Genomic DNA, 115,343 nt, shown 5'->3' on the forward strand with positions numbered 1-115,343 from the left:
GATAATTAATATATTAAACAAATCTGTGATAGCCTGAAAGTCGGTTCAAATGTAGTTTTAATTTGATATTCTGCAAAGAAAAAATCTGTTTTTTTTATTGATTTACTATGTTTTAGTACTATTTGAAGGAAAAACAATCAAAATATATTTACCTTTGCCCGCAAATTGATATATGTATGATGAATCAAAATGGCTCCGGGTTCTTGAATAGTATACCGCCCGTTACAAAAAACCTTATCATTATCAACCTGCTATTCTGGGTAGCCAGTCTGGTGTTGCCGAAAGTAGGGATTGATTTGGTGCAACTATTGGGATTGCACTTTCCGGGTGTGAAAGATTTCTACCCGTTTCAGTTTGTTACTTATATGTTCATGCACGATACGCACTCTTTTGCACATGTCTTTTTTAATATGTTCGGGGTGTATATGTTTGGACGTGTACTAGAAAATGTGTGGGGACCGAAACGTTTCCTTACCTTCTATCTCGTGACAGGTATCGGTGCCGGTATTGTACAGGAACTGGTATGGGCCTATTCGGTGCAATCTTTTGCCAGTGCGAATGGTCTGACGTTGTTTGAACTGGTTCGTATGGATCCCTCGTTGAATATGATGATCACGATAGGGGCTTCCGGTTCTGTGTTCGGTATCCTGTTGGCGTTTGCCATGCTGTTCCCGAATGTGCCGTTGTTCCTGATGTTTATTCCGATACCTATTAAAGCTAAATATTTTGTTGTGTTTTACGGTCTGGCTGAACTATTTATGGGTGTTTCCAGTTTTGGTGGAGACACGGTCGCACACTTCGCTCATTTAGGCGGTATGTTGTTCGGCTTCTTTATGGTTCGCTACTGGAAAAAGAAAGATGCAGACAATGGAAAGTATTTTTACTAATCTGAAGAATACGTTCCGGGCAGGAAATATACTGGCAAAGCTTATATATATTAATGTAGGGCTTTTCATCCTGATCCGGTTGATGGGGGTGATATTTCTCCTTTTTAATATCCCCGGAATATCCTTTTTGCAATATTTGCAGATGCCTTCTTCGCCGGAGTTGCTGATGTACCGGCCGTGGACGGTCATTACTTATATGTTCACCCATTTCGACTTCCTGCATATCCTTTTTAATATGCTTTGGTTGTACTGGTTTGGCGGGCTGTTTCTGACATTTTTCAGCGAACGGCAGTTGGGGGGATTGTATCTGCTGGGAGGTATTGCCGGTGCAATACTGTTTATGCTTGCTTATAATATCTTTCCGTATTTTCAGACGGTGGCTTCTTCAAGCTATCTGATGGGGGCTTCGGCTTCGGTGATGGCAATAGTTTTTGCCGTATCGTTCTACCGGAAAGATCTGGAGATAAATCTGTTCCTGATAGGACGGATCAAGTTGATCTATCTGGCACTCTTCACTTTTGTGATCGACCTGCTGGCTATTACTTCCGAGAATGCCGGTGGGCATATTGCCCATATTGGCGGTGCATTATTCGGTATCTGGTTTGCCATGCGGATTAAGGAAGGGAAAGACCTGACGGCACCGATGAATCGCCTGTTGGATTGGGTGGTGAATCTCGGAAAGAGAAAACCTAAAATGAAGGTGACGCACAAACGTGCAGAAACCGATTATGAATATAATGCCCGTAAACACCGGGAATCGGCAGACCTTGATGCTATTCTGGATAAATTGAAACGTTCCGGATATGAGAGTCTTTCAGCCGATGAAAAAAGGCAATTATTTGACGCAAGTAAAAAATGAGTGAAGGATTGAAAACACTGAAGCTTTTATTCAAATCATTGTTCGTTCTTGCCAATGTTTTGATTGTCGTGCTGTTTGTTATTTCAGCTTATTCAGATCGTGTTTCTCCTGATACTATCCTAAGTTTTTCTTATCTGGGATTGGTTTTCCCTATTTTATGTGTCCTGAACCTTTGTTTTATCCTCTATTGGCTGTTTTTGTGGGAATGGCGTTTCCTGCTGATCGGATTATGTTCTATCCTGATCTGCTGGGGACCGGTGAAAAAGTATTTCCCTTATCATAGCCGGACGAAAGATATTCCAAAAGAAAATGTATTGAAGGTGCTGACTTATAATGTAATGGCTTTTGCTTACCTGAACCATACGACGGAATCTCCTAATAAGATTCTCGAATATATTGCCGGTTCGGGGGCCGATATTGTCTGTTTGCAGGAGTACGCCGTGAGTAAATCCGACAAGTACCTGACATCTTCGAAGGTATATAAGGCACTTGATATGTATCCGTATCGTTCTGTTATTCCTATAAATAAGACTAGTTATGCAGATTATGGGATAGCAGTCTTTTCTAAATATCCGATCTCGAACAGCCGGAAGATAAAATATAAAAGCGATAGCAATGCTTCTTCTATTCATGAGTTGAATGTGAATGGAAAGAAACTGACTTTGATCAATAATCATTTGGAATCTTTTAAACTGACGATGGAGGACCGGAGCCGCTATACTGCTTTTATAAAAAATATCGGCACGGATACTTTCGATGGGATTAAAGGTGCGCTTGAACAAAAACTGGGCCCGGCTTTTAAGATACGTGCCCGGCAGGCAGATGCCGTCGCAGAAGAAATCTCAAAGGCAAAAGGTGATTACATCCTGGTTTGCGGTGACTTTAATGATACGCCGATTTCATATGCACATCGTACGGTACAGGGACCTTTAGTCGATTCGTTTGCCGAATCCGGACAGGGGATGGGAATAACCTATAATCAGAATATGTTCTGGTTCCGCATCGATAATATATTGCATTCAAAGAATATGAAATCCATGAACTGCACTATTGATAAGGTACGGTATTCTGACCACTATCCGTTATGGTGCTATCTGAGCCTGGAAGAATAAAATAAGGGAACCCCTTGCCGGAATCCCCTTACATTAATATATATAGTCTGTTTATTTTTTACTCGTCATTATCTGCTGCACTAAACACATCGGCAAATAAATTTTCTGCAAAAAAGAAGGTCGCATTACAGAAAAGTAATGGGTCTTTGATCAATGCGATCGTATTGCTTTTCCCATTGTTGGCAATAACGTTTTCGGCCGGATAGGTCTTATATTTCTTTTCGTTGTTCGGATCGTATTGATATGAAATATCCGTCAGCTCTACATTATATTTCTCGTCGTGGCAATAGATTCTCATCTTGTACTTGACGATTGTTTTATCCGTATCGTTCAGAAGTAGTTCGACCTTGGAGTTGATAAATATCGTTCCTTTCGATTTGTTGGAATTGACACTCGACAGGAAAACATCTTTCCCATAATTCTTCTTGGCCCATTTGTCGATCGCTTTAAACAATTCGCCTTTCTTTACGCCTTCAACGTCTACTTCGTCGCTGTAGCAAACCTTCCCCTCTTTCATCGGGGCACACGACTCTACACTGCCTTTATGTCCCTGTGCCATAGCAAGCACGGGACATATCAGCAATAGCAGTAATATTGTTTTCTTTATCATCTTTGTATTTATCTGATCCATACGTTAAGTATCTCTCCAATAACGATTTTCTGTTGTCCTTCGCTTGACTCGCCCTGCTTAACGCACTGAATCATGAACCAGGTTTCCGTATCATCTTTTTTGGTGAAAGTGATCGTGTAGATGTCGTTATCTTTGACTGCTTTGTAGACTTCACTTTCCGGGCTGATAGAAATAGAAGCGATATTCTTTCCGAACATCTTGCCCATTTCTTTCCAGGTGGCATATCTCTCGATCAGATTCTCTTTATCTGCCGGTGTTACCTGCATTCTGCTATCCGGCAGCATATTCAATAGGGTAGACGGGATTTTATCCGGTTCGAAAGCGGATAAACCCTGGCATACCTCTGTATTGTTGCCGACGGGAGCCTGTGCGATTTGCTGGGCAGGAGCTGCCGGTCTGACTGTTTGTTGCTGCTGTTGTACCGGAGTTGTAGGGGTAAGGGCATAAGCAGGTGTTACCGTACCGGCCGGCTGGATACCGAATGCGGCATCGGCACTCTGGAACATATTTTCCGCAAAATCAACTGTTTTACGACGGAACTTGCCGTTACCGCGATTCAGTTTATCTTTCTTTTTGTTCAGTGCATATTTGTCTGTGATCCATTCTTCTGCTGTGTACTTTTCAGGTTCACGCTGATAGGATACATTGTATTCGTAGCGGATGCCGGCCAGTTTAATTTTAGCTGCATTGTCTTCGCATTCGATGGTTACGCGGTAATCCATCAGTGTGCGGTCCAATGATAAAGCTGTGCTTTGGAATACCAGGTATTCTTCACCTACTGCTGCAATATCGCCTTTGTCCTTGTCAGAATAGACCAGTCGGCGTCCTTCTTCGCTGAAGAACTTTTCGGCCCATTGGTACATGATATCGTAAATCTGCCCTTTCGAAAGCGACGGCATATTTATCTCTTTGGTAAATACGACTTTGCCTCCTTCTTCAGGGATAGCACCGGCTAAATACTTTTGATCTTCCTGTGCCATAAGCAGGGAAGGAATAAATAAAAGGAATAATAATAGCTGTTTCATGGTCAATCTGTGTTTTTTTACTGGCAAAGATATATATTTGTACTTGAAATTAACTAAGAGAGTGACAAATAATTAATCTAATTACTATTTGACAAAGAAAAAAAGCCTATATTTGCACCCTGTGAAAAAACGAAAATAAATAATGTAATAACATAAACTCAAGATTCAAATGCAAAACAAAGGATTTGTAAGGGTCTTCGCGGTGTTACTTACGCTTGTATGTTTGTTCTATCTATCGTTCTCATTTGTAACAAGATATTACAACAATAAAGCCGCTGAGTATGCGGGAGGGGATCCGTCGAAAGAGAGTCTTTATTTGGACTCATTATCTACTCAGAAGGTGTGGCTGGGCTATACGCTTAAGCAATGCCGTGAAATGGAAATTAGTTTAGGACTTGACCTGAAAGGCGGTATGAACGTCGTTCTGGAATTGAATGTGGCAGATGTAATCCGTTCGCTTTCAAATAATAACCAGGATGAGAACTTCAACAAGGCTTTGGATTTAGCTTATGCTCGCCAGGCAACCAGTCAGAAAGACTTTATTGACTTGTTTGCAGAAGAGTACAAGAACCTGGATAATGGCGCACGTTTGTCTGCTATTTTCAGTACATTTGAGTTGAAAGATAAAATTACTCCGCAGAGCACAGATGCTCAGGTCGTTTCAGTATTAAAAGACGAACTGAAGAGTGCTATCGATAATTCATTCAACGTATTGCGTACCCGTATCGACCGTTTCGGTGTGGTATCTCCTAACATCCAGCGTTTGGAAACAGCAGGACGTATCCTGGTGGAACTTCCGGGTGTAAAAGAACCTGAACGTGTTCGTAAATTGTTACAGGGCAGTGCAAACCTGGAATTTTGGGAAACTTATCAGTTGCCGGAAGTTTACCAGCAGTTGGTTGCTGCCGACAATGTACTGGCTACTGTTTTGAAAGAACATAACGACGAAGTAGCCGTAACTGAAACAGAAACTGTTTCTGCCGAAGGTACTGAAACAACTGCTACGGAAACTGTTACAGATAATGCTGCCGCTACTAGCGAAGCTGATTCTCTGTTACAGCAGATCGCTCAGGATAAACCGGAAGCTCAGGCTAACCAGTCGATGGAAGAATTTGCAAAACAGCATCCGTTGTTTGCCTTGTTACAGATCAATCAGTATAACGGCCAGTTAGGTCGTGGTGCTGCCGTTGGTGTGGCTAACGTAAGAGACATTCCTAAGATCAACGAATACCTGGCAATGAAACAGGTGAAAGACGTGTTACCTCGTAACCTGTCTTTGAAATGGGGTGTTAAGGCTATCGACGAAAAAGAACAATTTTTCGAATTATATGCTATCAAGGTTACTAACCGTGACGGAACGCCTGCTTTAGGTGGTGACGTAGTAACTGATGCTAATGCAGACTTCGTACAGCAGGCTGGCCGTTCAGAACAGCAGGTTAGTATGGCCATGAACGCAGAAGGTGCTAAGGCATGGGCTCGTTTGACAAAAGAGAATATCGGTAAAGCTATCGCTATCGTTCTGGATGATATGGTTTATTCCGCTCCAAACGTAAATGACGAAATTACCGGAGGACGTTCTCAGATTACAGGTCACTTCACTCCGGAAGAAGCGAAGGACTTAGCTAACGTCTTGAAATCAGGTAAGATGGCTGCTTCAGTACATATCGTACAGGAAGATGTTGTCGGTCCGTCACTGGGTCAGGAAGCTATCAGCTCAGGTGTTATCTCCTTTGCTTTGGCATTGATCCTGTTGATGATCTATATGTGTGCATTCTACGGAATTATCCCGGGTCTGATCGCAGACGGTGCATTGGTATTGAACATCTTCTTCACGATGGGTATCCTTGCTTCTTTCCAGGCTGTACTTACTTTGCCGGGTATCGCCGGTATGGTGTTGACACTGGGTATGGCAGTCGATGCTAACGTGTTGATCTATGAACGTACAAAAGAAGAGCTTCGAGCCGGTAAGTCGTTGAGCAAAGCTATTGCCGATGGTTACAGTAACGCGTTCTCTGCTATCTTCGACTCCAACTTGACATCTATCATTACAGGTGTTGTATTGTTCTACTTCGGTACAGGTCCTATCCGTGGTTTCGCTACTACAATGATTATCGGTCTGTTTGCTTCTTTCCTTACTGCGGTCTTCCTGACTCGTATGGTTTATGAAGCATTATTGGCTAAGGATAAACTGAAGAATGTAACATTTGTAACATCTATCACGAAAGACCTGTTGACTAATCCGAAGATCAACTTCCTGGGTGCCCGTAAGACTGGTTATCTGATTCCTGCCGGTATCGTTCTTTTGGGAGCGATCTCCATGATGACGATCGGTTTGAATAACGGTATCGACTTCACCGGTGGACGTAACTATATCGTTCGTTTTGCGCAGGATGTAAAAACGGATGAAGTTCGTAATATGCTGGACGAAAAACTGGATGGTGCTGTAAGTGTTATCACGATCGGTACACCGGATCAGGTTCGTGTTTCTACCAACTATAAGATCGACGATGCCGATCCTGCTGTAGACCAGGAAATCGAATCATTATTGTTCGAAGGCGTTAAACCGCTGCTTCCGGAAGGAACAACATTGGATCAGTTTACAACAACTTACATCCAGAGTTCTCAGAAAGTGGGACCGAGTATGGCCGACGACATCAAGAACAGCGCTATCATGGCAGTTATCTTCGCGATGTTCTGTATGGCAGCTTATATCCTGCTTCGTTTCCGTGACTGGTCGTTCTCAGTAGGTGCATTTGCCTCAGTAGCAGTGACAACATTGTGTATCATCTCTTTCTATACTTTATTATGGAAAGTGTTACCGTTCTCTATGGAAGTCGACCAGACATTTATCGCGGCTATCCTGACGATTATCGGTTACTCTATCAATGATACCGTGGTTGTATTCGACCGTATCCGTGAAACAATCGGTCTGTATCCGAAACGCGATCGTTACCAGGTGATCAATGACGCTTTGAACTCAACGTTGTCTCGTACATTCAATACATCATTGACAACATTGGTTGTAGTACTTTGTATCTTTATCCTGGGTGGTAGCACAATCCGTAGCTTTACGTTCGCTATCCTGCTGGGTATCATCGTAGGTACATATTCTACACTGTTCGTTGCAACTCCGATTGCATACGAAATACAGAAAAGAAAGATCAACAAAAAAGCTGCCGAAGCTGCTAAGTAACAGACAGTTTTTATGAAATAATGAAAAGGCCATCTCATTGCGGGATGGCCTTTTTTCTTGTTTACAATATGCTTCTAAACATATAGCCGAAATTGTCCGGTTGCACGGAAATATCTACCTTGTAGGCCACTTGCAATTGTTTTATTCTGACAAATTGTAAGTTTATTTTAAAACGTCATCAGTTATGGATATACATCTAGGTAGCCAATTGCCGGCATATCCTTCTTTTGTTGCCGGTATCCGCCGCGCCCCCGATCGCGGTTATTCCCTTACGTCTGCACAAACTGAAACAGCATTGAAAAATGCCTTAAGGTACATTCCGAAAGAACTTCATGAGACATTAGCACCTGAATTTATGGAAGAGCTTCGTACCCGTGGAAGAATATACGGGTATCGTTATCGTCCGGAGGGTGATCTGAAAGCACGTCCCATTGATGATTATCGAGGAAACTGCCTGGAAGGAAAAGCTTTCCAGGTAATGATTGACAATAACCTCTGTTTCGACATTGCCCTTTATCCTTATGAGTTGGCGACGTATGGAGAGACAGGTCAGGTCTGTCAGAACTGGATGCAATACCGGTTGATCAAACAATATCTGGAGATCATGACACAGGAGCAGACCCTGGTGATTGAATCGGGCCATCCGCTCGGTCTGTTTCGTTCCAGGCCGGATGCTCCCCGGGTAATTATCACCAATTCGATGATGGTCGGTATGTTCGATAATCAGAAGGACTGGCATGTGGCAGCCCAGATGGGGGTTGCCAACTATGGTCAGATGACAGCCGGAGGGTGGATGTATATCGGACCGCAGGGTATTGTGCATGGAACCTTCAATACGCTCCTGAATGCCGGTCGCCTTAAACTCGGCATACCGCAGGACAAGGACTTGCGAGGACATCTTTTCGTCTCGTCCGGATTAGGAGGAATGAGCGGGGCACAACCGAAAGCGGCTGTTATTGCCGGTGCTGCCTGCATTGTGGCGGAAGTGGATCGATCGCGAATAGAAACACGCCATTCGCAGGGATGGGTCCAGTTGGTTACAGATAACGAGGCCGAGGCTTTTCGCCTGGCTACGGATGCTTGCCGTGCCAAAGAGCCTCTTTCGGTTGCTTATCATGGGAATATTGTAGACCTGTTGGAATATGCCGCATCGGAATCTATTCCTATCGACTTGCTGAGCGACCAGACTTCGTGTCATGCTGTTTATGAGGGTGGATACTGTCCCGCAGGAATCTCTTTCGAAGAACGTACGCGTTTGCTTTCGGAAGACCAGGAAACGTTTTGTGCCCTGGTGGACCGTTCTTTGCGCAGGCATTATGAAGTGATAAAACGGTTGGTCGAGGGCGGAGCCTATTTCTTCGATTACGGCAATTCATTTCTGAAAGCGATTTATGATGCCGGTGTAAAAGATATATCCAGGAATGGTATCGATGAGAAAGATGGTTTTATCTGGCCGTCTTATGTGGAAGATATAATGGGACCGGAATTATTTGATTACGGCTACGGTCCTTTCCGCTGGGTTTGTCTGAGCGGGAAAAAAGAAGACCTGGTCAAAACCGACCATGCCGCCATGGATTGTATCGATCCGGACCGGCGGGGACAGGACCGTGATAACTACAACTGGATACGCGATGCCGAAAAGAACAATCTGGTAGTAGGTACACAGGCCCGTATCCTTTATCAGGATGCCGAAGGCAGACTGAAGATTGCACTTCGTTTCAATCAGATGGTCCGTGACGGAGAGATCGGGCCGGTGATGCTGGGACGCGACCACCATGATGTCAGCGGGACAGACTCGCCTTTCCGGGAGACGTCCAATATCTACGACGGTAGTAACGTCATGGCCGATATGGCTGTACAGTGTTTTGCCGGAAATGCAGCCCGCGGAATGAGTCTGGTAGCCCTTCATAACGGTGGTGGTGTCGGTATCGGTAAAGCGGTAAACGGAGGATTCGCTATGGTTCTCGACGGAAGTAACCGTGTCGATGAAATATTACGTTCTGCCATGTTATGGGATGTAATGGGCGGTGTGGCGCGCCGTGCCTGGGCACGTAACCGGCATGCTCTGGAAACAAGTGAAACATTTAATAAGAATAATGAGAATCAGTATCATATCACTCTTCCTTATATTCCGGAGGAAGAATTGATACGAAAAACAATAAAGACCTCTTTAAATACCTGAATTTATGAGTAGTTGGAATAGAATTATGGAGTGTGTCCCCAATTTTAGTGAAGGTAGGGACTTAGGGAAGATAGAAAAGATTATTGAGCCGTTCAGAGCCAGGCAAGGAGTAAAACTGTTGGATTATAGCAATGATGAAGATCATAATCGCCTGGTCGTTACTGTAGTCGGTGAACCGGAGGCGTTGAAAGCCGCCCTGTTGGAGGCTGTAGGACAGGCGGTCGCTTTGATAGACCTGAACCGGCATAGCGGACAACATCCGCGGATGGGAGCTGTCGATGTGATCCCGTTCATCCCGATCAAAGGATGTACAATGGATGAAGCGATTGCTTTATCCAAAGAAGTTGGTGAACAGATTGCAACCTTATACCAGGTCCCTGTGTTTTTATATGAGAAGTCGGCAACCGCCCCTCACCGGGAGAATCTGGCAGCAGTCAGGAAAGGTGAGTTCGAAGGGATGGCTGAGAAGATTAAACTAGCAGAATGGCAGCCGGATTTCGGACCGGCGGAGCGCCACCCGACAGCCGGTACGGTTGCCGTTGGTGCCCGCATGCCGCTTGTTGCTTATAATGTCAATCTGGGTACGGCCGATCTGAATATTGCCAGCGACATTGCCCGTAAGATCCGTTTTATCGGCGGCGGTCTTCGTTATTGTAAAGCAATGGGAGTCGAACTGAAAGAACGGGGTATCGTGCAGGTCTCGATTAATATGACCGACTATACTCGTACGGCCTTGTACCGCGCTTTTGAACTGGTGAAGATAGAGGCTCGCCGTTATGGTGTTGCGGTTGTAGGTAGTGAGATTATCGGATTGGTTCCGATGGAAGCATTGATTGATACAGCTTCTTTCTATTTAGGGTTGGAAAACTTTTCCATGAACCAGGTGTTAGAAGCTAGAATAATGGAATAAAACATGAAAGGAGATAAATTACTGATAAGGAACGCATCGCAAGTTGTAACCTGTTCCGGTTTTGAAGCAAAAAGAGGGACGGCAATGTCTGATCTCCATATTATAGAAGATGGAGCAGTGGTTGTTTCCGAAGGTGTTATAACGCATGTCGGTCCGACAAAAGAAATAGTACGTCAGGTAGATCCGGACGAATACCTGGAAATCGATGCCAGTGGAAGGGCATTGCTTCCCGGGTTTGTGGATAGTCATACCCATTTTATTTTCGGTGGTTATCGTGAAGAAGAGTTTTCCTGGCGGTTGAAAGGCGACAGCTATATGTCGATCATGGAGCGTGGCGGCGGTATAGTCAATACGGTCAATGCCACCCGTGAACGTGATTTCGAGCAACTGTGGAGTATCGGTTATGAACGGCTCGACGAAATGTTGGACATGGGCGTAACGACGGTGGAAGGGAAGAGTGGATATGGTCTTGATTTCGAAACCGAACTGATGCAGTTGCGTGTAATGGCAGACCTCAACGAGGAACATCCGGTCGATGTCGTGTCTACTTATTTGGGAGCTCATGCCGTTCCCCCTGAATATACTCATCAGACGGATGATTACATTACTTATATGATCGAACAGGTCCTGCCGGAACTTCGTCTGGAGAGAACGGTTACTTTCTGTGATGTTTTTTGTGAACAGGGAGTATTCTCGGTAAAACAGAGTGAACGTTTGTTACGTGCCGCCAGAAGTCAGCGGTTTAAGTTGAAGATGCATGCCGATGAGATCGTATCTATTGGAGGTACGGAACTGGCGGCCCGTCTGAAGGTTGTCAGTGCCGATCATTTGCTGCACGCTTCGGATGAAGGCATCCAACGGTTGGCACGCAGCGGGGTGATTGCCACCTTGCTTCCGCTCACGGCCTTTTCGTTGAACGAACCTTATGCCCGTGGTCGTGAGATGATTGACGCCGGTTGTGCAGTTGCGCTGGCTACCGATTATAATCCCGGCAGTTGTTTTTCCTGTTCTATCCCGATGCTTTTCGCTTTGGCGTGTATCCAGATGAAACTGACTCCGGAAGAAGCGGTTACCGCTTTGACGATTAACGGAGCTGCGGCTTTGGGGCGTGCTAATAAGATCGGCAGCATAGATGTAGGAAAGAAGGCCGACCTGATCCTGCTGAAATATCCGTCCTATAAATTCCTTCCTTATAATGTGGGAATGAATATCGTGGATACGGTGATTAAGGACGGAATCATTTATATGATTTGAGAAACAGTTTATTCATTGTTTAATACCTTAAATATAAATACCATGCTTGTAGACTTGACAATTAAAGAATTTCTGGCGGAAACAGCCAGTAACGCACCGGCTCCGGGCGGCGGAAGTATTTCAGCCTTAAACGGTGCTATCGCTACTGCATTGACAGAGATGGTCGCCAACCTGACCATCGGGAAAAAGAAGTATGCCGATGTGGAAGGGCAGATGAAAACGATCGCTACGGAAGCGGCCCTGATCCGTGAGCGCCTGATCCGCGACATCGACCGTGACAGTGAAGCCTACGATCGTGTGTTTGCCGCCTTTAAACTTCCTAAAGAAACGGAAGAGCAGATCGCCGAACGTGCCCGGGCCATTGAAGATGCCACGAAAGAGGCGGCTATTGTTCCTATGCAGGTTGCCGAAGAGATCGCGTCTGTGATGGAAACCGTCATTTATGTGGCACATAAAGGAAACCGGAATGCCGTTACCGATGCTTGTGTTGCCATGATGACTGCCCGTACCTGTGTCTTGGGAGCTCTGCTGAACGTACGTATCAACCTGGCTTCCATCAAAGACGAAGCTTTTGTGAAGCAGATGAAAGTGAAAGCCGACCATCTGGAATCGGAAGCGATCCGTATTGAAACGAAGTTACTGGATTGGGTTAAAACAATAGTATAACATGAGCAATGTCTATTATGTAGGTTCTGAACCGCTGACATTCGACAGCATTGAGTTGATCCTGACTCAGAACATGAAGCTCGAGTTAAGCCAGGAAGTGCGCGAACGCATCCAGCGTTGCCGCGACTACCTGGACCGGAAAATCGAACAACAGGATGGTCCGCTTTATGGCATTACAACCGGCTTCGGCTCGTTATGCAATAAAAATATCTCGCCCGACGAACTGAGTACCTTACAGGAAAACCTGGTGAAAAGTCATGCCTGTAGTGTCGGTGACGAGGTGAGTCCCGTCATTGTCCGGTTGATGATGCTGCTGAAAGCACACGCTTTGTCTTTGGGCCATAGCGGTGTACAGGTTATTACCGTACAACGTATCCTCGATTTCTTCAATAATGATGTCCTGCCGATCGTTTATGACCGGGGGTCCCTGGGAGCTTCCGGCGATCTGGCTCCGTTGGCGAATCTCTTCCTGCCGCTGATCGGAGTGGGAGATGTCTATTATAAAGGAAAGAAGCGCGAAGCGATCAGCGTATTGGATGAGTTTGCCTGGAAGCCCGTACGCCTGAAAAGTAAAGAGGGACTGGCTTTACTGAACGGAACACAGTTTATGAGTGCAAATGGCGTTTTTGCCCTGATGCGTGCTTTTCGTCTTTCCCAAAAGGCGGATACGATAGCGGCCTTGTCTTTGGAAGCCTTCGACGGTCGTATCGATCCTTTTATGGATTGTATCCAGCAGATGCGTCCTCATCCGGGACAGATTGAAACGGGAGCAGCTTTCCGCCGGTTGTTGGAGGGAAGCGAACTGATCAACAGGAAAAAGGAACATGTGCAGGACCCTTATTCTTTCCGTTGCATCCCGCAGGTTCACGGAGCGACAAAAGATGCGATCAATTACGTTTCCGGCGTATTGCTCACGGAAATTAATTCGGTGACGGATAATCCGACCATCTTCCCGGAAGAAGACAAGATTATTTCGGGTGGTAATTTCCATGGTCAGCCATTGGCCATTTCTTTCGACTTTCTGGCCATCGCTTTGGCTGAATTAGGAAATATATCCGAACGCCGTGTCGCCCAATTGATCATGGGACTTCGCGGTTTACCGGAATTTCTTGTAGCCAATCCCGGACTAAACTCTGGTTTTATGATCCCGCAATATGCTGCTGCAAGCATGGTCAGCCAGAATAAGATGTATTGTTATGCCGCCAGCAGCGATTCGATCGTATCCAGCAATGGTCAGGAAGATCATGTCAGCATGGGAGCCAATGCTGCAACCAAACTATTCAAGGTAATGGATAATCTCGATCATATCCTGGCGATTGAATTAATGAATGCGGCACAAGGAATGGAGTTCCGCCGTCCGGCCAGGACTTCACCTGTCCTTGAAAAATTCCTGAGAGACTTCCGGAAGGAGGTCCCTTTCATAGAGGATGATATTGTAATGTACACGGAGATCCATCGTACGGTGGCTTTCCTGCGGAGGTATCCGTTGTAGTTACGCTGATCGTAGATAGTTCAGCTATATGTTTTGAGAGACCTTTGTTTCTGAATTATCCGTGTGGATATGGCCTGATTGTAGAGCCGAAGCTTTTGAATATAAAGCTTCGGCTCTAATTTTTTATGAGAATTTAACTGACTAAAAAAAACGATCGTTTTTTTTAGTCACCGCGAAGGTACTCACATTTTTTTATTTATAGATGTTTATAAAAAGAAAAAACGACTGATTCATTGCATTTTATACTTAGAAATACACTCATAAATCAGGTGTCTTCTTTTACTCAAAAACAGCTAAAATCGTGACTAGAAAAAACGATCGTTTTTTCTAGTCATTCAATATTTTCATATAAAGAAAATCCACTGTTACAGAGGTTTGTATTTATATTTTTGGCTTTGATTGTGTAATAGAATTCTAAGTAGACGCTTTCTGATGGATATAAGCATACGGCAATTAAGAAATAGTAATGAGCAAATGTTTAAAAGTATTGTAGAATCTTATTGGCCCCGTTTACATAAGTTCGCCCAGATTTATGTATTGGATAGAGAGGTGGCCAAAGAGATTGTGCAGGATACTTTCCTTGTTTTGTGGAAACAACGGGAAAAATTGGACAAAGAGACCTGTCTGATAACTTATTTAATGGTGATATGCCGGAATAAATGTTTTAATTATTTGAAAGGTTTACAATTGGAGCAGGTCGAGATTAATGATTTAAATGAGTTTGCTATTTATCAAAGAAGTAATGTTTACGTTTTGGAAAATGATTCGTTGGAAATACTGATGACAAAAGAGTTGGCATCGGCTATAGAAGCTTCATTATCGAAATTATCTGCACGTACAAGAGATATTTTTATGATGAGCCGTTATGACGGTTTCAAAAACAAAGAGATAGCCGAAAGTCAGTGTATAACGGTTAAAGCTGTCGAGTTTCATATCAACAAGGCCCTAAGTCATTTGAGAGATGATCTGTCCAAAGAATATCTCATTCCTATTATTTTTTTGATTTTGTATATAGGATTGAAAAAATAATTGTATTGTTTGTGTAGCTGATTATCAAAGTTTTATGGTGTTGCTATGAAAAAACTTACCAAAAAGTGAAAAAAATCTCCATTTTCTACTAGGGTAAAATTAAAAAAAGTTGTTCCTCCTCTGTCTGGTATCAAAAGATAGATTATGAACAACGATTTAGTTATACGATTTATAGAAAGACAGTGCACAATAGAAGAAGCGCGTGAAGTTCTGCGCTGGATTGAGGCAACTGAAGAGAACAAGGCTGTTTTCTGTCAAATGCAGGCTGTACATGCTTCTATTGGAATTGATCATTCAGACCGTACAGAAAAAGTAAGCCCGGAAGATGTCCGGAAGATAATGAAAGAAATAAGCCGCAAACGGTATCGGCTATTACCTTATGCCGCTGCGGTTGTTTGTGCTGTTGTGGCTGTCCTGTTATTTATTATCTCCCCTTTGAATGAAAGAAATCTTAGTGAATATGAAAAAGTCCTGGCCGGAATTGAAGATAAAAAAGAGATTACTCTGACTGTCAACAATGATAAGGAGATAGAATTGTCTGATACTTCGATTGTTGTTACGTATGATAAAAAAGGACAAATCCTGATTAATGATACAGTGGCTGTTCCCGGGGAGAAGGAGAATCTTGATCATTTGAATACGATCCGTGTTCCTTACGGGAAGCGTTCCACTTTGATTCTGGCTGATGGTTCCAAAGTGTATCTCAATTCTGGTTCGTCATTAGTCTATCCGGCTGTGTTTGCCAAAGATAAACGTGAAGTTTACCTGGATGGTGAGGCCTATTTTGAAGTATCGAAAGAAGCACGGCGGAAATTTGTTGTGCAAACGGCTTATAAAGCAGTGGAAGTATTGGGGACGAAGTTTAATGTATCGGTCGATAAAAGGCAAAGCCTGTTTGAAGCGGTATTGGTGACTGGTAAAATCGGTTTGGAAAGTAATACCGGCAAAATAGAACTTATCCCGAACCAATATTATGGTTATGATCCGGATTCCGGACAGGATGAACTGAAAACAGTAGATGCCAGGGATTACATCTCCTGGATTGAGGGGAGGCTCAGATTTAATCGTGAGCCTTTGGATAAAGTAATCCATCGGTTAGAGAAATCTTATAATATAAAAATAGAAATTCTTGATTCTAAATACCTCAAATATCAAATATCGGGTAATCTGGATTTGAAAAGTACGCCGGAAGAGACAATGAATGTTCTGATGAGGATTCTTATTCCGGGTTATAATTCTCAAAAACAAAAGTTATACCAAATAAAAGAGAAATGATTATGAAAGCCTATGTAATTAAAAAATTATTGTTTAACAAAAAGAATCTATCATTATGAGAAAGAAGACAAGCACTAGTAAAGCTGGTCTATGCGGACGAGCATCCTGGAGAAGGTTCCTGGTTGTAGGTTTGTGTAGTTGTGTTTCATTGACAATGTATGCCAATGTATTAAAGTCACAGGTGAGTTTATCCTTCAATAATACTACATTGAAGGATGCTCTGGAACAACTTCAGGAACAAGCGGGAGTGAGTATTATTTATTCGAACAATGTGTTGAATGATGAGGCGGTTGTAAATCTTAATTCCAAAAAAATTTCATTGGAAGATGCTTTACATATTTTGCTTCTTAATCAGAATTGCTCGTATAAAGTGGAAAATGGGCAGGTTATATTGTACCCTGTGGAGAAAGTACAACCGGCAGTCACTGTAGTCGCTCAAGAAGGTTTTAAGGTAAAAGGTAGTGTTTCTGATGTTACAGGTCCTTTGGCTGGTGTAAATATTATGGTAAAAGGAACTATGACAGGTGTTATATCTGACATGGATGGTAATTTTGAAATTACTGCCCCTTATTCAGGAGCTAGTTTGATTTTTTCTTATATCGGTTATCAACCTCAGGAGGTACAGATAAATGGACGAAATACTCTAAAAATTACACTGGTGGAAGATACTAAAGCTTTGGAAGAAGTTGTTGTCATAGGTTATACTACTCAGAAAAAAGCAACAATTACTGGGTCTATATCGACCATAACTACCAAAGATTTAAAGCAAAGCCCGACCGCAAACCTGAATAATGCCCTGGCGGGTAGAATGCCTGGTTTGATGGCTAATCAGTTTGGTGGTGGTGAACCAGGTGTGGATGGAGCAGAGATACGTATCCGTGGTATGGGTACATATGGAGACAAATCTCCGATTGTCATTGTAGATGGTGTTGAACGCGACATGAGTTATCTGGCTCCTGAAGAAATCGAGACTTTTACAATTTTGAAGGATGCTTCTGCAACTGCTCCTTATGGTGTTCGTGGTGCTAACGGTGTTATCATTGTTACGACTAAACGTGGTAAAGCTTCTGAAAAGCCTAGTGTGAATTTTAAGGCATCGGTAGGGACAAATGCTCCGGTTAAATTTCCTACTTATTTAGGATCTGCGGATTATGCAACCTTATATAATGAAGCTATGATAAATAGTAATCCCGGAACAGATCCTTCAAAACTTGAGTTGTTTACGCAGGATGCTATTAACAATTACAGAATGGCTAAAGGAGATAATTCCGACGGTTTAGGCTATAACTGGGACTATTTTGATTATGCGTTTAAACCGGGAATTCAACAGGATTATAGTTTGTCTATCCGAGGAGGTTCTGAGCGTGCGCGTTATTATGTGATGGCTAATTATTATTCTCAGGATGGAAACTATGAGCATACAGATTTGACGGAACACGATACTCAGGCTAGGTTTAAGCGTTATAACTTCCGTGCAAATGTCGATGTCGATATTACAAAAGATTTTTATGTGCGGGTAGATTTAGGCGCTCGTATTACGGATCGTCATGCTCCGGGAACAACAGCATCTACAGTTGTTAGTTTATGTAATACGTTGCCTCCTTATTTGCCGATAACAGTACCTGAAAATGATAATCCTGATAATGAAGATTATGTATTGAATAATCCATACGGCATGTTGTATGGGGATTATAGGCATCGTAAAAATATTTTAGGAGAGTTATCAAGAACCGGATATCTGATTGAGAAGAAAACTTATCTGAACGGATCATTTGCAATCGGACATAAACTTGATTTTATAACAAAAGGATTGAAAATTGAAGGAGTTTTCTCTTATGATGCCTCTGAAGGTAACTGGGTCAATCGGAAACTAGGTGTCAATAAAGATGGTTATATGGAGTTTACTAAATATGCTACATTCCAGCCAGCAGAAGGTAGTTATGGTTCATTTTATATGAATAATCCGAATTATACGGGTAAATATATATTAGGAAATCCCTGGTATGACAAAGATGAGACAATAGAGAATACATTTAGCCATAATGCTGCTGAAAGTAAGACTTATTATCAGTTAAAGCTAGATTACGCACGTACATTTAATGATCATGATGTTACGGCTATGGTTTTGTTAAATCGTTCAAACCGGAGTTATGATAATCGTGTTGCTTATCGTTATCAGGGGCTGACAGCAAGAGCGACATACGCTTTTCAGAATAAATATTTGGCAGAGTTCAATATTGGATATAACGGTTCTGAAAACTTTGCACCGGGTAAACGATACGGAACATTTCCTGCCGGATCTATCGGATGGGTTATTTCCCGGGAAAAATTTATGAAGGGAACCGATAAATGGTTGAGCAATCTTAAATTGAGAGCTTCTTATGGTTTAGTTGGTAGTGATAAAATTTCTGATAATAATGATGACCGTTTTGCTTATTTGCAATTTTTTCAGGGAGGAGACGGTTATTCGTATGGTGTGAATGAATTCGGAAATGGATACAACGGGTTGAAAGAGGGGAATTTTGCGAATCCGAATTTAACTTGGGAAAAAGCACGTAAGTTGAATATCGGTATTGACGCTTCTTTCTTTAATGAACGTCTGACTTTCTCAGCTGATTATTTTTATGAACATCGTTTTGATATTATAACTAACTTAAGTAATTCCGGAAAATTGGGATATCCAGGAATAGTCGGAAAGGATGCACCATTTGTTAACTCAGGTATTGTGGATAATAGAGGTATAGACTTTGAGATCGGCTGGAATGGTAGTATAGGAGATGATTTCCGTTATTATATCAAGCCAAATTTCACATTTGCACGAAATAAGATCAAATTCATGAATGAAGTATCGTATGATAATGACTGGCGTGCAAATACCGGAAAACGTATTGATGAATATTTTGTTTATGAAGTAGACCATTTCGTGTATGACCAGGCGGAAGCTGATCGTTTGAACTCTATGAATAACGGGGAAGGTTTCCAACCTTGGGGAACGTTATATCCAGGTGATGTAGTTTATAAAGATTTGAATGGAGACGGAAAAATAGATGACGAACATGACCGTCGTGCGATGGGAAATCCTCGTACACCGGAAATTCAATTTGGTATTCCTCTTGGTCTCCAGTATAAAGGTTTTGACTTGAGTCTGTTATTTCAGGGAGCTGCCAACTCAAGCATTTTGTTGAACGGTGCAGGTGTATGGGATTTCCCACAGTATGATAATGACCAGATTGGTAAGGTAAAACCGATGCACATGAACCGGTGGACTGAAGAAAGCAAAGATTTTGCAACTTATCCTCGTTTGACAATTGGAAAGAATGACAATAATAAGAATGAGAACAGTAGCTTATTCTTATATAATGCTTCTTATTTGCGTTTGAAGAATGTTGAGATTGGATATACTTTACCCAAAAGTGCTATTCGCTTTGCCGGGTTGCAGAATGTTCGTTTTTATGTACAAGGCATGAACCTGCTTACTTTTGACGGGTTGGATCATGTGGATGTTGATCCTGAAACAAATAATGGAAACGGTGCTTGGTATCCTATCCAGCGCATATTCAATTTTGGTGTTGATATTACTTATTAATTTAATAACAAACGACAATGAAGAAATTATATATATTAGCCGGCTTGGTTGCAGGATTATTATGTGTGACATCCTGTGATGATTATTTGGACCGTACTCCGGATGACAAAACGACAGAACAGCAAGTTTTCACACGTTATGATAAAGTCGAGTCATTGGTTACCGACTTATATGCACATGCAAAATATGCACAGCATCCATTGATTTACTTTAATCATTTCGGTTTGTCGAGTATTTCGGATGAATGTAGTGCAAGTAGCCATGAAGGGGCAATTCCACATCAATTTCATACAGGTAATTATGGTCCTTCTCAAGGAATGCCCTCTGGCAGTAGCGCAGGACAATACTGGGATGATTTGTATTCTACTATTCGCTCTTCTAATATAATATTGGAAGGTATTGCAAAATACAATACACCGGATAATCCGCAGGATGGACGAACGGGAGATTTAAAAAGGCGTATTGGTGAAGTTTATTTTTTGAGAGGTTATTTGCATTTACTTTTGATCCGTTCTTATGGTGAAGCTGTTTATGTCAATCGTGTAATAAATCCGGGGGATGATATGACTTTTGAGAAAGAATCGTTCCATTCGATGGTTGAAAAAATCTGTGCAGATGCTGATTCGGCTTATAATCGTGTTGATAGCTGGAATGGAGGACAATACTTCGGTCGTGTCGATAAAGGAGCATGTTTGGGCTTGAAAGCTATGGCTCGTTGGCTTGCAGCTACACCTCTTTGGAATGGTGGTAATTTACCGAATGATAATCGTATCTTCAAGTCCGAATACGGTTATGACCAGAAACGTTGGGAATTGGCAAGAGATGCAGCTAAGGCTGTATTGGAGTGCACAAAAGAGGACGGCTCTTTACGTTATAAATTATACGAAACCTATACAAAGGATGACTTCAGAGATGTTGATGGTAAAACTGATACGAATAATAAAAAAGTCCAGCAACGTTTGTGGCAGATGATGTATGATATGAATGCTATCCAGGATGAATGGGTTTGGTTCGTAACAAGAGATAAAGATACGGGCTGGTCCGGCGACGTATTGCCTCCGTCACAAGGAGGTCATGCCCGTCAACGACCTTTGCAGGAACAGGTTGATGAATATGAATATATTGCTCCGGATGGATATGGTTATCCTATCTATTGCAATCATGCAGAAAAAGATGGATACGATGATGGCAATCCTTATGAGGGCATTCAACGTGATCCTCGTTTGTATCGTGATATTCGTTATCATGGTTCCTGGTATGGAGGTAACCAGTTGAATACAGCTGAAGGTAATGATGCGGTCGGGGGGAGTTATTTGGATCAGGCTTCTCATACGGGGTATTATTTGAGAAAGTTCTATAAAGATGGTTGGGATCGTGGTCATGGTGGCCATACTATTAACGGACCGGCTATTTGGCGCTTACCGGAATTCATTTATATCTATTGTGAGGCCGTTAATAATCTGACAGGTCCTAATGATGAAATTTATAATTTGATTAACAAGGTTCGTGACCGTTCTTTTATGGCGCCAATGCCACCGGCTGCAAAATCGGATAAAGAATTGATGGAAGAATATATTCAACGTGAACGTCGCGTAGAGTTATTTTATGAAAATAATCGTTATTGGGTTGCCCGTCTTTATCTCCAACCTGGAGATTATAACACGACCTCCAATGTAAAAGCTTCGGAATGGCCATATCCGAAAGATCAGCGTCAGTCTCATGGGATGAAACCGGTAGAAGATCCTAATGGAAAAATAGAGGTTAATGGAAAAAAATATCGTATGGAGCGTTTCGTTGTAGAAGATAACCGTGTGTTTAGTGCTCCCAAATCGTATTTATGGCCGATTTTACAGGAAGAACTGAAGCGTTGTCCTTCCCTGGTACAGAACCCCGGCTGGTAAGATAAGCCGGAACTCCTTTGTGTTTTTAATTTGATGAAAAGCCTGCTGTTTCAATTGAGCGGCAGGCTTTTTTTATCAATAGATCCGTTGAAGTTAAATAATTCATTATACATTTGTAAACTTAATTTTTTAGACAAATGAAATTATCAGTAGCAATCCTTTCGCTCGCAATCCTATCGGGCGGGAATGCCTCGTTTGCCCAAACCGACAAACAAGACAAAAAGGCGAAGGCCTATATGGTAGCCGACGCTCATCTGGATACCCAATGGAACTGGGATATCCAGACAACGATCAAAGAGTATGTTTGGAATACGCTCAGTCAGAATCTGTTTCTGCTGAAACGCTATCCCGACTATGTGTTCAACTTCGAAGGTGGTGTGAAATATGCCTGGATGAAGGAATATTATCCGGCGCAGTATGAAGAAATGAAAGAGTATATCAGGAACGGCCGCTGGCATATCTCCGGCAGTAGCTGGGATGCAACGGATGTGCTGGTGCCTTCTACCGAGTCGTTTATCCGCAACATTCTGCTCGGACAAGAGTATTACCGGAAAGAGTTCGGAGTGGAGAGCACGGATATCTTCCTGCCAGATTGTTTTGGTTTTGGCTGGACATTGCCGACGATCGCTGCCCATTGCGGTCTGATCGGTTTCTCCTCCCAGAAACTAGACTGGCGTAACCATCCCTTTTACGGAAAAAGCAAACATCCTTTCATGATCGGTTTGTGGAAGGGAGTGGACGGTGCTTCCATCATGCTGGCTCATGGTTATGATTATGGCAGAAGATGGAAAGATGAAGATCTGTCCGAAAGTAACTATTTGCTGGAACTCAGCAAACGTAATCCCTTCAATATCGTCTATCGTTATTATGGAACAGGAGATACGGGCGGTTCACCAAATCTCGCCTCTGTCCGTTCTGTTGAAAAAGGTATTAAAGGCGATGGCCCGGTGGAAGTGATCAGCGCCACCAGCGACCAAATGTTCAAGGACTTTATGCCTTATGACAAACATCCTGAACTGCCGGTTTTTGACGGCGAATTGTTGATGGACGTGCACGGTACGGGTTGCTATACCTCGGAAGCTGCCATGAAATTGTATAACCGTCAGAACGAAGTACTGGCAAATGCCGCCGAGAATGCTGCCGTTGCCGCAGATTGGTTGGGAACTGCCGCTTATCCGTTGAATACATTGACTGATGCCTGGAAACGCTTTATCGTTCACCAGTTTCATGACGACCTGACGGGTACAAGTATTCCCCGGGCCTATGAATTTTCATGGAACGACGAACTAATCTCTCTAAAACAGTTTGCCGGTGTACTGACTTCTTCTGTGAGTGCGGTTGCCGGTCAGTTGGATACCCGTGTAAAAGGTATTCCGGTTATACTTTACAATGCCCATTCTTTTCCGGTAACCGACCTGGCGGAAGTTGTGCTGGATATGCCGAAGTCACCGAAAGGATTTACCGTTTATGACGATAAAGGAAAGAAAGTTGCGGCCCAGATGCTTTCTTATGAAAAAGGGAAAGCCCGCTTGTTGATCGCAGCTTCCGTTCCGGCAAGTGGTTATGCCGTTTACGATGTTCGTGAAGGTGGTTCGGTAACCCGTATGGTTTCAGTTGAAGCGAACGCATTGGAAAACTCCATGTATAAGATCCGTCTGGACGGAAAAGGAGATATCGTCTCTCTTCTCGATAAAAAGAACAATAAAGAACTGGTGAAGGAAGGTAAAGCGATCCGTCTGGCTCTTTTTACAGAAAACAAATCGTATAACTGGCCTGCCTGGGAGATTATGAAAGAGACGATAGACAAAGAACCAGTCTCTATTACCGAAGATGTAAAGATCTCTCAGATCGAGAACGGAGAGTTGAGGAAATCCCTTTGTATAGAGAAACGTCATGGACAGTCCGTATTCAAACAATATATCCGTTTGTATGAAGGTAGCCGTGCCGACCGTATTGATTTCTACAATGAAATAGACTGGCAGTCGACCAATGCTCTGCTGAAAGCTGAGTTCCCGTTGAGTGTCTCAAATCCCGAAGCAACCTATGACTTGGGTATCGGAAGTGTTAAAAGAGGAAATAATACGCAAACAGCCTATGAAGTATATGCACAGTATTGGGCAGACTTGACGGATGCAAACGGTTCCTATGGTGTATCTGTCCTGAATGACAGTAAGTACGGTTGGGATAAACCGAATGATCATACAATCCGGTTGACTTTGCTTCATACGCCGGAAACCAAAGGCGGTTATGCTTATCAGGATCGTCAGGACTTCGGTTATCATACATTTACTTATAGTCTGTTGCCTCATTCGGGAGGATTCGGGAAAGCACAAACAGGTGTCTGTGCCGATAAGTTGAACCAACCGATCATGGCATTTGCCGCCAACAAACATGCCGGTCGTCTGGGTAAATCTTTCTCTTTTGTCAATTCGGATAACACAAGTGTCGTTATCAAGACATTAAAGAAAGCCCAGGTATCCGACGAATTGGTGGTTCGTGTCTATGAAACCGGTGGAGTAAAGGAACAGACTGCCGAAATTTCTTTTGCCGATGCCATTGTCAGTGCAAGCGAAGCGGACGGAACGGAGAAGACGATTGGTAAAGCTAGTTTCACTGGTAATAAGTTACAGGTATCTGTTAAACCCAATTCGGTGAAGACGTTCAAAGTTAAGCTCAAACCATCGGATGTTCCGGTCGACAAACTGCAATATGCGAGTCTGCCTTTGAATTATAACAAGAAATGTGTCAGTTGGAATGAATTCCGTCGTGAAGCCGATTTTGCTTCCGGTTACTCTTATGCCGCAGAATTACTTCCTGATTCGATCGTTGTCAGCTCCATCCCTTTCAGTTTGGGTGAAAAAGAAGCTGCAAACGGTTTGACTTGTAAAGGAGACACGATAGAGCTACCGGCAGGTGACAGCTATAACCGTATTTACTTCCTGGCTGCATCGAGGGAAGGTGATAGCGAAGGAACTTTCAGACTGGGAAAAACGGAACATGCGATAACAGTTCCCGAATATACCGGCTTTATCGGTCAATGGGGACATCTGGGGCATACGGAAGGTTTCCTGAAAGAGGCAGAAATTGCTTATGTCGGAACTCACCGCCATGCTCCGGAAGGAGACGAAGCATACGAATATACCTATATGTTTAAATTTGGTATGGATATTCCCAAAGGGGCGACCCAACTGGTTTTACCGGATAATAAAGATATCGTGCTATTTGCGGCAACAGTGGTGAAAGAAGAGAATCCGCAGGTGACTCCTGCCTCCGGGTTATTCCGTACGGCATTGAAACCTCAGCAGGGCGATAAGGCAAATGCTCCGAAAATCAATCTGATGAAAGGGGCGAAAGTGATTGCCTGTTCCGGTTTCGTCAATGAGGAAGAATCTCCCGAATGCATGATCGACGGTGATACGCAGACGAAATGGTGTGATATTACCGGGGTGCCTAATTATGCAGACTTCGATCTGGGTGAAACAAAGAATGTCAGCGGTTGGAAGCTGGTGAATGCCGGACAGGAAAGCCATTCTTATGTGACCCGTACTTGTTTCCTCCAGGGAAAGAACAGTTTGTCGGAAGAATGGAAAACATTAGGACGCCTGGATGACAACCGTAAGAATGAGGTAACCGGTTTGCTTACAAAGCCGGAATCAGTCCGTTATATCCGTTTGTTGATCGCCCAGCCGTCGCAGGATACAGGTAGTCGTGACGCCCGTATTTATGAGTTGGAGGTTTATTGACGGATTGTCTGACAAAACATAATTAATTTATTAAACTAAAGCGTCTGAATCGGATTTTATTCTGATTCAGACGCTTTTTTTGCTCTCCGAAAAAGTTTGTACACTTCTCCTTTCAGGTTTTATTCGCATGGCAGCCTTGAAAAATAAAGAACTGAAATGAAGGGTTGTATGTTTAGGCTTTTAAAATGCCGATGGCTGGTTATTCGTTCGTCTACCAATAGTTATCCATTTATCTACGGATAGTAGTCCGCTGGTAAAGCATAGGTGTTTCGAAATGTTAAGTCAGGACTTTTGATAACGAAACATATATGTTTTGAAGACAAAAGTCCTATGTTTTGCCAGTCGTTATTTTACCTTGAATTTTCGTATACATTTTTTCACAGTTTCATCCCTTCAGCCGGATATTTTGAAAAACACTCCATTCGTAGCTGACTGAAAGCTGAAAGCAATAGCATGCAATAACATAGAGAGGTGGAGCCAACTAACAAACGGATTCATGCTATATTCAATTTAACTCAGAAAACAGTTGTTTTTGATTTCAAATACTTAAGTATTTAGTTACAAATACAATTGTATTTGAATCCGGAAATAATAGTGTTTTTTCTACTATCCTTTGCTCTGATATGGGCGTGCTTATATTTTATTCATGTAATACTCATTTTTTCGTTTTTTCAGCTAGGGTAAATTGAGAAAAAGTTGTTCTTCTTCAGATTCATATAATTAAAAAATCTGTTATGAAAAGAAGAATAGCCTTTTGTCTTTTACTGTTAGTCTGTGTACTTGTTTATTTTAAAGTTCTTCAAGCTGATTTCCTTTATTATTGGGATGATCAGGTTATCGTAATGAATCAGTATACTGTCGGAGGTTGGAGTTGGAATAATCTGTGGCATATTTGTACTGATTTCCATGCAGGACAGTATGCTCCTGTCATGGAGATGAATTTTCTCACGTTATATACTTTCTTCGGTTATAATCCTTTTTGGTTTCATTTGGCGAATCTGTGTTGGCATTTAGGGTGTGTTTGTCTGACCGGACTGTTTATTGTAGAGTTATTAAAAACACATGGCCATTTTTCAAATAAAGAGATTCATCTGATTGCCTTTTTGACTGCGTTTATTTTTTCTATTCATCCGTTTAATGTAGAGTCTGTAGCATGGGTCAGTGCTGTGAAGATTTTGATATATAGTTTTTTCTATTTATTGGCTGTCATTTGCTATCTACGGTATATTAAAACGATGAAGGAAAAGGATTATCTGCTGACTCTTTTTTTATTTGCCGTTTCGTTTCTGGCGAAGGAGCAGGCTGTTACACTTCCTTTGTTATTGATACTCATAGACTGGTTTTGCCATCGGAATTTGAAAGAAAAGGCATTATGGGTTGAGAAACTCCCATTTTTCATATTGTCTTTGTTTTTTGGAATAATTACGATCCTCTCTCAGGCTGGGGGAGGAGATGCTCCTGTTTTTCCATTCGGACAACGTATTGTTTTGGCCTGTTATACACTCTTTGAATATTTAACAAAGTCGTTATTCCCCATCGGGTTAAATTATTTATATCCGTTTCCGATTCTTCCCGAAGAGAGTTTACCTGTAAGGTTTTGGATTTATCCATTGTTGGTGATCTGTATAATTTCCTGGTTATGGGTTAATAGGAAAAATAAGTTATTACTTTTTGGTGCATGTTTCTTTGTCATTCACCTATTGGTTGCTTTAAATATTATTTCCACATCCAGACAAGCCATAGTGGCAGACCGGTATTCTTACATGAGTAATATTGGAATAATCTTTTTAGTTGTGGTCATGCTCGTCCGGTTAAAAAGTAAATGGGGGAATACGTATAAATGGAAGGGGGCACTTGTCGCTTTCTTGATGTATAGTTTCTATTTGGGAGGATATACATATATCTACTCAACACGCTGGGAAAATACAGAGACTGTTAAGCTGCATATCAATGAGTTGTTGAAAGAGAGAGAAACAGAAGAGAAAAATCAGGCTCAGTCAGAATCGGTTGAGTCGAATTATTAATATAAATATTTTACATTATGAAAAAGAAAAACATTATTTCTTTAGTCGGTGTGGTCGCTCTGTTAATGGGGCTTGGTTTGAATCTTGAATACGCACTGGATGATTATGGATTAAAGAGTAACTCATTGAATTTATTTGTGTTGGCACAAGCTAGTAATTCGGGAGGAGATCAATCTTATGGGCATCAGCAATCAACGACTGCCCACTGTGGGAAAACAACAACAACGGTTACAACTACGACTTCCGGAAATTCTTCTTCTGTAGGTGGAGGTGTTTCCGCAGGGATGGGAGGTGCTTCTGCTGGAGTTTCAGGAACTACAGGTAGTTCTAGTGGAAATACGACAACAACTACTGTAACAACAACAGAAGAGTATGATGCCGAAAAGCTATATTGTGAAGATGCTACTAACATGGTAGAAGTCTGTGTAAACTTTAATCCTTGTAGATAATAGAGATTATCTTGGACAAGTGTTTTTTGAGTTGATAATTAGCTTAAAAAATACTTGTCCGATGTAATTTGAATATGAATTATTATATTTATAATATGAATTGAACATGAAAATAAATATCTTATTATTTTTATTTACTTTAATTGTAATTTTTTCATCTTGTAGGAAAAATTCCCCCAATTTTTCTGATAAAAAGGAGGAGATTTCTCTTTTAAGAAATATAGAAAAGCCAATAGAAGTTCATATTGATTTGAACAATGATTGCTTGCCTTTTGATAGCTTGATGAATAAAGTAAACTATGTAAAGTTGGAAACTACAGGTGATAATCTTATAGGAGAAATTTCTCAACTTTTGTTTGTAGATGACAAAATCATAATAGTAGATGCTGGACAATCTAAAACAATTACAGTTTATAATGAAAAAGGCCATTATCTATATAAAATAGGAGCCTTTGGACAAGGACCAATGGAGTATGGAGCGTTGAATCATGTAGCTTTTACTCCGGGGAAAGAAATGCTTGTCATAACAGATTTGAAGAGTGGACGTCTAAAATATTATAGTATAGATGGGCATTATGTGAAATCGGTGAAATTACCTTATTGGTTTAGTCGTTGTGAGTTTATAACTGATAATTTGATTGCTGGTTTTTGGTCAGGAGGGACTGTTATACCAGGGGAAAATAAGAATTATAAGCCACTTTTGGTAGTTACAGACTTATTGGGAAATATTTCTTCTTCGGCGTTTCAGAGTTATTATAGGAAGGAATATACGAGTACAATTTTCGAACCGATTCGAAAATTCGAGGATCGTGTACTGTACAATAATCCAAATACAGATTCTATTTATCTATTGACCTCCAATAGTATTGAGTTAGCTTATCATCTGAATATAAAAGGAGCTAAACCAATGATAATAAATGAAGATATAACAAATGATCTATTGAGAGAGCATCGTCGGAATAACCCATTTTTCAATGGTGATTTTATCGAATTAAAGGATGGTGCTATATTTCATATTTTTGAATCAGGATTTCCTGGTTATCGTTTTGGTATTTATTCTAATGCTAAACAGCGTACTTTTTGTTGTAATGACATTCGTTATAGTCCTTTTTTCTGTTTTTTTGATGCTCCTAAAGCTCGCTATGGTGATAATACGGTAGTTGTAGATACTCGTTCGGATATTGTTCTTGCTTATAAAGATGAACTATACAAGCTTGGAAAGAAAGAGGAAATAGATGAGTTTTATAAAGATTTGACAGAGGATAATAATCCTGTCTTATTTTTTTATGAATTAAAATTTTAGTTTTATGTATAAAGTGAAAGTAATAATTGCCATTTTGCTTTTGGTTGACATATTGTTGAGTGTGATATGTTTGAACCTGTTCAAAGATAAAGCTTCGTTGACTGCCGAAAAACAATCTGTAAAGGATGATAGATTAATAGAAGTACTGGAAAATAATTTTAAAATAGGTATTTATAATGATAATTCTATTTTAGATACAACTAGAGTGATTCATGATTTGAATAAGAATAAAGTTGGTCTGTCTGAAATTTTAACAGATAAGCCTTGTTTGATTATTCGATTCGCGGAAACAAATTGTGAAGAATGTGTTCGCTTTCTGCTGATTAAAGTAATGAGATTGTATAATAGTGATCTTTTCAACAAAAGAATTCTGTTATTCGCTTCTTATCCAAATCGGCAAGCACTTAAAATATTGGTAGATCGTTTGAATATTAAATATCCAGTTTATCTAGTCGATAAACTGCCGATATTCTGTGAGCGGATAAATTTTCCTTATTGCTTTATGTTGGATAGTACAATGCGGACAAGTCATGTTTTTGTCCCAGACAAATATGAACCTCAGATTGCAAATACTTATTTCGAACTAATAGAAAATAGATATTTTAAATAGAAGTTGTATCAAAAAACTATATAACAGATGAATAAAATTATATTAGGAATTGCTTTGGCCTCTATTTCTTTTGGGTCATGTCATAAATCTTCTCAGAAACTTCAGGAAAAGATTGATAACTCTGTTCCAGTAGCTTCTATGATAAGTCACCAGAAGTCTGTAGAGGTGAATATTGACTTAAATAAAGATTGCTTACCATTCGATAGTTTAATGACTAAAGTCAACTATGTGAAGTTGGAAACTACAGGTGATAATCTAGTTGGAGGTATTTCTCAAATTTTGTTTGTTGATGACAAAATTATTATAGTAGATGCTGAGAAATCTAAAACAATAACAGTCTATGATGGGAAGGGCCATTTTTTATACAAAATAGGTACAAATACGGTAGTTGTCGATGCTCGTTCGGATATTGCTCTTGCCTGTAAAGATGAACTATACAAGCTTGGAAAGAAAGAGGAAATAGATGAATTTTACAAAGGCTTGACAGAAGACAGTAATCCGATCTTGTTCTTTTATGAATTAAAATTTTAGTTCTATATTCTCTGAAAATGAAAGAATGAAAAGAATATCTGTTATAGGTCTACTATTTATAATCTTATGTGTATTCTTCAGAGTTTTTGGAGGAGAGATCTGTCTTGTGCCGTCTTCGAGTATGGAGCCTGCAATTCTTATCGGAGATTGGTTGTGGATAGATAAATTGACTTATGGTGCTCGTTTGCCTGTTCGTTGGAGTGATATTCCATTAATAAATGTGTTTACATGGAACAGGACTTTATGGGAAAAAGATAGAGGAACAAATTGGGGGTATCGCAGAATAAAAGGTTTTAGAAGTCCATGCATCTCTGATATCATTGTTTTTAATAGTCCTGAAAGACCTGATATTTTGTTGGTGAAAAGGGTTGCAGGAGTTATTTCTGCCGGAGATACTATTACTTTTAATAGGGAGAATTATTCGAGTTTGAAGAAAATACTTGATAATGAGTATGTCTCTTCCTTTATGAGGAAAAATAACATCTATATAAATAGTAGGGGTGATTCCTGTTACCGGGTAAAGCAGAATTATTATTTTGTGTTAGGGGATAATTCCTCCGAATCTTACGACAGTAGATCGTTTGGTTATATTCCGGAGAGTTCTGTGGTTGGAAAGGTTGACCGTGTGTTGTTTTCGATCGATTGTGATCAGAAGGAATTTTGTAGATTTCGCTTTTTCAGATTGTTTCATCGTTTGCATTGAGATGTTTGCCCGTACTTGACATTACAACAGTCAAGTACGGGAGAGAAGGGCCTTTTGTTCATTACTTATTGTTATCGGTCGATTGATTGACAATCTTTTCCAGTAATTCCTGCATCTTCCCGATAACCGGTTCTTTTTCCAACCCATATTCCGATGCCAAGTGTTCCATTTGAGGGAAAGAAGTCCATACTTTGCCGTTCTTGTCTTCCCAAACAGAAATTTTAAGGGGTAACTCGATGGAGATGGCCGGGTTTTCCTGCATCAACTTTGTTCCTACCTTCGGAGATCCGAAGACAATAACCTGGTTCGGGCGTAAATCTAACCCTACTTCTTCTGCGTTTTTCTGATGATCGAATTTGGCGAATACCGGGATATCCATTTTCTGAAGGATTTGCTCGATCCGTCCCATCGTTTCGTCTACACTGAATTTGCTTGCCTGATTATTCATATTATTTGCTCCTTTTTGTGCCAGCACCACTCCTGCAAACAGGAGCCCTGCCAGAATAGATAAATACTTTCTCATGTTACACCTTTTATTATAGATCATTATTTTACAAAAATAGCGGAATGAGATGCTTTGTAAGATAACAGTTTTGCCTGTTGATTTGTCAATTTTCCGTATTATTTTACTACTTTGGCAGAAAATTTTTGAAATTGCATGCAGTATTCCCGCAGTCATTACATTTATATAATAAACACGCGCGGCGTTGATGGGTGAAGCAGAACTGATAAAGCAGTGTATGCGGGGTGTGAATGCAGCCCGTAAAGAACTCTACGATACTTATGCGGAACAAATGTTAAGCATTTGCTTCCGGTACACAGGAGGTATGGACGTAGCTTACGATCTGTTGCATGACGGATTCTTGAAAGTATTCTCCTCTTGCTCAAGTTTTTCGTATCGCGGAGAAGGGAGTTTGAAAGCGTGGATGAGCCGTATATTTGTAAATACGGCGTTGGAGTACCTTCGGAAAAAGGATGTCCTCAAACAAGTAGTCCCCCTTGATATTATTGCTGAAACAGAAGAAGAGCCTCCGGAGGAGATCGAACAGATCCCGACGTCGGTCCTGATGCAATTCGTCCAGGAGTTACCAACGGGATATCGCACCGTGTTTAACTTATATACATTTGAAGAACGAAGTCATAAAGAGATTGCCGAGCTTCTGCATATAAACGAACGATCATCATCGTCACAACTATGCCGGGCAAAAGCAATGCTGGTAAAGAAAGTAAACGATTACATTCAGAAACAAGCCGGAAGATGAAAATGGAAGATAAATTAATAGAGGAATACCGGAATCGGTCGGTTGAATACCGTCTGCCGTTGCCGGAGGATGGCTGGGAGAGGCTGGAAGCTGCGTTCGCTCCGGCTCCTGCTGAAGTTCGTCGCTTCCCTTATCGTTGGTTGGCGGCAGCAGTGTCTTTTTTGGCAGTTTTAGGTTCTGCTCTTTACTTTATGGGGATAGATAAAGAGATAGAGCCGGTCTTGTCGGATATCGTTCTTCCTGCGGAAAAAGTGGAGACTCCGTCTGCTCCGGTTGTACCGTTAGAGCCGATCAAACCGCAACCGGTAGTGAAAAAACTGGCGGCTACAGTGAAAACGGCTGAACCGCAGTTGCCAGACTTGTCGCAGGTAGTATCGGAGGTTTACATGTCTATTTCCGCTTATTTTCATGCGGAGATAGGAGAAGAGCATGCGACGGAAAGTAATTCGTACAATAACCGTTCCGTAGTGGAAAGCGGGCAGTACGAATATGTTCCGGAGAAGAGTTACGAGCCGTTACCGGTGGAACCGGCTCCTTCTGCTAAAGGATGGAGTTTTAGTTTGTATGCCGGGAATATGTTTGACCGCTATTCCTCTGCCACAGGAGGATTGCAGATGTTTAATGCGGCAACCCGTTCGGATGTAAGTGTGAATAATAACCCGGGTTCAGGGACATTTGACGACTACATGAAAGATGTGGCGTCGAATGCTCCTAACTTCGGGGATCCGGCAGACTTTACAATGTTTGAGAAGATTGCCGCTGCGAATTATCAGAAATCGACCGGAACGAAGATGAAGCACAGATATCCTTTGTCTGCCGGCCTTTCGGTTAAGAAGCGGATAAGCGACCGGTTGTCTTTGGAGAGCGGGTTGATTTATACCTTCCTTTCTTCGGAGTTGACCGCCGGTGAAGGTGATTTCTATAAACAGGAACAACGCCTGCATTATCTGGGAATACCTTTGAAGGTGAATTATACGATCTGGAAGAAAGACCGTTTGTCATTCTATGCTTCTGCCGGTGCTATGGCGGAGATGTGTGTGGATGGCAGTCTGAATACGGATTATTATCTGAATAACGTCCGTCAGCGTAAAAGTAAGACAGACCTTGATGTTGATAAAGTACAGTTTTCTGCTTTAGCAGCTCTTGGCGTACAATATGATATAGCAAAACCCGTTAGTATCTATGCCGAACCCGGTATCGCCTATTATTTTGATGATAAGAGTGTGGTTGAGACGATCCGGAAAGAGCAGCCACTCTGTGCATCGGTACAGTTCGGCGTGAGATTTGCTTTTTGATGACTAGGTGATGTTGATTTCCTGTACAGGAAAAAAGATGAGCAGAGTTTCCGACGGGAGGCTCTGCTCTTTCTTTTATATGTGTATATCTAATATTAAGTTACGTTTATTTTTTCATCCAAATAAATTGGAGAATGCAGATGGCAACAGTAAAATAGTCCTGCATAAGATCACATTTCAGTTGTTTTAAAGCGTTGTTGATATGGTATTCAACATTTTTTGTTGAAATTTCCAGTTGATCTGCAATTTCTTTATTTCTAAGACCGCTGTATCGGCTTAGCATAAAAATCTCTCTGGTCCGCATTGGCAATTTTTCTAATGAGATTGCTATTGCCTGGTTCAGTTCCTTTGTAATAAGTATTTCCAGTGAATCATCTTCAAGGACATATATATTGCTCCTTTGATAAACGGTATATTCATTCAGATCATCTATCGGTATTGTATTTAGTTGCAGGCTTTTCAGATAGTTTAGGCATTTATTACGGCTGACAACCATCAGATAAGTGATCAGGCAGGTATTATCATCCAGAATCTTTCTTTGATCCCAAAGGACCAGAAAGGTATCCTGTACAATTTCTTTTGCTGCCTCTTTGTTTATCACATAAATATTGGTAAATGCATATAAACGAGGCCAGTAAGATTTAACTATCTGTTCAAAGGCTTTTTCATTGCCATTCTTTAGTTGCTGTATCAGAAAAGATCGGCCCATAGTCCAATGGAGTTTTATCCATCAGTTCCCGAAGTGGATGGTTTGTATAAAGGAAGCGTGAGAACTGTTGATATATCTGGATCTGAGGCTCTCGACTGCCCACAACTCTGATATAAACAACAGACTCACGCTCTTTATCCTGAATACACAAGTATATAACATACCTGTCAGTGTATAACAAGGAAAAGAACATGAGCGTTTTGTTGTCTATTATCCAGAGTTGTTGAAATTGTCGAGATTTCAGATACAGGATAATATCTTTAAACGCTTATGTTTTGCTAATAAGTTGCATCCGGCAACGCTTTGCCTGTCTGCATATCATTTGCAAATATAAACAGAAGATATGAAATTCTTTAGTTTCTGCTCAATTTATTGCATTTTCGTTTTCATGTGATAAAATAATAAGATCGGATTATCATCTTCCGTAAGACCATCTAATAATAATTCAGCTAACTTTGAATCGCATTTTTGGAGTATATCATTTCTAGCTCCCACAATCTTGCTGGCACTAACCGGAACAACGATTGTATTATCTCCATAATAAAACCAAGGAATATGAAAAAAGCTAAATAGTGGATTTTTGCATTTCCCATTGTTTTCATAGGTTCTATCCTCTGATTTTACATATACTCCCCATGTTAAATAATCGACATTACTCATGTAATGAAAAACAGCGACATCTTTTAAATCAATAAAATGACTATTGAAATAATCGATGTTTCTCATTTGTTCTCTAAAATCGTCATCAGTTGTTGTCTCATCGATATGTAAATGGTTACCCCCTGCTATATTAAATGCATATTTTGCTTTAAAACTATTTTTGTTAACTTCAAATATAGTATCATTGAAAGGAGGATTAAAATAAATATTTGAGCCAAATCGATGAAGGGGATACCCTGTGGAATAGTGGAATTTATTACTATAATAACTTTTGTATTGTGAATAATATACTTTTCCATTCAAATCCGTTATTATAAATGTCGGTTTATCCGGTGTGCCTGGAATTTCATTTCCTGCATCATAATATCCAATCACAAGCTGATCCGTTATAAATTCCATATTAGAGAATGTATAGGGACGATGTTCTGTTTTTGCTAAAGAAGAGCCTGTTAATTGCCCTCCATTGTCATTAAGATAAAAATATTTCAGAGTCATATTCCCTGTATCCATGATTACCACTTGAGAACTATCAGGAGTTAAGGTCACATAGCTTAAAAATGCATATTCGTCCGGGGCTTGTCCCAAGCGTGAAATTTTGTTCAAAAACCGTCCTTGTTTATCATAAACAGTGACTGTCTTTGAGTTTCCTCTGTCCACCGCAATAATATTATCTTTTGTAAATAATAAATAGTTTATATGACCAATCAGGTTCTCATCCGTAGTCTCCAGTTTTACGAAAGAAACACTATCTATCAATTCATCATAGAAATAACCTTTTCCATGAGGATTCAATTTTATTTCTTTTACATTTTCCAGTGATGGAGCAAATATAGATACTTCAGGCTGATCTTTCTCCATAATCACAGATTTATCCTTTTCTCTTTTACAAGAAAACAAAAATAATATCACTATACAAAATAGAACACAATATTTATTCATAACTTTATATATGAGTAATTCAACATTTGCAAAGTTCCGCCGATGGGGTATTTCCATCGGCGGAACTGTTAATTTTTTAATAAAATCCATCACATGGATTATAATTCACACATCTCTCAATCAAATTGCTTCCATCACACCAGTAATGTTCTCCTGTGGTAGTCTTAATTGTAGTAGTACTCCCATAAACCGTTTCAATACTACACTTTATCCCTTCTTTACGTTGATGTCCATAATCGCTTGAACTGGAACTACCTCCTCCTCCAGATTGAGCCAATACCATAATTGGCAAAGAGTTAGTTTCAATACCATAATCAGCTAGTGCATACTGAACATTCATTACTAAACCTAACATTAGAACTATTGCTCCTAATGTTACAAATACTTTTTTCTTTTTCATAACAATTATTTATTAGTTATTATTGAATGGTTCTCCATGCTTTTTTAAAGGAGAACTGTTTTCTCTATTTTTAATTTGTTTTCTAACATGACTTTTTAATGTATCTGTGTCTTTCCAGTCTTTTGTGTAGGAGAAACAGTAAGTACCTAAATAAATTAGATATAAAGCAAAACAAGCCGAAATAAGTAACCTTTTCCATTTCTCTGATAAGGCTTGAATAAAATGAAAAAAAATCCAAACTGTTAAAAAAGAAGTTCCTATGCATCCTAAATAAAGATAGCGGTCAGCTACTATGGTAAAACGGGATATTGAAATTAGATGTAAGGCTACTGCAACATGTAGAACCAGAAATAAAATGGAAAACATTACAATTTTATTTTTCCTGTAAACAAATAACATTCCAGATCCTGTCAACACTATAATAGGATAAAACCATAAACGTAAAGGAATAGACTCTTCCGGTAATACAGGGAATGGATATATGTATGATAAATTTACAGGTAAAAATGATTTAACCATATATTCGAATGTTGTATAGCAGGCAAATAGAATTCGGTAATCCAACGAATAAATAAGTTCCTCTCCTTCGCTTCCTTGTGAAAGGATTGTTAGAATCCCTCCTAATAAAGACAAAGAGAAAAAAGAGATTTTTTCTACCCATAGTTCTCTATTATGAAAATCTCTGCCGACAAAATAATCTATGAGAAGTAAACAAACCGGTAATGTGACAGCCTGTTCTTTTCCTAAGAACGAACAGATAAAGAAAAACAGAGTTAACAGAAAATATGTGTTTCGTCGATTTTGCACATATTTTAGATAACAAAGTAAAGACAGCAAATAAAAAAACGTATATATTAAAACTTTGGAGGCACTAAGCCATGCTACAGATTCTACATTGACCGGGTGAATTCCCCATAGTAATGCGGTGAAAAAGGCTATAATTCTAATATTATACTCAATGTAGACATTACTCTTACTCAATAGCATAATAAAGAATCGATAAACTAAACAAACATTAGCTAAATGCCAGCATAGACTGGTAAGATGAAAAAATGAAGAATCATAACCAAATAAAGTATGTAACAACAAGTAATTCAATTCATTAAAAGGAGCATATTGGCCATGGTAAAAATCAGTTAGTATATACCATAAATTATTAATATTTATTCCTCCTGTGGTGTAATGATTCATCACAACCCATTGATCATCCCATTGATACAGAAAATTATGGTTTATTACTGGGCAATATACCAATATAACTATTGATATGAGCATCAGATAAGGCCAAACAGTGTCGAATGTAGTGTTTTTTTTCATACAATATTTAAAGTTTACAAGGATTGCTTTTACAAGAGGAACAACTTTTTTGGATTTTACCCTAGCTAAAAAATGAAATATTTTTACTTTTTCATCAAAATAAATTGGAGGATGCAAATGGTTACAATGAAATAGCCTTTCAGAAGATCATTTTAATTAGTTGTAATTCGTAAAGGTCATCTATCGGTGTGAGGGGATTTTAGATAAGGTTGAGGTGTTGATTTTCTATACAGGCAAAAAGAAGAGCAGGACCTCCTGTCGGAAATCCTGCTCTTTTTTACTTTTTACTAACATGTACCCGTTGAGTGGGTGCCATATTGTCGTTGCGGTAGTTGATCTGTTCGACTACGTTTTCTGCCAGTTCGCGGAAAGCTGCTCCGGTGATCGTGTCGGGATTCAAAGCGACAGGTGTTCCGTTGTCGCCTCCTTCGCAGATACTCTGTACGATGGGGATTTGTCCTAACAGGGGAATATTCAGTTCTTCTGCCAGACGTTTGGCTCCTTCTTTTCCGAACAAGTAATATTTGTTCTCTGGAAGTTCGGCAGGAGTAAACCAGGCCATGTTTTCAACTAATCCTAAAACGGGGACATTGATCTTTTCTCCGGTGAACATGCTGATACCTTTGCGGGCATCGGCTAAGGCTACTTCCTGAGGGGTGCTGACAACGATAGCGCCTGTGATAGCCAATGTCTGTACCAGAGTCAGGTGGATGTCGCTTGTTCCCGGCGGCAGGTCAATCAGGAAGTAATCGAGATCACCCCAGTTGGCGTCGCCGATCAGTTGCTTCAAAGCATTACTAGCCATAGCTCCGCGCCATAAAACTGCATCTTCCTTGTTTACAAAGAAACCGATTGAGAGTAGCTTTACTCCGTAGTTTTCTGCCGGTTGTATCAATTCGCGGCCGTCTACCTCTTCCATATAGGGACGGGCGTCTTCTACATTAAACATCTTAGGCTGGGAAGGACCAAAGATATCGGCATCCAGCAAACCTACCTTATAGCCGAGTCCTGCCAGGGCTACAGCCAGGTTAGCGGCAACCGTACTTTTACCTACGCCTCCTTTACCGGAAGATACGGCGATGATATTTTTAACCTGCGGAAGCAGTTTGTCCGGTTCGGGGCGTGCGGCCTGGCGTGCCAGAACTTCGATGTTTCCTTTGATGTCGACATCTTCGCCGACATAAGTCAGGATAGCTGTCTCGGCTGCCTTTACGACTGATTTGATAAACGGGTCGTTGGGTTTCTCGAAAAGGAGGGAGAAGCTCACTTTATTGCCTTCGATCCGTATGTTGTCTTCTACCATGCCCATTTCGACAAGGTCTTTTCCTGTACCCGGATAGCGCACTTTTGCAAGTGCGTCCATGATAAGTTTAGGATATATAGCCATAATATGATTGTATAATTGGTTGTCTTATTTGCCTGAAGCCAGTGCGCTGCGCTTGCTTCGGTTGAAACTGCGGTAAGGATCGAGCTCGATCTCTACGTCCGGTTCTACCAGTTCGTCTCTTTCTTCACAAACAAACTTGATGTATTTGATGTTCAGTCCGCGGTCGAGCCATTGTTGTTCGTAATAGGTTTTGATAGACAGAATATCGTCTATCAACCCCGAATGATACAGGTCGTTGTTGCTGAACAGGACTGGATAGTTGTTGGCTTTTACCATTTCACAGGTGTAAGTGTACATAAAGTTACTGTCGGTTTTGAGGTGGATGATGCCATCACCTGACAGTATTTCGCGGTACATCTTCATGAAACGGGTGGAAGTCAGTCGTTTGTTTACCTTTTTCATTTGCGGGTCAGGGAAGGTAAGCCATATCTCGGCTACTTCGCCGGCTGCAAAGAAATGTGAGATCAGTTCGATACTGGTACGCAGGAAAGCTACGTTGGTCATTCCCGAGTCATAGGAATCTTTGGCTCCGGTCCACATACGGGCTCCTTTGATATCTACGCCGATAAAGTTCTTGTCGGGGAACAGGTGTGCCAGTCCCACCGTATATTCACCTTTACCGCAACCCAATTCGAGCACAATCGGGTTGTCATTCTTGAAAAACTCCTTATGCCAGTGTCCTTTCAATTCAAATCCTTTCTCTTGCAGAACGGCAAACGGATACTGGAAAACATGCGGATATCCCGCCATATCGTCAAACTTTGCTAACTTATTTTTTCCCATGCTGCAAAGATAATACTTTATTCAAACAATGCCGATACTGATTTTTCCCTTTCCCGTACGATCCTGTCGAATTCGTCTTCCCGTTCTTTCGGTAACCGGGCTTTTTGTATCCATTCATCACTTCCGTAGACACCGGCTTTTTCGTAATCGAACGGTTTGAATCTGATTTTCCGGATCGCTTTTTGATTATTGAAATGGAAATCCAAGCGGTAAGGATCTTTGAATGCAGGGTCTTGTATGATAGAATGTTTGTCTTTGATGCCTTTCCAGGTATTCCAGTCGTTATCCAGAAACTTGGGAGGCATATTGTTACGCAGGTCCCAATAGCAATTGTAGTCCATATCTATGTTTGCTTTGTCCCAGGGACCTGACAGATATACTCCGTGATCCATTAGTATGATATTGGAAGTAAAGCTGAACGACTGATGTTCTTCGACCCGCGTAAATTGCAGTTGCTGATGATGATTGAAGGCGAAAATATTGTTTCGTATGCTATTCTTTTCTCCGTAATGCTGATGGAAACCTCCGCTTTTACAACCGTATACCAGATTGTTTTCCATAACGACACCGGTACTTCCCTCATCAGTATAAAGTCCCCAGCCGCCATAATCATAAGAATAAATATGATGGATTACATTATTGTGGATACGGGTTCCGGGAGAGATACCCAATGTGTAAACGGCTCCCATATCGGACAATTCTCCCCAACCGATATGATGAATATTATTGTAAGCGATCTCATTATTAACGGCGTAGCTTTTCCCATATCCCCAGACCCAGCCGACGGAAACTCCTGAATACAACAAATCGGATATTTCGTTATGAGTAACTTTGTTGTCGGAAGAATTGAAAATGGCGACACCGACCCCGCATGGAAAAACAAATCCGGTTTTCTGTATGATATTGTTATCGACTGTAATCTTTTTGGTGAGAAGGTTCGGATCGGGAGTTTCATATTCTCCGATCTTTACAGCCCCGGCTCCCAGGTCAGTCAGATAAGAATGTTCCAGATTACAGTTCGTACAGGCTTTTCTGAACCATATAGCGTAGTTTCCTGTATGTTTGATTTCACAGTTTTCAAAACGGATATTATCCGCAAAGTCGAGATGGATTGCGGCATCGACAGGGGAAGCGGCCTGAGCCGGATCATTACCGGTCTTCGGCATGACATACCCTGAATGTTCAAAAGAGAGGTTACGGAATGTGATGTTTTTGACCGGATAGCCTTTTTCTCCCTTTATTGTGAGTAGCCTGTTTAAAACCGGGGCATGGGCGATGCTTGTTTCCATGATTTCTCCTTTACGGGGAATATAATATAAGTCGCCGGAAGGCTCCATAAACCATTCCCCTTCGGCCGTCATGGCTTGTTTGTAGTTTTCGAGGATGAAACGGCTTCCTTTTTGTATGGGGTTCCAGGGTTTCATCCCTTGTCCGTTCAGGAAAAAATAACCGGAGTCAGGTATTGCCATGGAGAGATATTTACGGGTATTATCCCATTTATGATAGCACATAACCATTACTTCGTTCAACTCTTCTTCGGAGAGACCTTGCAGGGATACCATATCTTCCGGCTTTGCCTGAATACGTTGTGTGGCATATTCCGGGGAACGCCCCGTCCCTTTATAATGAATGGTCTCATCTGCTTTTTCCACAAAGAACCATCCGGTATCGGGAGTCCGGGCCCGGGTGGCTCTGTTTCCATTGACGTACAGTTGCTCGATCTTTAATCCATAACGGGCAACTTCATCGACGTGCGTTTTCCACCATCCTTCGGGAGTTTTCTCCCAGGAAGTGAGAGTTATTGCCCCGCTGATTACCGGCTTGTCTTTCCCTTCTCCTTCAATAACAACCGGTACGGAAGGAGATTTATCTATCCGTAATGTTTGGTTCAATGGATAAAAACCGGATTGGATGCGGATATGAACCGTATCGTTGCCGGTAGTATTAAGTCCTTGTTTCAGGGCTTCTTCAATTGTCCCATAAGGAGATTCAGAAGTCCCTTTTTGAATGCCGGTCGTTCCGGGAGATACATAAATCGTATTCTGTGCAATGATTGCAGATGAACAGACGGATAAAAGATATAAGAATAAATGCCTTTTCATGATTAATAGAGCTTGTCGTTAAACCTAACAAAAATAGCATTTTATTTTAACTTTATCCGTCAGCGGGTTACATTCTTCCCATCTTGGCAACAAATTCGTCGAAGAAGATATCCCGGTAGTTGTTTCCGATGGCTATTTCGTATTTGTCGATATAGATATCATTATTATCGAATGAGGTAATCTGCCGGGTATTGACAATATAGGAGCGATTTACCCGCAGGAATATTTTAGGGAGCAGTTCATGGATTGCTTTCATACTGGTCTTGGTGATGATACGCTGGTCGGGAAGCTGGATAATGACATAATCTTTAAGCCCTTCGATAAAAAGTATATCTTTGAAATTCACTTTGAAGAAGCGGCGTTCGGACTTGACGAACATAAATTCGCTTTCTACATTTTCAATGTTTTCCTTTTCTCCGGTCAGCAGAAGGGCATGGTAAGCCATTGCCTTTTCAACTGCTTTTTGAAATCTTTCGGGAATGATCGGTTTGACCAGATAGTCGACGGCATCCACTTCGTAACTGTCGATGGCATATTCGGCATAGGCTGTTGTAAATATGACCAAAGTGCTTTTCGGGATGGTACGGGCAAATTCCAGTCCGGTAACCTTTGGCATGCGGATATCCAGAAAGATCAGGTCGACAGGGTGCTCATGGATAAATTTGGCTGCTGAGGCGGCATTGTTGAAAGAGCCGGCCAGCGTCAGTTGTCCGGTCTCATTTATCAGCATTTCCACTGCTTCACGGGCCAGCGGTTCGTCGTCTACGATTATGCAATTCATAGTTCCAATTGTAAATTAACGGTGTAACTTTGTTTCATTTCAATGATTTCCAGCGAGTGACGGCCGGGATATAATAATTCCAGGCGCCTTCTGATATTCTTCAGTCCCAGGCCACCGATACGTGGCTCTTTTACTTCCTCTTCCGGGAGCGGTATGGAGTTTTCGCATCGGAATAGCAACCGATTATCCTGTACGATGAAAGAAAGATGTACGAACGAAGCATTTTCGCTGTCCGTATTATGCTTTACTGCATTTTCAACGAAAGGAATAAACAGGAGCGGAGGAAGCCATACCTTATTTATATCACCTTCTTTCGATATGATATAGTTGAAATTATCCCGGCGTATCTTTTCCAGATTCAGGAAATCATTCATAAAATGAATATCCGAATTGAGCTGTATCTTTTCCTGCGAACTGTCGTTAAGCTGGTAACGCAGCAGGTCTTCCAACTTGAATAAAACTTCTGCCGCTTCGTCGCGTCCTTTTTTTATCAATACGTAGACATTGTTCAGCATATTGAAAAGGAAATGCGGATTGATCTGGCTTTTCAGGAATTTCAGTTCCGATTGCAGGGTGGCGGCTTCCAGTTCGTCTATGCGCTGGTTGTTGCTGATCCAGTGTTTAAAAAGGACGAGGGCGGATGAGGCGGCAACCAGTAATCCGCAGGAGACTGTCGAAGAAATGATATTCAGCCACATCACCGATGGGCTGGGCGGAATGCTTTCGAACCGGGTATCTTCGAAAAGGGTTTGAAGTGTACCGAGTATGATGATGCATAACAGAATCAGGGTCGTTGAACTGAGCAGGTAACGGAGAAACCGGCCTTTGAGCAGGAACCGTGGTACCAGTACATAGGCATTGACATAGATCAGCATGTCGATCATCAGGAAATAACCGATCCAGGAGCGGATTCTGGGCGGGGTGATAATCAGTTCATCCGGTGTATCCCAGAACACATTGATCGTAATAAAGAAGACGATCAGTTGCAGCAGGAGATGCCTGTAAACCCTTTTCTGAGGACTTAGCAGAAAATCGGGTACTATATGGTCTGTCTTAGTTGCCATGTGTATTCATTTTTAATGTAACAGTACTTGTACCTGTCGTCTTTTCCTGCGTGACGGATAAAGAATAATTCTCCGGATAAAGAAGTTCGAGGCGGGTATTTAAGCTGTCCAGTTCTTTCATGTCCGGTTCTGTCGAATCGTCGAATCGGCAGGTGATATGTATCTCTTTTCCTTCCCGGTCGGCTTGCAACAGGATGGAAGGACGTTTTTCCTGTTTCACCGTCCTTTTCAAGGCATACTGGATGATCGGGACAAGCAGCAGGGGAGGAATCAGGACGCCTGTCAATGCTTTGTCGGAAACGATCTGATAGTCGAAGGTGTCCGAATAAAACTTTTCCAGAGCCAGGTAATGAGTCAGGAAGTTGATCTCGGAATTAAGCAGAACCTTATCACGTGCCCCGTCATACAGTTGATAGCGGAGTAGCTGGCTTAGCCGGAGCACCATATCGGCAGCCTTTTGGGGTTCGCTTTTAGATAGTACCCCTGTGCGGTTCAGCGTGTTGAACAACAGGGAGGGATTCACCTGCTCTTTCAGGTTATCCACTTCCGATTGTATCTGTTTTCTTTCCAATTGGTTTACACGCTGGTTTTCTGTCATCCAATGTTTTAACAGGACAGTCATGGATATACCGGTAATACAGATCATGTTCAGCATATAATCCGATAAACTATCCAGGATGCTTACCATATTAAGGTAAGAACCTCTGACGGGAGGAATACCGGATGAGGTGAATATCCAGTATTCCTGTACATATCGTAGTAAAATGAGCAATAAGACGGACACGGAAGAGCAAAGGATATAGGCCAGATACTTTTTCTTCAGCAGCAATTTGGGAACTAACAGATAAAGATGCAGATAGCCTACAATGAAATAGGAGATCAGGGTACATAGCCCGGCCAGGTAGACCTGATTTCCCAGTTGTTCTATTCTGGCCCCAAAGGTATAGATGTTCTGGTTGAGCGATACGGCTGTTACAGCCGCGAGCAATAAAATATGACGGGCTATCCTGTATCTGGGTTCAATCAGGAACTGGTATAAGAAAGTTTGTTTATTCATTTTGTTGTCGACCATACAGCGGCTTACTCTTTAGACTGTCCGAAATTACTATTTTATTTGGCATCTGTTTGCATACCGGTTAGAATTCTAGTTTGTAACTGATATTGCTGATAGGAATGCTGTTCCTGTTCCGTTCCATCACACCGCTTTTCAGATTGTAGTGATAACCGTAATATTCTTCCGTTCCGGTTACATTCAATGCCTTGATGGCGAACTCGTGTGCTACTTTCTTTCTGTTTATTTTGTAGCTGACCGTAAAGTTTGCGATAAACATGACCGGATACTGTTCGGAATAAGCCCTTGTTTCGTCATATAGTGCTTCCTTGTCGGGATGTGCCAGGCTTGCTGCATGGTCGAGGGGAGAATAACGCTCTCCTCCTTGCAGGGTGAATTTGGCGTTGGCACTTAATATGTTCTGTCTTTTGGAACCTACCATCCACTCTTTGCCGATCAACGTATTAAGGATAAATCGGCGGTTAAACCGTGTGTTGTGCCAGACGCCGTCTCCTCCTTTGTATTTCGAATCGAAAACAGAGGCTGTGACCAGGTAATAGAATCCGCGGTTCAGATATTGTTCCAGTGTGATGTCTACCCCGATATTACGTCCCTTTCCTTTGTTTACGAGAGCCTCTTCCACATAAAACTCTCTTCGGTTCAATACGGAATAGGAGCTGTCTGCAATAACCGGAACGTCGTACAGGAATTGTGCATAAGGTTCGACTTTAAGAAGCAGATTGTCGGATAATTTATAGCCGAATGTCAGCATCAGATGGTGAGCCTTGGTAAAGTCGAGGTCTTTATTTACGGATTCCTTTCCGGTGCTTTTGGAATTGACAAAGTAGACATCCATCTTTTCCATCCGGCTGTGCAAGCCATATGCCAGGGCAAACGAAGACTTAGTGGTCGGAGCCCATTTTATTCCCAACCGGGGTTCGAGAGTCCAACTATTATTAAGCGTCAGAACCTGGCTGTTCAAGCCGGCATTTACCGAAAGCCGGTCTGTGATACCGAAAGAGGAACTGGTGTAGGCTGAGATCAGGTCGGTCTGTCCTTTTCCTTTTGAGAGAGTATTTAGCGGGGCCGTTTCAAAAGGAGCCAGGTTTAGACGCATATTATAGAATAAACGGGTATAGGTGAAACCTGTCTGGTTGGTATGGCGTGCACTGAATTTCCGGTTGTAGGAAGATGTCAGGGTCAGGTTCGTCGTGTTGTTCTTCTGATAGGTGAATGGAGTGACGGTGTGATCGGCTGCATGGGCATCTTCTGTCGCATTCATACCGGAATAGGTAGCTGCTAAAGTTGTTTTCAACATCGCATTGTTTGGAAAGAAGTACCGGTGGCTTATCCCTCCGGCAGCCATATATTGTTTGGCTGTCGACTGGAAATTATCCCGGGTATGTTCCCATTCCAGCGGATCGTCCTCGAAATCATTTTCGTATTTGTCGATCAGGCTGGTTCCCCACACGGCAAAAGTACCGGCTTTACGTGTCGGAATGTTGAATTTGAAATTCAGATCCTGGTAATTAAGCGTACCGCCCATGTCGAGGCCGGGATAAATGCTGTTGAGAAGTCCGGTGGTAGAATAGCGGTAGTTGAAGATGTAGGAAGCCTGGTGGTTCTTGCTTAGAGGGCCCTCCGAAGCGACATCTATCCCCAATATACCAACCTGAAAGGTGTTCTCCATTTTCCGGTTGTTCCCGTTACGCAGCTTCATGTCGAATACACCGGAAACGGCATTCCCGTATTCGGCGGGAAAGGCACCTGTGAAGAAGTCGGAATTACCCAGAACCTGGCTGCTGAGTGATGATAAGATACCGCCGCCCAGTATGGATATATCGGCAAAGTGGTTAGGGTTCGGTATTTCCACATCTTCCATTCTCCATTGCAGCAGGTGAGGGGCATTCCCGTGGATGGATATTCCGTTGCTGGACAGATTGGCTGCTACTCCGGCAAACGAACTCACCAGGCGGGCAGGGTCATCCAGTCCTCCGGCATAGCGGCTGGCTTCTTCCACACTGAGCATCCGGGCACCGGTAGCCGCCATTTTGTTGAGAGGCTGTTCCTTGTTGATCTGTGGGCGGACAACGACTTCGCTTAATTCGTTGACGTTTTCTTTCAGTGAGATGTCCAGATATACTTCCTTCGCGGATGTTACCAGTATTTCGCTGAAGATACCAGGTTCGTATCCAAGAAAAGAAGCCTGTACGTTATGCCGTCCTACCGGGATCTCCGGCAAAACGAATTGTCCGCGCTCGTCCGTTGTAGTGCCTGTGCCCGGCATATCTGAAAGCATGATCGTTACATCAGGCATCGGATGACCGGATGCTTTGTCGATAACTGTTCCGCGGATAGTCTGCGACGGCTGGTTGCCGGTTGTTTTCTGGCTATACGCTTTGCCCTGCGATAACAGGCTGATAAAAAGGAGTAAAAAGAGTATTGTACGATACATATATTAGTTGTCTGATAGGTTTGTTACTTACTATGAAAGGTTGCTTTGTTTATTGTTTTTCTTTTCTTTGATAAGACTCAGCAGGCCGTATATCTGTTCAAAGACGGCATTTTTCCATTTGCTCCCGGTTATCTCTTCCGTGAAAACATCTTCAAACGAGTCTAATACTCTGGCGCAATCCTCCGGGTTGACTCCCGACCTCTCTGCTACTGTTGCAATAACTTCTCTTTTGTTCATCTCTTTTTGTTTTTATGATTATGCCACGAAGGTAGCCTGCAATGGAAAGTGCTTTTTAATTTGTAGACGGAAGTGCTTTTCCAGTATATGGAATCCTTCTTATTGTCGACCAGACAGATTCCCGCCATTCATTGGGTGAGATGGATACCTTAGTAAAGATCTTTTAAGTCTATATATCAAACAGAAAAAAAAATGACAATCATTGATAAATGAAAATGGGAAAAGAATCGGTTCTTGTAGAAATCAAGGTTGGTAGAACGTGGTAGTTGTTAGAACTGTTTGGAAAGTTTTGTGAGAGAAAAGAGGGAATATGGCATTGCAGAAAAGTCTTTTTATTTCTGGCATAAGAAGACTTATTCTGTAACGCCATCTTAATATTAGTATATTTTTATATTGTCAAAATCAATTTGATGAAAACTACTCCCTAGACCAATCATACCCCGAACATAAGTCGTATCGGAAATAGATGCAATTTCTTTCTGATTGATGTAGGCTTTAATCGAATCACCTTTCATTTCCAATTTTAGATTATGCCAGTCTCCCAAGAGGTTGATTATACCTTTGGATAAAACTTTTTCAGCTGCATTTAAACTCCATAAACCGGAAGATTCTAGTTTTAAAATATATGCTTCAGGGAGTTTATGTGAACGATGTGTTTCTGTCAGTCTTCCGCTCAATGACGCATAGCTATACGGTTCGACAAAACAGACATCAGTACTGACTGTATAATCTTGCCAATATTGATTCCCTACAACAGTTTGATTAATGACTGCTCCTTCCCACTCTATGCCGGGACGAGTAATAATTTGTCGTAAAGCATGTCCTTTGTTATCTGTGCGATTTACAACTTCGAATGCACCTCCCTGATCACATATATAAGGCGCACTTTTTCCGGTAGGAATTGTTTCAAAGTCTTCAGAATAAGGAAAAGGAAACGAATTAATAATGGGAATGTCAGATGTGCCTTTTTGTTGTCCACTGGTTGTTGTCAATGAATAAACGGCTCCTTTTTCAACATGGAGAGTGACCGTGTTATTTTTGATTACCAGATTTTTCTGTCTTATAAAAGATTCTTTCTTCATGACAGATCTCCATACAGATAAGGAATTAGCATTGAGACCTTTGGGTAATTTAAAAGTAATACTGGTTGTTGTTTTTAAATCGATAGCTTCAACAATAATACTGAAATCATTAACGGATAATGGGGATACTAATGTGACATAACTAATAGTGCTATCCTGCAAAAGGCCACATCCTGTGCCATTTACATAATGCCATCCGGGTTGTGCAAATTGTGTCGTATGAGCAACAGCCCAAAGAGCAGGTTCCACTTCGTAATAACCGGACCAAGGACTATCTGCTTTCATTAAACCTGAATTAGGTAATGCTAGATTTTCATAATAGCTGGTAATCAAACTCCAAGTGATAGTTTTTGTTATTCCTCCTATGATATAATCACGGTTGTATAATTTGCTTAAAGCGGCAAAACCTTCCCAGTTCCCTTTCCATGGACCGCCTTCGTTATTCCATAGCGGTTTGCCTGTTTTTCGGGCTGCCGGTGTACTTTTGTAATCAAAGTTTGTTTCTATATAATGGTCGCCGATGACATCAACAGCATTCATTAACTCCTGATCGACTAGCATTTCATCTGCGATAGTCCATTGAGCTCCGCAACATTGATCTGAGCCGATTAGTTTGACATTTTCTAGGTTATTTTGGATGAGTGCCTGTTTTAGCTTTTTTACAAAGTCGATATTATGCATTCTTTCATTCCAGATTCCTGTATAATCGATAGTTAATCCATGATATTTTTTAGCACCTTTGATAAAAGATAAGATATAATCGATGTTGTCGTCAGAATAATATTTCCCATCTCCGATCCATCCGGGAGCTCCCCAACATAAACAATCTAAATAAATGGACTGGTTCCTGCCTTTAGCTTCTTTCATTAACCACCATTCATATCCGCGATTATAATATGCTGTTTGAGGATTTAATAATTCTTGTCGGGTCCTTGCATGACTTGGTTCCGTCCCGCTTGTGGAGTTTATGTCACCACCTATTTCAACTTTCAGATGTTGAAGTGATGCCCCAAAATAAGGTTTAAACAGATAGTCGAGGATAATTTTCTTTTGCTCTTCCGGATAATCTTTTAGCAGTCGTGTAGAAGCTCCGGCACTTAATGCACCTATTCCTTCGAATATTTTCCCTTTGTTATGCAGATCCAATTCAACGTTGTAATGTATTGGATCAGCTTTTTTTTGAGCATGAACGAGAAAATGTCCGAATAATAGATAGCCGATTATTACAATATACTTGATCATATTTATATTATTTATTTACGTAAAAGATATACTTCTATTTGGGCACCATTCAGTCCCGCAGGAATGTGAATCTTCGTTTGTACCAATAATTCAGACGGAATACCGGTGAGATTGAATACAATCCTGTTAGAGAATCCTTGATTTGAATGTAAATACTGGTTTGATTCGACACCGGAAAAATACAAGTCTACTTTTTCTATAATGAGCCTGTCTTTTTCTTTAATGTTATCCTCCCATTTGCCGGTATTAGCCCAATCGTATGAAAAAATGGCATCTTGAATGTTTCCCCCTTTGATTACATAGGCTAGTTCATATTGTTCCGCTGCTGTGCAATAGGAGGTTAAGTCTATCTTTTCGTCAAAAAGGTAGGCATTGTTATTTGTTATATCCCAGGAACCAACATGGCGTAAATTCCAGTTGTCTTTTACTTTAGGAATTTCCACAGGCGGTGTTCCAGTGTTATAAACAGCCATTTTTCTTATAAGAGGTTCTCCGACAGACTCGTTTATTACTATTCGAATCGTTTCGTAAAATTGACGAGGATAAGCTTGTACGATTAGTTTATGTCCTATTGCGGAACCTTGGAAAATAGTCTTCCAGTCGGAACCTTGTTTACCTTCCAATGTGAATTTTCTTATACGTTCTCCTTGGGAGATATCTTCCATTAATAGGATGTGATCTATCTGTTTGGAAGAATGAAGGTTTAAAACAAGTTCTTTTCCTTTGCCTTGAGTTTCTTTTATCGGAGTGCCGAAGCGTTTTCTGATTTCCTCTCCGAATTCAGCGAAACGTTTTGTTTCGGCAGGAGCAATAAGACCTGTTGTATCAGGACATGCGTTTATCAGAAAAACACATCCTCGCCCTACTGAACTGTAGTAAATTCTCATCAGTTCTTCTACTGTCAGTAAATTCTTTTCATTCCAGGTTTTCCAAAACCAGGTAGGACGGCGTATACTTACATCGACTTCGATCGGAAGCCAGACATTTCCATTAGGGTTACTGTGGGATGCTGTTGAATTTCCTGATCTGGCATCTGCCTCTTTGATTCCGTTCCATGCCGGATAGGGGGCAAAGCCTGTTTCATTTCCAACCCAACGGATGGTTGCTGCCGTACTTTGCAGTATTACGGCTTTAGTCGCATATTTGTTTATCAGGTCTTCTATATTGAAGACCAGTGAGCCGTCGACCCATAATTCATATATATCGCCATAGTTTGTTAACAATTCTGTTAGCTGTTTACGATAGATTTGTTCATAGTTTTTTTGCTTAACCGGATCAGCTATTTTTCCTCCCATGCCAGCTCCTAAATAACGGTCTTCCGGACTCAGATAAATACCTAGCTTTAGGCCTCGTTTTTTACACGAGGCCGCTAATTCTGCCAGAACATCTCCTTTTCCCTGTTTCCAAGGAATTTCTTTTACACCATAATCTGTTGTTTTTGTTTGCCACCAAACGAATCCGCCTGTATGTTTTGCACAAAATATGATCATTTTTGCACCATAGGAAACTGCAACGTCTGCCCATTGATCAGTGTTTAATTGTGTCGGATTAATTTGGGATAACGGAGTTGAAAGGTCGTCATACTCCTGATCTTGCCAGGTTGCTGGTCCAAAATGTATGAACATTGTCAGTTCCATATCATGCCATGCTAATTGTACAGGGCTTGGTTTAGGTAACTGCTCCGGACTTATTTGTGCATAAGCATGAGAGATAAATATGAATAGGAACAAAATAGTATATTTGATTTTCATCTTATCATTTTTATTTTAGTTATTCTTTATCTGTATTTTACCATCCGGGATTATTGGGTGCCAGGTTGGGGGTTAGGTGTAATTGTATCAGCGGTACTGAATATAAGTAGTGTTTGTTTGTGATAAACTGCCGGTCGCCAGCCGGTTCCACGATTAGAAAACCGTTTTCATCCACTAATCCGGGATTCCCGGAGTTCAATACACCTAATGATTCGTACTCTGTCCCTTTGTATTTAATTCCTTTGATGGCCTGCTTTAACTCTGTTTCAGCCGTTTTCCATCTCCTGAGGTCATCTCTTCTGAATCCTTCGAATGCTAGTTCTACAGTTCTTTCGCGGCGTATTTCAGTAAGCATGTCTAACTGATGGTCGGAAACAAACTTATTGGTCAATGGCGGCATTTTAACTCCGGACCGATTTCGAATAACATTGATTGTTTTATCCAGAATTTCGTCGGAAACAGCTCCGTCTTTCTCAAATGTAGCTTCTGCCAGTATCAATAATACTTCTGCATAACGAATTACGTGGTAATCATACTCTGCTTGTGTATCCTGTCCTTTTTCTTCTCCGATAAATTTCCATAATTTGTACCCGGTTCTTGTTTCCGGCCTGTCTGAAAATTTTGGAGGGCAGGCGGTAGATGATTTCCCCTGTTCAAAATCAGAATAGATCGTTCCCGGTATCAAAAAAGTTTGTATCATGCGTGGATCACGGTTCTCAAATTCGCTGCCGATAGTTTCATATCCTTTGAACTCAGTCGACATGTTTACCGGAAGACCGTCTTTACATAAATACATATCAGCCATTTTTCGGGTAGGAGTTCCGCACCACCCCCAGGCAAATTGACTGGAGGCATTATGAGTACGAATATTCTTGTAGTATCTGTTGGAGAGTATGTCTTCTGCAGAATCGTCGCCTGCTTCTATAAACAGATAGCGATAGCTATCGTTCCCTTTTCCTTCAAACAAAGAATATTGTTGGCTGTCGATCACATTATTAGCTGTCGATATGGCTTGTTCAAGCAATTGAGATACGTCGTTTCTATGGTTGTGATATTTGGCCCAGGTACCGGTGAACAATGCGACTCTGGCTTTTAGGGCCAGGGCTGCTCCACTGGTAATCCGCCCTTTGTCCGTATCTGTCAGTTCATTTTGTTTAGGGAGGAATGAGGATATGTCCTGAAGTTCTTTCAATATGAAATCTTCCACCTCTTTCCGGTCGTTTCTGTGCCCCATGAGTTCTTTTGAGTCAACATCTAATACGGTAGTAATCAATGGTACATCTCCGAAACGTTTTACAAGTTTCCAGTATTGATAGGCACGGAAAAAACGAGCTTCCGCCTCATATACCTGGATCTCATTTTTATCACCTTGATAAGACGCATATTTTTCAATTATGATATTAGAATTGCGTATATGTTTATAGGCATCATCCCATTCTGGATCGTTGTCGGGGGCAATCCATGATCCGTTACTTTCTCCGTTAGAACTCAAAGCATAGGCTATATCACTATTGTAGTCGAGTGTGTAACTTGTACTGTATCCTTCCAAAGCAACACTATATAAATAGTTTGAAGCTGTTTTAAAATCGTTCTGACTTTTCCAGTATAAAGGATCAGATAGATTCTCTTTGGGTAACTGATTTATATCTTGGCAACTGAGTAAAAAGTTGCAGAGTAAAAAATATATAATAAGCTTTTTCATCGTTTTTTCCATTTTAAAATATAATATTCGTACCAAAAGAAAACATACGGGTAAAAGGATAACTGCCATAATATCCCGTGTTTTCAGGATCGTATCCTCCGGGGACATTATGGATCTCAAATAAATCCTCTCCACTGATATAGAACCTAACTTTTTCAAGATGAACTTTCTTGAGCAAATTTTGAGGCAAAGAATATCCTAGTTGCATATTCTTCATACGCATGTAAGCCGCATTGAATCTGGTATTATCGGACGTAGCATAATTATATCCGGCACGGGTTTGGTCCACTGTGATTGCAGGGTATTGGGCGCTTGTACGTTCTTCCGTCCATGTTTTTCCATACCAGTATTCCAACGGATCGAACCACCATTGATAGAATGGACGGCTCGCTTCTGCTTCCAGAAAGAGGGTTCTCTTTCCGACTCCTTGCAGGAAAAATGAAAAGTCAAAGCCTTTGTAATTACAGCTGACGTTTAATCCGAAATTGTAACGAGGGTTCATATCGCCCAGATATTTTGCATCGCCATCATTACCATCGTCACCGAATAAAGACAATTTACCATCCTTGTTTAAATCTTTGTATTTTGCATCGCCTACTCGTAAATTCCCCGGAACGCCGCCTTTAGCGAATTGGGCTTTATATGCTTCCAGTTCTTGCTCATTTTGAATGATTCCATCAAATTCGTATCCGAAATAAGAATTTAGCGGATATCCTTTACGGGTTTTATTTAATCCGAGTGTGTAAGCGTCGGAACCACCTTTCTCAACTACTAAATTTCGGGCGTCGCTAATGCTGGCCTTAATGGAGTAACCAAAGTCACCCAGCTTGTCTTGCCAACCTAACGTGAGTTCCCATCCTTTGATTTCAAGCCGTCCGTTGTTTGTCATAGGAGCATCAGCTCCCAGTATGCTGGGATAGGTGACTGGTATCAACATATTATTGTTGATCTTCTTGAAAAAGTCGGCAGATGCAGTCAGTCTGTTATTCAGGAATCCGAGATCAGCTCCGATATCGTAAGTGGCGACAGTTTCCCAAGAGCGGGTCAGAGAAACCATGCTGTTCACATACGACAAAGAAGCACGGTTTCCTTTGCCGAACGGATAATAGGAATTACTTATACTGATGAGCGGAATATAGTCGTAAAGTCCGATACCGGATTGATTTCCCATTTCTCCATATGAACCACGGATTTTTAGATTGTCGAATATGTTCAAATCTTTTATGAATTTTTCTTCGTTGAGGCGCCAGGCAACAGACACTCCGGGGAAATATCCCCACCTGTAATCCGGATGAAAACGCGAGCTGGCATCCGCTCTGAAATTAGCTTCTACGATGTATTTATCCATGAGCACATAGTTCAAGCGGGCAAAATAAGAGTTGATAGTCCAGGCTTCTCCTCCGCTGGTAGCATATTGGTTCTCAGGACTTCCCAGATTTAAGGAAGGTACTTCCTGTTGTGAAAAATCTTGACGGGCCGCTTCAAACCAATCATAATTAGACGATTCGTTGGCTCCTCCAATCATGATTCCTAAATCGTGTATCTCGTTGAATCTCCGTTTGAAGTCAGCTAAAACAGTGAAGTTTTTGTATAAAGTCTTTTCATATCGGCGGCTGGCGTAATTGGGATTACCATATATCCAGGCAATATTATTATCCCAGTCATAGGTGTCGACGACTTTATAGAACGCATTTTCATCTTTGTCGTTTTTCCGGATAATAGCCTGTCCAGTAATATTTAATCCTTCTAAGACTTTCCAGGTTAATTTTGAGTTGAATGTGAAATTGGTTCTTGTATTGTTTTTATCGCCTAATTCTTCCAAGGACTGTGCCGGATTGTGATAATATTGGAATGTGTAATAATTTCCTTCTGGATTATATAAAGGTGCCCATACACGTCCCCAAAAAGATAATCCTTCCCATATATTACGAATAATCCCGTCACGGCCGTCAATAGCGGCAGAATAAGAACGGTCGGATGTTTCGTAAGCGAGATTCAGATCCAGATTCAGATTTTTCAGCAGATCGATATCTGTTTTTGCTCTTACATAATAGCGATTGTCCTTGTCTTTCCCGAGTTTAGGTAAACCCTGTTCCTGTTGGTATCCTAAAGAAAGTAAGTAGCTGTATTTCTCTCCGCCACCGGCCATGTTAATATTATAGTATTGTTGTCCTCCGTTGCCTATAATCTCTTTTTTCTTATCTACATATTGATAGAATTTGGGATACATGCCCCAGATGCCGTTAGGTACAATTTCCGGACTGTTTGCTGCAATTTTGGGTAAATCTTCGGCTGTATATTCAGAAGTCCACGAGCCATCGGTTATTTCCAATCCCATTTCTGCGTATTGGTATAAATTGACAGTTTCTTTCATCAAAGCCGGTTTTTTCAGTGCATAATAGGCATCCACAGAAACTATTAATGGTTGGTTTCTTTTTCCGCTTTTAGTTGTTACTAATATGACGCCGTCAGCAGCTCTTGCTCCGTAAATTGCAGCATTTCCGTCTTTTAGTACAGAAATGTTTTCTATATCGGAAGGATTTATATCCGAAAGTGTACCTTCGGCACCATCGATCAAAATAAGAGGTTCTCCTCCGTTGATAGATGAGATATCGCGGATGCGGATATTGGTATCTCCTCCGGGAGTACCGCTGTTGCGGGTGATTGTAACGCCGGGAATTTCTCCTTGTAAAGCGGTTGCTGCATTTTGTATTGGTCGTGATTCGAATATTTTAGAATCGACGGATGATATAGCTCCTGATACGTTGACTCGTTTTATTGAACCGTATCCAACGACAATGACTTCTTCCAGCTGTTCACTGTCTTCTTTCAATCGGATATTTAGTGTGGATGCATTGTTTATCGGTATATCTTGAGAAATATAGCCAATGTATGAAACTGTGAGGACGTTTCGACCTTGAACTGTCATTGAAAAAGTACCGTTTATGTCAGTTACTGTCCCATTGGTAGTCCCTTTTTCAACAACATTTGCTCCGATGATCGGATCTCCTTTTTCGTCAGTAACTATTCCTGTCAATTCCCTGTTTTTATGACCGGGTTGTTTCTTTTTTATGGCAATAGTGTTTCCTGTGCGAATGAATTCAAGATTTCTGGGAGGGAGAAGCCAGTTGAGTAATGTTTCCACATTCGGAAATTCTTTGACGAATGTAATATCTTTCGGAGATTTAATATCTTCGTCTATGTATGAGAACCTGACCGTTGTTTTAGCCTCTATGTCCGTTAGAACTTCTTTCAGTGAAGCATTTTTTGCGGATAGGGATACTTTGCTTCCCTGAGCAAAAATAGTCGTCGGGAATAATAAAAAAACAGCTGTGATAAGTAGATACGTATATCGTAAAATAGTATCTTTATGCACTGTTTTCGATTCGTTTTTTTGTAATATCATAGAATTAATTATAACTAAAGGTTGATACTTAGTGCCTTACGGCTTATAAATGACTCGTTTGGGGTGTTAACCTTTCGGCCGGGGAATCTGTTACATTCTCCGGCTTCTTTTTCTTTCACGATGTATCCATAGTTTTTTCTTTTTAAAGGTTACTACTTAAATTTTATGTATATATCATCTCCTTTCTTTTGATAGGTGAATGCGTAATGTTGCTGTAGATTCCTTAATACCAGATTTACATCTTCTTCATGGTAGTTACCTGTAAATAATTTTTCAGGATAATTCCCTTCTATATGGAAATGAATACCATAAAATGTAGCGATCTGTTCAAAGATTTCTTTGATATGCCCGGAACGGAAGATCAAGTCCCCTTTGTGCCAGGCCGTTTCCAGCCGTAAATCTGTATTTGATGTATTGAAATTTCCGGTTTGACTGTTGTATCTGAGTTTCTGATTCGGTGATAGAATGACGGGTTTATCCGGCGATTTATGCATTGTTACCTGTACTTGTCCGGATATCAGTGTCGTTTCAAACCATCTTTTGTTCGAATAAGCATACACATTAAAGGTGGTGCCAAGAACTTTTACACTTGCAGTGGAGGTTTGGACGATAAAAGGAACCGACTCGTTATGTTTTACTTCGAAATAAGCTTCCCCTTCCAGATAAACTGCTCTTTGCTTATTATCAAACAACGCGGGATATGATAAAATGGTTCCGGCATTCAAAAAAACTTTTGTCCCATCCGGTAAAATTACAGAAGCACGTTCTCCATTTTCCGTACTGATTTTATGTTCTTGAGTATTTAGTGTTAATATACTATTGTTTTCATTGTAAAAATAATAAGTGGATACGATTAGAATCAGCAGGCAAGCCGCTACGGCACTTCGTTGAATATAATTAATCAGACTGATTTTCTTGACTGGGTTAATGGTCGTTTTCAGATTTTTTGAAATCTCATCAAATGCTTCCCGATTATGATGACCAGAAGGTTGAAAACTTTCCCATAGCGGATATAAATTGTTGGTAAAGGTGCTTTCATCCATTTCCCCAATCAATATTTTCAGGCGTATGATTTCTTCAGACGAGAGTTGGTCGTCTAGATATTTACGAAATAGTTGTTTTATCTCTTTTTGATCCATCTGTTACAATATTGTTTTATAAGAGATACAACCCAGAGATAAAAATCTAATCAGTGAATAGATATGTTTTATAGCATAAATGCAAAAAGAAATCAAGAAAAGAAAATCAGTAATAATGTATAGAAAGGCATCATTTCTGTTCGTAGTAATGCTAATGCCTGTGAAAGGTAATTGTAGACCACTTGTTCGGATATATTTAGTTTCTGAGCAACTTCATTTGCAGATAATCCTTGTTCTTTGCATAATTCGAAGACTTCTAATTGGCGGGGAGAAAGTTTTTTCTTGGCGAAGGATAGGCTATGGTTGAATGCCTCAAAGTCGAATGATTCATCTGGCTGTCTTGTTGTAAACCGTTCGTCTTCATTGTAGTTGAGATAGTTTTCAAAAAGAGGAGTACTGAATTGTTTTTTCACTAAATTGAAAAAATGATTTTGGGCTAGTTTGTAGAGCCAAGCTTTGAAAGAAAGCGAATGGTCTATTTTGTCGCGATATATCCAGACTTTTATAAAAGTCTCTTGGACTAGTTCGCGTGCGGAATCATGTGAATGAGTTAACTGAAAAGTGAATCCATACAACAAGTCGAAATACTTCTCATAGATACAATTAAATGCTTTATATGAGCCTTTCTGTAGTTGTTTGATAAGTTCAATATCTTGCTCCATCGGTACCTATTGAATATCTTTGGTTTTTTAGTTTTTCATGTATGATTTTGTACAAAGATACGCTATAATTTGACAATTACAAGTTTGTGTTTTTAAGTTCAGATGAATATTCTAACATTTCAGCAGCGAAAAAATACGTTTCGGCAAAATAAAGTAAGTTTGTATTACGTCTATATAATATGTTTGTACTGAAATGAATGATTGGAGGATTAAAATAGTAGAGAGAAATGGCAAACACATTACTGTTGGGGTTGTTAGCTTCGTTTACGTGTGCCGACTATAGGTCGGTACAGGCAGAGAGTAAACCAGTCGTGGAAGACGAAAAAGTGATTCCGGAGATTTTGGATAAGTCTCTATTTGAAGAGGCAGGACTGGTTATTAATAGATGATCGGATGGATTTTAAAAACATTCGTTGTGTGTATTGAATTAATTCTGTTACTTAAAATTTAAAGACGTATGAAGAAGTTGTTTTTATTTGCTTTGGCTGTTACGGCTTTATTCTCTTCTTGCGAAAAAGATCCCGATCTGAATAAGCTCGACAGCGATTATGCTGTTTATACGAATTATGATAACAGCATTCAGTTTAACAAATTCAGTTCTTATTATCTTCCTGACAGTATTCTGGTCGCCGGTGGCGGTATGAAAGCCCAATACTGGAAAGACGAGAATGCTCAAAAGATCATCAGCGAGGTGGTTGCCGAGATGGACGACCGGGGATATATCCGTGTGGATGATAAAGAAAAAGCCGATATCGGCTTGCAACTGTCCTATGCACAGCAGACTACGCAGATCATAACTCCGGGTTACGGTTACGGCTATGGTTGGTGGGGTGCCGGTTTCTGGGGCCCGTTCTGGAATGACTGGTATTATCCTTATCCGGTTTCCTATAGTTATGACACCGGGACGTTTGTTGCGGAAATGGTTGACCTGACAGCTAAATCTGCCGATCAGAATAAGAAAGTCGATCTGCCGGTTATCTGGCATGCTTATGCTTCGGGGTTGGTCTATAACAATTCGCGTATCGACATGCAGCTGACGCTTCGTGCTGTGGAACAGGCCTTCGAACAATCTCCTTACCTTAATATACTGTATACTGATAAATAATAAATCCGGAAGATTATGAAAACGATAAGATACATTTTTAAGAAACAATTCATATTGTTGATGATACTGTCCGTTTTCTGTTTGAAAGGACAGGCACAGGTGGAAGATAACCTTCATTTTAATGTGGACTGGCAGATGAACGCACCTATCAGTACTGATTTTGCAGATAAGATCAGTGGCTGGGGTATGAATTTCGAAGCCGGTTATTATGTGACTCCGCGCTGGTCGTTGGGAGCATTTCTGAGTTTCCATACCAATCATAAATATGTGGACCGCCAGACATTGCAATTGTCGCCGACCCAATCGCTGACTACCGACCAGCAATTGTCGGCTTTCCAGCTTCCTTTCGGTCTTTCCACTTCCTACCGTCTCGGACATAATGATTATCTGAAGCCGTATGTCGGAGTGAAATTGGGAGCGATGTATGCGGAGAACTCCAGTTACATGACGACTGTCCGTTATTATTCAAATCCCTGGGGCTTCTATGTCTCTCCGGAGGTCGGAGTGAATATTTATCCCGTACCGGATAAGCGTTTTGGCTTCCATGTGGCTCTGTATTACAGCTATGCCACCAACCAGACAGATTTGCTGACCTACTCGATGAACGGGCAGAACGATCTGGGTTTTCGTGTCGGTTTATGCTTCTAATCAATCCAACAAATAATGCAAAACAAATACAACCATTTTTTCAACTTTTTCCTGTTCTCGGGATTAGCCTGTTTCTCACATTTGTTTCTGGTGCTTTATTCGGACCTTTCACCGCAGCATCAGAACGTGTTGATTTCTTTCTGGGCTTTCCTGTTGGTTGTATTTGTTTTTAATGTGATCGGGTTCAGTATTATCCTTATCAGTGAATGGCAGCGGAAAAGCTATCAGGTCCTGATGAAAAGGAATAATCAGTTACTGATCAATTGCCTGTTGATGGCGGGACTTTTGTTTTTGATAAACTATCTGCTGTCTTCTGTCGTAAAAGTATTATTGGAGATACCTTCGCCGTTTGTGTTGAAGGGAGCCGGCTTCCGGATGATGTTTGTGGTATGGCTGGTTGAGATGGTGATTGTTTGTCTTACGATGGTGGCTAACTTCTACAGGCAGTTGATCGTTCTCCATGAAAAAGCGAATAAGCTGGAAGAGAGTGCGATAAAGTCACAGTATATCGCTTTGCAGAATCAGTTGAATCCCCATTTTCTTTTTAATAACCTGAATACGCTGATTTCGGAAATAGAATATAATCCAAAGAATGCAGTTGTGTTCACCCAGCGTCTGTCGGACGTTTACCGTTATATTCTGCAAAGCCAGCAGGAGGGGCAGGTCACTTTGCGTTCGGAACTGACTTTCCTGAAATCTTTTATCTTCCTTCATCAAGTGAGGCTGGGGGATTGTATCCATGTGGATAACCGGATCGATCCTTCCTTGCTGGAAAAGAAAATACCGTCTTTCACATTGCAGCTACTGACTGAAAATGTGATTAAACACAATATAATCAATTCGGATAACCCGATGACGATTTATCTGAGTACATCGGATGATAAAAAGAAATTAGTGGTAAGCAATGAAATAAGGCTCAAGCAGAATGTTGTCAAGTCGGGTACCGGACTGAAGAATTTATCTACCCGTTGTAAACTGGTTAGCGATCAGGATATATCGATAGAGAATGATTCTAAATGTTTTACCGTTAAAATCCCATTATTAAATGAATAAGATAAAAGCAGCCATCATAGAAGATGAAATCCCGGCGGCACGTTTGCTGAACAAAATGTTGACGGAGTTGCGCCCTGAATGGGAGATCCTGGTTTTGCCGGGCAATGTGGAAGGTGCCGTAAAGTGGTATCAGGATAATCCCCATCCCGATATCCTCTTTCTGGATATCCAACTGACCGATGGCGTTTCCTTTTCTTTTATCGAACAGGCGAATCCGGAGAGCATGATCGTATTTACTACGGCTTACGACGAATATGCGATCCGTGCTTTTAAAGCGAACAGTATCGATTACCTGTTGAAACCGATCGATAAGGAACGGCTGGGCGAAGCTTTGGAGAAATATGAAAAGCTTACTTCCAAATTCTATAAAGAGTTTAATAAGCAAGGAGATATCCTGGAGATACTTCAGAATATAACCAATCCGGCAAAGAAATACAGAACCCGTTTCCTTATTTCGGGGGAGGACAAACTATTTACGTTGCAGGTGGATGATATTGCTTATTTCTATTCTGAAAATAAAATAACCTTTGCCGTAACTAATCAGAATAAAGAACATATAATAGACTTGTCTCTGGATAAGTTGTGCGAGCAGCTGGACCCGGATCGCTTCTTCCGGACAAACCGGCAAACGATAGTTAGTGTACAGGCTATCCAAAAAATAGAATCTTATTTCCTGGGAAAAGTTGTCGTGAAAGTTATTCCTCCTTTTAAAGATAAGATTATTGTCAGCCGTGAAAAGATCAGTGCTTTCAAGCTGTGGCTGAACTATTGAATTAAAAAAGCGCATAAATGAATATAGATTTGTCAAAAAGCAAACCTGTAAGTGTCGTTTTATTCATTTATTTGTGTCGTTATATGCTTTTAATTCAATATAAAAAAGGATACCATGGATTTTAGAGTTGTTATATCAGTACTTGTAAGTGTGTGGATGTTTTCTGTAAATAGCATTACGGCGAAAGAGGCAACAAGTAATAAAAAGGAAAAATCTCCGCGAATAATCAATATAGTCAATTTTATCCGCCAGACAGACTATCGTCTGGAAAACTCGGATGCGCTGATGTTTGAAACGGTGGAGAAACAAATCGACCTGGTTAATCAGTATAACTTTCCGGCAACTTTTCTGTTTCAGTATGATGCCCTGATCAATCCGGAGTATCAGAAATTGATGAAAACCAAGCTTAATCCTACATGTGAACTTGGTGCATGGTGGGAAATTACCCAGCCTCATGTGGAAGCGGCCGGATTGAAATGGCGCGGAGAACATTCATGGGTATCGACAGCCAATATCGCTTTTACTCCGGGATATACTTTGGAAGAAAGGGAAAAACTGGTGGATGTCTATATGGCGAAATTTAAGGAGATTTATGGTAAATATCCTAAGTCTGTAGGATCCTGGTATGTTGATTCACATACGTTGGAGTATATGTATAAAAAATATGGTATTGTCGCTTCCTGTAACTGCAAGGATCAGGTTGGTACTGATGGCTATACATTGTGGGGAGGGTATTGGAACCAAGCCTATTATCCCAGTAAGCTGAATGCATATATGCCGGCCCAGACAGACGAATACCAGATCCCGGTGCCTGTATTCCGTATGTTAGGCAGCGATCCGATGTACCAATATGATGCTGGGATAGGCTCTAACCATCAGGGTGTTATAACACTTGAACCCGTATATACCGAAGGGGGAAAAAGTAAAAAGTGGGTGGACTATTTCCTTAAAACGATTGTTGATGAACCCTGTCTGGCATTCAATTATGCACAGGCCGGTCAGGAAAACTCATTTACCTGGTCGGGAATGGTAGAAGGTCTGATCATGCAATTCCCTCTATTCGACTCATTGAGTAAAGCCGGAAAGATTCGGGTAGAGACACTGGAAGAATCCGGTCGCTGGTTTAAGGAACAATTCCCAAAAACTCCGGCTACTGCGATAACTACTTTAGCTGATGTCCGTAATGAAGGAAACAAGTCTGTTTGGTATAACAGCCGTTTCTACCGTTCTAATTTGTATTGGGAAAAAGATGGTTTCTGTTTCCGGGATATTCATTTGTTTGATGAAAAAATGAAGTCCGAATATCTGGATACTCCGGGTACGGGCGGACAATTTTTCTATTATACATTACCGGTTATCGACAGATTCTACTGGAGTACGCCGGACGATAAGATTGGACTTCGGGTTGTGAAGCTGGATAAGAATGGAAAAGGGACGGAACTTGTTTTGGCCGATCCCGTAGTCAGCGAACCATCAAAGAGTGTTTTAAATGTCGAGTCTAAAGATAAGAACGGGAATAATTTTATTTTCACGTTTAACGAGGACAAGATCGATATTTCATGTAATGCAGCAGAAAGTGGTTTGGATTGGGCACTTGAGTTGAGGGTTCCGCAGGACAGACTTGACCGCCTGCCATTTAAAGACTTTGAAAAATCGTCTGTAAAGTCTGAGTTCAGAGGATTCAATTATAATGTAGCATGTGAAAAAGGTAGTATAGTCAAAGGCAATAATACGGATTATGTGTTGAGATTTGTACCGTCTGGTAACAAGTTGGTCATTGATTGCACAACCGGTCAATGAAAATAAAACTTTTTTAATCGGACGGTTGCAGGGCCCGGTTTCACGCTCTGTTGAGAAAAGAAGCCGGGCTCTTGTTTTTTGAGGGAAAGAGACATTATAAGTATAATTAAATCTAAGTTTATCATGAGAACAATAACATCTTTATTTATTCTTTGGGCATTTCTTGTCATCTGCAACCCTGTTGCTGCTCAGGTTACCGAAAAAGAGTTTAATCTTGACTTATGGGAGAACGGACTTCCGAATACCAATGGTATAGACCGTACTCCTTTCGATGATAATATTCAGAACTATAAACCTTCGTTGCGCATTTTTCTGCCTCCAAAAGAAATAGCTACCGGACGCGCTATAATAGCTTGCCCGGGAGGTGCTTATGGCGGACTGGCTTATAATCACGAAGGTTATGACTGGGCTCCTTTTTTTAACAAGTTAGGGATTGCCTATGTTGTTTTGAAATATCGGATGCCGAGAGGAAATAGAGAGGTTCCCTTCTCTGATGCGGAAGAGGCGATACGGCTGGTAAAAGAGAAGGCGAAAGAATGGAATATTAATCCGGCTGATATAGGGATCATGGGGTCTTCGGCCGGTGGACATCTGGCTTCCACTATGGCAACACATGTAAAATCAAGTGTGCGACCGGCTTTTCAGGTGCTGTTTTATCCTGTGATCACAATGGACAAATCATTTACACATCTCGGCTCTCATGATAATCTATTGGGAAAGGATGCTTCCCAAGAACTGGAAGATCTGTATTCCAATGAAAAGCAGGTAACTAAAGAAACCCCGAGAGCTTACATCGCTTTTTCGGACGACGATGATGCAGTTCCTACTAAAAACGGTGCACTTTACTATCTGGCATTAAAGGAAAATAAGGTACCGGCTTCTTTCTTTATCTATCCTTCCGGAGGACATGGATGGGGCAGCAGAAAAGATTTCAAATACAATAAGGAGATGTTACAAGATTTGGAAGCCTGGCTTTTGAGTTTTTAAAAAACAGGTATCATTTAGATACTATCAAATATATTACATCAAAAATCATTTTTATAACCAATATTTTTCTTAGAATATAGAGCTTTGGAACGGCTAATGTTTTGACTAAGATAATTTATATAAATGATTTTACTATAAAATAACAAGCGGATGAAAAAGCTTATATTGTTTATTACTGTTACTACTTTCTTTAGTTATTCCGGGGTTAGCGGGCAGTCTGTTCGTTTGACCGGCTTACAGAGTGATCACCTTGAAACCCCGATAGGTGTCGATAATCCGACTCCTCGTCTTTCATGGAGGATGGATGATAGTAGGCAAGGAGCGAAACAGACTTCATATCGTGTGCTGGTGGATAAAGACTCGATGAAAGTTGTTAACGGAAAAGCTGATATATGGGATACCGGAAAAATAAACACCGGAGATATGTTGATCACTTATGCGGGTAAACAACTCGAACCTTTTACTAAGTATTACTGGAAGGTGATAGGCGGCGATCTGGAATATAAAGAAGTATTTTCGCCTGTCAGTTCCTTTGAAACTGGAATGATGGACATCAAGAACTGGCAGGGATCCTGGATTGGTGACGGGCAGGATGTCAATTATGAACCGGCTCCTTATTTCCGGAAAAAATTCACGACAGGCAAAAAAATAAAATCGGCACGTGCCTATATCGCTGTCGGCGGATTGTATGAATTATATATTAATGGTGAAAAGATCGGTAACCACCGTCTGGATCCGTTGTATACCCGTTTCGATAGACGTAACCTGTATGTCACTTATGATGTTACCGGGCAACTTCGGAATGGCGACAATGCCATAGGAGTCTTGCTTGGAAACGGATGGTACAACCATCAATCGAAAGCAGTGTGGGATTTTGACCGTGCTCCCTGGCGGAACAGGCCGGCTTTCTGCCTGGATCTTCGTATTACTTACAGTGACGGCAGTGTAGAGACCATCCCGACGGACCTTAGCTGGAAAACATCTTCAGGAGCATTGGTATTCAATAGTATTTATACCGGTGAACATTATGATGCCCGGCTCGAACAGAAAGGCTGGAATACTCCGGACTTCGATGATTCCAAGTGGAGAGGCGTTGGACTCAGAGGCGTTCCTTCTCAAAATATCGTGGCACAGCAGGTCCGTCCGATCCGTAATGTGCTGACTATTCCGGCTAAGTCGGTCAATAAGATAAATGACAAGACATATGTTTTTGATTTCGGTCAGAATATGGCAGGTGTAACCAATATCAAAGTATCGGGCGAAGAAGGTACCGAAGTCAGAATTATGCATGGAGAACGGCTTTTTGATAACGGACGCATTGACATGTCCAATATTGATGTGTATTACAGGGGCGATAAGGAAAAAGATCCTTTCCAGACCGATATTTTAATTCTTAGCGGTGGCGAGGATGAGTTTATGGCAAAGTTTAATTATAAAGGTTTCCGTTATGTGGAAGTAACCAGTGACAAACCGATTGAACTAAACCAGAACAGCCTGACCGCTTTCTTTATGCACAGCGATGTGCCTGCTTCCGGAGAGATCAAGACATCGAGTGAGCTGGTAAATAAATTGTGGTGGGCTACCAACAATGCTTATCTGTCGAATCTGATGGGATACCCGACCGATTGTCCGCAACGCGAAAAGAACGGATGGACGGGTGACGGTCATTTTGCGATAGAAACAGCTTTGTATAACTTCGATGGAATTACCGTATATGAAAAATGGCTGGCCGACCACCGGGATGAGCAACAACCCAACGGGGTACTTCCCGATATTATACCAACCGGAGGCTGGGGGTATGGTACGGATAACGGACTGGACTGGACGAGTACAATAGCTATTATCCCCTGGAACCTGTATATGTTTTATGGAGATAGCAAGCCTTTGGCTGATTGTTATGAGAATATCAAGCGTTATGTCAATTATGTGGATCGTACGAGTCCGAATCATCTGACATCCTGGGGACGTGGAGACTGGGTTCCGGTTAAGTCCCGTTCCAATAAAGAGTTTACGTCATCCGTCTATTTTTATGTAGACACTAAAATATTGGCGACTGCCGCCAAGCTGTTTAACAAGCAGGATGATTATACATATTATACGGCATTAGCCGAAAAGATCAAAGAGGCTGTCAATAATAAATATCTGAATAAGGAGACCGGAATATATGCCGGTGGTTCCCAGACGGAATTAAGTGTTCCTCTGCAATGGAAGATCGTACCGGAAGATATGATCGCTAAAGTTGCGAAGAATCTGGCAAAGAAAGTGGAAGAAGCCGGATTCCATCTGGATGTCGGTGTATTAGGTGCAAAAGCAATCCTGAATGCATTGAGCGAAAACGGATATCCGGAGACAGCTTATAAGGTAGCTGCACAGGATACCTATCCGTCATGGGGCTGGTGGATCGTCAATGGGGCTACGACTTTATTGGAAAACTGGGATTTGAAGGCTGAACGTGATATTTCGGATAATCACATGATGTTCGGAGAGATAGGCGGATGGTTCTATAAAGGTCTGGGAGGTATTTTCCCCGATCCTGAACAGCCTGGTTTCAAACATATTATATTGCGTCCGAATTTTGTAAAGGAATTGAAGCATTTTGAAGCAAAACATGATTCTCCTTACGGACAGATCATCTCTAAATGGGAGTGGAACAGAAAGAAGATCAATTATGAAGTGGTTGTTCCGGCAAACAGTACGGCAACGCTTTATTTACCTGACTATGTCAAAGGAGATAAAGTTATCAAACTGGAGGCTGGCAAACACAATCTTAATTTCTTTATTTTATAGGGGGCAGCAAAAAGTTTGTCATAGCTGATTATTAATGCGTTATAGCAAATATGGCTTACAACCGGGGTAAAAAAGTACCTACTTTTGACCTTGAGTTTGTCACGATTAACATTTGAAAACATTCTCAAAAAGCTATTAGCGAACGCAGATGATACCGACTTTCATACAATCTATTCGGCTGAATGATATAGTGGTGTATCACCAGGATGATATCGGAATGCCATCCCGGTCATGATAGAACGTCACCGGGATGGTATTTTGCAAAAGCAATAGCTTTCGGGTTTAGAAGCTATTGTTTTTATCTTTAGAATAAGTTGTTTTCGGACTTAGTTATAAACGATTCCGGTAGGAAATACTATATAAAAAAAGAGATACCTCACTGAAGTATCTCTTTTTCGCTCTTCCTCTTGGACTTGAACCAAGGACCCTCTGATTAACAGTCAGATGCTCTAACCAACTGAGCTAAGGAAGAAAATATGTCTTTCAGTCTTTCCCGATGTCTTTTCGCTCTTCCTCTTGGACTTGAACCAAGGACCCTCTGATTAACAGTCAGATGCTCTAACCAACTGAGCTAAGGAAGAAAATATGTCTTTCAGTCTTTCCCGATGTCTTTTCGCTCTTCCTCTTGGACTTGAACCAAGGACCCTCTGATTAACAGTCAGATGCTCTAACCAACTGAGCTAAGGAAGAATTTTCAATCTTTCAGCGGCTTGTTGTATGCCTTTCTGAAATTGCACTGCAAAAGTAGAGGTTCTTTTTGAAATATGCAATATCTTTGCAGAAAAAATTTGAAAAAATGAATACGATAGGCTTAGGAAACGCTTTGGTAGATGTTTTACTTCGGTTAGATAGTGATGATGTGCTTGCAGAAGTAGGTATAAAGAAGGGGGCAATGGATATGATCGGTCAGGAACAGATGATCGCTATCCGTAAAACACAGGAACGGTTGGAGAAAAGCCAGGCTCCGGGTGGCTCTGTTTGTAATACGATGCGTGCAATGGCTTGCCTGGGTGCAAATACCGGTTTTATAGGAAAGATCGGTACGGATGCGGTTGGTGAATATTATGAAAAGGCGTTGCAGGATGCGAACGTGTCTCCTTATTTTATAAAGACAGAGGGTATTTCGGGCAGTTGTACCGTATTGATCTCAAAAGACGGTGAACGTACGATGGGTACATTCCTTGGTCCGGCTCCGACGATTACGCCGGATGAAATAAAGGAGGAGATCCTTAGCCGGTATAACTGTATATATATAGAAGGATATTTGCTGGTAAACGAAGAGTTGGTTCGTACTACCATGCAAAAAGCAAAGAAACTGGGATTGAAAGTGGCTCTCGATCTTTCTAATTTTAATATTGTAAATGCATTCAAGGGATTGCTGGATGATATTATTCCTGAATATGTCGATATTCTTTTCTCCAACGAAAGTGAAGCGGAGGCTTTTACCGGTCTGAAAGCAGAGGAAGCGGTAAAGGTTCTTTCCGGAATGGTAGAGGTCTCTTTGGTTACTCTGGGTAAGGAAGGTGCGTTAGTGGGAAGTAAAGGACAGGTCATTGCCGTTCCGGCAGAAGGAGGCAAGCCGGTCGATACAACCGGAGCAGGCGATCATTTTGCTGCCGGGTTCCTGTATGGGCAATCTGTGGGAGCTACATTGGAACAGTCGGCCCGGATCGGTTCGCTTCTGGCCGGATATATTATAGATGTGATCGGGGCTCAGATCCCGGATGACAAATGGGAACAAATAAAGTTAAAAGTAGATGCGATATTATCCTGAAAAGGGTTTTATGTATACATTTACATCGTTAATTAACTAAATATTCTATGTTTAAGAAGGTACGACGAGAAAGATTGATAGGTTTGTTTTGCTTATTGCTCCTGGCTGGGAGTATTTTGCCGGGACAGGCTCAGAAAGATAACCGCTTTGAAGTAAGTAAGAACCTGGACATTTTCAATGCTTTGGTGAAAGAGGTCGAAATGTTCTATGTGGATTCGGTGGATGTTGAAAAAACAGTCCGGAGAGGGATCAATGCCATGTTGAGTGGTCTGGACCCTTATACTGTCTATTATCCGGAACAGGATATGGATGAACTGAAAATAATGACTACCGGCGAATATGGCGGTATCGGTTCTTATATCCGTGAGCGGAAAGAAGGGGGAGTGTATATCATTGAACCTTTTGAAGGTATGCCTGCTGCTTTGGCGGGTTTGAAAGCCGGAGACCGCATCCTGGCTATCGATACAGTCGATACGAGCAATAAAACATCCAGTGAAGTCAGTGAACTGCTGAAAGGAGTGCCCAATACAAAAATGGTATTGAAGATACAGCGTCCGAACGAAAAGAAACCCCGCGAAGTGGAACTGGTCCGTAAGCAGATTCTGGTAGACCAGGTTACTTATTATGGTGTTCGTGGCGATGGTGTCGGTTACATCTATCTGAAAGGGTTTACCGATAAGAGCGCACAGGAAGTGAAAAATGCTCTGGAAGATTTAAAGAAGAATCATCAGATAAAATCATTGATCCTGGATTTACGGAATAACGGAGGTGGTTTGCTGGAAAGTGCCACTCAGATCGTTGGTATGTTTGTCCCGAAAGGGAAAGAGGTAGTATCGACCAAAGGCAAGGTTAGCCAGTGGGACCGTACTTACCGTACATCCAATGAACCGATCGATACGATTATGCCGATGGCAGTCCTGATCAATGGCAATTCGGCCTCTGCTGCCGAAATCGTTTCCGGCGCATTACAGGATATGGACCGTGCCGTATTGGTGGGCCAGCGTTCGTATGGAAAAGGCTTGGTACAGTCTACCCGTGAACTTCCTTATGAAGGGCGTCTGAAAGTAACAATGAGTAAATATTACATTCCCAGCGGCCGTTGCATCCAGCAGATGGATTATTCCCACAGGAAAGCGGACGGCAGTGTGGCTGCTATTCCGGATAGCCTGACATCTGTATTCTATACATCGAAAGGGCGTCCTGTCCGTGACGGTGGCGGTGTACGTCCGGAGTTTGAAATAGAGGAAGAAGAGATGCCGACTATCATGTATTATCTGGTGACCGATTTTGTCCTGGTGGACTTTGTTACGGATTGGGCACAGAAACATAAGACAATTCCTTCTGTGGAAGAGTTTACTGTTTCCGATGAGGATTTTGAAGCATTCAAAAACTATGCGAAAGAAAAGAATTTCACTTATGACCGTCAGAGCGAAAAGATCTTGAAAAACCTGAAAGAAGTAGCCCAGTTAGAAGGCTATACAGACAGGGATTCAACTATTTTCACTGAATTGGAAGCCCGCTTAACTCCAAATCTGGACCGGGATTTCGACCTTTATAAGGATCAGATTAAAAAGTTACTGGCTTCGGAGATCGTAAAACGTTATTATTTCCAGAAAGGCGAACTGCTTGAAAGCCTGAAAGATGACGAAGTACTGGATAAAGCGATCGAAGTTCTGAGCAACCCGGAATTATATAGCAAGACATTAAGCACCCCGGAAGAAGGAGAAACCAAACCGGCTGACGAAAAAGCTGATTCGTCGACCAAAGGAGGTGATATAGCTTATGTATTTGATCAGACTGTAGGATAGAATCTATAAGACCGATATATTGAGGGAGTAAACAAAATTGTTTATTCCCTTTTTTTATTTTGTGAAAAGGATTTCTGGCTTTCTATTTGAATTTAATATGCAGAACAACCAATTCGGATACAGTCCCTACCCGGTAAGGAGGGCCGGCTATGCCTATGCCGGAAGATACATAAAACTGGGTCGGACCTTTTTTATGATAACCGTAGGGGCATTCATAGATCAGTTTCATTAACAGGGGATAGGGCCATAACTGCCCGTTATGGGTATGTCCGTGAAGTCCCAGATCCACACCGTTCATGGTCATTTCTGCAAATGACCAGGGTTGATGGTCCAGAACAATAATCGGTTTGGTAGTATCGATGTCTGCCATTAACGTATGTAAAGCCTGCCGTTTTTTATTGATATAATCGTCTCTGCCGATCAGGTAGAAGGTTGAATCCGGTTGTACGACCGAGTCGATCAGATGTACGGCTCCGGTTTTTGCCAGCCAGCGATATTTGGCAAAACGGTTGGCGCGGTATTCGTGGTTGCCGTTTACAACGTATACACCCAGCGGTGCTTTTAGTTGCTGTAAATCATCTTCTATATGTTCCATCTCGGCAAAACGGGATTCGTAATCCATAATGTCGCCCACCAATACGACCATATCCGGGTGTTGGGCGTTACTTAGTGCGACATAGCTTTGGACCAGCTTTTTACCGATCACTTCGCCGATATGCAAATCGCTCATCATAACCACAGTCAGGCTGTCGCGGTCGCTGCTCCCTTTGGGCAGAGTGACATATACGTCTTTGACTATCGGGTAGGCGACGGTCAGGTAGGCTTTCACCATCAGGCAAGATACTCCGGCTATAATTACAAAAAACAGGGTTAACTTAGTCTGTTTCCAATGTTGTGTCAGCCATTGGGGAAACCAATGGAAGAAACGGTCAGATAGTCTGAGCACTTCCAGCGTCAGCAATGAAAGCGTGATATAGACGGAAGCAATATACCAGGTGTTGCAGATATATTGGATCGTGGTCATTATATGATCCGGCAATTCCTTGCGGAAGAAAAATCCGAAGAAATAAATCGCCAGTTCCAGTATAAAAAATAATGTATAAGGAATACGCCAGCTTTTTTTAGCCGGTATTGCCTGATAGCCCCTCCAAAAGATATAGGGATTCAGTAACAATTGTGCTACTATCGATTGAATAAAGACTTTCATACCTGTTTGCCTTGCGGGGCTTTATTTGAATGCAATATTGAATACCACCATCTCGCTGTTCGTCCCGATCCGGAAAGGAGGTCCCCAGAGTGATAAGCCGGAAGATACATAGATATGGCTGTTACCCCATTGTCTGTATCCATAACTTTGCTCGAACAAGCGGTCTGTCAGCAGGTTCATCGGCCAGATTTGTCCCCGATGTGTGTGTCCGCTGAATTGAAGATCTATGCCGGCTTTCTCCGTTTCCTGCAGGTCATACGGCTGATGATCCAAAAGAATAACAGGTTTATCCGGGTCAATGTTTTGCGATAAAGCCTGAAGGGATAAGCGTGACGGATTATGACGGTCGTCACGTCCGGCTATCTGAAGCCCGTTGGGGAGTGTAACCACTGTGTCGCGTAACAGTTTGATCGGGGTCGATTGGATAAAATCAACGCTTTTCTTTATTCCGCTCATATATTCGTGGTTTCCCGGAACCATATAAATGCCTTGCGGTGCTTTCAGTTGCGAAAGCTCTTCTTGCATATTCTCTGCATAAAGAGGCGTTACGCTGTTGTCTATCAAGTCTCCTCCGATCAGGATCAGGTCCGGTTGTTCGGCATTGATCATGCTTACATATTTCTTTAGTTGTGCTTTGTTTGTGCCGTAACCCAGGTGGATGTCGCTTATGGCAACAACTTTCATCGGTTGTTGATTACTGTTGACAACCTTGTTGATAACTATGTTGAAAACTTGTGTCTTCGGATGTTGATAATGATAATAGCCGTAACTTAATAGGCTGAGTGTCAGTAGGAGAGATATGTAAAACCCATATTTAAAACTCCCGTTGAAAAGTTTGAATATATCGAACGCAATCAGGAATAATACCATATACAAAGTAAAAACCAGCCAGCCGGTTCCCACTTCGTGTATGGTATGTGCCATCACATCCGGATATTTTACATTCCTTGCCAGCATACTGACTACGAATGCAAGTGCACAACTCCAGAATAGAACTGTCAGAAGCACCTTTACGCCGAAAGGCTGGGCCACAAGCGTCTGTGCCCCTCTGATAAATATATAAATATTCCCTGCAAAGTAAGCGCAAAAAAGAGCGATGAAAATTGTAGGCATTTTGTCAAATTTTCGGCAAATGTACATAATAATCTTCAATTCATTTGTGAAAAAAGGTTTTGGCGTATAAGTAGAAAAATGTTTCACATCTGACAATGTCTGATTTATTTCGGATAACCAACCGGGTTATTCATCATCAATACCTGGCTGTCCGTCAGCTTGAGGATTTTTTTCAGTGCGGCCTGATCCATGCTTGCTCTGGGTACTGTAGACAATCCTATACCAGCACAACATAAGTTTATATTTTGTGAAACGATACCGGCATCCATTGCCGCCATCAGTTTTGTGTGATCCCCGACATTACCGAAACGGGAAAGATCGGATACCAGAACGAGACAAACGGGAGCATCTTTAACGAAATCCTGGCCTCCTCCAACGGCAGCACGATGATCTCCCTTTGCTATCGGATTCAGTGCATGGGCTTTTGCATCATATAGATAAGCGCCATCTTTCATAATAACATACACATCGATATCCTGTTTGTTCAAAGCCGACGGAGCCGTGCGTTTTCCGTCTGTACGGTTAATGCCGTTGGCAGCCCATAACAAATCTGAAAGATCCTGTGCGCTTAGTTCTTTCGCTGCATATTCGCGGTCGGAATGACGGTCGGAAAATGCTTTCATAACAGCTGTTCCGCGAGCCTTGTCCGGAGCATTGAGTTTAATGACTTTAAGATCCTGTGCATTCATAGCGGAAATGAATAATAAAGCGGTTAAAATGATTGAAATCTTTCTCATATCTATATTTATTAATAGTAATTCCTACAAATTTAAAACAAATTCATCTAATCGAACAGCAAAATACATCTTTTACAAATCTTTAATCCCGCTAAATACGAAGGTTTCGTAGAAACTTATACATTTGCATCGGGTTTACACTATTTTTTAGTAATAAATATAATAAATCAATCGATAACCTCTAAATTTTTTTAATTTGATGAAAGAAAAACTGCTCTACTTAGTGTTGGTGTTGATGATGACTGTGCCTTTGTGTGCGCAGAACCAGAATGCCGCTGATTACACGATCAAGGGACAGGTAGTTGATTCCCTGTCTAATGAAACAGTTCCTTATGCCACGTTGAGTATCGCTTTGGCAAATGCGCCCCAGAAAGCGATCAAACTGTTGGCCTGTGATGATGATGGAAAGTTTACCACCACATTAAAACAACCCGGTACATACATTATGTCTATGCAATCTTTAGGAAAGCTTCCTGCCGTAAAACGCTTTACATTGTCTGAAGGTAAGAAAAGCTTGAATCTGGGTAAGTTGTTTATGAACGATGACACCCAGCAGATCAATGAAGTAACGGTTGTTGCCCAGAAACCGTTGGTAACGGTGGAAGTGGATAAAATTACCTATAGTCTGGATGATGATCCGGAAGCAAAGACTAACAATGCGTTGGAAATGTTCCGTAAAGTCCCGATGATAACCGTGGATGGTGAAGATAAAATCCAGTTGAAGGGTTCTTCAAACTACAAAATTTATATGAATGGTAAACCTTCTAACCTGTTGAGCGGTGAAAACGCATCAGACGTATTGAAGAGTATGCCGGCAAGTTCAATCAAAAATATTGAGGTAATTACAGATCCGGGGTCCAAATATGATGCAGAAGGCGTAGGAGGTATTATCAATATTATCACATCAAAAAATGCAATGCAGGGATATACTGGTACGGTTCGTGCGAATGCAAGTACATTAGGTAGCTTTGGCGGCGGTGGATATGTTTCATTGAAGGTCGGAAATTTAGGGCTTACGGCAAACTATGGTTATAACAACCGTAACTCACCTTGGAATGATTCACATAGTGAACGTGAAACAGATGAAGATCGTTTGGCAGAAGGTAGACCAACTAAATTAATAGAAGACGGGCGTAGCAAGTATAAAGGACCGTTCCAATATGGTTATCTGGAAGCTAGTTATGAAATTGATACATTGAATTTAATAAGTGTTGGTGCTAATTTGTTCCGCGGAAAATCTAAAAACTTATCGGAGTTGGATGCTGTATTAAACCCACTGGGAGACGAATTCAATTCATCTCCGATTTATAAATTTCATCGTAACAGTGTTTCTGAAGGAACTTTCGGTTCTACAGATTTGAATGTGGATTATCAGCATTCTACTTCTAAAAAAGATGAGTTGTTGACCGTTTCTTATCGTTTCAGTCAATCTCCGAACGACAGTGAAAGTAATACCGAACTTTCTGATGTTGTTAATTACTATCTGTCTAATGAATATCCCAAATGGAATATTAATGATGCCTCTACGATAGAACATACCGGACAGATTGATTATACAACTCCACTTTTTAATAAGCAGACATTGGAAGCGGGTGTAAAATATATCAATCGTCAGAATAAAAGTAATACGTTGGAACAGATTTATAATGATTCGACGAAAATGTGGGAGGATCATTCTCGGGATAACAGCCAGTTTCGCCATACACAACATATTTACTCGGCTTATCTGGGCTACCTGATACGTTTAAACAAGTTTGGAATTAAAGCTGGTGTACGTGCTGAAGGAACAAGTTTAAAGGCTGAGTTTGCTCGCAAACCGGATATGGATTTCAGTACCAATTATTTTGATGTGGTACCGAATGCTACTTTAACTTATCAGATAGACATGTCTACTCAAATCCGTTTGGGATATAATATGCGTATTCAACGACCGGGTATCTGGTATCTGAATCCGTATATTAACGATGTGGACCCTCAAAATATCTCTCAGGGTAATCCGAATCTGGATTCGGAAAAGAGTAATAATGTGAACCTGAACTTCAGTAAGTTTACTCAAAAGTTCAGTATCAATGCTAGTCTGAGTTATACATTTGTAAATAATCCGATTGAACGTTATTCTTTTACAGCAGATTTTCCGGTAGACGATCCTCGTTCGCAATATAACGGTGCTATGTGGAATACCTATGATAATATAGGTAAGAAACAGCAAGTTGGTATGTTTCTGTATGGAAACTGGTCGCCTACAACTTGGTTCCGTATTTATATGAATGGTGGACTTGATTATACAGACCTGAAAGCTCCTACTTTGGATTTGAAGAAAGATGGTGTTAGTGGACGTGTATTTGCAGGTACGCAATTTACACTACCTAAAGATTTTCGTATTAACTTGAATGGCGGTTATTTCAGTCCGTGGATCATGTTACAAGGTAAGCAGTCGCCTTTCTATTTTGCAGGTCTGAATGTTAGTAAGGATTTCCTGAAAAAGAAATTGTCTGTTTCTGTCGGTGCAAACAATCCGTTCTGGAAAACGATGAAGATGGAGATGACTACTAATGGGGAAGGGTTCCGTAATGTGTCAACCAACTGGCGTAGTGCCCGTGAGTTCCGTTTCAGTGTCTCTTACCGCTTCGGAACAATGAAAGGACAAATCAAGAAAGTACGCCGTGGTATCAGCAATGATGACTCAAAAGGCGGTGGTGAAAATAATCAGGGCGGCGGAGAGCAGTCGATGTAATTTTTAATTATAATATCTGAAAGGCCCGGATTTTTGTCCGGGCTTTTTTGGGTTTCTATACGATCTGTATTCATTTACCAGCCTTACTAATTCTAATTACTACGGCAACTAATCAATGGTTGATAACCATCAACCGAACGGTTCATAATTATCGGCCGATTGGCTCATAATTATCGACCAAACGGCTGACAATTATCAGCCGCTAAATAGATAGGGTGAAAAATCTTCTAACATACTATAGATGAGTAATGAAGAACGGTATGAAGATTCGATGTAAAGCTAATGAATTTTTTACTGTCCGCTATTCATAAAAAGGCATATTTGGACAAAAAAGTACCTTTTCTTAGACAAAAAGTGTCTTTCCTATCGAAAGGTTCGTTTTATCTTTGTTACCGGAATCAGAAATAAATAACATGAAACACATTATTATTGGTTTGTTGCTGGTACTTTGCAGCACATTTACTTATGCATCCCGTAAGGAGATACTTTTGAATAACGACTGGATGTTCCGTTTCTCGCATCAGGTGCAGAAGAAGAGTGAACAAAGAGTCAATCTGCCTCATACATGGAATAGCGGCGATGCCTTATCCGGTAAACAGGATTATTACCGTGGAATGGGTAACTATGAAAAAACTCTTTTCGTAAAACCCGAGTGGAAAGGAAAACGTTTGTTCCTGCGTTTTGAAGGCGTCAATACAATCGCAACGGTTTTTGTTAATTCAGTTTGCCTGGGTGAACATCGAGGTGGCTACGGTGCGTTTGTTTTTGAAATAACAGATAAAGTACAGTATGGTGCCGAGAATAAGATATTGGTAAAGGTGAATAATGCCTTGCAACTGGATATCATGCCGTTGGTCGGTGATTTCAATTTCTATGGCGGCATTTATCGTGATGTAAACCTGATCATTACCGATCCGGTAAATATTTCACTGACCGATTATGCTTCTCCCGGAGTTTATCTGATACAAAATAATGTAACGAAAGAACAGGCGGATGTGAAAGCTAAAGTCTTGGTTTCAAACGGTTCGTCCACGTCAAAACCGGTACAGGTGAATGTGAAAATCTGGGATGGAAACAAGATTGTGCAGCAGCAGGATATAAATCTGACTGTGGATGCAAATCAGATACATACTGCAGGACTGGAATTTTCTATTAAAAATCCTCATTTGTGGAATGGGCGGAAAGATCCGTTTATGTATCGTACGGAAGTGACATTGCTGGCTGACGGACAGGAAATAGATAAGGTAACTCAGCCGCTGGGCTTGCGCTTTTATCATGTGGATGCAGAAAAAGGTTTCTTCCTGAACGGGGAACATCTGAAACTGCACGGTGTGTGCCGCCATCAGGACCGTGCCGAACGCGGAAATGCGTTGTATAAAGAACACCATGAAGAAGATGCTGCCATTATTGCCGAGATGGGAACGAATGCGATTCGTTTGGCTCATTATCCGCAGGCTACTTATTTTTATGATCTGATGGATAAATATGGTATCGTTGCCTGGGCGGAAATTCCTTTCATTGGTCCGGGCGGTTATCAGGACAGGGGATTCAACGATCTGCCTTCTTTCCGCGAAAATGGTAAAGAACAGTTGAAAGAATTGATTCGCCAGCACTACAATCACCCGTCCATTTGTTTCTGGGGATTGTTCAACGAACTGAAAACACATGGTGATAATCCGATTGAATATATCAAAGAGTTGAATGAATTAGCTCATCAGGAAGATCCGACGCGTCCGACAACGGCTGCCAGCTTCCTGTCGTACGATAGCGATATCAGTAAAATAACCGATGTGATTGCCTGGAACCAGTATTTCGGCTGGTATGGCGGTTCTCCTTCAGATATGGGAAAATGGCTGGACGCTAATCATAAGGCGCATCCGGATTATAAGATCGGTATCAGTGAATATGGTGCCGGGGCAAGTATCTATCATCAGCAGGACTCTATTAAACCAGGTGTTGCTTCGGGCTGGTGGCATCCGGAGAATTTCCAGACATTCTATCATATGGGCAACTGGGAGGCTATTGCAGAACGCCCGTTTGTGTGGGGATCGTTTATCTGGAACCTGTTTGACTTTGGTGCCGCTCACCGTACGGAAGGCGATCGTCCGGGAATCAATGACAAAGGTCTGGTTACTTTCGACCGTAAAGTGAAGAAGGATGCTTTCTATTATTATAAGGCGAACTGGAATAAGGATGACAAATTTGTTTATATCGCTAACCGCCGTCATCGTGACCGTGATACGAAAGTGACCGATATAATGGTATTTTCTAATCTTCCCCAGGTTGAATTGTTCGTAAACGGAAAAAGTATAGGTGTACAGGGACCGGATAATTATGCCACTTTTGTTTGGAATGGTGTAAACCTGAAAGACGGGGAAAATACAATTGAAGTGCGTGGCATACAGAAGAAAAACAACATAACTGATACAGTAAACTGGACTTGTAAGTAAACATAATAGATGGTTTTTTTCTACTGAATTGTAGTTCTTGCAAAAAGAATGGTAATTTAATAAAGGTTATTGGGAATTATTTAGTAGGAAAGTCTTTATGGGATAAGGTGTTAGTGATTAATACCTTATCCCTTTTTATTTTTGTGAATATAGTTCTGTGTGGACTATGTCTTTTATTTTAACTAAACAGAACGGGACAAAAGTAGCAGATTGTATAAAATATAAACATACATTTTTGTCTAATAGATATGTATAAATTGTCCATAGCTGAAAAATTAACAGATGTATAATAGCTTGTATATAAGCCAAGTATATTTTGACCGATTGTTTCAGTTAGTAAGATATCTCTAAATTCAGCCGAATGAAGAGGGGTAGAAATACAAGATAAAAAAAGATTGTTATTATTCTATTGGCGATTATCAACGTTAATATTATGCTGAAAATTTCTCCTGTCATTCTCCTATGATAATCACTGCTCTCCAATTGAAAAATAGAATTTGTCAAAACTACTATCTACGTTGTGAAAACTAATATTTGACTCTAAAAAAGCAATGATTCTTGAATAATAATAGTCCATAGTCCACACAGGACTATTTCATTTGGTAGAAACGAACAAAACTAAAATTCCTGCACATTTAAGTCGACAAGATTTAGTGTGCGCAAACAAAATCAATTTATTAACTAAATCTGGTGTTATTATGACGAAGGATTTTAATCGTTATTATTTTTCAAGACAGATGTTTATAGGAGCTACGATGTTCCTTGCATCTGTGGGAGTTGCATCGGCCAGTCCGACAGCTCTGGGAATGAATGTTCCAGAATCAGATGTTTTCATGGCTTCTCCACAGCAAGCACAGAAAACGGTGAGTGGAGTAGTAGAAGATCAGTTTGGTCCGGTTGCCGGAGCAAATGTAGTTGAGAAGGGAACCACGAACGGAACCATTACTGACATGGATGGTAAATTTACGTTGAATGTTTCTCCTAATGCAGTTCTGGTTGTTTCTTTTATTGGTTATACGGAACAGCAAATTACAGTAGGTAACCAAACTTCCTTCAAAATCCAGATGAAGGAAGACTCCCAGGCATTGGATGAGGTAGTAGTTGTTGGTTACGGTACGCAGAAGAAAGTGAATTTAACAGGTTCTGTTTCTTCCGTAGATTTTACAGAACAAGCTGCCAGCCGTCCTATTACAAACGTATCATCAGCCTTGGGAGGTCTGTCTGCCGGTTTGCAGGTTATGCAAAGCAAAGGTAATCCGACCGACGACGGTGCTACGATCCGTGTTCGTGGTACAGGTACATTGAACAATGCCAGTCCGTTGGTTTTGGTCGATGGAATGGAAGCCTCGATGGACGCTGTCAATCCGCAGGATATTGAGACGATTTCCGTATTGAAAGATGCTGCATCGGCTGCTATTTACGGTTCACGTGCTGCCAATGGTGTAATTTTGATCACAACGAAAAAAGGTAACCGTGAAAAGATCCGTGTAACTTATTCAGGTACTTTCTCTATGGCTCAGCCATCTAACCTGCTCGATTTTGTAACGGATTATCCTACGCATATGCGTTTGATCAATGAAGCCAAATTCAATGAGGGTTACAATGATGTATTTTCAGCAGCAACAATCGAAGCCTGGGAAGCTGCCAATGCAGATCCGAATGGCCTGAATGCAAACGGTGTTCCTAACTGGCTGGCTTATCCGAATACGGACTGGAACAAAGAAATGTATAAAAATAATCTGGTTCAGGACCATGTCGTGTCCGTGAACGGAGGAAGTGAAAAGGTTACATTTTTATTGTCTGCCGGTTATATGGATAACCCTGGTTTGGTGGAAAACACCGGTTTGAAACGTTACACATTGCGTGCCAACGTAGAAGCGAATGTAAACAAATGGTTGACCTTGGGAACCCGTACATATGCTATTATGAACGATAAGGATCAGGGTAATTACGCTGATACCGGTATGTTGAACTTTATCCGCCAGACTACCCCGGGTTTGATTGGCATGTATGATGGAAAAATGGGATATAAGGAAGCAGCCGAAGAAAGTTCTACCGCTAATAATATTTGGGCATATCTGAAACAGACCGACGGACAGAACCGTTCTTCCCGTTTTAATACAACGATGTATAGTAAGATCAAGTTTATGGAAGGTCTGAGCTGGGATTTCAACTTTAATTACGGACGTCGTTTTGACGAATATAACTCACATACAGTTCCGTTGGCCCGCTATACCTTCAGTAATGGTGAGATTGCTTCTACAGCAACGACTCCGGACCAGATGACGACAACCTGGAAGTCGTATGCGGAAGAAACATATACGCTTGAAAATATCCTGCGTTATGACAAGAGCTTCAAAGGTGGTCACGATTTGAATGTAATGGTTGGTTACAACGAATATTTCTATAAACAATACGAGCATAAGCAACAGAAAAAAGGTTTGATAGACCCGAGTATCAGTGTACCCGATGCAGCCACAGAAATGCAGACCAGTACCGGTACGGCGAAAGACGAAGCGCTTCGTTCTGTATTCGGCCGTTTGAATTATGCTTATCTGTCTAAATATCTGTTTGAGGCTAACTTTCGTTATGACGGTTCTTCCCGTTTCAATTCAGATTCGCGTTGGGGTATCTTCCCGTCATTCTCTGCTGCCTGGCGTCTGTCTGAAGAGGAATTTATGAAGAATATCGGCTGGTTATCTAACCTGAAAATCCGTGCTTCCTGGGGACAAATAGGTAACAACCGCATTACAGATAAGGATGGTTACCAGGACTATTACGGTTATCAGGCTACTTATAAGACTTATAATTATTCTTTTGGAGGGGCTCAGGCTGCTGCTTTGGCACAGAACAGGATCGGTAACTCGCGTCTGGAATGGGAAAGCACGACTGTTACGAACTTTGGTGTGGATGCCGGTTTTCTCAATAATCGTTTGACAGCTGAGTTGGACGTATATAATAAGGTAACGGATGGTATCCTGACAACTCCGAACCTTCACTTGACAATGGGTATTAAGACTCCTCCGACCATGAATACGGCCGAGGTTACGAATCGCGGTTTTGAATTGACTGTAGGCTGGAAAGACCATGTAGGTGATTTCAATTATGCTGTTTCTACCAATTTCTCTTACAATCATAATGAGGTAACAAAATACCTGGGTAAGTATGAAGCCGGTTGGGTAGAGAAAGACGGTAAGAAAGTATGGCAATCGAATATCGGTGATGTATCTGTGGATAAAGATAAGGGACGTATCGTAGAAGGACATCCGATCAAAGAATATTATACATTGAATACTTATTCCGGTAATGGAACCCATTTTAACAGCGATGGTTCCGTAAATATAAATGGTGGTCCGAAAGATGGTATGATCCGTACGGAAGGTGATATGAAATGGTTGAATGCCATGATAGATGCCGGTTACAAATTTATGCCAAACCAGAGTGTCGGTCGAAATAATATCTATTACGGTGATTTGATTTATGCGGATTTGAATGGCGACGGTATTTACGGTAGTTCTTATGATTATGACTTCCAAGGATCTTCAGCTATGCCTAAGTTCGGTTATGGTATCAATATCAGCGCCAGTTGGAAAAACTTCGATTTAAGTATGTTGTGGGCTGGCAACGGTGGTTTCAAACTGTATTGGGAAGAAGATCCGTATAATAGTGTAGCAATCAGAAATGGTTTTGCAACATCTGAGCGGGTTGCGAATGATCATTACTTCTACGATCCTGAAAATCCAACTGATTCGAGAACTAATCTGAATGGTTATATTCCCCGTTTGGTAGAAAACTCGAAACAGAGCCGTCAAACCAGCAATTATTATTTGTACAACGGTACTTATATGAAATTGAAGAATCTGACAATCGGCTATACATTGCCTGTAACTCTGACAGAAAAAATTTCTGCAGAAAGGGTTCGTGTATATCTGTCTGGTGAAAACTTGTTTACCATAACATCATTCCCCGGTCAGGATCCTGAAATGGGGGCAACTACAAACTATCCGTCTTTACGCCAGTTTGCTGCGGGTATTAGTGTTACATTCTAAAAAAGAGAAAAGACAATGAAATTAGTAAATAAAATATTAGTTGTTACAGCTGTTGCTTCGGTTATGACAGCTTGTAAACCTGATTTGTTGGATACGAATCCATACGATAAGGTAGGTTCCGGAGCCATGTGGGGAAATGAAACGATGTGTGATATGGGTGTGAATGGTATCTATGCCACATTGCGTGAGGCTAAGGTTGCACATGAAATGTTTACACAAGACGCTATGGGGTTTGCCGGTCAGGCCCGTGATCCTCAGGATTTGCTGAATGGAACAATTACTGCCGGCAATAGTTTGTTCTCTGATACCTGGAAACAGTTGTATGAAGGTATTCACCGTGCAAATGATGCCATAGCCCATTTACCGGAAGCTCCATTGGATGATGCAAAGAAAGATCGTTTGATCGCTGAATCCAAATTCTTGCGTGCTTACTATTATTTCCGTCTGAACCGTGTATTCCAGGGTGTTCCTGTTTATCTGGAACCGGTGGAAGACAGCGAGTGTACCAATGGACGTGAAACGGCTGACAAAGTATGGGAAGTTATTATCTCCGACTTGAACGACTGCATCAACAGTGCTAATTTGCCGAATAAGTATGCGAAAGGTGATGCTAATTATGGTCGTGCAACGAAAGGTGCGGCATATGCTTTGCTGGGACAGACATATATGTGGATGAAAGATTATGCAAAGGCGGAAACTGCTTTGCGTAAAGTCGGAGATGCCGGTTTTGCATTGTTCCAGGGGGATTACAAACAACTCTTCAAAACAGATAATGAACAATGTGATGAGATGATTTTCTCGGAACAGAATATTGGTATCAAAGATTATGGTTCCAAAACACAATTCTGGTTAGGTTCACGTGTTTCTTTTGGCTCTTGCTGGAATAGTTATCTGCCGAGTGTAAACTGGGTGGAATCATTTGAATGTGCAGACGGTAAGCCGTTTAACTGGAATGACTTCCTACCGGGATATAATGAGATGACTCCTAAAGAACGTGTGGTTTTCTTCCTCCGCGATACTGTCGGTGAGTGGGATACTTATTCGGAAGATATAAAATCAAAACTGCGTGCAGGTTTTGAACTGGCCGTGAAAAATGGAGCTGATATGTCCAAATATCTACCTTCCGGAAATGAAGCCCGTTTGCGTAAAGCCTACGAAAATCGCGATCCTCGTCTGGAAGCGACTGTCATTACTCCGTATGCTGAATATAACGGGGCAATCGGTTCAAAAGAATATACTTATACCTTGCGTTGGCCGGCAACCAACTCAGATGAAGTCGAACCGTATGACCTGAGAACGGATAGCCAGACTTTGTTCTACTATCTGTATCGCAAATTTGTTGCGGAAGGATCGTCTGAAACTCCTAATCGTGAATATTGCCCCTGGGATTATCCGTTGATCCGTTATGCAGACGTAGTCTTGATGCTGGCTGAAGCTATCAATGAACAAGGCTTTAAGCAGGAAGCTGTTGATTTGGTAAACTCTGTACGTGAGAGAGCCGGTGCTGCATTATTGCAGACAACAGATGCCGGTAAACCAACTTATGTAAGTGGCCAGGAAAATATGCGTACCCGTATCCGTAACGAACGTCGTTGGGAATTATCTTTGGAAGGTGTTAACCTGTATGACGAAATTCGTTGGAGAACGATCGGTGACTGGTGTAAAACTGGTGATGGTTCCAAAGAAATCTGGGGTACTGTCGTAAATCCGTTCTCATGGGGTGGAGATTATCTTTATACCTGGGCTATTCCAAGCACGGAATGTGAAAGAAATAGCAATCTGGTTCAGAATGATGGTTGGATAAACTAATTATCGAGATCTGTTCTACCGAATAGTTACTCTGTTAAAAGAATAATCCTTAAACAGGAATTGTAAGAAGTTCTTTTGATAAGGAAATGTTTATGGGATAAGGTGTTATTGATTAATGCCTTATCCTTTTTTTTATGGAGAGTATAGTTCTAGCTGGACTGTGTCCATATCATGAAACAAAACTGTACGGCACAAAAGTAACACATCGTATGATCTGTTAACATACATTTTTGTCTAATATTGGTGCATTTATTGTCCAAAAATAAAAAATTAACACAATAGTAATGGGCTGTATATGAATATAGTGCATAGATTATGGTCAATTTGCACTAACTATTGAAGTTCTGACAGGTAGAAATAGAACATTCATTTCTCAAAATTAGGTTATATCAATTACTGTTTTTCTATTAATATTAAGTAATAGAATTCCAACGACTTTTCTAAACTACTTTTGTCCTGCTATTGAAAAACAAAAAGAGAAAGAGCTTTATTCTCAGTTGTTTTCTTATTTGTAAAAAATTACTGATGAGCCAAAATCTAATAATTAGTTAATGAATAAATGGACACAGTCCAGCTAGGACTATTTCCTTTTTATGTGAAACGAACGGGCTAAAATTCTTGCACAACAAGTTGTAGTGATTTGGTGTGCGCAAACACAATTTATTCATTAACTAAATCTGGTGTTATTATGACGAAGGATTTTAATCGTTTTTATTTATCAAAACGGATGTTTTTAGGAGCAACTTTGCTTTTGACATCTGTGGGGTTGGCTTCAGCCAATCCGGGAATAGAGATTCCCGTTTCTTCTTCGCTTGTTGCTTCTCCTCAACAAGCGAAGAAGAAAGTAACAGGAACAGTTGAGGACGCTTTAGGACCGATTGCCGGAGCCAATGTTGTCGAAAAGGGCACAACTAACGGAACGATCACCGATATGGACGGTAAATTCAATCTGGAAGTTTCTCCTAATGCTGTTTTGGTTATAACTTTTATCGGGTACGTGGAACAACAGATCCCTGTAGGAAACCAAACGTCATTTTCTATTAACCTAAAAGAAGACTCGCAAGCGTTGGAAGAAGTGGTAGTAGTTGGTTATGGTACGCAGAAGAAAGTGAACCTGACAGGTTCGGTAGCATCCGTTAGTGCGGAAAAAATAGCCAACCGCCCGGTGATGAACCTCGGACAGGCTTTGGTGGGCGCGGCTCCAGGTGTACGCGTTACTCAAGGAAGTGGTAACCCTGGTGACGAAAGTATCGGTATCCAGGTGCGTGGCCAAGGTTCATTCAACAATAGTAGCCCATTGGTATTGGTCGATGGTGTTGCTGCTGATATGGCTCCGCTGAATACGGATGACGTTGAAAGCATCTCAATCTTGAAAGATGCCAGTGCGGCGGCAATCTATGGTTCACGTGCAGCCAACGGTGTTATTTTGGTAACAACCAAAAAAGGGAAAAAAGACGAAAGCCCAAGAGTGACTTTCAATGCTATGTTTGCACAGGAAAAGCCGATTACCGATTTTAAATTGATGTCAAGTACGGCAGATTTCATGGAGTTGCACAATATTGCTAAGCTGAATGCCAACCCGACTGCCAATACACCAGACTATAGCCTTGAAAGTATTGAAGAATGGCGTCAAGCTGATTTGAATCCGAACGGAATCTATACGAATCCTGTTACAGGGCAACAGATTCCAAACTGGTTGGCATACCCGAATACAGACTGGGCACAAATTTTGTTTGAACCCGCCTTTTATCAGAAATATGGTGTCAATGTGTCGGGAGGTAGCAAGAATACCACTTATCTGCTTTCGCTGGGTTATCAGAATAATCCGGGTACATTGGATAATACAAGCATGGAACGTTTCAATATCCGTGCCAATATAGAAACAAAAATAGCAGATATCATTACTTTCGGAACACAAACCTATGGAACCAAAGAGTTCAAGGATCCGGGAAGTACGTCTATGACTTATTTGCTTCAGGCATGGCCCGGGCAGACTCCTATCTATGATGGCAAGTATGGATGTAGCGAACATCCGGAAGTAACCCAAAAGGATAATATTTTGCAAGGAGTGGCAGCCAATGGAGGACAGAATACATATACACGCCTCAATACGACATGGTATGCCAACGTCGAGTTACCTTTGAAAGGTTTGGTAGCCGAAGCCAAATTCAACTGGAGCCAGTACAGCCGCCAAGACGAACATTACTCTCAAAACCTGCCTCGTTATAGTTTTCGCGAGAGTTTTGAAACACCGAAAGAAGGATTGGGTGTCTTGGACCAGGCTACGACTTATCGTTATTCGTATGAATCGACCAGTTATACGGCTGACTTGATGTTACGCTATAACAATACATTCGGGAAACACGATGTGGCAGGTTTATTCGGTTATGAGCAGTATCGTGGTGAAACTACAGGATTCAGTGCAACAAAGAAAGGTTTGATAGATTGGAGTATTACTGATATAACATCTGGTGCGGAAATGCAATCCATTGGTGGTAGTGCCAAGTCGGTGAATGCTATATTATCTTATTTCGGACGTGCAAACTATGCTTATGATAACCGTTATTTGTTTGAATTCAGTTTCCGGTCAGATGCTTCTTCCAAGTTTGCTCCCGGACATCGTAGCAGTTTTTTCCCATCCGGGTCTGCTGCTTGGCGTATCAGTGAAGAATCTTTCTTCGAACCCGTCAAAAATGCAGTTAACAATTTGAAACTTCGTGTTTCTTATGGTTCGTTGGGTAACACCGTAGGGGGTAATTATGACTGGCAAGCTTTGTATAAGAAAGTGAACAATGTGTTTGACGAAAGAGTACAAAATGGTTTGATACAATCTTCTATTCAAAACCTGGCACTTTCTTGGGAAAAAGTGACCACTTATAACATCGGTTTGGATGCCTCTTTCCTTAACCAACGTTTAAGTTTGGAAGCTGATTTCTATTTGCGAAAGACTTCGGATATTCTTACTAATTCCATTATGTATAAAACAATGGGTAGTATCAGTGCTCCTATGTCAAACACAGCCAGTTTGTCTAACCGTGGTCTTGAACTGAACTTGGGTTGGAACGATCAGATTAAAGATTTCCGTTATGGCGTAGGGATCAACTTGGCTTTCAATAAGAATAGAGTAACCGATTTTAAAGGCGAATTGCGGTATGAGTTGGATGAAGATGTCAAAGATATCTGGGGTAATCCGACAATGCGTTATACTAATTTGGCAGATGTTTCTACCGGAGGTGATACCCGTCGTGTAGAAGGACACATGATAGATGAGTTTTTCTTGCGTCGTCCTTATTCCGGTGACGGTTCTTATAAGTTGGCCGACGGTAGTGTTAATCCGAATGGAGGACCTCGTGACGGTATGATTCGTACGAAGGCCGATTTGGATTGGGTGGCTGCGATGTTGGCTGCCGGATATACTTTCAATAATAATTTGAAACAAATTAATTCGAATGGTTCCAATTTATGGTATGGCGACTTGATCATGGCCGACTTGAATGGTGATGGTAAATATGGAAATGATGATGACCGCGAATTTACCGGTAAGAGCTCGACTCCGAAGGTTACTTTGGGCTTTAATATCAATGCCTCTTGGCGTGGTTTTGATTTGAATATGATGTGGTCAGGACGCTTTGGCGGTTATCATTACATTAATTCGAAAGGAGCAAATGGATCTATGATTACTAATACCGGTGATGCTTTGCCTGGCGATGCTTGGAACAGATATTATTTCTACGATTCGGAAGCTTCACATGCTGGCATCATTAAAAATGAGCAGGGCGTTGTCATCGGTTCTTCCTACGATCCTGCAGCTGACCCGAATGCCCGAATCTCTAACGAGTATCCTCGTCTGCTTACTTCCGGTGGTACTACCCCTTCAAATACATTCTATTTGTATAATACGTCGTTTGTTAAGCTGAAATCATTACAAATCGGATATACATTGCCTAAGAAGTGGGTTGCACCTGCAAAGATCAATAATTTGAGAGTATTTGTATCCGGAGAGAATTTGTTGACTTTCAAATCCGATAGATTCCCAGGCGTAGACCCTGAATTGGGTGGCTCGCTTGCCGCATACCCGATTGCACGTATGTTCTCAGGAGGTCTGTCTGTAACCTTTTAATTAAAAGCACATAAAGATGAAAAAGATATTTAATTTGTTAACATTGGCGGCTGTTTTCGGAGTCGCAACATCCTGTACGGATATTTTGGATACGGCACCTAATGATAAGCTTTCCAGTGGTACTATGTGGACTACCGAAGAAAGCGTTGACCAGGGCGTTATTGGCGTGTATTACTCCTTGCAGAGACCTTTCCATGGAAATCAAATTATTGGTGCCGATGCCATGATTGGTTATTATGGGTATGATGCGTTTGGTATGACCGGACAGGGAGAGTATGGCATGCAAAACTTGTTTACTAAATCGGTCAATCCCAGTAACGGGTTTTTCTTAAAAACATGGCAATGGATGTATGACGGTGTGCATCGGGCTAATGCCGCTATAGCTGGTATTGAAAATGCTCCTATCAATGAAGCTAAAAAAGCTCGTTTGATTGCTGAGTGTAAAGTACTTCGTGCATTCTTTTACGATCGTTTGAACATTCTTTTCGGTAATGGCGGATTAGGGGTACCTTTGTATACGGAACCGGTGAACCCGTCTGAATGTGACAAGCCTCAAAGTTCGGAACAGGAGGTATGGGCTCAAGTTATTAAGGATTTAAGCGATGCTATAGCTGAGCCGAATTTACCTGACAATCAAATCCAAGGAGAAGGGCGAGTAAGTAAAGGGGCTGCTTATGCTTTGCGTGGTAAAGCATATCTGTTGACAAAGGAGTATGATAAAGCAATAGCAGACTTTGCTAAGGTAGGTGAGTGTGGTTACAAATTGTTCCCGGACTACAAACAGCTGTTTAAGGTTGCTAACGAGCGTTGTGAAGAGATTATTTTGGCTGTGCAGTATATAGAAGATCCTACGGGTTATGGTACGGGAATACAAAAGTATTGTGCGGCATTTACCCAGGGAGCTAAAGATAGCCGTGGCTGTTGGGGTGACTTGCAGGTGACTCCTGCGTTGGTAAACCTTTATGAAGAGGTGAATGGGCAGACTGTTAAAAAGTTTGCTTGGGAGGACTATTTGTCTGATTGGAAGAAAGTGACTGACATGGAGACAGCCGAAGGACACACGAAATATCGCAAAGTATTCTTTATTCGCGATAAGTTCGTGAATGGAAAGGAAATCCATTCTACGGTTACGAAGGCAGTTGATACGGAACTGGCCAAATTGCCCGCAGAAATTCAGGCTATTTATTTGCCGGAAGGTAATGAGGCTCGTTTAAAAACAGCATATGCCAATCGTGACCCGCGCTTGGCTTACAATGTTGTGACACCTTATGCCAATTATTTGGGGGTAAATAGTAATTCTACGGCAGAAGCGTGGTACACGTTCCGTTGGCCTGTTGCTGGTAAATATTATGCAGATCAGGCAAATGCCGAACCGAATGCCAATCCGGAGTTACCGAGCGATTATTATGCTTCCGGTTTTATGAATGCACAGGCTGAATTTAAATATATTCATCGTAAATTTATCGGTGAGGGGTTGGAATACCTGCGTCGTGAGCAGAATCCGGTAGATGAACCTATCATTCGTTATGCAGATGTATTGTTGATGTGGGCCGAAGCACTTGTTGAAAAGAATGATCTCTCTGGCGCTATGGCCAAGGTGAAAGAAGTTCGCGACCGCGCCGGTATACCGACTATGGCTTCCAGCTTCTTAGATCAGACAACTGCACGTAACTATGTGCGTGACGAACGTCGTCGTGAGTTTGTGAACGAAGGTATAAACTTTTTTGATGAAATGCGTTGGCGTACGTTGAAAGAAACAAAATTCAGTGAAAAGGTTGCCCAGCATGCATGGGGCGGAACAGAGAGTACCGGAGGTACTGTTTATGATTGGATTGGCGACCAGTGGTACACTTGGCCTGTCCCCAAGAGTGAAACAGAGCTTAATACGAATTTGACACCTACACCGGGTTGGGAATATTAATTGTTCCGATTATAGATAAAACGAAGTAACCTTTACAGCTACAATTGCCTGCTGTAAAGGTTACTTGTAAGAAATAGATTATTACCAGTTCGGATTCTGTGTCAAATCCGGATTGATTTCGATTTCTGTAGCGGGTATTGGCCACAGGTAATCGCGGTTTTCGCGGAATACACGGGTTAGCATACGTTTCCCTGTGATGCCGAATTCATCTCCGTTCAATAGAGTATGGGATAATTTCCAGCGACGCAGGTCACTGTCGCGGATACCTTCGCCTGCCAGTTCGAACGCTCTCTCACGGAAAATACGCTGGAATACTTCATCCTTTGTATTGGCGGCCAGATAAGAAGGACCGCTGTTCAGCAGGGCGATTCCGGCACGGGCACGAACTTTGTTGATGTATTCGACAGCCTTTGACTGGTTGCCCGTTTCATTATAACATTCTGCTAACATCAGATAAACATCTGCCAGACGAAGAATCGGGAAGTTTACAGGGGTATGGGCACGGTCGGTAATTTGTCCGTTCCAGTCGCCTTCCGGTACAAATTTTCTCCAGAAATAGGTTTCCCAGCCGCCTTTATTGTTTCGCATGAAACCATTATTTTCGTTTACGGCAACAACGTCACCCTTTTCGTTTTTCGCGAAGATGAAAGTCATCAGACGTTCCTGGTTACGGTTCCATCCCAGATAAGTTGTGTAAGGAGCGATAACGGTGGCCGATAAACGCGGGTCACGCTGTTCGTACATCTCTTTTACTTTTTCCGATTCAGCCGGGATATCCAGTACTTCCGAACCGTCGCTGTTGACCGTGCATCTGAATACACGTTCCTTAACCTGATTGTCGGAGTTGAAGCCGGGGAATACTTCGTCCCAGTCGAACGGGCGTCCGTCCTTGTATTCATACATGTCGACCAGGTTGGTGGAAGGTACCGTATTGTTCCAACAACTACCGTAGGAGTTACGGGTTCCGGCGTAGAAACATAAAGGCATACCGTAGCTGTTTCCTGTTCCTCCCAGGTTGATGATGGAGAAAATCATTTCGGAACTGGTATGGCCCGTCGGAGTGAATAACTCAGCGAAGTCATCATGTAATGCATGTCCAGCTTGGGATTTTTCCAGGTTTTCGATGGCTTTGTCGTATTGTTTGTCGTACAAGTAAACCTTACCCAACAGGGCCTGGGCTGCTGACAATGTAACACGTCCGTAGTTTGCATCGTTCCATTGGTCGGGAAGTCCGGCGCCTAACGCCTTTTCCAGGTCGGCAAGGATAAATGCACGTGTCTCTTCTGCAGAACTTCTGGGTTTCAGCAGGTTGTTGAACTCTTTTTCCAGGTCGGTCGTTTCGTCGTATATGGGAAGTCCTCCGAAATAGTCCAGCAGGTGGAAATAGATTAATGCACGGAGAAAACGGGCTTCGCCCAACATCTGGTTTTTAGGTACTTCGTCGATAGGAGCCTCACCGATGCTGCGGATAGCCAGGTTGGCACGCTGAATGGCGTTGTATCCGTTTTGCCATTTGCCGTTCAGGAATCCGGTACGCGGGGTACAGGTTCCCAGCTGAAGGGCTTCATACTGGTCATATCCGGCAGCAATATCGGAGTTGACGTCTATCATAAACATTTTACCGTACAGGTCGGTGTTTTTCAGGGAGGCGTAAACTCCCATCAGACCTTGCTTACACTGGTCTTCCGTCTGCCAGAAAGTACTGGAACTCAACTGGTCGTATGGAGCCCTGTCCAGGTCGTAACAGCCTGTCAATGTAAATAAGGCTGCTAAAAAAGACATGATATATTTTTTCATTTTATAATTCTGTTTATTAGTTAGACAATCTGATTAGAAAGTAACATTAATACCGATTACAGCTTGACGCATGGTCGGATAGGTAACGCCGCTCACTTCAGGGTCGTATCCTTTCCACTTCGAGAAAGTGAAGAAGTTTTCTAAACTTCCGTATACTCTGACTCTGTCCATATAGGCAACCTTGGTCCATTGGCTGGGCAGGGTATAACCTAATGTGATGTTACGAATTTTCAGGTACGCCTTGCTGGCAACCCAAAAGTCGGAATACTGTTCGTTACGGGTATCGCTATAGTCCAGCAGACGCGGATAACTGGCATCCGTACGACCTTCGTACCAACGTCCATCGATAACTTCCTGGTTCATCTGGTAACCCTGGCGGACACCACTTTTATACAGGTTGCTCAGATATACGTCCTTAATGCCGGCTACACCCTGAATCAATGTAGAGAAGTCAATGCCTTTCCAGTTGAATCCCAGGTTCACGCCATACGTGAAGGTCGGGTTTTTGCCATTTCCGATAACGGTACGGTCATCATCGTTTACCAGTCCGTCGCCATTCAGGTCTTTGTACAGGATATCACCTTTTTGAGGAACTCCGTAAGGGAATACGACCTTACCTTCTACTTCTGGGTTATTCAACATCGTTTCAACCAGTGCCAGGTCTGCATCTGTCTGGATGATACGGTCAATTTCGCGGACATACAAAGACCAGATAGGAAGTCCTTCCTTCAACATTCTGGCTCCGTCGTACGAAGGTTCGTCTCCTTTAAATTTATCGACATTGTTTTTGATGTAAGTGAAGTTGAAGCCTACATTATAGTCGAAATCCTTACCGACTCTGTCGGACCAGTTCACAGAGAACTCAACCCCCTTATTGGTTACTTGGGCGGCATTCTGCTTAGGAATTGTCGCGTTACCGTGAACCATTGGAGCCGGAAGGTCAATCAAAATGCCGTCTGTTTTCTTATTGAAGAATTCGAGACTACCGCTCAGGCGATTGCTAAACATATTATAGTCAACCCCCAGGTTGGTGATATAGGTCGTTTCCCAGGACAGATTGGCATTGGCGATGGCAGTTTGAGAAAGTCCCATTGCCACGGCACGGCCTAATACGTAGTTGGTCTGTGCATACAGCGATTGCGAGAGGTAGTTGCCGTCGTTATCTCTGTTGCTTCCCAAGGTGTTGTTACCTAGCGAACCGTAAGAACCGCGTATCTTCAGGTTATCCAGCCAGGTGAAGTCTTTCATGAAGTTTTCTTCCGAAATACGCCAGGCAGCAGAGAACGATGGGAAATAACCCCAGCGGTTATCTTTCTGGAAACGGGAAGAACCGTCGGCACGAAGGTTGGCTTCCAATAAGTATTTGTCATCCCAACCCAGGTTGATACGTCCGAAGAAAGAGCGCATCGCCCATTCCGTAACATTACCGGTTGAGGAAGATTCGCCGATAGCTCCTCCGATTACACCCAGTGACGGGTCGAGCAAATCCTTACGGGTGGCACTGAAGTAAGAACGTTTGTATTGTTCCTGACTGGCACCAATCATGATATTTGTGCTCAGGCGGTTATTCAGATAGTTACGTTCGTAGCGGGCGATGGCATCCATGAAATTCCTGTAGGTCTTTTCATTGTAATTATAGATGCTTGTCTGGCCCACACCATCCGTATATAACGTATTCGTCTGGAAATTATACATCGGGACGAAGTTTGGTTTCGAATCCTTTTGTTTGTCATAAAAATCATAGGTATAAGAACCCTGGATAGTCAGACCTTTTAACGGAGTCAAAATCGCATACATACGGGTTTTCAGCGTGTTTATTCCGATGTTTCCGCTCACATTCCTTAAACGATTATATGGATTGTTTGTAGCGTTCTGAGGGTCATCTTCATTATTGGCATTAATACCCAACCGGTTCTGGTCGTCCAGATAGGCGATACCCGGGTTTCCACCGGTTAAGCCGTAGGTATAGATATCGTTGATGTTCTCGCTGACCGGAGTTGTATTGGCTGTATATCCGCTCAGGTTTACACCGATTTTCAACCAGTCTTTTACCTGCGAGTCGATATTGGCACGGAGGCTGAAACGTTCGTATCCGCAATTTTCCAGGATACCCGGGTTGTTCAGATAGTTGAAAGATGTATAATAAGTCACTTTTTCGGAACCTCCGGTTGCTGACAGGCTGTGCTGATGGGAAACACCGGTTTCATATACATCGAAGATATCGCTGTTAGGATATGCCAAATAGTTCGGAATACCATGCTCATTCAGACCGTTCGGGTCTTTCGACTTCTCACGCCACAAATTTATCACGTTCTGGGAGAAAGGCTCGGGTTTATTGCTGTTGCGCATCCCTTCATTCATATACTCCATGTAGCTGGCATAGTCGGTGACTACGTCGTATGGCTTGTTCAGGCTCTGGAAAGAAACATAACCGGTATAGTCGATTTTCATCCTGCCGGCCTTACCGGACTTGGTGGTAATCAGGATAACACCGTTTGCTGCACGTGAACCGTAGATGGCCGATGAGGCAGCATCCTTCAATACGCTGACTGTTTCCACATCTTGCGGGCTGACGCTGTTCAAATTACCTTCCACACCATCAATAATAACCAGGGGAGAGGAGTTGTTCAATGTTCCCTGTCCGCGTACCTTAATATCCGCATCTCCGTTGTTGGAGGGGATATTGTTGCTGGATGTGATCTGTACCCCCGGTGCAGTTCCTGCCAAAGCCGTAGAGATGTTGGTTAACGGACGGCTTTCAGCCATCTCGCTGACATTTACGGAGGTAACGGAGCCGGACAGGTTCACCTTCTTCTGCGTACCGTAACCTACTACAACGACTTCGTCCAGTGCCTGGGAGTCTTCCGATAATTTAATCCGTAATGATTTCTGGTTATTCACCGGAATCTGTTGTTCCTTGAATCCGATAAATGAAACGACCAGTACGGAATTAGGTGATACTTCCAGGGTAAAGTTACCGTCCATATCGGTAATTGTCCCGTTTGTGGTTCCCTTCTCAACTACATTGGCGCCTGCTATCGGACCGAACTGATCTTCGACTACTCCATTAATAATGTATTTGGCTTGTTGAGGAGAAGCAGCAACAGGGTTTGGTAAGGCTGTACCCGTAGTTCCTGTTGCCGGACTGGCCGTTGCCAATCCTACAGATGCCAGAAGCAGGGTTGCTCCTAGGAACATCTGTTTTGATAAGTAAAAACGATTAAAATCCTTTGTCATAATAACACCAGATTTAGTTAATGATTAATTAATTGTTTACCCGGTTTACTGATTGTTTTTCCGTGAGTTTCAGCCTGGGTATTTGGCAAAAACCACATAGTTCTAATGGAACTACGCTGTTTTTTTGATTTGGACGGCAAAAGGATTGAAGATCATGTAGTATATAATGACTGTAGAAAACGGTGTGGATTTTAGGGTAACTTTTGATGAGGCGCTGATAAATAAAAGGAGAGCGGAAAAAGACAAATCATTGGTATTTGCGTTGCAGATACTGAAAAGATGTTTGGAATGATTAAATCATTACTGTTATTATTATTGAATATCGTTAACATTCTTATCCGGAGACTAAATATACAAAGGCTTTAAAATAGGGAGATTATCCTTTTCACAAATAAGCGCTGGACTATTAGTGCATATTAAATGGATAAATTAATACACTCGTTAACATTAATAACATATATATTTGCATCGATATGATTGGAGTTCCATTAGGACTAAGTTATGCTTTAATATATGTGAAAACAGCTTACTGCAAAAGTGGTGTCAAATACCTTAACAGACTAAGACATACCTTTATTTACAATGAAATAAAAAGAACTTTTTGACCTGTTTTTATCCGTACCTTTGGACGATAAGTGCATATGAAATGGATAAATAGACGCCTCTCTTATGGACAATCTTTCTACTTTTGTGATCAAAGCAAAAAATAGTATCATGAGAACACAGAAATGTTTAACCTTATTTTGTCTGCTATTCGGAATAATAGCATCAGCAAACGCTTATGTCGAACGTGATCTGCTGCAAAAGGCGGCAGATATACCTGAATTGAAATCCGTTTTATTGATGGACCGGCAATGGGTTCCTTATCCGGATTATACCGATCGCGCTGCCTGGGAGCAATTTTTGGGAGATTACAGGAATGATTACATCAAACAAGGAGAGAAACGTTTGGGTTATGAATGGAAAGTTGTTAAAGCAACCGACTATATCGAATATGAACGTAGCGGAAACCGGCGGATCATGGAAGATCCTTTCGGCAGTAACAACGGAGCTATAGCCGACCTGGTGATGGCTGAACTGGCAGAAGGAAAGGGCCGCTTTATCGATCAGCTGATCAATGGTGTCTTTCAGTCCTGCGAGATGACTTCCTGGGCATTGTCGGCACATTTAAGCGCACAGCATTCAAAACGTTCTTTACCCGATTATAAAGAAGATGTGATCGACCTGACTGCTGGCGACCTGGGTTCCTTATTGTCCTGGACTTATTATTTCTTCCATACCGAATTTGATAAAGTAAATCCTGTTATTTCCGAACGCCTGCGCCATGAGTTACAGAAAAGAATACTGGATACTTATATGAAAGAAGACCGTTTTTGGTGGATGGCCTTCAATTACAAACCCGGGACTTTGGTCAACAACTGGAATCCGTGGTGTAACTTTAATGTACTGCAATGTTTCCTACTGTTGGAAAACGATAAAGAGAAACTGGCGGAAGCCGTTCATCGTACAATGGTCTCGGTCGATAAATTCATCAACTATACTCATTCGGACGGTGCCTGCGAAGAAGGTCCTTCTTATTGGGGACATGCTGCGGGAAAGATGTATGATTATCTGCAATTATTGTACGACGGGACCGGTGGAAAGATCAGTCTGTTCGATCAGCCGATTATCAAAAATATGGGTGAATATATTGCCCGCTCCTATGTAGGGAATGGCTGGGTGGTTAACTTCGCGGATGCCTCGGCGAAAGGTGGCGGAGATGCCCCGATTATTTTCCGCTACGGAAAGGCGGTAGGCAGTGATGTGATGATGCAGTATGCCGCTTATCTGAACAGCCTGTCAACCAGAAAATCACTTTCTTCCGGGAGAGATATGTTCCGCACCTTACAAAGTCTCCTGTATGCAAAGGAGATGGGAGAGGTGGAACCTTCGTATCAGTCTCCGGCTTATACCTGGTATCCTGAAACGGAATTTTGTTATATGACGAATAAAGCCGGTTTCTTCCTGGCTGCGAAAGGTGGATATAACAATGAAAGCCATAATCATAATGATGCCGGTACTTTCTCTTTGTATTCAAATACGACTCCGGTATTTATCGATGCAGGTGTCGGCACTTATACCCGCCAGACATTCAGTAACGAACGGTATACGATCTGGACAATGCAGAGCAACTACCATAATCTGCCGATGATAAACGGAGTGCCCCAGTCGTTTGGTTCCCGATATAAAGCGACTGCGACTTCTTTCGATCCGAAGCGGATGACTTTTACCGCTAATATTGCTACCGCTTATCCCGAAGAAGCCGGGGTGGACAAATGGGTTCGCTCATATACATTAAATAAGAATAAGGGCGAAGTGAAGATTCAGGATTCATTTACCCTGAAAGAGTTGAAAGAACCGAATCAAGTCAATTTCCTGACCTGGGGTAAGATAGATGTCTCTTCGGAAGGAATCGTCCGGATAGATGTAAACGGAGAAAAGGTGGAATTGCTGTATGATAAAAATACTTTTACCCCGTCTGTAGAGACAGTCGCGTTGGATGATCCGCGTTTATCCAACGTATGGGGAAAAGAAATCTATCGTCTCTCCTTGAATGCCGGAAAAATGGTGAAATCAGGGACTTATACATTTACAATTAAACAAAACAATAAATAAAAGAAGAATGAAAAATTGGATCGCTTTAGCTTTCTCCGCATTCCTGATCTCTTGCGGGGGAACACCTAAAACAGTAGAAAAGAGTTTTATTGACGAGAATATCGATTTCGCCCGTGCACAGCTCGGTAACGAGATAGAAGTCATTGAAGCCAGTGGTAAATGCCTGAATCCTGTGACGCTGAAAAAGGATAGCTCAGTTTATTATTGCGGCTACGGAGACTGGCGCAGTGGGTTCTTCCCCGGCTCGGTGTGGTATCTGTATGAACTGACGGGCGATACGGCCTTGCTTCCACTCGCTCAGAAATATACATGGGCCATAGAAGAAGCCAAGAATCTGACCTGGCATCATGACATCGGGTTCATTATTAATTGTAGCTTCGGTAACGGTTTGCGTCTGACGGCCGATCCGTTTTATAAAGATGTGATGGTACAGGCTGCCAAGTCATTATCGACCCGTTTCCGTGAGGCTCCCCAGGTAATCCAGTCATGGAATGTGGATAAAGGATGGCAGTCGGAGCGCGGTTGGGAATGTCCGGTGATTATCGACAATATGATGAACCTGGAGCTGATGTTTGAAGCGACCCGTCTATCCGGTGATTCCTCTTTTTATAACATAGCGATTGCTCATGCAGACCGTACGTTGCAGGAACATTTCCGTCCGGACGGCAGCTGTTACCATGTCATCGATTATAGTCTGAAAGACGGTTCCGTTCGTAACCGCCATACCGCACAAGGATATGCACATGAATCGGCCTGGAGCCGCGGACAGGCGTGGGCTATTTACGGATTCGTTGTTTGCTACCGTGAAACGGGTGATCGCAAATATCTGGACCAGGCGTTGAAAACATTCAATTTCATGAAGAATCATAAGGCAATGCCGGCTGACCTGATCCCTTATTGGGATATGGATGCACCGAACATTCCGAATGAACCGCGTGATGTTTCAACTGCTTCCTGTATTGCTTCCGCCTTATATGAAATCAGTACGATGGATGTGGAAGATGCCGTAGCGTATAAGACATATGCCGACAGTATCATGACTTCGCTGGGTTCTCCGGCTTACCGGGCTGCTCTGGGAACGAATGGTAACTTTCTCCTGATGCATTCCGTAGGCAGTATTCCTCATAACTCGGAAATAGACGTTCCGTTGAATTATGCCGATTACTATTTTATGGAAGCGTTGAAACGCAAGAAGGAGTTAGAATCGAAATAATATTTTCTTATGAGAAAAGGTATGAAATGGATATGCGGAGCAGCTGTCATTCTGATGATGGCTGCCTGTAATACGAGACCGGCAGATGAATGGCAGTTGGTCTGGGAGGAAAACTTTGACCAGGCAAACGGGTTGGATACGACAAACTGGTCGAAAATTCCCCGTTGGGCACCGGAGTGGGCAAAATATATGTCTGACAGTGAACTCTGTTATGATTTGGTTGACGGTAATCTTGTTTTGAAAGGTTTAATCAATCCGGACCGCTCGACAGATACGGTTCCTTACATTACCGGAGGCATCTATACTAAATATAAGCGTGCTTTCCATGGAGGCCGGTTAGAGATAAAAGCACAGCTGGGGTGTGCCACCGGGGCATGGCCGGCCATCTGGTTGAAACCGTTTGAAGAAGCGAAGTATCCCTGGCCGTCGGGCGGCGAGATAGATATCATGGAGCATCTGAATTATGATAGCATTGCTTATCAGACCGTTCATTCTACTTATACGCATAACCTGAATATCAAGAAAGACCCGCCTCAGGGAAGTACCGGACCTATCGATCCGGCAGGTTATAATGTATATGCCGTAGAAATGTATCCGGATAGCCTCGTTTTCTTTATAAATGATGTACGAAACTTTTCATATCCCCGCATAGAAACCGATAAAGAAGGTCAATTCCCATTTGACAAACCCTATTATCTGTTAATCGATATGCAGCTGGGTGGCCCCTGGGTTGGTCCTGTCAACCCGGAAGATCTTCCGGTCGAGATGAAGGTCGACTGGGTTCGTTATTATCAGAAGAAAAAATAATCGTTGAAGGCAGGCATTAGTCTGCCTTCTTTTTCTTGTATTCCGCCGGTGTCGTATCGAACTGTGCTTTGAAGCAACGGGTGAAATAACGCGGGGAACCAAAACCCAGCATGTCGGAGATCTCGGCAATCTGCAAATCCTGACGGGTTATCAACAAGGTGGCGGCCCGCTTCAGTTTACAATTCAGGACGAAATCGTTCGGTGTCATTCCGGTCAGGGCTTTGAACTTGGCATAAAGGGAGCTGCGGCTCAATCCCAGTTCTTTAGCCAGGGTATTCATGTCGAATTCCATATTACTCAGATTCTCTTCTACGATTCGGTTTACTGTGTCCATAAACTTCTGGTCGATCGGGTTGCTGGCCAGCGATTGCGTATCGAAATCCCTTTGCTCGTTGAACTTCTTTTGCAGGATAATACGATTGCGCACCAGGTTGTTACAACGGGCAAGCAGCACTTTGGCATTGAACGGCTTGCTGATATAATCGTCGGCTCCCCGCTGCAAACCTTCTATGCTTTGCTCTGCCGAACCGAGCGCTGTCAACAGGATGACCGGTATATGGCAGATGTCGAAATCATTCTTGATCTTCAGGCACATTTCGGTTCCCGACATTTCCGGCATCATGATGTCGCTGACGATGATATCCGGCTTTTGGGAACGTGTGATCTCCAGTCCCTCTTTTCCGTTCCGTGCCAGTAAGACATTATAAACCGGTGAGAACAGCGAGTTCAGTATCTGGAGCAGCTCTTCGTTGTCATCGACCAACAGGATGGTGTAGGTGGCATCTGTCTCGGCCAGTGATAATTCGGAGGTACTTTCGGGGATTTCCTGAGTCAGGCTTTCCGGCAGTATCTCGTTGCGGATCATCTCTTTCTCCGGTTGTACAAACTGGCATTCACCTTCTTTGAAATGGCTTCGGCCCTTCGGCAGGTGCACAATGAATATGCTTCCGTATCCCGGCGTACTTTCTACCTGTATTTTTCCATGATGCAACCCGATGATGCTCTTGGTTAGCGACAGGCCGATGCCGGTGCTCGGCTGCGATATTCCCGATGAGTTATTTCCTGCCTGGTAGAAACGGTCGAATATCTTGTCGATATCTTCTTTGCTGATACCGATGCCGTTGTCTATGATTTTTATGATGATCGCCTGGTCGTTCTCTTCGACGACCATTTCGATGGCAGCACCCGGTTTGGAATATTTGAATGCGTTCGACAGCAGGTTGTAGAATACCTTTTGCATCTGTTTCGGGTCGAACCAGCATTCGATATCTTCCGCCCCGGAGGTGAACTGATAAGTCACCGAACGGCTGGAAGCATATTCGTAAAAAGAGAGATAGATCTCTTTGAGGAAAGGGATGATGTTTTGTTCATATACTTTCAGTTTCACATGGCCTTGTTCCAGTTTACGGAAATCCAGCAACTCACTAATCAACATCCGCATATTGTGCGTATTCCTGTATATCTTCAGCAGTTTGTTGTAAATGGATGGGGCCACCGAACTGCTTTGCAGCAAGAGTTCTATCTGCGAAATGATCAGGGTAAGCGGTGTCCGGAACTCATGCGAGATGTTTGAAAAGAACTGTAGTTTAGCCTGGTTCAGTTCCTCGATCCTCTCTTTTTCTTTCCGTTCAAACTCCAATGAAGTTCTGAGCAGCAATTGCGATTGTTTGAAGCGGAAGAAGCCGTAGATCAACCCGCCGCCGACCAGTACGTATAAGAGATAAAATAACGGTGTGGCATAGAGCGGGGAATGGATCGTGATGCCCATCCGGATCGTTTGCGGTTCGATCTTTGTGTCGTATTGTTTCTCACGCACGACCAGGGTATATTTGCCCGGATTGAGGTTCGTGTATTGGATGCTGTTGTCGGTATTGTTGATCCATTTGTTATCGAAGCCTTCCAGCATGTATTCGTAAGCCGTCTCTTTCAACGTATTGATATAGTTGTTCGAGTTGAACGAGATGATGAGGTTGTTCTGATTGTGGTTCAACTCTATTTCCTGCGTATAAGGCAAAGCATCGGAGAGAACCCGCGAACGGTCGGAAGGATTTACTAATTCATTATTGATATACAATTCGGAGAAATATAACCGGTAGTCTTTTGCAGGCCGGAACAAGTCCTGTTCGAAGAACGTACTTAAACCGTCTATTCCTCCGACAAAGATTTCGCCATTCGGGCTGACCAGCAGTCCGCATCCTTTGTTGATCCCGGAAACAGGAAGTGCGGTGCCCAGTTCTACCACCTTAAATAACTGTTGTTCCGGATCCAGGAAAGAGAGTCCTTTATCACCGGATATGATCAGGTAACCTTGTATCGACTCTTTGATATCGTAGCAATAGTTGCTTAGGATCATACTGTTTTCGGTTGTATATCCACTGAAAGTATGGTTCTTCTCATCATACAGATAAAGTCCGGCTCCGAGCGTTCCGAAGAAGATACGTCCTTTTTTGTCTTCATAGATGGCAGATACCGGCTGGTTTCCCAATCCGTTTTCGCCGCAACGAAAGACTGTCCTGTCTTCCTGGTTATTCAGGTTGATCTTGTTGATGACTCTTCCTGTTGTTATCCATATATAATCCTGCGAGTCGATCAGGAAACAATGATTACCGTATTGCTTGCCTCCTTCGAAGGTCTGGGTGATCTTTTCGGTATCGAGATCCATTTTGACACATCCCCATTGCGTCAGGAGAACCAGGTATTTGTCTTTCCAGATGGCCATCTGATTGATACGGTCGCCGGCTTTTACGGCATACGAAGGGTCTTCGAAATAAGGATTCCGGAACCGTTTCTTCGGGATATCGAATATGGATAGTCCGCCGGTGTGGGTACCGATGTAAAGCTTATTGCGGTTGGCACTGTAGGCAATAGATTTCAGATTGTCATGGGCGATAGAGTTTCTGTCGGGATCGGCCATGAAATAGGTAAATGTTTTCTTTTTCCGGTCGAAAAGGTTCAGCCCGCCGCCCTCGGTGCAGATCCAGATATTATCGTCTTTATCTTCCGTCATATGCCCGACAAAAGGGAAACTGATGCAGTCTTTCCTTGTTTTGTCTGCCGTATAAATCGTGAAAAGGTCCATTTCAGGATTGAAATAGTGGACGCCACCGTAATAAGTACCCAACCAGATGCTTCCCTGCCGGTCTTTGTAAACCGGGAAAACGGAGGAGTGGGCGAGGCTTCCGGGAAGGTTGTCGCGGGTATATACCTGGAAATGATCGTTATAGGGATTATATTTGTTTAGTCCGGTGAAGGTCCCTATCCAAAGGTTACCGGAGTTGTCTTCAACGATTCCCCTTACCTGGTTGCTGGATATATTGTTATCGTTGTGCGGATCGAAGCGGTAGCGTTTGAAATCGCCCGACGGTTCGCGTTTGTAAAGTCCGTTCATGCGGGCGGATATCCATAGGTTCCTATGTGAATCTTCGTATAAGGCATAAATATCTTCACTGGGAATGATATAGGCAAGGGGTTTGTCTTCCTCTTTCATATATAATCCGGAATTGGTCCCTATCCAGCAGCGTTTTTGGGAATCGACCATGATACAGGTTGCATGTTGGTTGGAGAGTTCCAGTTTGAAGCGGAAATGAAGTTTTTCCGTCTGTGTATCCCAGACAAAGATAGAATCGGACGCGTTCACCCAAAGTTGTTCGCCGCTGAAAGCGATCGCATTCACCCATGCTTGTTTCAGGCAGGTAAACTGCTGGGAACGCAGGTTATATCGCACCAGGGAATTATCCGAATTGAAATAAATATTCCCTTGGTTGTCTCCGGTTATGAAGTCGATGCTGTTACCAACGGTTGTTTCTTTCCCGTTCTCATTCTTTAATGTCGGTTTATGTGAGGTTACGTGAACACCGTCGAAAACGCTTAACCCTTCTTCCGTCCCGAACCACATACGGCCCAGTTCATCCTGATAGATAGACATGACAGAAAGTTGCGAAAGTCCTTCTTTCATCCCGATATGTTTGAAATAGATAGGGAAGGCGTAAGACAAGATATGCAGAAATATGAAAAGGATGATTGATTTTCTCATGGCTTTTACATTATTTGAAGGCGAAGATAATGATAAATTCTGAAACAGCTTTACGTATCAGGTCATATAAAATAGTATCTTTGTAAATCAATGTAACCAATAAACTATTACATATTATGAAAGCAGATTTCAATTATGATGAATTCCCGGGTCGTTTTGCCCATTGTCTCAACGAGAAATGCGTGCGTCGTGATACCTGCCTTCGGCATCAGGTGTGGCTTCGTGTTCCTCAAACGCGCGGAGGTGTATATATTATCAATCCGGGCCACCTTGCATCTCTCACCGGCGAAGAGTGTCCTTTCTTCCTGCTCGACCAACCGCAGCGGTTCGCCAGAGGCATAACCTGCCTGTTCGATGATATCCCTTTGCGAAAAGCCGAGACAATCAAATCACAGCTTATTGCCCATCTGGGACGTAATACCTATTACCGCTGTAAACAAAAGAAGCGCCTGGTCAGGCCGAAAGAGCAGGCATATATCAAAAAGCTGTTCCTTGCCCAAGGCATTACCGAAGAGCCGCAATATGACGAATATATGGAGTATTATGATTTGGATAGAGATTGATTCATAGTCTGTTACGGACTACTGAATGATCTATCCGTATAGATGCAGAAATATCATATATTGTGATACTCAATTCTCATATATTATACGAATGTTGTATCATAATATATGAGAATATGGTATCCTAATATAAGATACAGAAGTTGTCTGGTTGCGGAATGAAAAACAGGTGCGCTTACATTCTCCGAAAGACCGGATTTCTTGGATTTTTGTGCTTGAAAATGGAAAAAGCCGTAATAGTATGGATTTTTTGCTTCCGATAAATAATAATATTAATGTACGCGCATGTACATTATATATAAGACCTTTAATATTTCTCTAACGGATTAAAGACGGAGATGAATGTGTAGCTATTGAATTATAAAACGTGAAGTGCGAAAAAGGACTGACTAATTTAAAGGTTCCTTTTTTCTAGTCACAAAATTACAACAATCTTTTTAACCACCACTCTTTTTCTCTATATTTTTTTCTTTCTCTATATCCTTTCTTATCAACAGAATAACAAAGTTAGTACAAAATTCGACCTTTCCGGTATGAACTCAAATCATACACCCAAAAATGACGAGAAAAAAGGAACGTTTAAACTCGTCATTTAACATTTGGCAGTCTCTGAACGGATCCGTGAAATGGACTTTTATAACACTATTATTAATATTAAATTTATTGATTATGAACAAAAAGTTTTCTACTTTGATGGCTTGTGCATTTATGGCAAGTGCTTTCTCATTGGGGGCTCAAACGCATGCGTTGACTGCTCAGGGAGAAATTCCTTACCGTACACAAGCTGTTTTGTCAGAACAGTTCGATGCCTGCCTGACAGGGGTTAAGGCTATTAATCCGGACTATTATTATCAATTACAGGTTAATGCTAACGGTTCTGTAGTTACAGAGGATCAAAATGATTTGGTTCCTGCTAAGGTCTTGGTACAGGTTCGCGATTATGCAACAGGTAATTTGACTTTGAAAGTGATGGATATCGACAAAGCTCCTCTTACAGGTTCTTTGTGGAGAATCGAAGTAAAAGACAATGGTCTTCGTGGTAAGGAATTTGTTTTTGTAAACAGAGAAACAGGTTATACTATCAATTATGATTGTGCAGACGCTTTTGAACCTACAACTGTTAGTACAACTATCAATGTAGATGCAAATCAGACAACTATTATTAAAGATGATAATAATCGTTGGGAATGGTATTCAGATGATGAACAACCCGATATCTTCGGTCCGAAGAAAGTGTACTCTTATGTACATGAAGGTGATAAAGTAATGGGACTGATTGCCAAAACAGATGGTGATGTTGTTGCTGTAAAGGTGAAAAAATCTTTATTGAATGACGAGATGACCAATATCAACTTCCTGACATTGACAGTTCGTACTGCCGGTGCAAAGGTGTTGACTGCTAAAGATATCAATTCGATGATCGATGCAGAAGGTTCATGGCAGAACAGAACCAGCAATAATGAAGCAATCTTTAATGCTTTTGGTTTGATTGGAACTAAGGCTGCTATCACAAACGAAGATTTGGTTACAGGTGCTTATCTGGCTCAAGAAGTTGCTGCTGTATATCCTGCTTATGCTGCTTGGGATATGGTACAGGCTGCGTCTGGTAAGTTCTTCGGATACAATATCCTGTTGAACAAGAAAACTACCGATAAGTATTTAATGGTGGCAACAGACGAGACACACGAATCTATTCAGAATCCGTCTTTACATGGTGGTCTGAAAGTAATAGATGCTAAGCTTGCACGTGTAAATGAAGAAGCTTGTGATGCATTGTTAGCTCGTTATATCTGGAAAGCAACTTATTATGCAACTAATGATAGTCTGGTACTGGAACCACTGAACGCATCTGTAATTACAACAGCGTTGAAGCAGGCTGGTAAAAAATGGAATCAGACAAAATTGGCTGATGCAACTGCTGATGAATACTACAACACGATTAATGCAGGTTCCACAACAGGAAATAATGTTGATTTGAACGGTGAATTTGCTAAAAAGGCAGAGAAAATTCCGGTTGCATTAACAGCTATGAATGCTACTAATGGCATTGATAGCCGTACAGTTATTACTGTCGGTCAGCCTCAGAATGCAGTAACCAGTGGTCATGATGTAAAGACTGCCAATGGTATTGCTATTGTTGCTGCCGAAAATCATGCTAATCAGCCGTATTGCTATCCGTACGCAAATATGAACGTGAAAGTGAACTTCAATAACACTTATTTGCCTATATTGAACCGTACAACTCAGGCAACAGGTATCTATTATCTGCAACTTTCAACTACTAAGACTAACAGTTCTTTGGATGAAAAACGTTTGAATGGTTCTTATCTGGTTGCTGATTATGCAGGACACTATCGGTACGATGTTTGGGAAGCTGAACAGAACTTCGCTCACATGCCTGCAACACAGTGGGTTGTTGAACAATTGGGTTGCCCGGAAGGTGGAAACCGTTGGGTGAAGATCACAAACCGTGAATTTGCATCTCAGGCATTTATGGGTCAGTTGTATACTGCCGGAAAGAATGCAGAAGGCAAAGAATTGGTGTATATCATCAACCATAACTACCAGGGCTTGCGCGATCATAACAATGTGGCAACTCCGGTTACAAACAATGCATTGAACTGTGCTGACACATTGATTTTCGCCGCTGTTGAAAATCCGACAATCGGCTATCTGAATATTGCTGATGATGTATTGAGAGAAAACAAATATGCTTTCAACCTGATCGAAAAAGACTTTAGCAATCAGTTCCTGTCTGCTAACGATGTAATTGAAAACTTACGTTTGTCTACTACAGCTACAAACTTTGAATTCTTCCGCGTTGCAGCTCCTGCATTCGGTTATAAAGTTGGTGGTGGTACTATCGGTGAAAAATATCTGTATAAAGTAAAAGTAAGCGATGCCAACAAGATCGACAACGATCATGTTTGGGTTGCATACGATAACAACCACAAATTTGTGATTGCTTCTGAAAGTGATATCAATGCCGGTAGAGACGGTTTGAAATGGGCTACATTCGCCTTCAAAGAAAACAGCGAAAACGAAGGTGTTGATTGCTTTACTTTAGTTCATCACGAACTGGTAACTGTAGAGCATGACAAGACTGCTTATCAGCCGGTAGGCGTTCTGTCAAAAGAACTTCAGACTGCTCATACAAAAGCTATCGATCTGTGCCAGAGAGAATACGATGTATTCGATATTATTCCTGATGCAAGACCTCTGTATATGAACATGCGTGGTGATGCTGTCGTTGGCGACAAATATGCAAGCTATATCAACAGCGAAGAAAACTGCATGAAGTTTACTCACACGAAGACTGCTGGTAACTTGTTTGAAAGAAGCTTGCTTGCTGAAGGTTTACTGAACTATCTGGATATCGAAACGCTGTCTGATGCCGGTAGCAGAAAGAATGCAGCTTTGTATGTAGACGAAGTAGCAGCTGCTGTAGATTCTCGTATGCCTCAGTATATGTTTGTTATCAGACCTGATAGCGCAGTTGCTTATACTTGGTGTTCACAACACGGAATCAATTCAACTTGCGAACATTCAGCTCCTTACAAAGGCTATGTAGCAGGTGAATTCCTGGTTAACTTGAATGACTCTATTCACGCTTCTATCAACAAACTGACAGATGCAAGCAAATTCCATAGCGATAACTATACAAGACTTGCTTTCGTAGAAGCTATCCACCAGGGTGATTTCTTGTATGTTCTGAAAGCTCCGTATACAATCGCAAGCATCAGCGCTGCTGATCCTGCTACAGAAAAGATGTATGTAGTTCCTACTTATCTGGCTGCTGATCAGGAAGGTATTGTTTACGATAAGATCGCTCTTGACGGTGCACACAACAACGTTGCTTTTGCTATCCGTTATGTAGGTGATACAGAAGAAGACGGCATCATGCTTGAATCTTACGACGTAGCAATGGCTGAAGCTGATAAGTCAGAAGCCGGTATCGGTTCTTTCACTGGTGCTTGGGTTACTTTGAACGGAACAGGTGTTCCTGTATTAGGCAAGTTCCATAATGAAAACGGAAACCACGATACTGACGATTCAGTTGGTGGAGGAAATAGTGCTCCGGTAAAAGACTTTAGCCAGGTTATCAACCAGGCTGCTGTATTCGCTCCGAATGCAACTGAAGGTCCTGCAACAGATACAGAAGAAGTTGAAGTTGCTACTATCAAAGTAATTTCAGGAAATGGTTCTGTTACTGTAATAGGTGCAGAAGGCAAGACAGTTACTATCAGCAACGTCCTTGGCCAGACAATTGCTAACACAGTGGTTACTTCTAACGAAGCTACAATCTCTGCTCCTGCAGGTGTAGTAGTAGTTGCTGTAGAAGGCGAAACAGCTGTAAAAGCAATCGTTAAATAAGAAATTATTTATAATCAAATAATTCTAATAGAGTATCACGCAGCGCAATAGCGTTAATTACCCTGTGACAGGTGAACAAGTGATATTTATTAATACTAAAGTAATGAAATAAAGTTCTTCTGTTCTACCTCTGTGAAGAGTGAAAACAGACAAAAAAAGCAAGCCTCGGGGGATTCGTCTCCTGGGGCTTTGTGTTGTTTAGTCAAAACATTTTGACTAAATTCGCCCGTCCTTATCGAGATACACGTGGAATATTATGAAGAACAAATAGTAAGAGGGGTAAAGGAGGGTGATGAGAACGCTTTCCGGATACTTTATGATAAGTATTATCATCGTCTGTTCTGTATCTCCCGGCAATATCTGCAAGATGAATTTCTGGCTGAAACGATTGTATCGGATGTGTTTTTCCATCTTTGGGAAAATCGTAAAACAATAGATATACAAATCTCTCTGAATGCGTATCTTATACGTATGGTCCGGAATTTTTCCCTGAATTATTTACAGAAGAATTATGTCGGGAGGGAGGTCAGTCTGAATGATATGGATATGACTTCCCCTTTGTTATTTCTTTCGGATGAATATCCGTTGGGGCGTTTGATGGAAAAGGAACTGATGGCTAAAGTACAGGAAGAGATTGAACGCCTGCCGAAAGAAACACGCCAGGTTTTTATTCTCAGCCGCCTGGAAGAATTGAAACATGACGAGATTGCAGCCCGTCTAGGCATTTCGGTCAATACCGTCAAATATCATATTAAACAAGCATTATCAATATTGCGTGATCGTTTAAAAGACTATCTGATAGTGCTTTTGGTCTGCTTTGTGAAATATTTTTGAAAAAAGTGAGTTTTTTCACTACCCCATTTCTCTACTATTCTTGTCTACCTTATAACAACATAGAAAATGAATAAAACGGAACAAATATATTATCCCGATGACCTGATTACCGCTTATTTGAATAATGAGCTGAATAAGGAACAGCGCGTTGAATTGGAACAATGGGTGGCTGCCGACACTGCCCATAAACAATATTTCTATGAAATGACCGAAGTGTGGCTGGCTGCTAACGCCGCTTCGGGGACCCAAGAAGAAAGCAACCGTGCTTTTCAACATTTCCGGGGACGAATCTTCGTATCGCAAAAGAAGAAACGCTTTTCATTGCGTTTTGTCAGAGTGGCGGCGGCAATATTTGCAGGTATCCTGTTGTTGGGAGGAGGTTATTACTGGGGGCATAACCATTTCGATCCATCTTCCTTATATGCGATGCAGACGGTTGAGGTTCCTATAGGATCACGTAGCCGGATCGTTTTGCAGGACGGAACGGTGGTTTGGCTGAACGCGGGAAGTAAATTGAGTTATACAAGCGGTTTTTCCCATCAGGACCGCCATGTCCGGCTGGAAGGAGAAGGCTATTTTGAAGTGACTCGCAATGAAAAACTGCCTTTTATTGTGAATACCAGCGATCTCGATGTAAAGGTGCTGGGAACTAAGTTTAGCGTGAAAGCATATACTGACGAAGAAAACATAGAAGTGATATTGGCGGAAGGATCTGTTAATCTGTTGAACATAAAGAACCCGGATGAATCGCTGATCATGAAACCGGAGCAACAGGTTATATATAACAAAGAAACCGGAACAACCGATATACACAAAGTGCCGGCATCATTAGCCGGACATTGGACAACCGGTGCGCACTTCTTTAATGAACAGACCCTGGAACAGATAGTCAGAGAACTGGAAAAGTCATTCGATGTCACCTTTATCTTTAGGAATGAAGAGAAGAAGAAGTTAACCTTTTACGGCGATTTCAGAGTGGATGATTCGTTGGATGACATATTGATGATCATGTCCAGCAGTGGAAAATTCAAGTATAGAAAAACGAATAATATTATAGAGCTCTATTAAAACAAAGTAGTATTAACTAAAAAAGAAAGGAGAATAGATACGGAAATTAGCAATGTGAATAAAAAGCGAATCGGAAAATGTTGGTACCATTTCCCGATTCAGATAGTCATTAAACTTTTTTGTTATTAAAAACAACAATACAAAATTATGGAAAACATTCCTTATGAGAAAATTAGAGCAACATTATTTGCTCATAAAAAAACATTATTTATTACAGGCTTATGTACTGTACTTATAGCAGGTAACGGACAATCTGCTTTTGCGGCACTGCCCCAGGAAAAGAAAATAACCTTGAATGTCCGGAATATTACTGTGAAAGACGCAATAGAAACTGTAAAAAAACAGAGTGGCTATTCTTTTTTCATCGATACGAAAGAGGTACAACTGCACAAACAGATCAGCGTTAATCTGACAGGTAAATCTATTTCTGAAGCATTGGATATTATATTCAGTGATCAACCGGTCAAATATGAGATTAAGGGAAGACATGTCATTGTAACCGGAAAGGACGTATTGGTTCCCCGTGAGAACATGGCAAAAGACGTCCGGATCTCGGGTGTTGTAAAAGATGAGTTGGGGGAACCTGTATCCGGAGCCAATGTAGTCGTGAAAGGACAGGTACTGGGAACTATAACTGATATGGATGGCCGTTATTCTCTGAACGTTCCGGCTAAGTCGGTATTGGTGGTAACATTTATCGGTTATAAGACAAAAGAAGTGCCGGTAGGCAAACAGTCTGTGATAAATGTAACTTTATCAGAAGATGCCGAGTTGCTTGACGAAGTTGTTGTGACGGCTTTGGGTATCAAACGGGAGGAGAAAGCGTTGGGATATTCCGTCCAGAAAGTAGGAGGTGAACGCCTGGCTGCCGTAAAAACAGTAGATGTGGCTACTTCACTGACCGGTAAGATTGCCGGATTGAATGTGAAGAACAGCACGGAATTCGATACGACACCTGATTTGGCTTTGCGTGGGGAAAATCCGCTGTTAGTAATAGATGGAGTTCCTTATGGGAATATGAAGCTACAAGATGTGGCTTCTGATGACATCGAGTCTGTTGACGTATTGAAAGGGGCTACTGCGTCTGCACTTTATGGAGCTCGTGGTTCTTCCGGTGCAATTATGGTGACTACTAAAAGAGGCTCTGAAGATGGCTTGAACATTTCTGTTAACAGCAACACGATGTTCAACGCCGGATATCTGAAATTTCCAAAAGTACAATCGTCCTATAGCGGTGGGCAGGGTGGCAAATATAACCCTACGGATTACGTTTGGGGAGATAAGCTGGATATAGGTCGTACGGCTCTTCAATATGACCCTTATACCTATGAATGGAGTGAGATGCCATTGACTTCAAAAGGTAAAAACAATTTGAAGAATTTTCAGGAAACAGGTTTTGTTACTAATAATAATGTGAGTGTTACACAGAAAGGAAAGTATGGCAGTTTTCGTACATCTCTGACTCATGTTTATAATAAAGGACAGTGGCCGAATACCAAGCTGAATAAAATAACTTATACAGCTTCCGGTAACATGCATTACAAAGGATTCGATCTGGATGCCGGTATTACCTATAATAAACGTTTCTCTCCTAACGGCGAAGATTCCGGTTATGGCGGCAATGGATTAATATACAACCTGCTGGACCGGTCCCGAATGGGATGTCCGTGATTATAAAAATTACTGGCGGGTGAAAGATGTAGAACAGAACTGGTATAACGAGAGATATTATAATAATCCCTATTATATAGCAAACGAGATTGTCGGTTCCAGCGATTTTGACAAAGTGAATGGGTTTGTCTCCGGTAGTTATAAGATTACACCTTGGTTAAAAGCGATGTTAAGATCCGGATTGGATGCGTATTCAACCCGTAAAGAATGGCGCAACCCGATTGGAGCCTATGGTGCATGGGATAAGAAAGGATATTATGAACTGCAAACGCCGAATGGGTATAGTATCAATACGGACTTTATGTTAATGGCGGATCATAAGTTCGGAAACTTTTCTTTAGACGGTTTTGTCGGGGGGAATATTTACTTTTATCAGGACAATAAACATACCAGCCATACGAAAAATGGGTTGTTGGTTCCAGGCTTTTATTCTTTAAAATCTTCCGTAGATCCGGCTGCGACTTCCTCTTCGGTGGTTAAAAAACAAACGAATAGTTTGTTTGCCAAAATGTCTGTTTCCTGGAAAAGTGCTTTGTTTTTAGATGTGACCGGACGTAACGACTGGTCATCGTCGTTGCCATCCGATACTCGTTCTTATTTTTATCCGTCTGTTGCCGGAAGTGTGGTTTTGTCTGAATTTATTCCAATGCCTTCATGTATTGATTTCTGGAAAGTGAGAGGCTCCTGGACAATGTCGAAAGATGATACAAGCGTGTATGCGACCAACAATACTTATTCAATCTCGACAAATATATGGGATGATGTCACGACTGCTTATTATCCAACAACGATTCGGAATAAATCGGTTAAACCGAGTACTTCAAAATCGTATGAACTGGGTACAATGGTAACTTTCTTCGGTAAACGACTGATTTTAGATGCTGCTTATTATAACAAATATTACTATAACCGGATTGTGAATACAACAATCAGTGCTGCTTCCGGATTCGATAAAACACAAGTGAATTCTAAAGAAGAGTATGTAAGGCGTGGTGTAGAAATACAGGTGAGTGGAGATATCATAAAGAATAGGGATTTGAACTGGAATTCAACTTTCAACTGGGCTTTGGATCGGAAATACTATGCCAAACTCGACCCGGATTTCTCCTCTAAGAAACCTTGGGTGAAGGAGGGAGGTCGTACAGATTATGTAACATACGCTGATTATGAATATGACAAAGATGGTAATATGATTCATGAAGCCGGTTACCCATTAGTCGGTGATTATTCCACCCTTCATGGCTATTCGAATCCTGATTGGATATGGGGATGGGTAAATACGGTCACTTATAAGAATTTTACGTTGAGTTTTACAGTAGACGGGCGTGTTGGGGGGATCGCTTATTCAAATACCAATCAGGCATTATGGAATACCGGAGCGCATATAGAAAGTGATAATCAATGGCGTTATGATGAGGTAGTGAAC

The 115,343-nt window shown here is 41.8% G+C and carries 70 protein-coding genes, 3 tRNA genes and 3 pseudogenes (1 of these 76 running past the window's edge); 46 read left to right on the forward strand and 30 right to left on the reverse strand.

The window, feature by feature from the left end; all coding sequences use genetic code 11:
• Positions 1 to 176 precede the first annotated feature (176 nt).
• The 3 genes from DWW91_RS14645 to DWW91_RS14655 are packed head-to-tail and all read left to right on the forward strand — an operon-like array spanning position 177 to position 2,858.
• Positions 177 to 887, forward strand: coding sequence for a rhomboid family intramembrane serine protease (locus DWW91_RS14645; protein WP_007655129.1), 711 nt, complete (start codon positions 177 to 179; stop codon positions 885 to 887).
• Positions 868 to 1,746: a rhomboid family intramembrane serine protease gene (locus tag DWW91_RS14650; RefSeq protein ID WP_044245943.1), complete on the forward strand. Its 879-nt coding sequence runs from the start codon at positions 868 to 870 to the stop codon at positions 1,744 to 1,746. The genes DWW91_RS14645 and DWW91_RS14650 overlap by 20 nt, the downstream gene beginning before the upstream one ends.
• Entirely contained in the window at positions 1,743 to 2,858 is a 1,116-nt protein-coding gene (locus DWW91_RS14655; protein WP_007655125.1) for an endonuclease/exonuclease/phosphatase family protein, read from the forward strand. The genes DWW91_RS14650 and DWW91_RS14655 overlap by 4 nt, the downstream gene beginning before the upstream one ends.
• A 58-nt stretch (positions 2,859 to 2,916) precedes the next feature.
• Here DWW91_RS14655 and DWW91_RS14660 read toward each other — a convergent pair whose 3' ends face one another.
• Positions 2,917 to 3,489 (reverse strand): DUF4468 domain-containing protein, encoded by a 573-nt coding sequence (locus DWW91_RS14660; RefSeq protein WP_010801889.1) that lies wholly within the window; start codon positions 3,487 to 3,489, stop codon positions 2,917 to 2,919.
• The gene (locus DWW91_RS14665; RefSeq protein ID WP_122328154.1) at positions 3,477 to 4,514 is read right to left on the reverse strand and encodes a DUF4468 domain-containing protein; all 1,038 of its coding nucleotides are present in this window, start codon (positions 4,512 to 4,514) and stop codon (positions 3,477 to 3,479) included. Before DWW91_RS14665 ends, DWW91_RS14660 begins: the two co-directional genes overlap by 13 nt.
• Positions 4,515 to 4,683: 169 nt before the next feature.
• Here DWW91_RS14665 and secDF point away from each other — a divergent pair, with 169 nt between their 5' ends.
• From secDF to lepB, 17 genes are all read left to right on the forward strand, one after another.
• Positions 4,684 to 7,707 (forward strand): protein translocase subunit SecDF, encoded by a 3,024-nt coding sequence (gene secDF, locus DWW91_RS14670; protein ID WP_122328155.1) that lies wholly within the window; start codon positions 4,684 to 4,686, stop codon positions 7,705 to 7,707.
• A gap of 184 nt (positions 7,708 to 7,891) precedes the next feature.
• Complete coding sequence (locus tag DWW91_RS14675) at positions 7,892 to 9,889, forward strand: urocanate hydratase (RefSeq protein ID WP_122328156.1); 1,998 nt, start codon at positions 7,892 to 7,894, stop codon at positions 9,887 to 9,889.
• 4 nt (positions 9,890 to 9,893) lie between these two features.
• Entirely contained in the window at positions 9,894 to 10,799 is a 906-nt protein-coding gene (gene ftcD, locus DWW91_RS14680) for a glutamate formimidoyltransferase (protein ID WP_007655115.1), read from the forward strand.
• A 3-nt stretch (positions 10,800 to 10,802) separates the two neighbouring features.
• A complete protein-coding gene (gene hutI, locus DWW91_RS14685; RefSeq protein WP_007655114.1) occupies positions 10,803 to 12,053 on the forward strand; it encodes an imidazolonepropionase in 1,251 nt (416 codons plus the stop codon).
• A 42-nt stretch (positions 12,054 to 12,095) separates the two neighbouring features.
• Positions 12,096 to 12,719: a cyclodeaminase/cyclohydrolase family protein gene (locus DWW91_RS14690; RefSeq protein WP_122328191.1), complete on the forward strand. Its 624-nt coding sequence runs from the start codon at positions 12,096 to 12,098 to the stop codon at positions 12,717 to 12,719.
• 1 nt (position 12,720) lies between these two features.
• Positions 12,721 to 14,211, forward strand: coding sequence for a histidine ammonia-lyase (gene hutH, locus DWW91_RS14695; RefSeq protein ID WP_010801892.1), 1,491 nt, complete (start codon positions 12,721 to 12,723; stop codon positions 14,209 to 14,211).
• A 474-nt stretch (positions 14,212 to 14,685) separates the two neighbouring features.
• Positions 14,686 to 15,240: an RNA polymerase sigma-70 factor gene (locus DWW91_RS14700; RefSeq protein WP_224263527.1), complete on the forward strand. Its 555-nt coding sequence runs from the start codon at positions 14,686 to 14,688 to the stop codon at positions 15,238 to 15,240.
• 144 nt (positions 15,241 to 15,384) lie between these two features.
• The gene (locus DWW91_RS14705) at positions 15,385 to 16,515 is read left to right on the forward strand and encodes a FecR family protein (protein ID WP_122328157.1); all 1,131 of its coding nucleotides are present in this window, start codon (positions 15,385 to 15,387) and stop codon (positions 16,513 to 16,515) included.
• Between the two features lie 55 nt (positions 16,516 to 16,570).
• A complete protein-coding gene (locus DWW91_RS14710) occupies positions 16,571 to 20,101 on the forward strand; it encodes a SusC/RagA family TonB-linked outer membrane protein (protein ID WP_046145416.1) in 3,531 nt (1,176 codons plus the stop codon).
• A 17-nt stretch (positions 20,102 to 20,118) separates the two neighbouring features.
• Positions 20,119 to 22,002 carry a RagB/SusD family nutrient uptake outer membrane protein gene (locus tag DWW91_RS14715; protein ID WP_122328158.1) on the forward strand — a complete coding sequence of 628 codons (1,884 nt, stop codon included), beginning with the start codon at positions 20,119 to 20,121 and terminating at the stop codon, positions 22,000 to 22,002.
• 137 nt (positions 22,003 to 22,139) lie between these two features.
• Entirely contained in the window at positions 22,140 to 25,745 is a 3,606-nt protein-coding gene (locus DWW91_RS14720) for a glycoside hydrolase family 38 C-terminal domain-containing protein (protein WP_122328159.1), read from the forward strand.
• Positions 25,746 to 26,479: 734 nt separating this feature from the next.
• Entirely contained in the window at positions 26,480 to 27,769 is a 1,290-nt protein-coding gene (locus tag DWW91_RS14725; protein WP_122328160.1) for a hypothetical protein, read from the forward strand.
• A gap of 17 nt (positions 27,770 to 27,786) precedes the next feature.
• On the forward strand, positions 27,787 to 28,218 hold the full coding sequence (locus tag DWW91_RS14730; protein WP_122328161.1) for a hypothetical protein: 432 nt from the start codon (positions 27,787 to 27,789) through the stop codon (positions 28,216 to 28,218).
• 106 nt (positions 28,219 to 28,324) lie between these two features.
• Positions 28,325 to 29,521, forward strand: coding sequence for a 6-bladed beta-propeller (locus DWW91_RS14735; RefSeq protein ID WP_122328162.1), 1,197 nt, complete (start codon positions 28,325 to 28,327; stop codon positions 29,519 to 29,521).
• Positions 29,522 to 29,525: 4 nt separating this feature from the next.
• Positions 29,526 to 30,131, forward strand: a complete 606-nt coding sequence (locus DWW91_RS14740) for a hypothetical protein (protein WP_122328163.1) — start codon at positions 29,526 to 29,528, stop codon at positions 30,129 to 30,131.
• Positions 30,132 to 30,158: 27 nt separating this feature from the next.
• The gene (locus DWW91_RS14745; RefSeq protein ID WP_122328164.1) at positions 30,159 to 30,662 is read left to right on the forward strand and encodes a 6-bladed beta-propeller; all 504 of its coding nucleotides are present in this window, start codon (positions 30,159 to 30,161) and stop codon (positions 30,660 to 30,662) included.
• Positions 30,663 to 30,687: 25 nt separating this feature from the next.
• Entirely contained in the window at positions 30,688 to 31,365 is a 678-nt protein-coding gene (lepB, locus tag DWW91_RS14750) for a signal peptidase I (protein WP_122328165.1), read from the forward strand.
• A 61-nt stretch (positions 31,366 to 31,426) separates the two neighbouring features.
• Here the strand turns inward: lepB and DWW91_RS14755 are convergent.
• A pseudogene (locus tag DWW91_RS14755) lies at positions 31,427 to 31,825 on the reverse strand (DUF302 domain-containing protein); the annotation flags it as partial.
• Between the two features lie 250 nt (positions 31,826 to 32,075).
• Here DWW91_RS14755 and DWW91_RS14760 point away from each other — a divergent pair.
• The gene (locus DWW91_RS14760) at positions 32,076 to 32,627 is read left to right on the forward strand and encodes an RNA polymerase sigma factor (protein WP_007655089.1); all 552 of its coding nucleotides are present in this window, start codon (positions 32,076 to 32,078) and stop codon (positions 32,625 to 32,627) included.
• Positions 32,624 to 33,922, forward strand: coding sequence for an outer membrane beta-barrel protein (locus tag DWW91_RS14765; RefSeq protein ID WP_122328166.1), 1,299 nt, complete (start codon positions 32,624 to 32,626; stop codon positions 33,920 to 33,922). Before DWW91_RS14760 ends, DWW91_RS14765 begins: the two co-directional genes overlap by 4 nt.
• A 106-nt stretch (positions 33,923 to 34,028) precedes the next feature.
• Here the strand turns inward: DWW91_RS14765 and DWW91_RS14770 are convergent, their stop codons facing one another.
• The 18 genes from DWW91_RS14770 to DWW91_RS14855 form a co-directional block, all read right to left on the reverse strand.
• Positions 34,029 to 34,631 carry an RNA polymerase sigma-70 factor gene (locus tag DWW91_RS14770; RefSeq protein WP_046145409.1) on the reverse strand — a complete coding sequence of 201 codons (603 nt, stop codon included), beginning with the start codon at positions 34,629 to 34,631 and terminating at the stop codon, positions 34,029 to 34,031.
• Between the two features lie 369 nt (positions 34,632 to 35,000).
• Positions 35,001 to 36,149: a 6-bladed beta-propeller gene (locus DWW91_RS14775; RefSeq protein ID WP_232312495.1), complete on the reverse strand. Its 1,149-nt coding sequence runs from the start codon at positions 36,147 to 36,149 to the stop codon at positions 35,001 to 35,003.
• Positions 36,150 to 36,306: 157 nt separating this feature from the next.
• A complete protein-coding gene (locus DWW91_RS14780; protein WP_233584496.1) occupies positions 36,307 to 36,630 on the reverse strand; it encodes a hypothetical protein in 324 nt (107 codons plus the stop codon).
• 12 nt (positions 36,631 to 36,642) lie between these two features.
• Positions 36,643 to 37,947 (reverse strand): hypothetical protein, encoded by a 1,305-nt coding sequence (locus DWW91_RS14785; RefSeq protein ID WP_122328193.1) that lies wholly within the window; start codon positions 37,945 to 37,947, stop codon positions 36,643 to 36,645.
• 277 nt (positions 37,948 to 38,224) lie between these two features.
• A complete protein-coding gene (locus tag DWW91_RS14790) occupies positions 38,225 to 39,334 on the reverse strand; it encodes an Mrp/NBP35 family ATP-binding protein (protein ID WP_044214807.1) in 1,110 nt (369 codons plus the stop codon).
• A gap of 24 nt (positions 39,335 to 39,358) precedes the next feature.
• Positions 39,359 to 40,117 (reverse strand): tRNA (guanosine(46)-N7)-methyltransferase TrmB, encoded by a 759-nt coding sequence (gene trmB, locus DWW91_RS14795; RefSeq protein WP_122328167.1) that lies wholly within the window; start codon positions 40,115 to 40,117, stop codon positions 39,359 to 39,361.
• A 17-nt stretch (positions 40,118 to 40,134) separates the two neighbouring features.
• Positions 40,135 to 42,219 (reverse strand): right-handed parallel beta-helix repeat-containing protein, encoded by a 2,085-nt coding sequence (locus DWW91_RS14800; protein WP_122328168.1) that lies wholly within the window; start codon positions 42,217 to 42,219, stop codon positions 40,135 to 40,137.
• 67 nt (positions 42,220 to 42,286) lie between these two features.
• Positions 42,287 to 43,000, reverse strand: a complete 714-nt coding sequence (locus tag DWW91_RS14805; RefSeq protein WP_122328169.1) for a LytTR family DNA-binding domain-containing protein — start codon at positions 42,998 to 43,000, stop codon at positions 42,287 to 42,289.
• Entirely contained in the window at positions 42,997 to 44,064 is a 1,068-nt protein-coding gene (locus tag DWW91_RS14810; RefSeq protein ID WP_122328170.1) for a sensor histidine kinase, read from the reverse strand. The genes DWW91_RS14805 and DWW91_RS14810 overlap by 4 nt, the downstream gene beginning before the upstream one ends.
• Positions 44,054 to 45,136, reverse strand: a complete 1,083-nt coding sequence (locus DWW91_RS14815; RefSeq protein ID WP_122328171.1) for a sensor histidine kinase — start codon at positions 45,134 to 45,136, stop codon at positions 44,054 to 44,056. The genes DWW91_RS14810 and DWW91_RS14815 overlap by 11 nt, the downstream gene beginning before the upstream one ends.
• A 64-nt stretch (positions 45,137 to 45,200) precedes the next feature.
• A complete protein-coding gene (locus DWW91_RS14820) occupies positions 45,201 to 47,570 on the reverse strand; it encodes a TonB-dependent receptor (protein WP_122328172.1) in 2,370 nt (789 codons plus the stop codon).
• Positions 47,571 to 47,600: 30 nt separating this feature from the next.
• Positions 47,601 to 47,807 (reverse strand): HU family DNA-binding protein, encoded by a 207-nt coding sequence (locus DWW91_RS14825; protein WP_046145401.1) that lies wholly within the window; start codon positions 47,805 to 47,807, stop codon positions 47,601 to 47,603.
• A gap of 377 nt (positions 47,808 to 48,184) precedes the next feature.
• On the reverse strand, positions 48,185 to 50,131 hold the full coding sequence (locus DWW91_RS14830) for a hypothetical protein (protein ID WP_046145400.1): 1,947 nt from the start codon (positions 50,129 to 50,131) through the stop codon (positions 48,185 to 48,187).
• An 11-nt stretch (positions 50,132 to 50,142) separates the two neighbouring features.
• Entirely contained in the window at positions 50,143 to 51,882 is a 1,740-nt protein-coding gene (locus tag DWW91_RS14835) for an alpha-L-fucosidase (RefSeq protein WP_052716650.1), read from the reverse strand.
• Positions 51,883 to 51,919: 37 nt separating this feature from the next.
• Entirely contained in the window at positions 51,920 to 53,584 is a 1,665-nt protein-coding gene (locus DWW91_RS14840; protein ID WP_046145399.1) for a RagB/SusD family nutrient uptake outer membrane protein, read from the reverse strand.
• 13 nt (positions 53,585 to 53,597) lie between these two features.
• Positions 53,598 to 56,990 (reverse strand): TonB-dependent receptor, encoded by a 3,393-nt coding sequence (locus tag DWW91_RS14845; RefSeq protein WP_122328173.1) that lies wholly within the window; start codon positions 56,988 to 56,990, stop codon positions 53,598 to 53,600.
• 152 nt (positions 56,991 to 57,142) lie between these two features.
• The gene (locus DWW91_RS14850; protein ID WP_122328174.1) at positions 57,143 to 58,129 is read right to left on the reverse strand and encodes a FecR family protein; all 987 of its coding nucleotides are present in this window, start codon (positions 58,127 to 58,129) and stop codon (positions 57,143 to 57,145) included.
• Positions 58,130 to 58,221: 92 nt separating this feature from the next.
• On the reverse strand, positions 58,222 to 58,791 hold the full coding sequence (locus DWW91_RS14855; protein WP_046145398.1) for an RNA polymerase sigma factor: 570 nt from the start codon (positions 58,789 to 58,791) through the stop codon (positions 58,222 to 58,224).
• A 227-nt stretch (positions 58,792 to 59,018) separates the two neighbouring features.
• Between DWW91_RS14855 and DWW91_RS27855 the strand changes: the two genes are divergently transcribed.
• The 8 genes and pseudogenes from DWW91_RS27855 (at position 59,019) to DWW91_RS14890 (ending at position 67,943) form a co-directional block, all read left to right on the forward strand.
• Complete coding sequence (locus tag DWW91_RS27855) at positions 59,019 to 59,180, forward strand: hypothetical protein (protein WP_167769554.1); 162 nt, start codon at positions 59,019 to 59,021, stop codon at positions 59,178 to 59,180.
• 68 nt (positions 59,181 to 59,248) lie between these two features.
• Complete coding sequence (locus DWW91_RS14860; RefSeq protein WP_048315384.1) at positions 59,249 to 59,896, forward strand: DUF4136 domain-containing protein; 648 nt, start codon at positions 59,249 to 59,251, stop codon at positions 59,894 to 59,896.
• Positions 59,897 to 59,911: 15 nt separating this feature from the next.
• Entirely contained in the window at positions 59,912 to 60,544 is a 633-nt protein-coding gene (locus DWW91_RS14865) for an outer membrane beta-barrel protein (RefSeq protein ID WP_122328175.1), read from the forward strand.
• A 15-nt stretch (positions 60,545 to 60,559) separates the two neighbouring features.
• Positions 60,560 to 61,597 (forward strand): sensor histidine kinase, encoded by a 1,038-nt coding sequence (locus tag DWW91_RS14870; RefSeq protein ID WP_046145395.1) that lies wholly within the window; start codon positions 60,560 to 60,562, stop codon positions 61,595 to 61,597.
• Positions 61,590 to 62,369: a LytTR family DNA-binding domain-containing protein gene (locus DWW91_RS14875; RefSeq protein WP_046145394.1), complete on the forward strand. Its 780-nt coding sequence runs from the start codon at positions 61,590 to 61,592 to the stop codon at positions 62,367 to 62,369. The genes DWW91_RS14870 and DWW91_RS14875 overlap by 8 nt, the downstream gene beginning before the upstream one ends.
• 156 nt (positions 62,370 to 62,525) lie before the next feature.
• The gene (locus DWW91_RS14880) at positions 62,526 to 64,169 is read left to right on the forward strand and encodes a hypothetical protein (protein ID WP_046146397.1); all 1,644 of its coding nucleotides are present in this window, start codon (positions 62,526 to 62,528) and stop codon (positions 64,167 to 64,169) included.
• A 120-nt stretch (positions 64,170 to 64,289) separates the two neighbouring features.
• Positions 64,290 to 65,153 (forward strand): annotated as a pseudogene (locus DWW91_RS14885) (alpha/beta hydrolase); the annotation flags it as partial.
• A gap of 153 nt (positions 65,154 to 65,306) precedes the next feature.
• Positions 65,307 to 67,943, forward strand: coding sequence for a glycoside hydrolase family 78 protein (locus DWW91_RS14890; RefSeq protein WP_122328176.1), 2,637 nt, complete (start codon positions 65,307 to 65,309; stop codon positions 67,941 to 67,943).
• 398 nt (positions 67,944 to 68,341) lie between these two features.
• On the opposite strand, the gene DWW91_RS14895 is transcribed toward DWW91_RS14890, so the two are convergent.
• The 3 genes from DWW91_RS14895 to DWW91_RS14905 all read right to left on the reverse strand — a co-directional run bounded on the left by DWW91_RS14895 (position 68,342) and on the right by DWW91_RS14905 (position 68,633).
• Positions 68,342 to 68,415: transfer RNA gene (locus tag DWW91_RS14895), tRNA-Asn, on the reverse strand.
• A gap of 35 nt (positions 68,416 to 68,450) precedes the next feature.
• A tRNA-Asn gene (locus DWW91_RS14900) sits at positions 68,451 to 68,524 on the reverse strand.
• Positions 68,525 to 68,559: 35 nt separating this feature from the next.
• Positions 68,560 to 68,633, reverse strand: a tRNA-Asn gene (locus tag DWW91_RS14905).
• A gap of 106 nt (positions 68,634 to 68,739) precedes the next feature.
• Here DWW91_RS14905 and DWW91_RS14910 point away from each other — a divergent pair.
• Both DWW91_RS14910 and DWW91_RS14915 read left to right on the forward strand, forming a co-directional pair.
• Entirely contained in the window at positions 68,740 to 69,717 is a 978-nt protein-coding gene (locus DWW91_RS14910) for an adenosine kinase (RefSeq protein WP_007655051.1), read from the forward strand.
• A gap of 47 nt (positions 69,718 to 69,764) precedes the next feature.
• On the forward strand, positions 69,765 to 71,525 hold the full coding sequence (locus tag DWW91_RS14915; RefSeq protein WP_122328177.1) for a S41 family peptidase: 1,761 nt from the start codon (positions 69,765 to 69,767) through the stop codon (positions 71,523 to 71,525).
• Between the two features lie 82 nt (positions 71,526 to 71,607).
• On the opposite strand, the gene DWW91_RS14920 is transcribed toward DWW91_RS14915, so the two are convergent.
• The 3 genes from DWW91_RS14920 to DWW91_RS14930 all read right to left on the reverse strand — a co-directional run bounded on the left by DWW91_RS14920 (position 71,608) and on the right by DWW91_RS14930 (position 74,582).
• On the reverse strand, positions 71,608 to 72,732 hold the full coding sequence (locus DWW91_RS14920; RefSeq protein ID WP_046145389.1) for a metallophosphoesterase: 1,125 nt from the start codon (positions 72,730 to 72,732) through the stop codon (positions 71,608 to 71,610).
• A 21-nt stretch (positions 72,733 to 72,753) separates the two neighbouring features.
• Positions 72,754 to 73,845, reverse strand: a complete 1,092-nt coding sequence (locus tag DWW91_RS14925; RefSeq protein ID WP_122328194.1) for a metallophosphoesterase — start codon at positions 73,843 to 73,845, stop codon at positions 72,754 to 72,756.
• 104 nt (positions 73,846 to 73,949) lie between these two features.
• Complete coding sequence (locus DWW91_RS14930; protein ID WP_048315357.1) at positions 73,950 to 74,582, reverse strand: SagB/ThcOx family dehydrogenase; 633 nt, start codon at positions 74,580 to 74,582, stop codon at positions 73,950 to 73,952.
• A 199-nt stretch (positions 74,583 to 74,781) separates the two neighbouring features.
• On the opposite strand from DWW91_RS14930, the gene DWW91_RS14935 reads away from it, so the two are divergent.
• The 6 genes from DWW91_RS14935 (at position 74,782) to DWW91_RS14960 (ending at position 91,665) form a co-directional block, all read left to right on the forward strand.
• A complete protein-coding gene (locus DWW91_RS14935; protein WP_007655042.1) occupies positions 74,782 to 77,316 on the forward strand; it encodes an outer membrane beta-barrel family protein in 2,535 nt (844 codons plus the stop codon).
• A gap of 413 nt (positions 77,317 to 77,729) precedes the next feature.
• Complete coding sequence (locus tag DWW91_RS14940; protein WP_122328178.1) at positions 77,730 to 79,766, forward strand: glycoside hydrolase family 2 TIM barrel-domain containing protein; 2,037 nt, start codon at positions 77,730 to 77,732, stop codon at positions 79,764 to 79,766.
• 698 nt (positions 79,767 to 80,464) lie between these two features.
• The gene (locus DWW91_RS14945) at positions 80,465 to 83,815 is read left to right on the forward strand and encodes a TonB-dependent receptor (RefSeq protein ID WP_046145384.1); all 3,351 of its coding nucleotides are present in this window, start codon (positions 80,465 to 80,467) and stop codon (positions 83,813 to 83,815) included.
• 15 nt (positions 83,816 to 83,830) lie between these two features.
• Positions 83,831 to 85,624 carry a RagB/SusD family nutrient uptake outer membrane protein gene (locus tag DWW91_RS14950; protein ID WP_122328179.1) on the forward strand — a complete coding sequence of 598 codons (1,794 nt, stop codon included), beginning with the start codon at positions 83,831 to 83,833 and terminating at the stop codon, positions 85,622 to 85,624.
• A 688-nt stretch (positions 85,625 to 86,312) separates the two neighbouring features.
• Positions 86,313 to 89,744 (forward strand): TonB-dependent receptor, encoded by a 3,432-nt coding sequence (locus tag DWW91_RS14955; protein WP_122328180.1) that lies wholly within the window; start codon positions 86,313 to 86,315, stop codon positions 89,742 to 89,744.
• A 16-nt stretch (positions 89,745 to 89,760) separates the two neighbouring features.
• Complete coding sequence (locus DWW91_RS14960; RefSeq protein ID WP_007655036.1) at positions 89,761 to 91,665, forward strand: RagB/SusD family nutrient uptake outer membrane protein; 1,905 nt, start codon at positions 89,761 to 89,763, stop codon at positions 91,663 to 91,665.
• 81 nt (positions 91,666 to 91,746) lie between these two features.
• Here the strand turns inward: DWW91_RS14960 and DWW91_RS14965 are convergent, their stop codons facing one another.
• Both DWW91_RS14965 and DWW91_RS14970 read right to left on the reverse strand, forming a co-directional pair.
• Positions 91,747 to 93,462 (reverse strand): RagB/SusD family nutrient uptake outer membrane protein, encoded by a 1,716-nt coding sequence (locus DWW91_RS14965; protein ID WP_122328181.1) that lies wholly within the window; start codon positions 93,460 to 93,462, stop codon positions 91,747 to 91,749.
• Positions 93,463 to 93,495: 33 nt separating this feature from the next.
• On the reverse strand, positions 93,496 to 96,699 hold the full coding sequence (locus DWW91_RS14970) for a TonB-dependent receptor (protein ID WP_122328182.1): 3,204 nt from the start codon (positions 96,697 to 96,699) through the stop codon (positions 93,496 to 93,498).
• A 714-nt stretch (positions 96,700 to 97,413) separates the two neighbouring features.
• Here DWW91_RS14970 and DWW91_RS14975 point away from each other — a divergent pair.
• From DWW91_RS14975 to DWW91_RS14985, 3 genes are read left to right on the forward strand one after another with little or no spacing between them, the layout of a single operon-like run.
• Complete coding sequence (locus DWW91_RS14975) at positions 97,414 to 99,354, forward strand: heparinase II/III-family protein (protein ID WP_199722588.1); 1,941 nt, start codon at positions 97,414 to 97,416, stop codon at positions 99,352 to 99,354.
• A 7-nt stretch (positions 99,355 to 99,361) separates the two neighbouring features.
• Positions 99,362 to 100,567: a glycoside hydrolase family 88 protein gene (locus tag DWW91_RS14980; RefSeq protein WP_199722589.1), complete on the forward strand. Its 1,206-nt coding sequence runs from the start codon at positions 99,362 to 99,364 to the stop codon at positions 100,565 to 100,567.
• 9 nt (positions 100,568 to 100,576) lie between these two features.
• On the forward strand, positions 100,577 to 101,374 hold the full coding sequence (locus DWW91_RS14985; protein WP_010801941.1) for a glycoside hydrolase family 16 protein: 798 nt from the start codon (positions 100,577 to 100,579) through the stop codon (positions 101,372 to 101,374).
• A gap of 16 nt (positions 101,375 to 101,390) precedes the next feature.
• Here the strand turns inward: DWW91_RS14985 and DWW91_RS14990 are convergent, their stop codons facing one another.
• Positions 101,391 to 105,407, reverse strand: coding sequence for a two-component regulator propeller domain-containing protein (locus tag DWW91_RS14990; protein ID WP_122328183.1), 4,017 nt, complete (start codon positions 105,405 to 105,407; stop codon positions 101,391 to 101,393).
• Positions 105,408 to 105,523: 116 nt separating this feature from the next.
• On the opposite strand from DWW91_RS14990, the gene DWW91_RS14995 reads away from it, so the two are divergent.
• The 5 genes and pseudogenes from DWW91_RS14995 to DWW91_RS15015 form a co-directional block, all read left to right on the forward strand.
• The gene (locus DWW91_RS14995) at positions 105,524 to 105,970 is read left to right on the forward strand and encodes a DUF6078 family protein (protein ID WP_007655016.1); all 447 of its coding nucleotides are present in this window, start codon (positions 105,524 to 105,526) and stop codon (positions 105,968 to 105,970) included.
• Positions 105,971 to 106,639: 669 nt separating this feature from the next.
• The gene (locus DWW91_RS15000; protein ID WP_122328184.1) at positions 106,640 to 110,344 is read left to right on the forward strand and encodes a DUF6383 domain-containing protein; all 3,705 of its coding nucleotides are present in this window, start codon (positions 106,640 to 106,642) and stop codon (positions 110,342 to 110,344) included.
• A 246-nt stretch (positions 110,345 to 110,590) separates the two neighbouring features.
• Entirely contained in the window at positions 110,591 to 111,178 is a 588-nt protein-coding gene (locus DWW91_RS15005; protein WP_007655012.1) for an RNA polymerase sigma-70 factor, read from the forward strand.
• A gap of 66 nt (positions 111,179 to 111,244) precedes the next feature.
• Positions 111,245 to 112,246, forward strand: coding sequence for a FecR family protein (locus DWW91_RS15010; RefSeq protein WP_007655010.1), 1,002 nt, complete (start codon positions 111,245 to 111,247; stop codon positions 112,244 to 112,246).
• A 147-nt stretch (positions 112,247 to 112,393) separates the two neighbouring features.
• Positions 112,394 to 115,343, forward strand: a pseudogene (locus tag DWW91_RS15015) (SusC/RagA family TonB-linked outer membrane protein) (it continues 405 nt past the right edge of the window).

This window comes from Parabacteroides sp. AF17-3 (genome assembly GCF_003635445.1).
Lineage (GTDB): Bacteria > Bacteroidota > Bacteroidia > Bacteroidales > Tannerellaceae > Parabacteroides > Parabacteroides goldsteinii.

Excerpts from the sequence above, each read along its gene's own strand:
- DWW91_RS14645 (WP_007655129.1), top strand. The coding sequence starts at position 177 with ATGATGAATCAAAATGGCTCCGGGTTCTTGAATAGTATACCGCCCGTT.
- DWW91_RS14650 (WP_044245943.1), top strand. The coding sequence starts at position 868 with ATGGAAAGTATTTTTACTAATCTGAAGAATACGTTCCGGGCAGGAAAT.
- DWW91_RS14655 (WP_007655125.1), top strand. The coding sequence starts at position 1,743 with ATGAGTGAAGGATTGAAAACACTGAAGCTTTTATTCAAATCATTGTTC.
- DWW91_RS14660 (WP_010801889.1), bottom strand. The coding sequence starts at position 3,489 with ATGGATCAGATAAATACAAAGATGATAAAGAAAACAATATTACTGCTA.
- DWW91_RS14665 (WP_122328154.1), bottom strand. The coding sequence starts at position 4,514 with ATGAAACAGCTATTATTATTCCTTTTATTTATTCCTTCCCTGCTTATG.
- secDF (WP_122328155.1), top strand. The coding sequence starts at position 4,684 with ATGCAAAACAAAGGATTTGTAAGGGTCTTCGCGGTGTTACTTACGCTT.
- DWW91_RS14675 (WP_122328156.1), top strand. The coding sequence starts at position 7,892 with ATGGATATACATCTAGGTAGCCAATTGCCGGCATATCCTTCTTTTGTT.
- ftcD (WP_007655115.1), top strand. The coding sequence starts at position 9,894 with ATGAGTAGTTGGAATAGAATTATGGAGTGTGTCCCCAATTTTAGTGAA.
- hutI (WP_007655114.1), top strand. The coding sequence starts at position 10,803 with ATGAAAGGAGATAAATTACTGATAAGGAACGCATCGCAAGTTGTAACC.
- DWW91_RS14690 (WP_122328191.1), top strand. The coding sequence starts at position 12,096 with ATGCTTGTAGACTTGACAATTAAAGAATTTCTGGCGGAAACAGCCAGT.
- hutH (WP_010801892.1), top strand. The coding sequence starts at position 12,721 with ATGAGCAATGTCTATTATGTAGGTTCTGAACCGCTGACATTCGACAGC.
- DWW91_RS14700 (WP_224263527.1), top strand. The coding sequence starts at position 14,686 with ATGTTTAAAAGTATTGTAGAATCTTATTGGCCCCGTTTACATAAGTTC.
- DWW91_RS14705 (WP_122328157.1), top strand. The coding sequence starts at position 15,385 with ATGAACAACGATTTAGTTATACGATTTATAGAAAGACAGTGCACAATA.
- DWW91_RS14710 (WP_046145416.1), top strand. The coding sequence starts at position 16,571 with ATGAGAAAGAAGACAAGCACTAGTAAAGCTGGTCTATGCGGACGAGCA.
- DWW91_RS14715 (WP_122328158.1), top strand. The coding sequence starts at position 20,119 with ATGAAGAAATTATATATATTAGCCGGCTTGGTTGCAGGATTATTATGT.
- DWW91_RS14720 (WP_122328159.1), top strand. The coding sequence starts at position 22,140 with ATGAAATTATCAGTAGCAATCCTTTCGCTCGCAATCCTATCGGGCGGG.
- DWW91_RS14725 (WP_122328160.1), top strand. The coding sequence starts at position 26,480 with ATGAAAAGAAGAATAGCCTTTTGTCTTTTACTGTTAGTCTGTGTACTT.
- DWW91_RS14730 (WP_122328161.1), top strand. The coding sequence starts at position 27,787 with ATGAAAAAGAAAAACATTATTTCTTTAGTCGGTGTGGTCGCTCTGTTA.
- DWW91_RS14735 (WP_122328162.1), top strand. The coding sequence starts at position 28,325 with ATGAAAATAAATATCTTATTATTTTTATTTACTTTAATTGTAATTTTT.
- DWW91_RS14740 (WP_122328163.1), top strand. The coding sequence starts at position 29,526 with ATGTATAAAGTGAAAGTAATAATTGCCATTTTGCTTTTGGTTGACATA.
- DWW91_RS14745 (WP_122328164.1), top strand. The coding sequence starts at position 30,159 with ATGAATAAAATTATATTAGGAATTGCTTTGGCCTCTATTTCTTTTGGG.
- lepB (WP_122328165.1), top strand. The coding sequence starts at position 30,688 with ATGAAAAGAATATCTGTTATAGGTCTACTATTTATAATCTTATGTGTA.
- DWW91_RS14760 (WP_007655089.1), top strand. The coding sequence starts at position 32,076 with ATGGGTGAAGCAGAACTGATAAAGCAGTGTATGCGGGGTGTGAATGCA.
- DWW91_RS14765 (WP_122328166.1), top strand. The coding sequence starts at position 32,624 with ATGAAAATGGAAGATAAATTAATAGAGGAATACCGGAATCGGTCGGTT.
- DWW91_RS14770 (WP_046145409.1), bottom strand. The coding sequence starts at position 34,631 with ATGGGCCGATCTTTTCTGATACAGCAACTAAAGAATGGCAATGAAAAA.
- DWW91_RS14775 (WP_232312495.1), bottom strand. The coding sequence starts at position 36,149 with ATGGAGAAAGATCAGCCTGAAGTATCTATATTTGCTCCATCACTGGAA.
- DWW91_RS14780 (WP_233584496.1), bottom strand. The coding sequence starts at position 36,630 with ATGAAAAAGAAAAAAGTATTTGTAACATTAGGAGCAATAGTTCTAATG.
- DWW91_RS14785 (WP_122328193.1), bottom strand. The coding sequence starts at position 37,947 with ATGAAAAAAAACACTACATTCGACACTGTTTGGCCTTATCTGATGCTC.
- DWW91_RS14790 (WP_044214807.1), bottom strand. The coding sequence starts at position 39,334 with ATGGCTATATATCCTAAACTTATCATGGACGCACTTGCAAAAGTGCGC.
- trmB (WP_122328167.1), bottom strand. The coding sequence starts at position 40,117 with ATGGGAAAAAATAAGTTAGCAAAGTTTGACGATATGGCGGGATATCCG.
- DWW91_RS14800 (WP_122328168.1), bottom strand. The coding sequence starts at position 42,219 with ATGAAAAGGCATTTATTCTTATATCTTTTATCCGTCTGTTCATCTGCA.
- DWW91_RS14805 (WP_122328169.1), bottom strand. The coding sequence starts at position 43,000 with ATGAATTGCATAATCGTAGACGACGAACCGCTGGCCCGTGAAGCAGTG.
- DWW91_RS14810 (WP_122328170.1), bottom strand. The coding sequence starts at position 44,064 with ATGGCAACTAAGACAGACCATATAGTACCCGATTTTCTGCTAAGTCCT.
- DWW91_RS14815 (WP_122328171.1), bottom strand. The coding sequence starts at position 45,136 with ATGGTCGACAACAAAATGAATAAACAAACTTTCTTATACCAGTTCCTG.
- DWW91_RS14820 (WP_122328172.1), bottom strand. The coding sequence starts at position 47,570 with ATGTATCGTACAATACTCTTTTTACTCCTTTTTATCAGCCTGTTATCG.
- DWW91_RS14825 (WP_046145401.1), bottom strand. The coding sequence starts at position 47,807 with ATGAACAAAAGAGAAGTTATTGCAACAGTAGCAGAGAGGTCGGGAGTC.
- DWW91_RS14830 (WP_046145400.1), bottom strand. The coding sequence starts at position 50,131 with ATGATCAAGTATATTGTAATAATCGGCTATCTATTATTCGGACATTTT.
- DWW91_RS14835 (WP_052716650.1), bottom strand. The coding sequence starts at position 51,882 with ATGAAAATCAAATATACTATTTTGTTCCTATTCATATTTATCTCTCAT.
- DWW91_RS14840 (WP_046145399.1), bottom strand. The coding sequence starts at position 53,584 with ATGAAAAAGCTTATTATATATTTTTTACTCTGCAACTTTTTACTCAGT.
- DWW91_RS14845 (WP_122328173.1), bottom strand. The coding sequence starts at position 56,990 with ATGATATTACAAAAAAACGAATCGAAAACAGTGCATAAAGATACTATT.
- DWW91_RS14850 (WP_122328174.1), bottom strand. The coding sequence starts at position 58,129 with ATGGATCAAAAAGAGATAAAACAACTATTTCGTAAATATCTAGACGAC.
- DWW91_RS14855 (WP_046145398.1), bottom strand. The coding sequence starts at position 58,791 with ATGGAGCAAGATATTGAACTTATCAAACAACTACAGAAAGGCTCATAT.
- DWW91_RS27855 (WP_167769554.1), top strand. The coding sequence starts at position 59,019 with ATGGCAAACACATTACTGTTGGGGTTGTTAGCTTCGTTTACGTGTGCC.
- DWW91_RS14860 (WP_048315384.1), top strand. The coding sequence starts at position 59,249 with ATGAAGAAGTTGTTTTTATTTGCTTTGGCTGTTACGGCTTTATTCTCT.
- DWW91_RS14865 (WP_122328175.1), top strand. The coding sequence starts at position 59,912 with ATGAAAACGATAAGATACATTTTTAAGAAACAATTCATATTGTTGATG.
- DWW91_RS14870 (WP_046145395.1), top strand. The coding sequence starts at position 60,560 with ATGCAAAACAAATACAACCATTTTTTCAACTTTTTCCTGTTCTCGGGA.
- DWW91_RS14875 (WP_046145394.1), top strand. The coding sequence starts at position 61,590 with ATGAATAAGATAAAAGCAGCCATCATAGAAGATGAAATCCCGGCGGCA.
- DWW91_RS14880 (WP_046146397.1), top strand. The coding sequence starts at position 62,526 with ATGTTTTCTGTAAATAGCATTACGGCGAAAGAGGCAACAAGTAATAAA.
- DWW91_RS14890 (WP_122328176.1), top strand. The coding sequence starts at position 65,307 with ATGAAAAAGCTTATATTGTTTATTACTGTTACTACTTTCTTTAGTTAT.
- DWW91_RS14910 (WP_007655051.1), top strand. The coding sequence starts at position 68,740 with ATGAATACGATAGGCTTAGGAAACGCTTTGGTAGATGTTTTACTTCGG.
- DWW91_RS14915 (WP_122328177.1), top strand. The coding sequence starts at position 69,765 with ATGTTTAAGAAGGTACGACGAGAAAGATTGATAGGTTTGTTTTGCTTA.
- DWW91_RS14920 (WP_046145389.1), bottom strand. The coding sequence starts at position 72,732 with ATGAAAGTCTTTATTCAATCGATAGTAGCACAATTGTTACTGAATCCC.
- DWW91_RS14925 (WP_122328194.1), bottom strand. The coding sequence starts at position 73,845 with ATGCCTACAATTTTCATCGCTCTTTTTTGCGCTTACTTTGCAGGGAAT.
- DWW91_RS14930 (WP_048315357.1), bottom strand. The coding sequence starts at position 74,582 with ATGAGAAAGATTTCAATCATTTTAACCGCTTTATTATTCATTTCCGCT.
- DWW91_RS14935 (WP_007655042.1), top strand. The coding sequence starts at position 74,782 with ATGAAAGAAAAACTGCTCTACTTAGTGTTGGTGTTGATGATGACTGTG.
- DWW91_RS14940 (WP_122328178.1), top strand. The coding sequence starts at position 77,730 with ATGAAACACATTATTATTGGTTTGTTGCTGGTACTTTGCAGCACATTT.
- DWW91_RS14945 (WP_046145384.1), top strand. The coding sequence starts at position 80,465 with ATGACGAAGGATTTTAATCGTTATTATTTTTCAAGACAGATGTTTATA.
- DWW91_RS14950 (WP_122328179.1), top strand. The coding sequence starts at position 83,831 with ATGAAATTAGTAAATAAAATATTAGTTGTTACAGCTGTTGCTTCGGTT.
- DWW91_RS14955 (WP_122328180.1), top strand. The coding sequence starts at position 86,313 with ATGACGAAGGATTTTAATCGTTTTTATTTATCAAAACGGATGTTTTTA.
- DWW91_RS14960 (WP_007655036.1), top strand. The coding sequence starts at position 89,761 with ATGAAAAAGATATTTAATTTGTTAACATTGGCGGCTGTTTTCGGAGTC.
- DWW91_RS14965 (WP_122328181.1), bottom strand. The coding sequence starts at position 93,462 with ATGAAAAAATATATCATGTCTTTTTTAGCAGCCTTATTTACATTGACA.
- DWW91_RS14970 (WP_122328182.1), bottom strand. The coding sequence starts at position 96,699 with ATGACAAAGGATTTTAATCGTTTTTACTTATCAAAACAGATGTTCCTA.
- DWW91_RS14975 (WP_199722588.1), top strand. The coding sequence starts at position 97,414 with ATGAGAACACAGAAATGTTTAACCTTATTTTGTCTGCTATTCGGAATA.
- DWW91_RS14980 (WP_199722589.1), top strand. The coding sequence starts at position 99,362 with ATGAAAAATTGGATCGCTTTAGCTTTCTCCGCATTCCTGATCTCTTGC.
- DWW91_RS14985 (WP_010801941.1), top strand. The coding sequence starts at position 100,577 with ATGAGAAAAGGTATGAAATGGATATGCGGAGCAGCTGTCATTCTGATG.
- DWW91_RS14990 (WP_122328183.1), bottom strand. The coding sequence starts at position 105,407 with ATGAGAAAATCAATCATCCTTTTCATATTTCTGCATATCTTGTCTTAC.
- DWW91_RS14995 (WP_007655016.1), top strand. The coding sequence starts at position 105,524 with ATGAAAGCAGATTTCAATTATGATGAATTCCCGGGTCGTTTTGCCCAT.
- DWW91_RS15000 (WP_122328184.1), top strand. The coding sequence starts at position 106,640 with ATGAACAAAAAGTTTTCTACTTTGATGGCTTGTGCATTTATGGCAAGT.
- DWW91_RS15010 (WP_007655010.1), top strand. The coding sequence starts at position 111,245 with ATGAATAAAACGGAACAAATATATTATCCCGATGACCTGATTACCGCT.